Origin of the sequence: Eikenella sp. Marseille-P7795 (assembly GCF_916618725.1) — a bacterium.
GTDB lineage: Bacteria > Pseudomonadota > Gammaproteobacteria > Burkholderiales > Neisseriaceae > Eikenella > Eikenella longinqua.
In genome coordinates this window covers 56,082-164,720 of record NZ_CAKAJZ010000001.1, presented here as the reverse complement: position 1 = coordinate 164,720, position 108,639 = coordinate 56,082, and the positions used below count along the sequence as shown (strand labels likewise).

Genomic DNA, 108,639 nt, shown 5'->3' with positions numbered 1-108,639 from the left:
TTCAATGGTGAGCGGCTGCGGGTATTTGGCGGCAAAATAGCAATACGGCAGAAATATAATAAACAGCCAAGTTGGCCAGTTGGTATCAAATCCTGCCAGATAACCCGCCAAAATCACAAACTGGCAAACAAGGAACAACCCCAATAGCAGGGCAGAGCACACAATGCCGAATTTGGCGTAATGCGCGTTTACCAATTGCATTTGCCGCTCGTCCAATTCCTGCGGGTATTTGCCGATCCAAAATTTAAATATCCTGTTGTATAGCCTGCTGCCCATCGTTTTCATGCGCCTGCTCCTGCGTCCAAAATAAAGTGTTCAAATCACTTTCCAATACCCGTGCCAATTTCAGGCACAGCGACAGCGTGGGGTTGTAGCGGTTGTTTTCGATCAGATTGATGGTTTGCCGAGCCACCTCCACGCGTTCCGCCAACTCTTGCTGCGACCAGCCCTTTTGCCGCCGCAAATCACGTACTTGGTTGGTGTTCATCCATTATCCATTTTGTCGTGTATAGATGACATTCTAAAAACGCACGGTATGGAATGTCAAATATAAATGACAAGAGGCTACCTGAAAACCCGTTTTTCAGGTAGCCTCTCCCTTTTTCATGCCCCGCCGCCCCATCATGCTCACCCCGCAAAGCTGCGACCTGTTCCAACGCCCCTTCTTCCAGTTTGCGCAAATCCGCCAATACCAGCCCGAAACCGAGGCGCAAACCAAGGCGGAATACAAAGCCGCGTGGCAGGTGTGGCGGGCGCTGGTTTTTCAGGTAGCCTCCGAGCTGGGCGCGGGTTTCGCCCCGCCGCACATCGAGCGCTGGTGCAACGGCTGGCAGGTGCGTGCGCACTTTTTCGCCTATTTCAAATATGCCGCCCATGCCGATACGGCGGTGATTCTCTCGTTGCTGCTCAACCGCCGCCGGCTCACCGCCAGCCTGGAATGGCACGAATACCGCGCGGCAAAATCCACTCTGCCGCTGGCCTGCTACCAGCAGGCGCTGGCCGGTTTCCCGCGCCATGAGTTTGCCGACTTCCAAATTTGGCACGGCCGCGACAGCGAATATGCCGACTATCCCGCCGTCTCCTCCGCGCCCGCCGCCGCGTTTGCCCTGCAAGACGCTGCCGATTTCCTCTGCCTCGGGCGGCATTTGGAGCGGGAGAAATTGGCGCAGACCGACAGCGCGGCATGGCTGGCGGAGAGCATCCGCCGCCTGCTGCCGGTGTATGAGGCTTGCCATAATGTGCGGCTGTGAGCGGAACACGGCGGGCGGCCGCGCGTTGGCTTTGCGCCATGCGCTGCTGTTAAAGGCTACCTGAAAACGGTAGTGTGCGGATGGCTGGCAGTTGATTGGCAACCGCCGGGCTGCCGTTGGGTTTTGCTTGTTCTTCTAACATTTTCAGGTAGCCTGTTCACCTTCCTGCGGGAGGGTGCGGCAAACCGCAGGTATGCCTCACAAGCAGCCCGTTGCATTCTGCCGTTTGAAACAATAAAACATCGGAGAAACTCATGGACATCCCTTTTCTGCTGTTGCTGGCCGCCGGCTTTTTGGCCGGCCTGATGGACGCGGCGGTGGGCGGCGGCGGGCTGCTGCAATTGCCGGCGCTGTTCGGCGTGCTGCCGGCCGCCACACCCGTGCCCACTGTGCTGGGCACCAACAAGCTGGGCTCTTTCGCCGGCACGTTCACCGCCGCCACGCAGTTTGCCCGCCGCATGCCGCTGCCGTGGAAAATGCTGCTGCCGGCCGGCGCGCTGGCGTTTGCCGCTTCGTTTGCCGGGGCGAAAATGGTGGCCTATGTGCCGGTGCAGTATATGAAACCGGCCATGCTGGCGATTATGGTTGCCATGTTTGCCTACACTTTTTGGCGCAAGGATTTGGGGCAAACGGCGCGCACCGCCGCGCTCCCCCGCCGCGAAACGGCGCTGGGCATGGCCTTCGGCGCGGCCATCGGTTTCTACGACGGCATCTTCGGCCCGGGCACGGGCAGCCTGCTGGCCTTCGTGTTCGTGCGCTTCTTCGCCTACGATTTTCTTACTGCCACCGCCTGTGCCAAAGTGATTAATCTGATGACCAATCTGGCGGCGCTGAGCTTTTTCGTGCCGGGCGGGCATGTGCTGTGGCAGTGGGCTTTGCCCTTGGCGGCGGCCAACCTACTGGGCGGTTTTTGCGGCGCGCGTTTGGCCGTGCTCGGCGGCAGCCGCTGGTTGCGTTATGGCTTTATGGCGCTGCTGTGTCTTTTGATTGGCAATTTCGCCCGCCAGCTGTGGCTGGGCTGAGGGCGGGTTTTCGGCGGCGGGCAAAAAGAGTATGCTTGAGGCCGAAGATTGCTTTGTTCACTTGATATTGGTTTTTCAGGTAGCCTCAGCCCAAAGGCCCTAAGAGCTACCTGAAAAGTATTTCCTTTTACCATTCATTCACTTGGAAAAGACATCATGCCCCACTCCAAACCCCTCCACCCGCAAACCTTAGCCATCCGCGGCGCCAAAGAGCAAACCGGCTACAACGAACACAACCAAGCCCTGTTTATCACCAGCAGCTTCATGTTCGACACTGCCGCCGACGGCGCCGCCCTGTTTGCCCACCAAAAGCCCGGCTTCACCTACTCGCGCACCGCTAACCCCACCGTGGCCGCCTTTGCCCAACGCATCGCCCTGCTGGAAAAAGGCGAAGCCGGCATCGCCACCGCCACCGGCATGGCCGCCATCCAAGCCGCCCTGCTCACCTTCCTCAGCGCCGGTGACCACCTCATTACCAGCCGCAGCCTGTTCGGCACCACCATGGGCTTCATCACCAACCACCTCACCCGCTTCGGCATCGAAGTTTCCCTCGTGCCGCAGAGCGACTTGGCCGCCTGGCGCGCCGCCGTGAAGCCCAACACCAAAATGCTGTTTGTGGAAACCCCCTCCAACCCGCTCAACGAGCTGGCCGACATCGCCGAGCTGGCCAACATCGCCCACGGCTGCGGCGCCCTTCTGGCGGTGGACAACTGCTTCTGCTCGCCCGCGCTGCAACAGCCGCTCACCTTCGGCGCCGATTTGTCCGTGCAATCCGCCACCAAGGCCATCGACGGCCACGGCCGCGTGCTCGGCGGCGTGGTGTGCGGCAAAGCCGATTTGATGGAGAAAGTGGCCATGTATGCCAACTCCGCCGGCCTGCTGCTCTCGCCCTTCAACGCCTGGGTGCTGCTTTCCGGCTGCGAAACCCTGCCGTTGCGCATGGAAAAACAAAGCGCGCAGGCGCTGGAAATCGCCCAATGGCTGCAAGGCCGGGGCGAAGTGGCCAAAGTGTATTACAGCGGCCTGGCCGACCACCCGCAAGCCGCTCTGGCCGCCAAACAGCAGGCTTCCGGCGGCATCGTGGTGGCCTTCGAGCTCAAAGGCGGACAGCACGCCGCCTGGCAGGTGATCGACCACGTGAAAGTGTTCTCCAAAACCGCCAACCTCGGCGACGTGCGCTCCACCATCACCCACCCCTGGACCACCACCCACTGCCGCATGGAGCCCAAAGCCAAGCTTGAAGCCGGCATCCGCGAAGGACTCATCCGCCTCTCCATCGGCCTGGAAGACAGCGCCGATTTGATCGCCGATTTGCAGCAGGCGCTGGAACGCATCCAATAAGCCCGCCGCGCATAGCAAAGGCTACCTGAAAATGCCGAAACATTTTTCAGGTAGCCTTTCTATTGCCCGCCATATCGGGCAGAATAGCGCCGTTTGAATTGAGCCAAACAATTTTAGCTTCGCAGAAACTCGCTTTGCTCGTTTTCAGGTAGCCTGCTATCCCGTGAAGGCTACCTGAAAAACCAAGCCTCGGCGCCGCAGGCTAAGCGTCTGCCAAGCCCAAACGCAAACCCATCCCATCAGTCCAACCGAAAAATCCAACCGAAAACACACACCATGACCGCCTTCACCCCGCCCCCCTTCGCCGGCCACAGCCCCTTAAGCTGGTACCAAGCCGCCGCCCAACAGCCCGGCTTCATCCGCGATGCCGCCCAAGAAACCGCCGTCCGCCGCCTTGACCGGCTCTGGCACGAGCTCGCCGCCCACCGTTCGCAGCGCGGCAGCCTGTTCGGCAAACTCTTCGGCAAAAAAGCTGCCCCGCCCAAAGGCCTTTATTTTTATGGCGGCGTCGGGCGCGGCAAAAGCTTCCTCATGGACGCCTTCCACGGCTGCCTGCCGCCCGGCAGCGCCCGCCGCGCCCACTTCCACGCCTTCATGGCCGAAGCCCACCGCCGCATGCGCGAACACAAAAACCAAACCAACCCCCTGCAAGCCGTCGCCCGCGACATCGCCCGCGAAGCCCAAGTGCTCTGCTTCGACGAATTCCACGTGAGCGACATCGCCGACGCCATGATCCTCGGCCGCCTGCTCGAAGGCCTGCTCGCCGAAGGCATCGTCCTCGTGGCCACCTCCAACTACGAGCCCGCCGGCCTCTACCCCCAAGGCCAAAACCGCAGCAGCTTCCTGCCCACCATCGCCCTGCTCGAACGCAGCCTCGACATCCTCAACGTAGACAGCGGCCAAGACTACCGCCAGCGCAGCCTCACCCCTGCCGACATCTTCTTCATTTCCGACGATGCTCGCAGTGAAGAGCAGCTCGCCGCCCTGTTTGCGCGGCACACCGGCCAAGCCCCTCAAGCCGGCACGCTGCCCCTGCTCGGCCGCCAAATCCCCACCCAAGGCCAAGCCGACGGCGCATTATGGTTTCATTTCGACGCCCTGTGCCGCGGCCCCCGCTCCCAGGCCGACTACCTCGCCCTGGCCGAGCAAAACCGCATGATTTTCGTCTCGCACATCCCCAAGCTCGGCGAAAGCGAACACGCCGAAGCCCGCCGCCTCACCTGGCTCATCGACGTGCTCTACGACTACCGCGTCAAACTCAGCGCCAGCCTCGCCGCCCCGCCCGAACAGCTCTACACCCGGGGCAGCTTCGCCCACGAATTCGTGCGCAGCGCCAGCCGCCTTACCGAAATGCAGTCCGAAGCCTACCTCGCCCTGCCGCACCTCACGCTGGACAAAGAGGCTACCTGAAAAACCAGACACAACAGCAATCCCGCGAAGTGAAAACCGAATCTTCAATTTTTCAGGTAGCCTTTCCGCCTAAGCCAAAGGCTACCTGAAAGACCAAACCAAAGGACACCCCATGCCCATCAAACTCATCGTCGGCCTCGGCAACCCCGGCCCCGAATACGACGACACCCGCCACAACGCCGGCTTCTGGCTGCTCGACGAGCTCGCCCACAAATGGCAAGCCCGCTGGCAAGACGACAAGAAATTCTTCGGCCACAGCGCCCGCAGCGTGCAGCCCGAAGGAGAAATCCGCCTGCTCAAACCGCAAACCTATATGAACCGCTCCGGCCAATCCGTGCAGGCGCTCGCCGCGTTCTACAAAATCAAGCCGCAGGAAATCCTCGTGATCCACGACGAGCTCGACCTCGAGCCCGGCCGCATCAAATTCAAGCTCGGCGGCGGCAATGGCGGCCACAACGGCCTCAAAGACATCCAAGCCCGCCTCGGCACGCCCGATTTCTACCGCCTGCGCCTGGGCATCGGCCACCCCGGCGAACGCAGCGAAGTGATCAACTACGTGCTGAAAAAGCCCCGCGCCGAAGACCGCGAGCTCATCAGCCAAGCCATCACCAAATCCATCGACACCCTGCCCGCCATCCTCGCCGGCGACATCGCCGCCGCCCAGCGCGTGCTGCACGGCAAATAGCGGCGCGGCTCGGGCAGATACTGGTAGATAAAGGCTACCTGAAAAACAGGGGATGAGCATGAGCAAAGATTTTCGTGTTTTAAAAGCATCGTTGGCCGCAATGATTACTGCGCTGGCAACAGGCGTGGGCTTGGGTGTAACAACGCTGCTGTTGGTGGTTTTAGGGCTGCTCACAGATGTATTTGAAATGTATTATGATGATGCCAATCAGGCGTTTTGGGCGGGGATGGCATTATCGCTGGCGGGTGCATTGATAGCGGGGGCCGTGGTGTTTGTCACTGTTTATTCTGCTTATTCTGCCGACGACGAAAAGCAGGACGGCAAGCGGCGTGTTCACATCCGCCGGAGGTGATGAGGAGTGAGGGTTTTCAGGTAGCCTCTTGCCGGGCGGATTGTCCAAACCGGCCGCCCGGCGTATAATCCGCCTTCCTTATCTGGGGGCGACCTTGGTTTCGACGGGGGTTGCAAAGCAGATGCGGGCATACCGGGATCTCAGATTTCCCGTAAAACACTGAATTCAAATAGTCGCAAACGACGAAACTTTTGCATTGGCCGCTTAAGGCCTGCCGTTGCAGCAGTTGGTCAATGGGCTGTGTGGCGCAAGCCACGGCAACGTCATTTCACATTGACTGGTTTTCCGCCGGGTTACTTGGCGGGAAATAAGATTTAAGGTAACTGGCCTCCAAACAGCCTGTCTGTCGGCGGAATGGGGGCGAGATTCAAGTTGGCACGACTAAGTATGTAGAACGCTCTGTAGAGGACTTTCGGACGGGGGTTCGATTCCCCCCGCCTCCACCAATTGGCAAAAATACCCTGCTTTATGCGGGGTATTTTTATTGCCTGCCGTTGGGGAGAGGCTACCTGAAAAGTGGCATGCGGCTGCTATAGCGGATCAACTTAACTTTCGCTACGGCGTTAGCCTGCCTTGCCGTACTCCTGTACTGTCTGCGGCTCGCTGCCTGGTATCGAAAGCCAATTTGATTCGCTATATGCGTTTAACACCATCTCGGGCGCAGGGTGCGGCTGGCGGGGTTTTGGAAGAAGGGGTGGAGCAGGCGCTGCAAGTGGGGCAGGAGCGGGGCGATGGCGGGCTCGCGGCAGTGGGCGGCGCGGTAATAGAGGGCGAAGATTTCGGCCTGCTGCTCCATGTTGAGGCGGCTGAGGTGGGGTACGGCGGCGAGGTGGGGCAGGCGGTAGGCGCGCTGTTTCAGGTAGCCGCCGCGCAGGGCGGTGAGGAGGCCGCCGAGCCACACGGGGAAGCCGTTTTGGTGTTGCCACACGTGGGCGAGCTCGTGTATCAGCCGAGCGCGTTCGGGCTGGGGCGGGCGGAGAAATCGGGGCAGAGTTTGCAGGCGGGGAAGTGGATGTGGCCGAAGGGGCAACGGCCACGCCGAGGGGCGGCAGCCACCAGGTGCCGAAGCGCAGGCGGATGCGGGAGTAGTCCAGCCCGTTGCCGAACACGCTGCGGCGAGCCGGGTTTCGGCGGGGGTGAGGGGCGGAATGGCGGGGCATGAATGGGAAGGGGAGTGGGCGGCGGTGGAGGCTACCTGAAAATGTGTGGGCGGCTGGGTGTGCGGCAGTTTGGTTTTATTGTGGGTGTGTGAACTTGTGGGCTGCTGGTGCTTTGGCTGCGCAGACATTTGCTTTGTTTGTTTTTCAGGTAGCCTGCTGTGTGTTGGCGGCGTTTGGATTGCAGCGGGCGAGCACTTCGTCGGCGAGTTCCAGATAGGCCAGGGTGCCTTTGGCTTTGGGGTCGTAGGCCAGGGCGGGCATGCCGTAGCTGGGGGCTTCGGCCAGGCGCACGTTACGCGGGATGATGGTGCGGAACACGAGGCGGGAGAAGTGTTTTTCCAGCTGGTCGCTCACTTCCAGGGAGAGGCGGCTTTGGGTGTTGTACATGGTGCGGGCGATGCCGAGGATGTCGAGCTTGGGGTTGATGGCTTTGCGGATTTTGCGCACGGTGGCGATGAGGTCGGAGATGCCTTCGAGCGCGTAGTATTCGCACACCATGGGCACCACGAGCTTGTCGGCGGCCACGAGGCCGTTGAGGGTGAGCAGGGTGAGGGTGGGCGGGCAGTCGATGAGGATGATGTCGTATTCGGACAAAAGCGGCTGGATGGCGGTTTTGAGGCGCATCTCGCGGGCGATTTCCTGAATCAGCTCGACTTCGGCACCGGCCAGCGAGCGGTTGGCGGCGAGGATGTCGTAGTGGCCTTTGGGGCTTCTGAGGCGGGCTTCGGCGGCGGGGATTTGTTCGAGCAAGACTTGGTAGGTGCCGGCGCGCAGGCTGCTTTTGTCGATGCCGCTGCCGGTGCTGGCGTTGCCTTGCGGGTCGAGGTCGATCAGCAGCACGCGCTGTTGGCGGCTGGCCAGGGAGGCGGCCAAATTGACGGCGGTGGTGGTTTTGCCCACGCCGCCTTTTTGGTTGGCAATGGCGATAACTGTGGCGCTCATCATTCGGCCTTTCTGTGTGGAGGGTTTCAAGTAGCCTGCGCGGCGGCGGCGCAGGCTATTTCTGCCGCATGATTACCATGTGCCGCTCGGCGTCGAGCATGGGCACGTTGAGCTTGTCGGCGGCCACTACTTCGATGTCGGCGGGGAGCTGGGCGATTTCTTCGTAGGGGTACACGCCTTTCATGGCGGCCCAGTAGCCGTGTTCGTTGAGCAGGTGTTTGGTGAGGGCGACGAAATCGGCGAGCTCGGCGAAGGCGCGGCTGGTAACCACGTCTACTTTTTTGTCGTAGATGGTTTCCACGCGGCCGGAAGCCACGGTAACGTTGGAGAGGCCGAGTTCGATTACGGTTTGCTGCAAGAAGGCGGTTTTTTTGGTGTTGGAATCGAGCAGGGTGATGTGCAGGTCGGGGCGGCAAATGGCGGTGGGAATGCCGGGCATGCCGCTGCCGGAGCCCACGTCCATCAGGGTTTTTGCCTCTTGCACATAGGGCAGCAGGGTGAGGCTGTCGAGGATGTGGTGGCTGATGATTTTGTCGTCGCGGCGCAGGGCGGTGAGGTTGTACACGCGGTTCCACTTTTGCAGCAGCGAGGCGTATTCGAGCAGCAGGAGCTGCTGGGCGGTGTTGAGGCTGAGGCCGAGCTCGGCGAGGCCTGTTTGCAGTTTTTGTTTGTTGTCCATAATGATTGCGAAAGATTAGGGCTACCTGAAAAAGGGTTTCGGCTGTTTTCAGGTAGCCTGTTTGAAAGTTTGGCTAATTTTACTCTATCCGGCGGTTTTGCAAAACCTAATGCGCTTCGGATATGCCCTGCCGCCGCGCCAGCAGGCGGGCACGCAGGTGGTCGAAGGCCCAATTGTAGGCCAGGGAATAGAGCACGATGAGCAGGGTGAGGCCGAGGTCGGCAAGCAGCGCCTGCCACAGCTTGATTTGCAGAAACCAGGCAATCAGCGGCGTGGTGAAAAACAGCAGCCCGCCTTCAAACGCGCCGGTTTGCAGCATCCTCACGCCCCAGCCGCGCCGCTCGCGCCGGCCGGTGAAGATTTTGTCGAAGCCCCAGTTGAACACAAAATTCCACACCATCGCCGTTACCGACACCGCCACGCTCATGCCAAACGCCGTGCCGGCCTGCGAATGCCCGAACAGCAGCACGGCAATCGCCGAAATCAGCACCGCGCCGATTTCAAACAGCAGGGAATGGATAAAACGCTCGAAGAAGCTCACGGTTTGGCTCGGATAAATCGGATAAAAAGGAGGCGGTATTATACCGCAGAGGCTACCTGAAAAAATTTCAGGTAGCCTTTAATGTGTCGGGCAGCTTGGGCATCCATGCCCGAGCCGGCGGGATTTTTCAGGTAGCCCCTATCCTGCTAAATCAGCCCGCGCTGTTTCAGCTCGTTTTTCAGATAAGCATAATACACCGGCGCGATGATGATGCCGCCGATGCCGAAAATCCGCTCGAACACCACCATCACCAAGAGCAATTCCCACGCGCTCGATTCAATCTGCGAGCCGATGATTTTCGCGTTTAAAAAATACTCCAGCTTGTGCACCACCACCAAAAACACCAGCGAAGCCACCGCCACATAGAGCGACACGCCCAGGCTGAGGATGATGATGACCGTGTTGGAAATCAGGTTGCCCGCCACCGGAATCAGCCCCACCACAAAGGCAATCACCAACACCGTGAGGCGGAAGGGCAGCGCCACGCCGAAGAGCGGCAGAATCAGATACAGATACGCCGCCGTTACCGCCGTGTCGATCAGCGAAATCTTCACCTGCGCAATAAACACGCGCTCGAAGCTGTGCTGGAAGTTCACCACGCGGCGCACCAGCTCGGCCTTAAACGCGGGCATTTGACGGCGTTGGCGTCGCAGGTTCAGGCGGTGGAAGCTGAGCAGCGCGCCGATGATCACGCCGATGATCACATACACGAAGGAGGTGAAACTGTTGCGGCTGATGCGGGTAAGCGTGGCGCCGTATTCGGTAATCAGCTCGGCGGCGGCGGCTTTGATTTCGGCCAGGTTTTCCGGCAGCATGTTTAGGATGGCGGGCGGCAGGTCGCTGCTGTTTTTTGTGTCGGCTAGGATGGCGGCGAGCTTGCCCAGCATTACGGAAATGTGCCCGCCGTGCAGCAGGCGGTACACGCCCAGCGCCATCAGGAAAATGGCCAGCAGCACCAGGCCGATGGTGAGCGTGGCGGAGACGAGGTTGATGTTGCGCACGTTGAGCGAGCGGTGCAGGAAGGTGTTGTGCGGCAGCAGGCGGCGGCGTATCCATAAAATCAGGCCGTTGGTTTGGCTGATAAACACGTAGGTGAGGATAACGGAGAGCAGCAGCGGCAGAAAGCGGTAGTGCAGGATCAGCAGCAGGGCGGCGGCCATCAGGATGTAGGAGGCGGTGCGGTGGGCGGGGTGGTCGGGTTTGGCGGGGAGCATGGGCGAGTTCGTGGTGTGGATGGGAGTGAGGGGCTACCTGAAAGTGGATGGCATTGGTTTCATTGAAGCTAATGTTTTCAGGTAGCCTGGGCGGGATAGCGGCGGCTGGGAGGCTACCTGAAAATTTCCGCGGCGGGTTTAGGGTTGGTGTTCCGTTTCGGCTGCGGCGGCGCTGTCGGTTTCTTTCACCAGCCGCCGTTCGTACACGGATTGCGCCAGCGTTCCGGCGTCGATGTATTCCAGCTCGCTGCCCAGCGGCATGCCCTGCGCCAGGCGGCTCACGCGGTAGGGCAGGTTTTTGAAGAGCTCGGCCAGCACATAGGCGGTGGCGTTGCCTTCGGGGGTGAAGGCGGTGGCGATGATCACTTCTTCCACTTCGCTTTCTTGCAAACGCGCCACCAGCTTATCCAGCGCGATGTGCTGCAAATCCATGCCCTGCGCGGGGCTGATCTGCCCCATGAGCACGAAATAGAGGCCGTCGTGGCAATGGGCGGCTTCCATGCCGGCCACGTCGGCGGGCAGGTGCACAATCATCAGGCGGCGGCGGTCGCGCTCGGGGTTGGCGCAGATGGCGCAGAGCTCGCCTTCGCAGAAGGTGTTGCACAAGCGGCAGTGCTGCACGGCGGTGAGGGCGTGCTGGAGGGCGGCAGCCAGCTCGGCGGCGCCGTCGCGCTTGTGGCGCAGGAGCTCGTAGGCCATGCGGCGGGCGGATTTGGGGCCGACGTTGGGCAGGATTTCGAGGGCGGCGGTGAGGCGGGCGAAGGCGTCGGTTTTTTTGCGGGTCATGGTGGGAATGGGTTTCAGGGGCCTGGGCGCGATATGGGGCCGAACGGCGGCGGCACAAGCGCGATGGTTTTCAGGTAGCCTCTTCTTTCTCCGATGAGGCTACCTGAAAACGCTGCGGCGGCTATTCGCCGGCTTCGCTGTTGTCTTCCGCCGGGGCGGGGTTGTCGAAGGAGGGCGGGGGTGGCAGCAGGTTGTTGAGCGTGAGGGCGGCGGGGTTGAGCGTGGGGTGGCCGCTGAAGCGGGCGGTGTAGCCGCCGGCGCCGTTGCCGCGGATGGCGGTGGGCACGCCCAGCGGGAAGGTGGCGAGGTTGCTGATGTGGCCGAAGGGGAAGCCGGTGAGCACGGGGATGCCGCTGATGCGGCGCAGGGTGCGGATGACGCTGGAGAGGTCGTAGCCGCCGTCGTACACGTCGCGGGCGTTGCCCATGCGGAAGTTGCCGAGCACGATGGCCTGCTGCCGCTTGAGGATGCCGGCTAAATGCAGGGTTTGCAGCATGCGCTCGAGGCGGTAGGGCTGCTCGCCCACGTCTTCGAGGAAGAGGATGCCGCCTTCCGGCTGCGGCAGGTAGGCCGAGCCGGCCAGCGAGGCGATGACGCTCAGGTTGCCGCCCCACATGGTGCCGTGCAGGGTGGGCACGTTATCGGCCTGCACGTCGGACACCTGGATGCTCAAATCGGCCTGCGTGCTGCCGTCGATGAAGGCCTGCATGGCATACACCGAGGGCTGCGCCTTGCCGAAGCCGCTGTAAAGCATGGGGCCGGCGAAGCTGCACATATTGCCCTGCGCCAGCAAGGCGAGCTGGATGGCGCACACATCGCTAAAGCCGAAAAACAGTGTGCCTTGCTCGCGCATGCGCGCGCCGAGCGAGGCCCAATCGATATGCGGCAGCAGGCGCACCGCGCCATAACCGCCGCGCATGCCCATCAGCACCTGCGGCGTGGGCACTTTGCCCGAAGCCACGTCTTGGAAATCGGCAATGCGTTCGGCATCCGTGCCGGCAAAACGCTGGTAGCGGCGCTCCACCGCCTGCTGGTTGGTGATGGCAAAGCCGGCGTTATACAGGCGCAACAGGCCGGCCTGCGCCTGCTCGGGGCGCGGGGCAAAGCCCGAAGGCGCCACCACGCGCAAAGCCGTGCCCCCGCCGCTGCGGCGTGGCTGGGTTTGGCCGCCCGGGGCAACGGCGTGCCCGGGCGAAGCAGGCATCACCGGCGCGCTGCACGCCTGCAAAATGCCGGCACCGGCCAGGGTGGCGGAAGCGCTGAGGAAGCGGCGGCGGGAAAGATGGGGAAACAGCATGGCGGGAATCCTTAATCGGTTGGTGTAGTGTTTGGGTGTTTTAGCTTCGCAGAAACTCAGCCTTGGCTGCGCCAAGACATCGTTTTCAGGTAGCCTTTTCGGGGTTTGGGCTACCTGAAAGCAGTTATGCCAAATCAAATTCCTGTTTCATCTGTTCTTGTTCTTTTTCGCTGAACAAGCAGATGCACAAAGCCTGGCAATCGTATTTGCTCCAGCCGTTTTTCGCTTCAAAGTCAAACAGGGCTTGCGACAGGGCTTCATTATTGTCCGCCACGTTGCCGAATGCGGCTTGGAGCGTTGCCGCGGCCACCGGCTCGGGCGTATCAATCAACATAACACCGCAATTATCGGCCAAATTTAAAGGCTCGGATAACGGCAGAGAGAAATAAGTTTTGCTGTCCCAATCCTGCAAAACGAGCTGGTTTTCGCGCACAGCAAAGAATGCGTCCGTGCCGAGCAGATACCACAAGTTTTCATATTCGCCCTCAATCGCATAATCTGCAAACGCTTGATGGAATTCTTTTAGGAAATTGTCTTGGCCGTTATCAAATAAAATGAGCGAGCTGGGCGAAATCGTCAATAAATACGGCTGTTTCATCACGCTTTTCCATTCCATCATTCACAACAAATACCGCCGTTAAAGCAAGCCCGCGATAGCGGTTTCAGGTAGCCTTTGCATTGGGCGAGCGGCAGGCATTATACCAGTCGCCCCTCACGCTTCGGCAGCCAGCAAAGCCGCCACCTGCCGCTGCCAATCGGCCGGCAGCGCCAACTCGGCTTCGCGGCGCGGCGCGGCCCAAATCGAATCGGGGAAACAGGCATCGTTCTCAAAGCGGGCAATCACATGCCAATGCAGGTGCGGCACCTGGTTGCCCAGGCTGGCCAGGTTGATTTTGGCCGGGCGCAACACTTGCCGCATCGCCGCCTCGGTGCGCCACACCGCCGCCATGATTTCCTGCCGCGCTGCTTCCGGCAAATCCGTCATTTCGGCAATATGTTCGCGCCAAATCACGCGGCAAAACGCGGGCGCGGCGGGGCTGTCGTTTACGGCGATGATGCGCAGGCGGCTGTTTTGCCACAATACGGTTTCATCTTCGGCGCGGCACAGCGGGCAGGAGGCGGGCATGGCGGTTTCCTTTCGGGCGGGTGGGTTGGTCAGCCGGGGCAAGGATAGGGCACGGCGGCGGGTTTGCCAAGCGCTTTAACGCTTCGGCGGGAAAGGTAAAGGCTACCTGAAAAACATGTCTTGGCGCAGCCAAGGCTGGGTTTCTGCGAAGCTGAAATCGCTTCAACGCAGTTCAATGGGTGAAAACTTTTTCAGGTAGCCTTTATCGGCATATTGGAAGCCGCCATCAAACAGGCCGTTCCAATTCCCTATCCCAAAACGCCTGCCAGCTGCCGCCAGCCTTGCCGAGGTAAACGGAAAATTCGCTGTTCGCATGGTCGGCGCCATAATCGATTTGCGGCGGCTCGGCTTCATAGCAAACGATGGATACGCTGAATTGATGCGCTTTGCGCCAACGCTCCTGCGTCCAGCCGGTTTGGCGGTGCGCTTCGGGCACGGGCGATGCGGCAGCGCGTTCGCAATCGGCCTGAACTTGGTTGTCTATTTCGTTTAGGGCGCTCAAAATTTCCGCCATCTCGGCTTCGTATTCGTTTTTGAAATATAAGACAATATGGCCGGCGCCCGCGCCCAATTCCAATTCGGTATAGGCGCCATGCTCCGCGTAGCTGCCGCTTTCGTTGCACAAGCGGCGGGTGGCGGCCGCCAGCTCTTGCGCCCAGTTGGTGCCGGCAAAACGGTTGCGCGGAAATGGCGGCTCGGATTGGGCAAGTAGTTGCTTGAAAAAAGAAAACATAGGGCTCCTTGATGGAGTTGGGTTGAAAAGCGGCAAGGATTGCCACGCTTCGGCATCAATCCCCACGGCAATAGATAACGGCATCTAACTCCATGCTTTTTTGATAGAAACTTTATGATTTCGCCGTATCCGTGAACAGCCTGCAGGTAATTGGCCAAAATCTGCTGATGAGCGGGATAGAGCTTGGTGTCGCCGTAAGGGTCTAAATAGATTCCTGTTTTTTCTTTTAAGTGGGAAATGGCGGCCTGAATGGTGTGCTCATCGGTGTCCAAATCCAAATATCGGTATCCGCTGGTGTCTTGGAAATAAATATTCAACATTTTTGCTTTTCTTGAGAAGAAGCGTGGCAAGCATTGATGCAAAGGCATGCGGGCTATACAACTTGCAAGTGAGTTTAATGTACTGTTCCTGCGGGTAGTTGCTGCAGTCTGGCAGGATGCGGCATATTTTTCAGGTAGTCTCTCCCAGCATCCCCAGCAATTCCTCCTCACTCAACACAGCCACGCCCAAGCTCTGCGCCTTTTCCAGCTTGCTGCCGGCGGCTTCGCCCGCCACCACGAAGTCGGTTTTTTTGGACACGCTGCCGCTCACTTTGCCGCCGGCGGCTTCTATCAGGGCGGCGGCCTGGTCGCGTTTCAGCGTGGGCAGCGTGCCGGTGAGCACAAAGGTTTTGCCTGCGATTGCGCTGTTTTCGGAGTGCAGGCTGCCTGAAACGCCGTCCGCACTTTTTTCAGGCAGCCCTTCCGTGAAGGCGGTGATTTCCTGCAACAGTTTGGCGTGTTCAGGCTGGCTGCGCCAGTCTTGCCATTCCTGCGGCAGGGCGGGGTCGGCGGTTAGGGCGTGCAGGCTGCCGGCGAGCTGCCAGAGTTCGGCGGCGCGTTTTTCGCTGAGTTTGATATTGGGCAGACGTTGCAGCCATTGCTCGGGCGCGGCGTATTCTCGGGCTTGGGGCGACGGGGCGGCGGCCTGCGGGGCAACGTGCTGCAATAAGTCGTCCAACATTTTCTGCTGTGCAGGCTGCCTGAAATAGTGGGCGGCGGCATGGGCGACGACGCTGCCGATGTCGGGCAGGCAGGCGAGTATGGGCTGGGGGGCGCGGCGCACGGTGTCGAGGTTGCCGAAGGTGGCGGCAAGCTGTTTGGCGGTGCTTTCGCCGATGTGGCGGATGCCGAGGGCGAACAGGAAGCGGGCGAGCGGCGGTGTGCGGCTTTGGGCGATGCTGTCCAAAATGTTCTGCGCCCATTTGGTGGCGGCGGATTTGTTGTCTTTAATGGTTTGCAGCTTGGCAATATCCAGTTGATAAATATCGGCAAAGCTGTGCAGCACGTCTTGCGCGACGAGGGCTTCGATTTGCCTGTCGCCCAGCCCTGCGATGTCCATCGCCTTGCGGCTGGCGAAATGGATGAGCCCTTGGGCGCGCTGGGCCTGGCAGAGCATTCCGCCGGTGCAGCGGGCGACGGCTTCGCCGGCTTCGCGTTCCACCGCGTTGCCGCACACGGGGCAGGTTTCAGGCAGCCTGAACGGGTCGTACTGCGGTTCTTTGAGGCTACCTGAAAACAAATCGGGTGCAGGCTGCTTTTCCACCATCGGGCGGCGTTCCAGCACCACGCGCACCACTTCGGGAATCACGTCGCCCGCGCGGCGCACCACCACGGTGTCGCCCACACGCACGTCTTTGCGCGCCACTTCGTCCTGATTGTGCAGCGTGGCGTTGGTTACGGTTACGCCGCCCACGAACACGGGCGCAAGCCGCGCCACGGGGGTAATCGCGCCGGTGCGGCCGACCTGCACGTCAATCGCTTCCACCGTGGTGAGGGCCTCTTCGGCGGGGAATTTGTGGGCAACCGCCCAGCGCGGCGCGCGCGACACGAAGCCGAGTTGCCGCTGTTCGGCCAATGAATTGACCTTGACCACCATGCCGTCAATTTCATACGGCAGATTCGGGCGGTGTTCGGCCAGCCGCTCGTATTCGCGCAACACGGCCGCCGCGCCGGTGTACACGCCGAAATAGCCGTAGGGCAGCGAAAAGCCGAGTTCGCCCAGCAGCGCGAGTTCTTCGATATGGCTTTCAGGCTGCCTTGGGATGCCCGCCAGTTGGGCGATGCCGTAAGCAAAAAAATGCAGTTTGCGCTGCGCGGTAATTTTGGAATCGAGCTGGCGCAGGCTGCCGGCGGCGGCGTTGCGCGGATTGGCGAAAGGCTTCTGCCCCGCCGCGAGCTGGCGTTCGTTTAGCGCGGCAAAATCGGCTTTCAGCATCAGCACTTCGCCGCGCACTTCCATCATTTCAGGCAGCGTGTCGCCGTGCAGTTTCAGCGGGATGTTGCGCACGGTTTTGATGTTTTCGGTAACGTTTTCGCCCGTGGTGCCGTCGCCGCGCGTGGCCGCCTGCACCAAAATCCCGTTTTGATACAGCAGGCTGACGGCCAGCCCGTCAAACTTCGGCTCGACGGCGTATTCGGTCTGCGCCACGCCCAGTTCCTTGCACACGCGCTCGTCGAACGCCAAAAATTCGGCATGGTCGAACGCGCCCGTGTCGTAGTCGCGCGGCGAAAAAGCGTTGTTCAGCGACAACATCGGCACGGCGTGGACAACGGTCTCGAAGCCGTCCAACACCGCGCCGCCCACCCGCTGCGTGGGGCTTTCAGGCAGCCTGAACTGCGGATATTCCGCTTCCAGGGCTTCGAGTTCGCGGAACAGGCGGTCGTATTCGCTGTCGGGCACGGTGGGCGCGTCCAAAGTGTAGTATTCGCGGGCGTAGCGGTTTAGCTGGAGAGTGAGATCGCGGATGCGTTGTTGGGCGGTCATGGCGGCGGTGTGATGTGAACAAAAGACGGCGCATATTATCACGCGGGCAAGGAGAAGAGGCTACCTGAAAACGATGTCTTGGCGCAGCCAAGGCTGAGTTTCTGCGAAGCTAAAAACCGCCAAGCATTTTTCAGGTAGCCTGTATAATGCGGCGCATCTCAAACAAAGGAAACCGCCATGGCCGAACTTAACGACCACACCTACCAGCAAATCACCACCCTGTGCGAACAAGGCGATACGCTGGCCGATGAATCCCGCCACGCTGAAGCGCTGGAACACTACTGGCAAGCCTGGGATTTGCTGCCCGAGCCGCAAACCGAATGGGAAGCCGCCACCTGGATACTCGCCGCCATCGGCGACACCGAATTCCTGCGCGGCCGGCACGAAGCCGCCCGCGAAGCCCTCAGCCACGCCATGCACTGCCCCGACGCCATCGGCAACCCCTTCCTGCACCTGCGCCTCGGCCAAGCCCAATTCGAGCTCGGCAATCACGAGTGCGCCGCCGACGAACTCATCCGCGCCTATGCCTTGGGCGAAGAAGATTTGTGGGCAGACGAAGACCCCAAATACCTCGACTTCCTCGCCACCGTGTGCGACGGCATCGAAAACCACAGCCGCAAGCATTAGCCCGCCCTGCTCGATTGCAGCGGCTGGTTGGGGAGCGAAATACTGGCCAGTTCTCTCGCTCCAACCGTGTAGAGCCGGGGCGCTAAACTGGGTTTGGGTATTCCATTTGGCCATTAGTCCTGATTTTTCAGGTAGCCTTTGTCTGGGCAGCAGGCTACCTGAAAAATAAACGTGCCGGCATCATACATCAACGCGCTGTCCAAGCCGCTCCGCAAAACAAAATCCGGTATGCAAGATACCGGATTTTTTATGGGGAAACCCCGCGAGTGCCGTTGGGCTGGATTCGCTTGAACCTTGAGTCAAGGTTGGCCACTTTCGGCAGTTTCGGGTACGTTCACGGGGAACGCGCGCGCCCACCACACAATCTGCAGCCTGAAGCGATGTTATTGGTTCAAAGGAATGGTATGCCTTCGCGAACACCGCAGGGTTAAAAGAAGAATAACTAATTTATTTTTCCAAATCAAGTGCTTTATCGCAATTTTCTATTATGGTGCTTATTCTACGCTCAATTTCGCCGATTGCCAAACCGTCTTTCGCGCTCATTTTGAGCAAATCGTGGGTGAGGTTCAGCGCGGCCATGATCACGATTTTGTCGGTTTCCACAATCCGGCCGGAAGACTGAATCACGCCGATTTTCTGATTCAGCATGTGCACGGCCTGCAACAGGGTTTCTTTTTCGCTGTTGGGCGTGCCGATGTTGAATTGGCGGCCCAAAATATCCACGTTTACTTGTTCGATACTCATGCTGCCTGCTCCTCTTGGGCGGACACGGGCAGCCGGTCGAGCAGGGCGCGGATGCTTTCGGCGCTTTCTGCCAGCAGCTTGCGGTAGGCGGCGTTTTCCTGCTGCAAGGCTTCGATTTGGCCGGTGAGCTCGCGTTCCATGCGCGTCATGCGCTCGCTGTAGGCCAGTTGCAGGCCGTCGATGGTGGCGCGGTGGTCGTGCCGTTGTTTCTGCCAGGCGGCGTCCATCTCGCCGATTTTTTTGTGCAGCGCCTGTTTTTCGCGCACGGCGGATTGGTATCTGCCCACCAGGGTTTCGATGGAGGTTTGCAAATGCTCTAATTGGCTGTTCATGAATCTGCCTTTGTCAATCTTGGGCGCCGGCGCGAATCCGGGCGGGCGCGATAGTCTGCCCGCATTATACTGAAACTTGTGCCGCTCGGAAGCGGCGGCGGGTAAATTTACGCGTTATTCCACGCGGATTTCGCGCAGCATCAGCCGCTCGGCCACGCTGCCGACGTTGATTTTGCCGTCTAAGAGTTCGTTTAGGATACGGGTGATGGGCATGTCGATGCCGAGTTTGGCGGCTTGCACACCGGCTTCGCGGATGGTGTACACGCCTTCGGCCACATGGCCGAGCTCGGCAAGAATCGTGGGCAGGGGTTTGCCTTCGGCGAGTTTGAGGCCGACTTGGCGGTTGCGGGAGAGGGCGCCGGTGCAGGTGAGGATGAGGTCGCCCATGCCGGCGAGGCCCATCAGGGTGGTTTGTTTGGCGCCCAGGGCCAGCGCCAGTCGGTTGATTTCGGCCAGGCCGCGCGTCATCAGGGCGGCGCGGGCGTTGAGGCCGTATTGCAGGCCGTCGGCAATGCCCACGGCGATGGCCATTACGTTTTTCACGGCGCCGCCCACGCCCACGCCGACCATGTCGTCGTTGGCATAGAGGCGCAGCACGGCGGAGCTGAGCTCGGCAGCGAGGCTTTCGACCCAGGGCAGGTTGCTTGAGGCGAGGGTAACGGCGCAGGGCAGCTGCTGGGCGAGCTCTTGGGCGAAGCTGGGGCCGGAGAGGATGCCGATGCGGCTGTTGTCGGGCAGCTCTTGGCGGGCGACTTGGTGGGGCAGCAGGCCGCTGCCTTGCTCGAAGCCTTTGCAGGCGGTGAGGAGGGGGATGTTGCTCCAGCCCCATTGGCGGAGGGTTTGCAGGCTGCCGCGCAGGCCGGCGGTGGGGTGGCGATGATGACGAGGTCGGGCCGGGGGCGGGGTGTCGGCGATGCTGAGTGTGGCGGGGGAGGGGGAGTTTTTCAGGTAGCCTGTGTTGCTGCGTTCGGCGCGCATGGCGGTGGCGTGTTCGCGTTCGCGCGTCCACAGGCTGACTTGTTGGCCGTTTTGGGCGAAGTGGATGGCGAGGGCGGTGCCCCAGGCGCCGGCGCCGATGATGCAGATTTGCATGGGTTGCTCCTGTGTGGATTGCTGGCGATAAAGGCTACCTGAAAAACGGCAAACGGGTTTTAGCTTTGCTGCGTTTTCAGGTAGCCTTCTTTGCTTTCGGTGCTTGCGTTAATCAGCCGGTGAAGCGTTTGAACGCGAGGGTGCCGTTGGTGCCGCCGAAGCCGAAGGAGTTGGAAATGGCGGCGCGGATGGGCAGGTCGCGGGCTTCGTTGGCGCAATAATCCAAATCGCAGCCGCCTTCGATGTCTTGCTCGAAGATGTTGATGGTGGGCGGCGATTTTTGGTGGTGCAGCGCCAGCACGGAATACACGGCTTCCACGCCGCCGGCGCCGCCGAGCAGGTGGCCGGTCATGGATTTGGTGGAATTGACCACCAGGTTTTTGGCGTGATCGCCGAAGGCCAGCTTCAGCGCGGTGGTTTCGTTGGCGTCGCCCAGCGGGGTGGAGGTGCCGTGGGCGTTCACGTAGTCGATGTCGCCGGGGTTGAGGCCGGCGTCTTTCAGGGCGCGGGCCACGGCCAGGGCGGGGCCTTCGGCGTTGGGCGCGGTGATGTGGTGCGCGTCGGAGCTCATGCCGAAGCCGGCCAGCTCGGCATAGATCTGTGCGCCGCGTTTTTTGGCGTGTTCGTATTCTTCCAGCACCAATACGCCGGCGCCTTCGCCCATCACGAAGCCGTCGCGGTTTTTGTCCCACGGGCGGGAGGCAGTGGCGGGGTCGTCGTTGCGGGTGGAGAGCGCCTTCATGGCGGCAAATCCGCCCACGCCGAGCATGCACACCGCGCCTTCTGCGCCGCCGGCCACCATCACGTCGGCATCGCCGTACTGGATCATGCGGGCGGCGTCGCCGATGCAGTGTGCGCCGGTGGTGCAGGCCGATACGATGCCGTAGCTGGGGCCTTGGTAGCCTTTGAGGATGGTAACGTGGCCGGCAATCAGGTTGATCAGCGAGCCGGGGATGAAGAAGGGGTTGATGCGGCGCGGGCCGTTTTCGTGCACCACGATGCCGGTGGCTTCAATGGAGGGCAGGCCGCCGATGCCGGAGCCGATGTTCACGCCCACGCGGGTTTTGTCGAGATTGGCGCAGTCGTCCAGCCCGGCGTCGGCAATGGCTTGCAGGGCGGCGGCAATGCCGTAGTGGATGAAGGCGTCCATGCGGCGGGCTTCTTTGCCGCTGATGTATTCGCCGATGTCGAAATCTTTCACTTCGCCGGCAATTTGCGCGCTCAGCTCGCCGGCGTCAAAACGGGTGATTTTGCCGATGCCGCTCACGCCGGCCAGCAGGTTTTGCCAGGCGCTGGCCACGTTGTTGCCCACCGGGGAAATCTGCCCCAATCCAGTTACCACCACTCTTCTTTGGCTCATAATTGTTTTGTCTTGTGTTTTCCGAAATTCTCCAGCCTGCCGCGAAGGCGGGCTGCATAACAAAAGCCCCTGCCGCCGGCGAACGATACGCCCGAGGCAGAGGCCGGTATTCTGCGGTTAAACCTGCTGCCGGTTAGTTGGAGCGGGAAGTAACGAAATCGATGGCTTGCTGAACGGTAGTGATTTTTTCAGCTTCTTCATCGGGGATGTCGCAGCCGAAGGCTTCTTCCAAAGCCATTACCAGCTCAACCACGTCCAGAGAGTCGGCGCCCAAATCTTCGCTGAAGGAAGATTCGTTTTTCACTTCGCTTTCGCTCTTGCCCAATTGTTCGGCAACGATTTTCTTAACGCGTTGTTCGATGTTTTCCATTGTGGGGTCCTTGTCCTTAATAAACGGGAAAAAATTAAAGGTAGTTCTCTAAAAGGCGGCATTGTAACGGATTTGCCCGCAGTTTGCTATCCGTATGTTGCGGATGAGCGGCGGCTTTGCCGATACGCGGCGCAATCAGGCTACCTGAAAACAACGGTGCGCATATTAGCATAGCGCGGCGGCTTTGCAAACTGTGTGAAAAACCAATATAAACAAACAACCTATGCGCGCTTTCCTACTGCCGGGGCGCCTATGCTGCGCCAGAGGAAGAGCAGCACGGCGGCGAGCTCGGCGGCCACTTCTTCCTGCGAGGCGTTGCCGGTGTGGCCGCCGGCTTCGGGGGCATAGAGGCGGCTTTCCGCGCCGATTTCGCGCAGGCGGGCGTGGAATTTGAGGGCGTGGGCGGGGTGCACGCGGTCGTCGCTCAGGTTGGTGGTGATGAGGGCGGGCGGGTAGGCTTGGGAGGCGTGCAGGTTGTGGTAGGGCGAGAGTTTTTTCAGGTAGCCTCTGTCGGGCTCGGTGTCGGGGTTGCCGTATTCTTCGAGCCAGGAGGCGCCGGCGGAGAGGTGCGGATAGCGCAGCATGTCGGTGAGCGGCACTTCGCACACCATCGCGCCGATGCTCTGCGGGGCGCGGCAGTAGGCGGCGGCGCACACCAGCCCGCCGTTGCTGCCGCCTTGCAGGGCGATGCGTTCGGGCGCGGCCAAGCCCCGCGCGGCCAAATCCTGCGCCACGGCCACCAGGTCTTCGGCGCTTTTGTGTTTGCGTTCAGCGCCTTGGGCGGCGCTGTGCCAGGCGGGGCCGAATTCGCCGCCGCCGCGGATGTTGGCCAGTACGAAGGCGCCGCCTTGGGCGAGCCAGTGCCGGCCGATGATACCCAGATAATGCGGCAGCTCGGGCACGCCGAAGCCGCCGTAGGCATACACCAGCGTGGGCACGTTTGGCTCGTTGCCGCCCACGTGGTAATACGGAATGCGTTCGCCGTCGGCCGATACGGCGTGAAACTGGCGCACGGCCAAGCCTTCGGGGCTGAACTGGGCGGGCTGGCGTCGCATCACGCACCATTCCTGCCGCTGCAAATCCAGCGTGTAGAGCGTGAGCGGCGAGAGGAAGCTGCTGGCGGCAATATAGAGCACGTCGCCGCCCCACGGCTGATCGACGATTTCCACCACGCCGGCCGCGCCTTCCAGCGGCAGCTCGGGAACGGCGGCGTCCTGCCATTGCCCCTGGTGCAGCCGCCAGGCCTTGAGGCTACCTGAAACATTATCCAGCAAGGTGGCGGCCACGAAATGGCGCGTGGTTTCCACGCCTTCCACCGATTGCCCGGCCTGCGGCGCAAACAGGCAGTGCGCCTGCCCGAGCGCGCCCTTGTTCAGCTTCACTGCCAAGAGGCTGCCGGCGGCGTAAGCATGGTTGGCCCGCTGCCAGCCGCTGCGCAGCAGCACCAGCAGCCAGCCGCCCAGATAGCCGCAGATTTCCGCATTTTCAGGTAGCCCCAAGGGCAGCAGCGCCCCGTCTGAGGCTACCTGAAAATATTGCCGGCTGAAAAAGCCCGCGCTTTCTTCCAGCAAATCAATCGGCGCGCCTTGCGCATCCAGATAGCGCCAGGCGTGCACCCACACCGATTGCGCTTCTGTTTGCAACACCGGCTGAGCCTCCTCGAAGCTCTGACCGCGCCGCAGCAGCCACACCTCGCGCGGGTAGCCCGAAGCCGTGAGCTGGCGCTCGTCCCAAGCCGGGCACACCCACACGCTGTTTTCATCGCGCCAAGCGATGTGGTTTTTGCCGGCGGGGAAGTGGAAGCCGTTGGGCACCACTTGGCGCGTTTCCAAATCAAACTCCAACGTGAACGCCGCATCGCCGCCGCCCGGGCTGAGCGAAAGCAGCACCTTGTGCGGCTGCTCCACATAGTGCGACACGCCGTCTAAATACACATCCGCGCCCAAAATTTCGTCGAAATCCGCCACCGAAAACAGCACTTCCCATTCCGGCAGCCCGGCGCGATACGAAGCCGCGCTGCACACGCGGTACACGCCCTTGGGAAATTCCTTGCTCTGATAGAAGTGATACATCCGCGCGCGGTGCTCCTGGCAAAACGGAATCTGCTGCTCGTCTTGCAGCACGGCCAAAATATCGCGGCGCAGCGGCTCGTAATCGGGCTGGCTTTCCAGCCAGGCTTGCGTTTGCGCGTGTTCGGCGGCGGCAAAGGCGGCGGTTTCGGGGGCGGCGAGGTTTTCAAATACGGCGTGGCGGTCGGCGGGCATATTGGGCAGCCTTTGGATGGGGAAATGGAAAGGCGGGCATTGTAGCAGCATTGGCGGGGCGGGATGAGGCTACCTGAAATTTGCAGCCTCTCGAACACTTCGCGGCATGGTGTTTTCAATTCCTTGGAGCGGAGGTTTTCAGGTAGCCTGAGGTGGTTCACGCCCAAAGCCCAAGCGCTTGCACCGTGCTAAAATCTGCCGCCCGCAAACCAGCTTCATACCAAAGGAAACCCATGCGCCCATCCCTCTCCCTTGCCGCCGTGCTGGCCATTGCCGCCCTGCCGGCCCACGCCCACGATGCCACGCGCGGCGCCTTGCAGCACGACCCCGGTTTGGCCGGCTACGGTTACAACGTTCAAGGCCAGCGCCCATCCGGCAGCGGGCAAGGCAGTCGCACCCAATTTGCCCGGCCCGGGCCCGGCGTATTCCGCGATTCCAGCGCCTTCGTGCGCAACAGCCCCAGCCGCTGCGCTCCATTGAGCGGCGGAGAAAAAATCTGTTATCAGGCCTATCTCGACCCCAGCCTCAGTGCGCAGAAAGTGGAAATCTATTTTCAAAACCGACAAAACCGGCGCCACGGCCAAGCGTTCCACTACGAAAACGGCATTTTTGTGGAAAACGTGGCCTATGTGGACGGCAACGAATGGTGGACGGGTGGCAAGCGCTACAGCCGCCTCAATGCGCACACCTACGCCGTGGAAGAATACGGCCGCTACGGCAGGCGCGTACCCAACTCGCGCGCCGAAGTGCCCGCCGAACAGATGCTGCGCGAGCTCGGCCTGAAAAGCGTGCGCCTGAAAGACGCCGTGCCGCCCGAATTTTATGAAGAAATCATGCAGCGCGCGGAAGCGGCGCGGCGGAACAGATAGCTTGATGGGGTTGCATAAAAGGCTACCTGAAAAATTTCAGGTAGCCTTTTGCTGGGAAATTGCCGAAGCCGCTGAACCGTGCGTTGTCGAATATGAAGCGAATTATTTTGCGTCCAGCACCATAAATTGGTGGAGAGGGAGATCGGCAACAATTTCCAGTGAATCAAAATTCTTGTGCAAAATCTCCATCGGCCATGTCTGTGAACTGCTTATTTTCAGGTAGCCGTAGGGCGGATGATGAATTAGCTTCCTTGGCACGGGAATAGGATGCGGCTACGGATAATTTAAGTGGTCTTTGATAAAAGCTTCAAAGCTGTTCCAGTGTTTATTGAATTGTTTGGTTTCAATAAATTTTTTAATATTTTCAGCTTCAATGAAAAATACTTCATCTGTATCTTTGTCATACAGAATATAATCATCCAGCTCATTGTTTAATAATGAGAAATATTGATTTGGCAGCCCGATGTTGGCTCTTAAGCTTTCGGTTTGGCTGCTCGAGGGGTCTTCCAAATCCATGGATAAATCCACTAAATAGCCAAACTTCCCATAAATTTCATCGCTATATACAGACCAGAATTCGGTGAAGCTGCGGTTTGTTTCGTTAAATCCTAGAGAGGCAAACAAATCGCGGTATTCCTTTTGAATATCGGGCATGATTCTGCCTAATTCATCATCAAGATACTCTTTAAAATTTTCGTCCAACATGGCGGCTTTGTACTTTGTGGTTAGGTATGGCATGGATGCCTGGGTTTGGAGGCTACCTGAAAAATTTTAGCTGCGCAGAAACTCCGTTTCCTTCGGAAACATCGTTTTAGCTTCGCAGAAACTCAGCTTCCTTCGGAAACATCGTTTTCAGGTAGCCTTTTGCGCGGCTGGCGGCGTCACACGCGGCGGATGCTGTCTTTGTAGTGGCCGGCGCGTTCGCCGCCGATGAGGCGCGGGCGGCTGGCCAGGGCGCAAACGTGGGCGGCGCCGAGCTCGCGCTGCTGCGGGCGCAGGGGGATTTGCACGTGTTTGATGTGCATGCCGATGGAGGTGTCGCCGATGTCGAGGCCGGCGTGGGCGGTGATGAATTCCACTTCTATGGGGTCGCGCATGTATTTGAAGGCGGCCAGTTGGGCGCTGCCGCCGGCGTGCAGCCCGGGCAACACGTTCACGATTTCGAGCCCGTATTTTCCGGCCAGCTCGCGCTCCACGGCAAGGGCGCGGTTGATGTGTTCGCAGCCTTGCACGGCGAGGTAGATTTTGCGCTCGTTGAGGATGTCGAGCAGGGTTTTCACGATGACTTCGCCCACTTCCTGGTTGGAATCTTTGCCGAGGCGCCCGCCGATGACTTCGCTGGTGGAAAGGCCGAGCACGAATATCTGCCCTTCGCCGATGGCGGATTGGTGCAGGATGTCGAGGGCGAGGGCGCGGGTGTGGGCGGCCAGTTGGGTTAAATCCATGATCTTTCTCCTTGGGTTGCGGTGGGGATGAGGGGATTCTATAGTGGATTAACAAAAATCAGGACAAGGCGACGAAGCCGCAGACAGTACGGGTAGTACGGGAAGGCGAGGCAACGCCGTACTGGTTTTTGTTAATCCACTATACCAGCCCGGCGGCGGCGGGGTGTTGATAAAGATAAAGGCTACCTGAAAAACGATGTCTTGGCGCAGCCAAGGCTGAGTTTCTGCGAAGCTAAAACAGAAACACTATTTTTCAGGTAGCCTTTCCATAGTGAGAACGGGCTTAGAGCTGCTCTTTCTTCACGGCGGCGAGTGCGCGGGCGAGGTTGTGGGCGAGCACGTCGTCCACCAGCTTGGGCACTTCTTCCAGGAAGGATTGCTGCATATTTTGAATTATCAGCGCGGTTTGCTTTTGCAGCGCGGTTTTCACCATGCCGGATACGGCGTCGGCCAGGTGGGGGCGCAGTTTGTTGGCCAGGGCGGCGAGCAGGGCGGGCTCGCTGAGGCAGAGCACGGACGGCCGGGCTGGGCGGGCGGGGCATACACGTTGAGCAAGACGATTTTTCGGCGGCGGCGGCCAGCGCGGCAGTGCTGCCGTCTGTGTCGGCGGCTTCTGGCGTGGCGGCGAGGGCTTCTTGCGCCTGCTCAATCTGCTCGGTGATTTCCTGCTCGGGGTAACGCGGCTGCGTGGCTCGGCCAGCCATACGGTGGCCTGCTCGGCTATGGGCTGGTCGCGGCCGATGTGCAGGGCGTTTTGGGCGTTGAGCCAGTCTTCTTGAAACAGGATTTGCGGGTTGTTCAGCTCGGCTTCGGAGGCGGCGGTTTGCAGGTTGTGCTGCTGCTGCCAATGCTCAAGGTAGGCTTGGTAGGCCTGCTTTTGCTCGCTGAGGTTGAGGCGGCGGCCGCGGCTGCTGCTGAGCAGGTGGGACGGGGCGGGGCGGGGGCGGATGCTGTCGTTTGCACGCTTGGCGCGGCTTGCGGGCGCGGTTCGGGAGCGGCGTGGCCACGGGCGGCACGGGCGCAGCAGGCTGCACAACGGGCGGAGCGCTGCGGCGGCATGGCGGTTGGATTGGGCGGCTTCGGCGGCAGGCTGGTGGCTTTGGCGGGCAAGGTGGCGGCGATTTTGTTGCAGGCGCTCCAGGCCTTTTTCCCAGTCTTCTGCTTCGGCGGCGGGCGCGGGCTGGGGGGCGGGGGTGTCGTCGGTGAGGGTGAAGACGATGTTGTCTTGGGGTGAGGTCATGGCGGTTTCCCGAAGAATGGTGAGGCGGTGTTTTTTATCCCTCTTTTTTTTCAGGTAGCCTGTTGTGCCGCAGAGGCTACCTGAAAAACTGGTAGGCGGTATTATTTCATAAATTGGGGAGGAGTGGGCTGCCTGCTGTCCAAGCGGAGGGCTTGGGCTTATAATCCGCCGCATGTTCCGGCGCCGTGCGCCGCCTTTGAAAAGGATGAGGAAATGGAAGAAATCGAACAAAGAATCAGCTATTTGGAAGAAAGCTGCGAAGCCTTGCGCGTGCAAAACCTGGTGTTGGGCAGCGCGATGAAAAGCCTGCTGGGCAGCCTGCCCGCCGATTTGGTGCAAGACGCGCTGAAGGCCGTCCGCGCCGGTTTCGACAGCGAGCTGAACCGCTTGGAATACGAAGACAGCGCGCAGAGCGAGCTGTTCCACGATGCCACCTACGCTTTTTTCGGCGAGAAAAATTATTAAACACATCAAGGGAGTGAAGCCATGAATGCCCCGTTCCGTTTGCCCTTTTTCGGTGTGGTGGAAGTGGATGGACAAGACGCCGCCGATTTCCTGCACAACCAGCTTTCCAACCACATCTTGGATTTGCAGCCCGGCGAGGCCTGCTTCGCCACCTACAACTCACCGCGCGGGCGCGTGTTGGCCAACATGCTGGTGGTGCGCCGCGCCGAGGGTTTTCTGCTGCTAATGGCGGCGGATTTGCTGGAAAGCACGGTGAAGCGGCTGCGCATGTTTGTGTTGCGCAGCAAAACCGTGTTCCATACCGACAGCGCTTGGCAGGCATACGGCCTCAGCGGTGCGGCGGCGGAGGGCATCGACCCGGCGGCGCTGAAGCTGGCCGCGCCAGAAAGCGCCGAGGGGCTGATCCGCATCACGCTGGCCGGCGGCGACCAAATCCTGCTTAGCCCGCAGCCGCTGCCCGATGCCGAGCAGCCTGCCGCCGCCGAAGCCTGGCTGGCCGCCGAAATTTTGCAGGGCAGGCCGTGGATTGCGCAGGCCACCGTCGAGAGCTGCGTGGCGCAAATGCTGAACCAACACCGGCTCGGCGCGGTGCACTTCAAAAAAGGCTGCTACCCGGGGCAGGAAATCATCGCCCGCGCCCAATACCGAGGCCAAGTGCGGCGCGGCCTGGCGCTCACCCGCAGCACGCAGGCGGTGGCCATCGGCAGCAAAGTGGAAGCAGAGGGCGAAGAGGCGGGCATCGTCATCAACAATGCGGCGCACGAAGGGGTGTTTGTGCAGCTTGCGGTGATCAAACACGCGGCGGCGGGGAAGGCTTTGCAGGCCGGCGGGCAGGGCTTGGAAACACTGCGGCTGTGGCTTGAGGCCGAAGGGGCGGAATAAGCATCTTCGTGCAGGATAAGGAACAGGCTACCTGAAATTTTTTCAGGTAGCCTGTTTGTCAGATACCAAGATTATGGTTGTTGCGGTTGTTTGGCTGCACCGAATGCGCCGCTGTATTCACCTTGTTTGTGGAAAACACCGCCCAATTCTGCGGCATTCGGGCCGTAGAAGCTGCCTTGGAAAGAGACAGGACCACTGCCGGTGCCGGAACCGGTGCCGCTGAAGTTGGAACCGGCAATTTGGCCTCTGCCGAAATCACCTAATGTAATGGTGTCTGAGTCGACATTGATGATGCCGGATATGCCCGGTTGAGCGCCATCGAAGTTGACATCAAAGCGGGATGAGCCTGTGGAGAGTCCGGAGCCGCCCACTTTGGCGAGCACAGCATACCCGTTATAAACGGCTGAACCCGTGGTCGGCATATCGGTTGCGGTTTCGCCTTGCGCTACCATGTAGCCGTTGGCCGTATTGTCGCGAACATAACCGAATCGGGTATAGGACAGGGAAGAGCTGCCGACCGCACGTTCGCGTGAGGGGGTGGGGGGTTCTGAATAGGTGGTGCCGGCAGTGATACCATCGGGAATAATATCGATGGTTTTACCTTCTACGATGAGTTGGTTGATTCGGCCGCTATCGGCAAACTGTTGTGCATTGGCAGCGATAAAGGCATAACTACCTGGAGTAATTTGCAGCCGGTGATTTGTGCGGGAAACCACGGGATCCGGTTGCGGGTTCGGCTGTGGGTTTGGATTTGGGTTAGGGCTCGGATTGTGGCTGCCGTCGCCTAAAATACTGCCGCTGCTGCCGCCAGCGCAGGCGGAGAGGCCGAAGGCGGCGAGGGTGAGGGCGAGTAGGGTAGAAGTTTTCATAATGAATGCTCCTGTGGTGGGAAATATTGAGGGGTTGGGCCGATTTCAGTTTGGGCGAAATCGGGATAAGGTTTGTAATGGATTGTATCCTAACACGCGGCAGGCAAAGGATAAATTCAAACGGCTTACGTGCTCATCAGGCGGACGGCTTTCAGGTAGCCTGCTTGGGCGCTGGCAAGGCCGATGAATTCGCCGCTTTCGCTGTAGATGCGCAGGGGGGTGTGTTCGGGCAGGCCGGCGGGGGCGGCGGGTTTGGCCGAAGCGCAGGGCTGGATGGCGGCGCCGGGCAGGGTGTGGGCGGGGAGGTGTTGCACCAATACGTCGCAGGGGAGGAGGAGGGCGTCGCGCTGTTCTTCGCTGAGCGGGGTTAATTGATCGAGGCTGTGACTTTGTTCGATGCTGAATCCGGCGGTGGCGGTGCGGCGCAGGGCGGTGAGGTGGGCGAGGGTGTGGGAGCTTTTGGCGATGTCTTCGGCGAGGGTGCGGATGTAGGTGCCTTTGCTGCATTGCACGCTGATTTGGGCTTCGGGGTAGTGGAAGCGGAGGATTTGGATGGCGTGGATGCGGACGCTGCGGGGCTCGCGGGGGATGCTGATGCCCTGGCGGGCGTATTGGTAGAGGGGTTTGCCTTGGTGTTTGAGGGCGGAATACATGGGTGGGAGCTGCTGCTGTTCGCCGAGGTGTTGGCTGCAGGCTACCTGAAAATCGTTTGGGCTGACGGGGGTGTCGCAGCTGTCGGTGGGGCTGCCTTCGGCGTCGCCGGTGTCGGTGGCTTGGCCGAGGCGGAGGGTGGCGAGGTAGGCTTTGTCGGCGTCGAGCAGGTATTGGGCGAATTTGGTGGCTTCGCCGAAGCAGATGGGGAGGAGGCCGGTGGCGAGGGGGTCGAGCACGCCGGTGTGGCCGGCTTTTCCGGCGCGGTAGAGGCGGCGGGCTTGCTGGAGGGCGCTGTTGCTGGAAATGCCGGTGGCTTTGTCGAGCAGGAGGACGCCGCTGAGGGGGCGTTTTTGGGGTTTCATGGTGTGATGTCGGTTGTGGGGTTGGGGTGTTTTTCAGGTAGCCTTTGTGGTGCGGAGGCTACCTGAAAAATGGGTTGTGTCGGTATGGCGATGCGGGCTTAGGGTGTGCCGGTGTTTTCAGGTAGCCTTTTCGAGAAAGACGGAGGCTACCTGAAAAATATCGGCGGCTTTATTCGGCCAGCAGGCTGTCGGTGAGGCGGTACACTTCGGCGAAGTCGGGCTCGCCGACGAAGGTTTTCACCACTTGCCCTTTGCTGTTTACCAGGAAGGAGGTGGGGGCGGCGATAACTTGGTAGGCCTGCTGGGTGTGGCCTTGTTCGTCGTAGAGCACGGTGAAGGGCAGGCGGTGCTGTTCGGCGTAGGCTTTGACCACGGGCAGGGGGTCGCTGGGGACGGGGATGGAGACGGCGATGATTTGGAAGTTTTTGCCTTGGTAGTCGTGCGCCATTTGGATGAGCTTGGGCATTTCGGTTACGCAGCCGGGGCAGGAGGGGAACCAGAAGTTGATGAGGGTGACTTTGCCTTGCAGGGCGGATTGGTTCACGGTTTGGCCTTGCAGATTTGGCAGGGCGAAGGCGGGGGCGGGCTGGTGTTGGGGGGAGAGCAGGATGTAGCCGGCGGCAGCGAGCACCACGGCGAAGAGGAAGGTGCCGAGCCATTTTTTCATGTTGCGTCCTCCGCTGGGGGGATTTGGGCGGCGATGGTGTGGCGCAGGTTTTCGGGGAAGCTGATGGCGCGGCCGGAGCTGGGGTCGATGAGCATAAAGGTAACGTCGGCCTCCACCAGGATGCGCGGGTTGCCGGCTTGGCGGATGGTTTGGCGGATGAGGGCTTCCCGGCGGCTGATGCCGGCAAAGGCGGTTTCGATTTCGAGCTTATCGCCCAGGAGGGCGGCGCGACGGTAGCGGATGTCGATGTGGACGATGGCCATGCCGTAGCCGCCGTCGCGGAAGAAGGGGGCGAGGCCATGTTGGTCGAAATAATCCCAGCGGGCTTCTTCGAGGAATTCGAGGTAGCGGGCGTTGTTTACGTGGCGGTATACGTCGAGGTGGTAGCCGCGGACGGTGAGGCGGGTGAGGGGTGGCATGGCGGCGGGCTTAATCTTCGATGGGCGCGTAGGGCACGCGTTCTACTTCGCGGGCGGAAAGATCACCCACGATGGGGGAGAATTGGATGTGGAACCATTCGGCGAAGATGTCGGGGTGCAGGTCGGGCCACTGGTTTTCGTCTTCGCACCAGTCGGCCAGCTCGGCGGCGAAGATGGCTTCGATTTGCGGCTTGATTTCGGCCCACACTTCTTCGAGGTCGTCGCAGGGGTTGACGAGGTAGGCGTTGGCGTTGTCTTGCATTTCTTGCAGGGTGAGGCCGTCGAGGTCGGTGTCGGGCAGGCTGTCGAGCCAGTTCCAAAAGGGTTGCAGCGGCACGAGGCGGAATAGGCTGCGGTTAACTTCGTACATGATTTGCTCCTTTGATAGGTGAGTATTGATATTTTTAGCTTCGCAGAAACTCAGCCTTGGCTACGCCAAGACATCGTTTTAGCGAAACTCGCTTTGCTCGTTTTCAGGTAGCCTTTGGAACGGGATAGAGGCTACCTGAAAACTGTTTAAGCCGCGCAATCGCTGTTTGATTGGTTGCACGGGTGAATACTGGGATTTCAGGTAGCCCGGACAGATGGAAGGCTACCTGAAAATTTTGCCGGCGGAAACGGCGGCATGGGCTATGGGCGCTCGGTTTCCACGCGGATGGTGTTGGGCGGAAGCGGGCTGCCTGTGTTGTTAGCAGGCGCTGCGGCTTCGGCGGCCGCTTCGGCTGCTGGGGTGGCGGGCAGGTTGCCTGCGGTGGGCGCGGGGGTGCTCACGGTTTGGGCGGTGCTGCTTGTGTCCGCAGCGGGGGCGTTGTCGGCGTTGTTGCCGCCTTCTTCAAAGCTGGGCACGTAGTCGTCTTGGCTGCCGGGCAGGGTGGTGCCGGTTTGTTTGGCGCGGGCGGCCATGTAGGCGTCGCGGACGAAGGCGTAGCGGTCGAGTGCGGCTTGCTCGACGCTGTCGGTGAGGTCGAGCAGGCTTGCGCGGGTGTCGAGCACTTTCACGCCGGTGGCGGCCCAATAGCCGCTGCCGTTGCCGAAGAGGGCGGATTCGGGCGAATACGCGCTGGTGATGGTGTTGCCGACGGCGTCGCGCACGGTGCTGGGGCCAAGCAGGGGATAGACGAAGTAGTTGCTGTTTTTCCAGCCCCAGCTGGCGAAGGTGTCGCCGAGGGTGTTTTTGTTGTTGGGCATTTGCGCTTCGCCGGCGATGTCGATCAGGCCGCCGAAGCCGAAGGTGGTGTTGATGCCGACGCGCACGAGGTCGGTGCCGGCTTTGGAAATGTCGAGCCGCAGCAGATTGCTGCCCACGCTCACGATGTCGCGCAGGTTGTTGAAAAAGTTGCCGATGCCGCTGCGAACGGGCTTGGGCGTAACGGCGCGGTAGCCGCGGGCGGCGGGCGACAATACATGGCGGTCGATGCGGTCGTTCACGCCGAACATGAAGCGGTTGTAGCCTTCGTAGGGGTCGTAGGCGACGCCTTCGGCCAGGGCGTTGCTGCTGAGGCTGAGGGCGAGCAGGGTGAGGGTGAGCAGTTTTTTCATGAGGGAATCCAATCGCCTACTTCATACAGTTTGGCCAGCTCGGCCACGCCGGCGGGAATGCCGGGAAATGCCCAGTCGGCTTCGGGCAGGCTGCGTTTGGCGGCGGCCAGAAGCGAAATGCATACGGAGTCGGCTTGGCCGACGCCAGAGAAATCGACGGTGGGGCGGCTGCTGTTTTTCAGGTAGCCTAATTGTTGGCAGTAGGCGCGAAACAGCGGAGCCGTAACCGTGGATACGGTAACGTCTCCGCTCACATACACCGCGCCGTCGCGGCATTCGCTGTGCATGGCCTTAGTTGCCGTTTTTGCTGCGCAGTTCCTGAATCAGGCCGTCGATGCCTTTCTGCGCGATGGTGTTGTTGAACTGGCTGCGGTACACGGTAACCAGGCTGGCGCCTTCCACGGCCACGTTATACACGCGGTATTTGCCGCCGCTTTGGTACATGGTGTAATCCATGGTTACCGGTTTGCCGCCGCTGGGGGTCACGTCGGCGGTAACGATGATGCTGTTGCCGCGCTGCACGGGGTTGTTGCGGATAACTACATTGGCGTTGCGGTATTGCAGCATGGTGCCGGAATAGGTGCGAATGAGCAGGGTTTTAAACTGCTCGGTGAGCGCGGTTTTCTGCGCGGGGGTGGCGCTGCGCCAGTTGGCGCCCACGGCCAGCTCGGTCATGCGGGTGAAGTCGAAATAGGGGATGGCGTAGTTTTCGGCCTGGCGGCGCACCTGCACGTCGTTGTTGCCGCTGGCGCGTTGCAGGATGTTCAGGATTTGGGTGCTGTTTTGTTTGAGCTGGTCCACGGCCTGCTGCGGGGTGGCGAAAGCCAGGCCGATGCTCATGATGCCGATGCTTAAGGCGGCGGTGAATGCGGATTTTTTCATGGAGTTTGTCCTTTCAAAGTAAAAAATGGAAATGTTGCGGTGTGTTTACTGCGTGGCGCCGTTTTTTTCTACGGAGTTGGTCATAAACTTGCCAATCAATTGCTCCAGCACCAAGGCGGAGCTGGTGATTTCGATGGTGTCGCCGTTTTTCAGCTCGGTATCCTCCGCGCCTTGCTGCAGGCCGATGTATTGCTCGCCCAGAAGTCCGGAAGTGAGGATTTCGGCAGAAACGTCGGTGCTGAAGCGGAATTGGTTGTCGATATTCAGCACCACGTTTGCGCGGTAGGTTTTCGGGTCAAGCTCGATGGAGGAAACGCGGCCGACCACCACGCCGGAAGCTTTCACCGGCGCTTTCACTTTCAAACCGCCGATGTCGGTAAAGCTGGCGGAAACGGTGTAGTACGATTGCTTGGCAAACGATTGCCCGCCGGCCACGCGCAGCGACAAAAATACCACGGCGGCAATGCCCAAAGCCACAAAAATGCCAACCCAAAGTTCTAAAGTGCTTCTTTTCATAATCCGTTTATCCGATAAACATGATGGCAGTTAAGACAAAATCCAAGGCCAAAACGGTGAGCGCGCTGCTCACCACGGTGCGGGTGCTGGCGCGCAAGATGCCTTCCGGCGTGCTGCGGCAGTGGAACCCTTGATACACGGCAATCAGCGAAATGGCCACGCCGAACACGGCGGATTTAATCAGGCCGTTTACCACATCGTAGCCGAAATCGATGTTCGACTGCATCTGCGACCAGAAAATGCCGCTGTCCAAGCCCAGATGGCGCACGCCGATAAGGTAGGCGCCGTAAATTCCGGCCACATTGCAGATGGAGGCTAAGAGCGGCATCGACAGCATGCCCGCCCAGAAGCGCGGTACCACCACGCGGGCAACGGGATCCACCGCCATCACCTTCATTGCCTCCAGCTGCTCGGTGGTTTTCATCAGGCCGATTTCGCTGGTCATCGCGCCGCCGGCGCTGCTGGCAAACAGGATGCCCGCCAGCACCGGCCCCAATTCGCGCAGCAGCGAAGCGGCCACCATATAGCCCAAAATGTCGGCCGATTTGAATTTGGCTAGCTGCGTGTAGCCCTGCAAACCCAATACCATGCCTACAAACAGGCCGGACACGGCGATGATGATGATGGAGAGCACGCCGGTGAAATACATTTGGCGGATGCCCAGCCGCAGGCGCGGCAGCAAGGTGCCGGAGCGTGCCAATACGGCGAACAGGAACAGGGTGGTTTTGCCCAATTCCTGCAAAAAAGCCAGCGTTTTGCGGCCTATCGTGCGAAAAAATTCCATAGTCAGCGCTTGAGCAATGCTTGTTGTACGTTGGTTTCCGCCGGATAGCGGAAGGCGACCGGGCCGTTGGGCAGGCCGTTGACAAATTGGTGTATCCACGGCGAATCCAGGCTGCGCATTTCTTCCGGGCTACCTGAAAACAGGATTTCGCCGTGCGCTAGGAATACCACTTGGTCGGCGATTTGCAGAGAGCGGCGGATGTCGTGCGTAACCATCACGCTGGTGGAGCGCAGCGCGCGGTTGATTTTGCTCACCAGGTCGGTAATCACGCCCAGCGAAATCGGATCGAGGCCGGTGAAGGGCTCGTCGTAGAGTGTGAGCGCCGGGTCGAGGGCGATGGAGCGCGCCAAGGCTACGCGCCGCGCCATGCCGCCGGAAAGTTCGTCGGGCATCAGGTCGGCGGTGCCGTAGAGGCCGACGGCGTTGAGCTTGAGCTGCACCAGGTCGCGGATGATTTCTTCGGGCAGATCAGTTTGCTCGCGCAGCGGGAAGGCCACGTTTTCATACACCGACAAGTCGGTAAACAGGGCGCCGAACTGGAACAGCACGCCCATGTTGCGCCGGTGTTGGTAGAGCTCGCCGGCGTTGAATTGCGCGAGGTCGCGGCCGTTGATGAGCACGCGGCCTTCGGTGGGCAGGATTTGGCCGGTAATCAGCCGCAGCAGGGTGGTTTTGCCGCTGCCGGAGCCGCCCATCACGGCGGCAAACGCGCCTCGGGCTACCTGAAAACTGACGTTGTTCAGGATGGGCCGGTCGCCGTAGGCAAAAGCGACGTTTTGCATTTCGATAAAGGGTGTGGCCATGGGCTGCTGCGGGCTTCAGATACATACAAGGGTGTCGATTATAGGGAAAAAGGACACTCGGTTCAATGATTTTGCTTGTGGGCGGCGGGGATGCGGCGTGGGGTGTGGCGGATTTTTCAGGTAGCCTTTGCTTGCGGGGAAGGGTGATTTGATTCAATGGGATGGGCGGGCATAGAGGCTACCTGAAAAATAAATTGCCTGCCGTGCGAAGGGAGGTTTTCAGGTAGCCTTTTAGGGTGATAGTGCACAGCTATCGGGTGGTGCGGTGGCGTTGCCAGTGTTCGGCCATGCCCAGGGCGGTTTGGATGGCGGTGAGCAGGCTGCCGTGGTCGGCGCGGCCGGTGCCGGCGAGGTCGAGGGCGGTGCCGTGATCGACGGAGGTGCGGATGAAGGGCAGGCCGAGGGTGATGTTGACGCCTTGGCCGAAGGAGGCGTATTTGAGCACGGGCAGGCCTTGGTCGTGATACATGGCGAGCACGGCGTCGGCATCTTTGAGCAGGAAGGGCTGGAACAGGGTGTCGGCGGGGTAGGGGCCGCGCACGTCGAGGCCCTGGGCGCGCAGGGCTTGCAGCTCGGGCTCGATGATTTGGATTTCTTCCCAGCCGAGGTGGCCTTGTTCACCGGCGTGAGGATTGAGGCCGGCCACGAGGATGGTGGGGCGGGCGATGCCGAATTTGGTTTGCAGGTCGGTGTGCAGAATATGCAACACTTGGTGCAGCAGGGGGCGGGTGATGGCGGCGGCGATGTCTTTGAGCGGGAGGTGGGTGGTGGCGAGGGCGACACGCAGGCCGTTGCCGGCCAGCATCATGACGACTTGCTCGGTGTGGCTAATGGCGGCGAGGTATTCGGTGTGGCCGCTGAAGGGGATGCCGGCGTCGTTGATGATGCCTTTGTGCAGCGGGGCGGTAACCATGCCGGCGAATTCGCCTTGGCAGATGCCGGCGTAGGCGCGGTCGAGCAGGGCAAGGACGTAGCGGGCGTTGGCGGGGTCGAGCTTGCCGGCATGGCAGGGCGCGGCCAGCGGGATGTGCAGGACTTCCAATGTGCCGGGGGCGGGGGTTTGGTTTGTTTGGTAATCGGAAATAGCGATTGGGTAGCCGAGTTGTTGGGCGCGGCTGGCGAGTAGCGGTTTGTCGCCGAGGACAACGCAGCGGCAGGGAAGCTTGGTGCGGGCGAGGGTGAGGCAGATGTCGGGGCCGATGCCGGCGGGTTCGCCGGAAGTGATGGCGAGAATGGGTTGTGTGCTGGGCATGATGAGGCTACCTGAAAAACGGATGGCGGGATTATAGCAGTTGGCAGGCAGCCGGGTTTGGATGAGTACAGTGTGTAGCGCGGCATGAAAAAAGGATGCTGCCTGAAGCAGCATCCTTGGTTTGGCCGATATGGCCGATTACTTATTCGTCGGCGCCAGTGTAAGGGCGAACGTTTACGGTTTTGCGGTTGTGGGCGCCTTTTACGGTGAATTCCACGTAGCCGTCCACTTTGGCGAACAGGGTATGGTCTTTACCCATGCCCACGTTGTTGCCGGCGTGGAACTTGGTGCCGCGCTGGCGAACGATGATGGAACCTGCGGGAATCAGTTCGTTGCCGTAGGCTTTCACGCCCAGGCGTTTGGCTTCTGAATCGCGGCCGTTTTTAGAGCTACCGCCGGCTTTTTTGGTTGCCATATTAAATACTCCTTAGAAATAATCTCGATGGGAATCAGGCAATGGCCACGATTTCAAGCTGGGTGAAATTCTGACGGTGGCCTTGGCGTTTCTGATAGTGCTTACGGCGGCGCATTTTGAAAATGCGTACTTTCTCGCCACGGCCGTGAGCCACTACTTTGGCTGTTACTTTTGCGCCTTCGATAAAGGGTGCGCCTACTTTCACAGACTCGCCGTCAGCAATCATCAGAACTTCAGTCAGTTCGATTTGGCTGTCGAGTTCGGCAGGTATCTGTTCTACTTTCAATTTTTCGCCAACAGCAACTTTATACTGCTTGCCGCCGGTTTTTATGACCGCGTACATACTCAACTCCATATATATGGTTAAAAATGATTCATACTACATACCAATGTGTCCGCCATAGAAGGCTAGAGCACAAGAGAGCGGCATTCTAAAGTAGTGTTGGGCTGATGTCAAAAAATTATTTTCTTTTGTGGTTCTGATAAATGCGTCCGAATGGGAAAATTATTTTCAAAATATGTTTGACAAAGATTTTATGCTGGCGTATAGTTCGCATCTTCGCTGCTTCCACGGCACCGTTTCGAAATTGGTTGGACTGATTGGTTTTGAGACGTGTCGTTTTTATTCGGGAGCGGAATTGTTCTTTAACAGTGAGATTACCGATAAGTGTGGATGTTTCGGCATCCGCACTGCTAAGAGAAGACAAGACGATGTTTTAGACATTGATCTGTTGGTTTCTTTGAAGCAGACCAGAAGTTTAAAGTTAGAGATTGAACATAAGAGTTTGATCCTGGCTCAGATTGAACGCTGGCGGCATGCTTTACACATGCAAGTCGAACGGCAGCGGAGGAGTGCTTGCACTTCTGCCGGCGAGTGGCGAACGGGTGAGTAACATATCGGAACGTGCCGAGTAGTGGGGGATAACCAATCGAAAGATTGGCTAATACCGCATACGCTCTGAGGAGGAAAGCAGGGGACCGAAAGGCCTTGCGCTATTTGAGCGGCCGATATCTGATTAGCTAGTTGGTGGGGTAAAGGCCTACCAAGGCGACGATCAGTAGCGGGTCTGAGAGGACGATCCGCCACACTGGGACTGAGACACGGCCCAGACTCCTACGGGAGGCAGCAGTGGGGAATTTTGGACAATGGGGGCAACCCTGATCCAGCCATGCCGCGTGTATGAAGAAGGCCTTCGGGTTGTAAAGTACTTTTGTTCGGGAAGAAAAGGGGACGGTTAATACCCGTTTCTGCTGACGGTACCGAAAGAATAAGCACCGGCTAACTACGTGCCAGCAGCCGCGGTAATACGTAGGGTGCGAGCGTTAATCGGAATTACTGGGCGTAAAGCGAGCGCAGACGGTTATTTAAGCAGGATGTGAAATCCCCGGGCTTAACCTGGGAACTGCGTTCTGAACTGGATGGCTAGAGTGTGTCAGAGGGGGGTAGAATTCCACGTGTAGCAGTGAAATGCGTAGAGATGTGGAGGAATACCGATGGCGAAGGCAGCCCCCTGGGATAACACTGACGTTCATGCTCGAAAGCGTGGGTAGCAAACAGGATTAGATACCCTGGTAGTCCACGCCCTAAACGATGTCGATTAGCTGTTGGGCAGCTTGACTGCTTAGTAGCGTAGCTAACGCGTGAAATCGACCGCCTGGGGAGTACGGTCGCAAGATTAAAACTCAAAGGAATTGACGGGGACCCGCACAAGCGGTGGATGATGTGGATTAATTCGATGCAACGCGAAGAACCTTACCTGGTCTTGACATGTACGGAACCTTCCAGAGACGGAAGGGTGCCTTCGGGAGCCGTAACACAGGTGCTGCATGGCTGTCGTCAGCTCGTGTCGTGAGATGTTGGGTTAAGTCCCGCAACGAGCGCAACCCTTGTCATTAGTTGCCATCATTTAGTTGGGCACTCTAATGAGACTGCCGGTGACAAACCGGAGGAAGGTGGGGATGACGTCAAGTCCTCATGGCCCTTATGACCAGGGCTTCACACGTCATACAATGGTCGGTACAGAGGGTAGCCAAGCCGCGAGGCGGAGCCAATCCCAGAAAACCGATCGTAGTCCGGATTGCACTCTGCAACTCGAGTGCATGAAGTCGGAATCGCTAGTAATCGCAGGTCAGCATACTGCGGTGAATACGTTCCCGGGTCTTGTACACACCGCCCGTCACACCATGGGAGTGGGGGATACCAGAAGCAGGTAGGCTAACCGCGAGGAGGCCGCTTGCCACGGTATGCTTCATGACTGGGGTGAAGTCGTAACAAGGTAGCCGTAGGGGAACCTGCGGCTGGATCACCTCCTTTCTAGAGAAAAGCGGGGCAGGAGCATCCACACCTATCGGTAATCACACAGATGCAAGAGAAGACCTTGGGTTTGTAGCTCAGCTGGTTAGAGCACACGCTTGATAAGCGTGGGGTCGGAGGTTCAAGTCCTCCCAGACCCACCACCACGCTGAAGCCAGAGGCAGAGCAGTAGAAACGCCCGAGGAGAGAGGTAAGGGGGCATAGCTCAGTTGGTAGAGCACCTGCTTTGCAAGCAGGGGGTCATCGGTTCGATCCCGTTTGCCTCCACCACAGACCCAGCACTTTTCAAATCAAAGCGAACCGCTTTCAGGCCACTTGAAAGCAGCTGGTTTTGATTTGCGAAGCGCAAGCGACGCATCGATCTTTAACAAATTGGCAAGCCGAAATCAATAAACAAACGAAGTAAGAGGGGGTGTGCCCCACTTACTGAAATTTGGGTAATGATTGTATTGACCGGATCCTGAGACAAAAGGCAGGATTCGGACACAACAAGCAGTAAGCTTTATCAGAGTAGAGGCCTTAAGTCCCGACTGTCGTCAACGCAGGGAGGGCAAAGTCAGAAAGGCACTTCAAATGATAGAGTCAAGTGAATAAGTGCATCAGGTGGATGCCTTGGCGATGATAGGCGACGAAGGACGTGTAAGCCTGCGAAAAGCATCGGGGAGCTGGCAATAGAGCTATGATCCGGTGATGTCCGAATGGGGAAACCCACCGTATTTTGTACGGTATCCTTATCCGAATCCATAGGGTAAGCGAAGCGAACCCGGAGAACTGAACCATCTCAGTACCCGGAGGAAAAGAAATCAACCGAGATTCCGCAAGTAGTGGCGAGCGAACGCGGAGGAGCCTGTATACGATAGCTGTTGAGATAGAAGAAGGAAATGGAAAGTTCCGCCATAGTGGGTGATAGCCCCGTATTCGAAATCTCGGTAGTGGTACTAGGTATACGACAAGTAGGGCGGGACACGAGAAATCCTGTCTGAAGATGGGGGGACCATCCTCCAAGGCTAAATACTCATCATCGACCGATAGTGAACCAGTACCGTGAGGGAAAGGCGAAAAGAACCCCGGGAGGGGAGTGAAATAGAACCTGAAACCTGATGCATACAAACAGTGGGAGCCCCAGATTTAAGTATCTTGGTTCTTTCAGCGAGCGAGCAGCGAGCTAAAAGCAGACTAAGGAGTGAAACTGGCAGATTTAAGCAAGATAGCAGGATGCTTAAATCTGGGGTGACTGCGTACCTTTTGTATAATGGGTCAACGACTTACGTTCAGTAGCGAGCTTAACCGGATAGGGGAGGCGTAGGGAAACCGAGTCTTAATAGGGCGACGAGTTGCTGGGCGTAGACCCGAAACCGAGTGATCTATCCATGGCCAGGTTGAAGGTGCCGTAACAGGTACTGGAGGACCGAACCCACGCATGTTGCAAAATGCGGGGATGAGCTGTGGATAGGGGTGAAAGGCTAAACAAACTCGGAGATAGCTGGTTCTCCCCGAAAACTATTTAGGTAGTGCCTCATGTATCACTTCCGGGGGTAAAGCACTGTTATGGCTAGGGGGTCATTGCGACTTACCAACCCATGGCAAACTCAGAATACTGGAAAGTGTGAGCATGGGAGACAGACAGCGGGTGCTAACGTCCGTTGTCGAAAGGGAAACAACCCAGACCGCCAGCTAAGGTCCCAAATGATAGATTAAGTGGTAAACGAAGTGGGAAGGCTTAGACAGCCAGGATGTTGGCTTAGAAGCAGCCATCATTTAAAGAAAGCGTAATAGCTCACTGGTCGAGTCATCCTGCGCGGAAGATGTAACGGGGCTCAAATCTATAACCGAAGCTGCGGATGCACGCTTCATTAAAACAGCTTACCGGAGCGAAGCGACGGAAAGCGCCCATCAAAGTCGAGCGTGACGGATGGTGGAAGCAGAGTTGTTTTAATGAAGCGTGCATGGTAGGGGAGCGTTCTGTAGGCCTGAGAAGGCGTATCGTAAGGTATGCTGGAGGTATCAGAAGTGCGAATGTTGACATGAGTAGCGATAAAGCGGGTGAAAAGCCCGCTCGCCGAAAGCCCAAGGTTTCCTGCGCAACGTTCATCGGCGCAGGGTGAGTCGGCCCCTAAGGCGAGGCAGAGATGCGTAGTCGATGGGAAACGGGTTAATATTCCCGTACTTGATTTAAGTGCGACGTGGGGACGGAGAAGGTTAGGTCAGCAAACTGTTGGAATAGTTTGTTCAAGCCGGTAGGTGGAAGGACTAGGCAAATCCGGTTCTTCGAAACACCGAGAAGCGATAACGAGCATCTACGGATGCGAAGTGACCGATACCACGCTTCCAGGAAAAGCCACTAAGCTTCAGCTTAAATCGAACCGTACCGCAAACCGACACAGGTGGGCAGGATGAGAATTCTAAGGCGCTTGAGAGAACTCGGGAGAAGGAACTCGGCAAATTGATACCGTAACTTCGGGAGAAGGTATGCCCTTCGACGTTAAGCCTTCGCGGCGTAAGCGTTGGAGGGTCGCAGAGAATCGGTGGCTGCGACTGTTTATTAAAAACACAGCACTCTGCAAACACGAAAGTGGACGTATAGGGTGTGACGCCTGCCCGGTGCTGGAAGGTTAATTGAAGATGTGAGAGCATCGGATCGAAGCCCCAGTAAACGGCGGCCGTAACTATAACGGTCCTAAGGTAGCGAAATTCCTTGTCGGGTAAGTTCCGACCCGCACGAATGGCGTAACGATGGCCACACTGTCTCCTCCCGAGACTCAGCGAAGTTGAAGTGGTTGTGAAGATGCAATCTACCCGCTGCTAGACGGAAAGACCCCGTGAACCTTTACTGTAGCTTTGCATTGGACTTTGAAGTCACTTGTGTAGGATAGGTGGGAGGCTTAGAAGCAGAGACGCCAGTTTCTGTGGAGCCGTCCTTGAAATACCACCCTGGTGACTTTGAGGTTCTAACCCAGGTCCGTGATCCGGATCGGGGACCGTGCATGGTAGGCAGTTTGACTGGGGCGGTCTCCTCCCAAAGAGTAACGGAGGAGTTCGAAGGTTACCTAGGTCCGGTCGGAAATCGGACTGATAGTGCAATGGCAAAAGGTAGCTTAACTGCGAGACCGACAAGTCGAGCAGGTGCGAAAGCAGGACATAGTGATCCGGTGGTTCTGAATGGAAGGGCCATCGCTCAACGGATAAAAGGTACTCCGGGGATAACAGGCTGATTCCGCCCAAGAGTTCATATCGACGGCGGAGTTTGGCACCTCGATGTCGGCTCATCACATCCTGGGGCTGTAGTCGGTCCCAAGGGTATGGCTGTTCGCCATTTAAAGTGGTACGTGAGCTGGGTTTAAAACGTCGTGAGACAGTTTGGTCCCTATCTGCAGTGGGCGTTGGAAGTTTGACAGGGGCTGCTCCTAGTACGAGAGGACCGGAGTGGACGAACCTCTGGTGTACCGGTTGTCACGCCAGTGGCATCGCCGGGTAGCTAAGTTCGGGAAGGATAAGCGCTGAAAGCATCTAAGCGCGAAACCTGCCTGGAGATGAGACTTCCCTTGTGGTATAACCACACTAAAGAGTCGTTCTAGACCAGGACGTTGATAGGTGGGGTGTGGAAGCGCGGCAACGCGTGCAGCTAACCCATACTAATTGCTCGTGAGGCTTGACTCTATCATTTGAAGTGCTTTGCGGTGGCTGGCCACCGGAGAGGACGGAAGATAAAGCTTACTGGAAAGAGATACACATTACCCGACGGTCGAACCTTGAGAGAGTTTGGCCGGAGAAGATTGATTGGCCGATAGCGATATCGGCGGCTTGACGATTTGTACAGTTTAGTTTGGCGGCCATAGCGGTTTGGTCCCACGCCTTCCCATCCCGAACAGGACCGTGAAACGAACCAGCGCCGATGATAGTACGGATACCCGTGCGAAAGTAGGACACTGCCAAACACCTATTCCGACACCCCGGCTTAATCAGCCGGGGTGTTTCCTTGTGGGGGGGCGGGTGTCAGCACTACATGCCGAACTTTTTCAGGTAGCCTCTGCTGCTATAATTCACCTCTCTTTGTTATTACCACATCTTTCAATATCGTGCTCGCATCCCCCTCGCAAAACACACTCCTCTCCGGCCTCAACCCAGAGCAGCTTTCCGCCGTCACCTGGCCGGCAGAATCCGCCTTGGTGCTGGCCGGCGCCGGCAGCGGCAAAACCAAAGTGCTCACCACCCGCATTGCCTGGCTGCTGCACACCGGCCAAGCCAATCTGCATTCGGTGATGGCAGTAACGTTTACCAACAAAGCCGCCAAAGAAATGCGCGCCCGTTTGGAAACCATGCTGCCGCTCAATATTCGCGCCATGTGGCTGGGTACGTTCCACGGCTTGTGCCACCGCTTTCTGCGCCTGCACCACAAAGATGCCGGCTTGCCCGCGTCGTTTCAAATTCTCGACAGCAGCGACCAGTTGGCACTTATCAAACGCCTGCTCAAATCCCTAAATATCGCAGAAGAAATCATCGCACCGCGTGCCTTGCAGGGCTTCATCAACGCGCAAAAAGAAGCCGGCCTGCGCGCCGAACTGCTGCATGCCGGCAATCCGTATGAGAAACGACTGATTGAGTGTTATGCCGCATACGACTGCCTCTGCCGCCAAGAAGGCGTGGCAGATTTTGCAGAGCTCATGCTGCGCAGCTACGAAGTGCTGTCTGCCAACGAATTGCTGCGCACCCACTACCAAAACCGCTTCAGCCACATCTTAGTGGACGAATTTCAAGACACTAACAAGCTGCAATACGACTGGCTGAAACTTCTCGCTGGCCGGCATGCCGTGGTGTTTGCCGTGGGCGACGACGACCAAAGCATCTACCGTTTCCGCGGCGCGCGTGTGGGCAATATGGCCGACTTCATGCGCGAATTTCAGGTAGCCTCACCCATCAAACTGGAGCAGAATTACCGCTCGGTGGGCAACATCCTCGCCGCCGCCAATGCTGTAATCGAACACAACGACGGCCGCCTCGGCAAAAATCTGCGCACCGAAGCTGAAAGCGGCGAGAAAATCCGCTTCCTCTCCGCCTTCACCGACGGCGAAGAAGCCGAATTCGTGGTGGACGAAATCAAGGCGCTGCACCACGAAGGCATGGAGCTGCACCACATGGCCGTGCTTTATCGCGGCAATGCCCAATCGCGCGTGCTGGAGCAGGCGCTGTTCCGCGCTGGGCTGCCGTATAAGATTTACGGCGGGCTGCGCTTTTACGAGCGCCAGGAAGTGAAACATGCGCTGGCCTACCTACGGCTGGCGGTCAATCCCGAAGATGATAACGCCTTGCTGCGCGTGATCAACGTGCCCGCGCGTGGCATCGGCAGCCGCACGGTGGAAAGTATTCAAGCCGCGGCGGCGGAAGAGGGCGTGTCGCTGTGGCAGGCAGCCTGCCGCGTGGCAGTGAAAAACGGCAAGGTAGCCGCCTTTGTGCGCCTGATTGAAGGCTTGCAGTCGCAAATCGGCCAGCTGAGGCTACCTGAAAACGTATCCGAAGCCGTGCACGCCAGCGGCCTGTATGAACACTACCAAACCCAAAAAGGCGACCACCAAGACCGCCTCGACAATTTAGACGAGCTCATCCGCGCCGCTGAAGAGTTCCGCCCCGAAGACAGCAATTTCGAAACCCTGCCCGCCGATGAGCTTGGCAACCCCGCCTTCCCCGTGCTCGCTTTCTTGAGCAACGCCGCGCTCGAATCCGGCGAAAACCAGGCCGGCGCCAACGAATCTGCCGTGCAGCTGATGACCGTGCACGCCGCCAAAGGCCTCGAATTCGACGCCGTGTTCCTCACCGGCATGGAAGAAGGCCGTTTTCCCAGCGAGCTAAGCCTGGCCGAACACGGCGGGCTGGAAGAAGAACGGCGGCTGATGTATGTGGCCATCACGCGCGCGCGCAAACGCCTCTACATCAGCATGGCGCAGCAGCGCATGCTGCACGGCCAAACCCACTACGGCACCGTTTCGCGCTTCGTGGAAGAAATTCCGCCCGATCTGCTGCACCTGCTCACCCCCGTATCGAAGCCGCGTTTCCCCGTGCCCGAAGGCATCCCGCCGCGGGGCAGGGCGGAGCCGCAGCCCGAATGGGTCGAGCCCGCCGATTACGGCGGCTTCAGCATCGGCCAAAATGTGCGCCACCCGAAATTCGGCACCGGCGTCATCATCGAAGGCGAACGCAAAGCCGACGGCGCCCGCCTCACCGTAAACTTCGGCAAGCAGGGCATCAAAGTGCTCGACACCAAATTTGCCAAACTGGAAGCCCTGTGAATTTTCAGGTAGCCTTAAGGGGCTACCTGAAAAATGTATGAGCCGGCTGCAGTTGCCACACGGCGCAAGCTGCTTCAGAGGCTACCTGAAAAAACCGTCCACCCAAGGAGAACACCATGTCCGCATACAACCCCGACAACATTTTCGCCAAAATCCTGCGCGGCGACATCCCCAACCACACCGTGTATGAAAACGAGCAAATCCTCGCCTTCATGGACGTGATGCCGCAAGCGCGCGGGCATGTGCTGATTGTGCCGAAAACACAGGCCGTGGAGCTGAGCGATTTGCCCGCAGAATATGCCCAAGCCGTGTTTGCCGCAGCCAAAAAAATCATCGCCGCCCAGCGCAAGATATTGAAACGGCACGGTATAGTGCAAATGCAGCTCAACGGCGAAGAAGCCGGCCAAAGCGTGCTGCACTACCACATGCACCTCATCCCCGGCCATGTGCACGAGCTCGGCCAGCACGAAGAAAAAATGGCCGACCACGCCGAACTGGCCGAGCTGGCTGCCCAACTGCGCGCCGCCCTGGCCGAATAAGGCGCAGCCGGGCAGCATGCCGTAAAACCTGCGCCCGCGTTGCCCAAACCAAACAGGCTACCTGAAAATGGAAAGCTATTTTCAGGTAGCCCTCATCCTACCGCCGTTCGCGCAAACGGTTGGGCGGCATCAGCCAGCCCATATAACGGATACGGCACGGTCCTGCCCCAAACAGCATTCGCCCAGCGCAGGCTACCTGAAAAATATTGCGGGGAAATAATGCCTTTGCCAATCCGTTAAAATATTTTGCCGAAAAAGCTTGACTCAGGTTCGATAAACTGGTGTAATAGCGAACTTCAAAAGCGGCCAGATAGCTCAGTTGGTAGAGCAACGGATTGAAAATCCGTGTGTCGGCAGTTCGATCCTGCCTCTGGCCACCATTAACCGCTTTTTAGCGGTTATTTTTTTGTCTAACGCCGTCTATCCAAATCTACAAAACCCAAGCCCAGCAAGGCTTTCAGCCATGTTTAGGGCTTGTTTGGTATCTGCCGCCGTCTATCCGAATTGCGTTGAAGCAACAGAAATTTGGGGGTATTTTTTACGGTATTTTGAAAATGCCGCAGAAAAATACCCCCAAAAATGCCGCTAGCCCATAAAAAGGCTACCTGAAAACGGAAGAATAGTTTTCAGGTAGCCTTTTGCCGTTTAGCCGAGCCGTTCTTTAAACTGCTGCCCCATAAACACGCGCTGCTGGTTGCCGCGTTCCACTTGGTAGAGTGATTTGTGGGCGCCGGCGGCGTGCTGTTGCAGGGCGCTTTGGTGGTGCTCCGCCAGCTTGAGGGCGAGCAGCTCAAGCGCGCGTTTTTTGTTGGCGTGCTGGCTGCGTTCGCTTTCAACGCGCACGGCGATGCCGCTGGCTAGGTGTACGGCGCGCACCGCGGATTCGGTTTTGTTTACATGCTGGCCGCCTTTGCCGCCGGCGCGGCAGGTTTGAAACTCGATGTCGCCATCGTTGGGCAGCTCGGGGATTTCAGGTAGCCTGAACACGCCGATATACCAATTTTTGCGCGGGTGTTGCGGCCGCAGCGGGCTGGGGCAGACCCATTGCAGGGTGCCGAGCCAGCGTCCTGCCAGGGCTTCGGCGTTTTTGCCGTTGAATTTGAGCACGGCGGAAAGGATGCCGTACTTGCTTGGCGTTTCTTCCAACAGCTCGGCCTGCACGCCGGCCTGTTCGGCTTCGCGCAGTATTTGCCGCAGGGCGAAAGCGGCAAACATCTGGCATTCGGCCGGGCCTTGAGCGGTGGAGATTTGCAGGTAGATCATGCTTTGTTTCCTTTCATTTTCGGCCGGAAGGAGCGTCTGGCATCGAATCCCTTGTTGCCGATTTTGTCTTTGTCGGGCACAGGCGGGCTGGTTTCGGCTTCGCTTTTGAGCTGCGATAAATATTCGCAAAGGTGTTGCCACACGATATCGGGGTCGAAATAGACGCCGAGGCCGGAGAGCTGGGGGTTTTCGGCAAAATCCTGGCGGCTGTCGAGCCGGGTGGGGCGGTGCGGGTCGGCATAATAGGCGAGCAACAGCGGCACTCGGCGGTGGGCGGCAATGCTCGGCTGGCTGCGGTTGCAGCGGCGCGGGCTGAAGTCGGGCTCATAGCGGTGCTGATACCAAGGCCAGTAGTAGTTGTCGAATTGCGGCAGGCAGTATTCGCGACCGTCGAGAAAGCGCACCATGTTCAGGCCGCGGCGATAGCGGCGGTGTTGCAGATACACGCTTTCGATGTCGTATGAGCTGTACACCTGCTTGTCGGTGGCAAACAGGAACACGCGCAGGTTGCCGACATACAGCTCGGACACCACGGCGCAGGCGCCGAATTCCTGCTGCCAGTCGGCGGGCGGCTTGGGCAGACTATGCAGGATTTCGCTGCCGGGAGGCTGGCGGCGGTCGAACACGAGCACGGGGTCGCTGCCGTATTTGGCCACTTTGTGGTCGTAGAAATCTTTAAATTTGCTGATGATTTTCATGTGTCATCCTCCGCAGACGCCGCTGGTTTTATAAGTGAGCACGGGTTTGAGGCGGGCTATCGGCTCGATGAGGCCGGCATGCTGCATGGCGGCGATGATGCTGTCGATGTTTTTGTAGGCTTGCGGCGCTTCTTCGTATACCAAGGCCTTGTCGGCGCACACCACCAGGCTGCCGAAGGCGGTGCGGCGCAGGCTGTCGGCGCTGTATTTGTGCGACAGGCGGCCTTTGCATTCGCTGCGCTGCCATTTGCGGCCGGCGCCGTGGGCGAGCGAATTGAGCGCGACGGTGCAGTCGGCGGCTGGCTCGACCAGATAGCTGTAGTCGCCGCGCGAGCCGGGGATGAGCACCAGGCCGCAGTCGGATGGGGTGGCGCCTTTGCGGTGCAGCCAGCCGGTTTCGCCGCCGACTGCGGTGTGTTGCAGAAAGTTGTGGTGCACGTCGAGCAGGCGGCGGCCTTGGGCGTCCCAGAGCGCGAGCATGCGTTCGGCAATCAGCTGGCGGTTGGCGCGGGCGAAGGCGAGGGCATTTTGGTGCTCGGCGAGGTAGGCGGCGGCTTCGGGGCTGTTTTCAGGTAGCCCTGAGTGGCCGTGTGCTTCCACGTGGCGGCGCAAAATCTGCTGGCCGAATCCGCGCGAGCCGCTGTGCACAAGCAGTTGCAGGCAGGCGGCATTGAAATTTTCAGGTAGCCTTTCGGGGCGGTAGACGGTGTCCACAGTTTGCAGTTCGGCAAAGTGGTTGCCGCCGCCGATGGTGCCTAAGGCTACCTGAAAAGGATGGGGCGGCAGGATTTCGCGGATGCGCGGCTGCCAGCTTTCATCCAGCGGGGCATCGATATTGCCGAGCTGTTTGGCCAGTTTGGCGGGCTTGGCTTTGTGTGCAGCCAAATCGGTTTGCCACAGCGCCATGCCGCAGCCGATGTCGTTGCCGATGAGCGCGGGGTAGAAACGGCCGCTGCTGAAAAACGCAGCGCCGACGGGATAGCCGCGCCCGGCGTGCAAATCTGGCATGCCGGTCACGCGGCGCATTTGCGGCAGGCGGGTGGTGGTTTGCAGCTGTTGGATGGCGTTGCCTTCAATCCAGGTGTGGGAATCGGCGATTAAAACGGTGTTTTCGGAAAGGTATTGGGGGGTTTGTGTGCCCATATTCGTACTTTCTTGCTGGTGGCGGGAAACCGAGCATTCATACAGCAGCCTGCCTTGCCGTGCAGCAAAGCAATATGCTGAAAATGAAATGGTTTCGCGCCGAATGCAAACGGCAGGCGCAGCCAAACGGCGCAAGCGCTGCGGTTTACACGATGGGGAGAAAGTAGCCCGAAGCGGGCGGCACAAGAATGGGAAGCGGCCTTATGCTTCTGAGCTGCAAAGAATTGAACGGAGTGTGAAAACATGCGGCATGATGGGCTCCTTCTTTGCTGGATGGTGGATAAATAGGAAAATGGGCGGCTTAGCGCAGCCTCGTTTTGCGGATATTCCCGTTTGCCGGAGCAGGCGGGAAAGCGGGCGTCATGTTAGCGGGGAGAATGAGCTGGCGGCAAGTTTGGCGCGGGCAAATGCGGGGAATGTGTTGTGTTTTTTCCGCAAACGGGCTATTGCATGATGGGAAACGGAGTGCGGAAACGATAAAAACCGGCTGTCTGGCGACGGCCGGTTTTTGTGAACAGCTTTGCTGAATTAGCCCATATTACGTTCAGCATTAACTAAAGAACGACGAGCCAAAGCTAAGTTAGCCTTGCTTTTATCTAGTACAGAGTACAGGAACAAACCCTCATGACGAGCTAATGGGCGCATCAAGTGGTATTGGGTGCCCAAGGTAATTAGCACGTCTTCAATTTCGTCTTTCAAACCAAGCATTTTCATGGTTTTATTCTTAGCACGTATTACTTCGGTGTTACCTGCGGCGGCGATTTCCAAGTCAATCGCGGGGCTGCCGCCACCGGCCAGCAGCATGCCGCTGGAGTAGTCCACAACTGCGGCTGCCAAGGCGCCATCCACATTCAGCATTTCTGCTACGGTTTTATCGTAATTCATTTTCGACAAGATCTCCACAAAGAAAACAAAACAAAAAATCAATAAGCTATGGCTTCCTGACAACCAAAACATACTCTCTACTTTGTAACTCAGGAAATGCCGGCAGGCTTTATTATCTGAAATGCAGGCCTGCTTCTCTATGAGTTAAATTTAGCGTTTAGGCCGCAACAGCTTTATACAGCCGCATTCAACGCTGAATGGCAGTATATGCCTTTTGCTTTTCAAAGTAAATATTAACACCGTCATAATTGCGGCCGAGCTACTGCGCAGGCTATAGGCTTGTTATGCAGGAAACTTGCTGATATTTCTATGTTTTAATTGATGTTTGGGCATCTGTTTCGGAAGTGGTGCGGCAGTTGGGGAAAATGCGCAAGCTTGATATTTTCACTACATTTCCCCTGGTTTTTGGCTTTTTTTCTTTTAAAGCGGCCGTTGTTTCCGGTTTTTTACTGGTGGTTTTAGTTGATGCAGCGCAAAGGTTTTCCGCGTGGAAAGACCAGATGCGCCAAAATCCTGCCGATTGCGGGCAGCGGGCTTATAATACGGCTTTCCGTTTTTCACTTCATCGCAGTTTGTATTTTCAGGTAGCCTCACCATGACCACCCCATCCGTTTGGCAGGCCGGCCGTTTCCAAATCAGCCTGGCTGAGCCCAAAATCATGGGCATCATCAACCTTACCCCCGATTCCTTCTCCGACGGCGGCACCTATTCGCGCAGCGCCGCCGCAGCCTTGGCACACGCCGAGCAGCTGCTGCGGGAAGGCGCCGATATTTTAGACATCGGCGGCGAATCCACCCGCCCCGGCGCCGCTTATGTGCCGCCCGAAGAGGAGTTGGCGCGCTTGCAGCCGATCGTGCGCGAGCTGGCCAAGTGGAGCGTGCCGCTGAGCGTGGACACGCGCCGCACAGCGGTGATGCGCCGCCTGTTGGACGAAGGACTGGCCGACATCATCAACGACGTGGCCGCGCTGGAAGACGAGGGCGCGGTGGATTTGCTGGCCTGCCATGCCAACATCGGCATCTGCCTGATGCACATGCAGGGGCTGCCTGAAAATATGCAGGAAAATCCGCGTTATGAAGACGTGGTGGGCGAAGTGGCAGGCTATCTGAAAAGCCGTGCCGAAGCGTGCGCAGCGGCGGGCATTGCACGCCACCGGCTGGTGCTCGACCCGGGCTTCGGCTTCGGCAAAACGTTGGAGCACAATGTGCAGCTCATGCGCCACCTGCCCGAGCTTCAGGCGCAAACCGGCCTGCCGCTGCTGGTTGGCGTGTCGCGCAAACGGATGATCGGCGAGCTGAGCGGCGAGGCGGATGCGGCGGCGCGGGTGCACGGCAGCGTGGGCGCGGCGCTGGCGGCTGCGGCACGCGGCGCGGCGGTGCTGCGCGTGCACGATGTGAAGGCGACGGTGGACGCGTGGCGGGTGTGGCGGGCTTTGCAGTAGGCAGATGGTTTTCAGGTAGCCTTTTGGCTGGATGGGGCTACCTGAAAATGTTTGAGCCGGTTTCTGCTTAGTACACTGGCTTTGGGTTGGGAAAGATGGTTGTGTTTTTCAGGTAGCCTTCTTAGATATGCGGAGGCTACCTGAAAATGTTTTGTTTGTTTTTTAGTAATTTAAAAGGGATGGGCTAGAGAGGGAAAGTGAAGGCTACCTGAAATTTTCAGGTAGCCTTTGTGTTGGCGGGTGGTATTTAGCTGCCGGCTTTGGGTGTGCGGTGGGAGCCGCGCACCATATCGAGCAGGAAGAGGCGGCAGTCGAGCTTGCCGTTGTAGAGGGGGATTTTGCGCTTGGGGGTGAGGCGCATGAGTTTGGGCATGTCGCGGTCGGCGGTGAAGAGGCCGCAGAGCCAGCCGGGGTAGTGCTGTTTGAGCCAGGAGCCGAGCTGGGGGTAGAGGGCGTGCAGGGTTTGGATTTCTTCGAGGCGCACGCCGTAGGGGGGGTTGGAGAGGAGGATGCCGTTTTCGCCGTTGGGGCGGGTGTCGTGCACGTCGGCTACCTGAAAAATAATGTGGTCGGCCACTTGGGCTTCGCGGGCGTTGGCGGCGGCGGTTTGGATCATGTGGCGCAGGTTGTCGCTGCCGGCGATGGGGGCGGGGGCTTGGGGCAATATGGCGGCTTGGGCTTCTTGGCGCAGGAGTTGCCATAAATCGGCATCGAAGTTGGCGAGGTTTTCAAAGCCGAATGGGCGGTGCAGGCCGGGGGCGCGGCGGGTGGCGATGAGGGCGGCTTCGATGGGGAGGGTGCCGCTGCCGCAGAATGGGTCTTGGAAGGGCTGGCTGCCGTTGTAGCCGGCGAGGAGGAGGAGGCCGGCGGCGAGGTTTTCGCGCAGGGGGGCTTCGCCTGCTTCTTGGCGGTAGCCGCGTTTGAAGAGGGCTTCGCCGCTGGTGTCGATGAAGAGGGCGGCGTGTTGTTCGCTGAGGAAGGCGTGGATGCGGATGTCGGGGCTGGCTTTGTTGACGCTGGGGCGCTGTCCTTGGCTGCTGCGGAAGCGGTCGCACAGGCCGTCTTTGATTTTGAGGGCGGTGAAGTCGAGGCTTTTCACGCGGGCGCGTTTGCCTTCTGCTTTGATTTTGAAGGTTTGCCCGGCGTGAAACCAGTCTTCCCAGCGGATATTTTTGGCGAGGCGGTAGAGGTCGTCTTCGCTGCGGTAGGGCTGGCAGGCCAGTTGCAGCAGGATGCGGCTGGCGGTGCGGGAGTGGAGGTTGAGGCGGTAGGCGGTTTCGAGGCTGCCTTGGCAGGATACGCCGCCTTCTGCGGGGGCGATTTGGCCGGCGCCGTGCTGCTGCATTTCTTGGGCGAGGATGTTTTCGAGGCCGCGCGGGCAGGTGGCGAAGAGGGTGTGGCGGGTCATGGCGGGGAATCAGGGTTATATAGAGGGCTGGGATTATATCGGGAAACGGAGTGGTGCGGCGGAAAGGCTACCTGAAAAAAGGCGGGGAGAGGCTACCTGAAAATATCTTGCCCGCTATTTCGCTATACAATACGGGGTTTCGGTTTGAGCTTCGCGGAAACGTGCGGAGCGGTTTTCAGGTAGCCTTTGAGTGGAAACAACGAGCAATTTTGCCCGTCGGCTGGTGCGCTGGCAGCGGGAACACGGGCGGCACGGCCTGCCTTGGCAGGTGCGCGAGCCTTATGCGGTGTGGCTTTCGGAGATTATGTTGCAGCAAACGCAGGTGGCAACTGTGTTGGACTATTACCCGCGTTTTCTGGCGGCGTTTCCCGATGTGGCGGCGCTGGCGGCGGCGGATGAAGACGCGGTGCTGGTGCTGTGGGCAGGGCTGGGCTACTACAGCCGCGCACGCAATCTGCATGCGGCGGCCAAGCAGGTGGTGCACAATTTCGGCGGCGAGTTTCCCGATACGCGCGTGGAGCTGGAAACGCTCAAAGGCGTGGGGCGCAGCACGGCGGCGGCGATTGCCGCGTTTGCCTTCGGCCGGCGCGAGGCGATTTTAGACGGCAATGTGAAGCGCGTGCTGTGCCGCGTGTTTGCGCAAGACGGCGAAGCGGGCAACAAAAAATTTGAGGCCGAATTGTGGCGTTTGGCGGAAAGCCTGCTGCCCGAAGCGGAAGACATGACGGCCTACACGCAAGGCCTGATGGACTTGGGCGCGCTGGTGTGCAAACGCGGCAAGCCCGATTGCGCCGCATGCCCGATGGCAGAAACCTGTTTGGCCAAACAGCAGGGGCGGATTGCCGAGCTGCCGCGCAGAAAGGCGGCGGCCGCGGTGAGGGAAGTGGCGCTGTATTGGCTGGTGTTGCGCGACAGGCGGGGCAGGGTGTGGCTGGAGAAGCGGCCTGCGGGCGGCATTTGGGGCGGTCTCTATTGCGTGCCTTGCTTCGAGCGGCTAAATGATTTGTATGCGCGCGCGGCGGCCTTCGGCGTGGCAGCGGAGGATTTGACCGAGGGCGAGCCGGTAAGCCACCGGCTCACGCACCGGCTGTTGCAGATTACGCCCTTGCAGGCGGAGGGGGTGCCGGCAGGGCAGGCAGGCGGCGCCAACGGCGGTTTGTGGGCAAATCCGGCGGAATACGGGTTGCCCAAGCCTTTGGCGGAGTATTTGCGGCGGAATTGACGCGGCAACAACAGTTTTTGCACAAAAGATAAAATTTCTTTACCTTTATTTTGTCGCAATATTGAATTATTCTCAATTTACTGGCCGCATGGTGCCTGCCTGCGGTGCTGGGTTTGACTGCCTTGCCGGCGCGGGCGGCAGAAGAGGCGGTGGATTCTGCCGTGTTGCCGGTGATTGAAATCAAAGGGCAGCGGGCGCTGTCGACTTTAGCCGGGCAATCCCGCCTCTCCCGTGAAAATATCGACCAGCAGCAAGCCGATAATGTGGCCGCGCTGCTCGACCTGCTGCCCGGCACCAGCAGCTCAGGTTCGCCGCGCCCCGGCGGGCAAACGTTGAATATTTGGGGCTTCGGCGATAATGAAGACATCAAAATCTCCATTGATGGTGCCGCCAAAAATTTCGAGCGTTATCGGCAGGGCTCGGTATTCATCGAGCCGGAATTGCTGCGCCAGGTTACGGTGGATAAAGGCTCGTTTGACGTGTCGCGCGGCAACGGCGGATTCGGCGGTGCGGTGAAGCTGGAAAGCCGCGATGCGCAGGAGTTTTGCGCGAAGGGCAGAATGTGGGCGGATTGCTGAAAATCAGCCACCACACCAACGACGAGCAATGGCAAACCAGCACCGCCGTCTTCCTGCAAAACAACAGCCGCAGCTGGGACGGCCTGCTCTACACCTCGGTGCGGCGCGGCCACGACATCAAACAGCCCGATGGCGAGCGGCTGGCTTATTCTGCCAACGAGCAGCAGAGCTTTCTTTTGAAAAGTAACTATAGCCCCAGCCCCGAACACCGCTTCACCTTCTCGGCCATGTATGGCCGCCATCATGCCTGGGAGCCGTTTGCCGCCAAACGCGGCGAACTGCGCGGCCCTACTGAGCGTGAAATCCGGCTGTATGGTCTGGATGCCGCCTGGAAGCGCAAGCTGGTGTACCGTAGCCAAGACGACGAAAGCTATTCGCTCAAATACCGCTATATGCCGGAAAACCCGTGGTTTGATCTCACCGTGCAGCTGAATCACGCCAAAACCGTGCAAGACGACCGCCGCCCCGATAATGCCGGCTCCGGCTTTCTCGGCAGCATGGGCAATGAAAGCCATACCGCCTATCAAGACACCGGCCTAGGCATCAGCAACGTGAGCCGTTTCTCCACCGGCAGCCTGCAACACCGCCTCACCCTTGGCCTGCAAACCAACCGCCACGTGCGCGAAGTGATGATGTCTGACAAGAGCCGGCAGAATAATGCCAATTTCAACTACGGCCATTTCCAGCCCTACTATATGCCCGCCGGCAAACAGCAGCAAAACAGCTTCTACGTGCAAGACGAAATCCGCATCGGCACATGGACGCTCACCCCCGCCCTGCGCTACGACCACATCCACAACCAAGGCGAGCCCAACGTGGCGCGCGGCTACAACACCCCCTCCGCCGGCCACGACTACCGCAGCAAAACCTACAGCGGGTGGTCGCCGTTTTTGGGCATCGCCTGGCAACCCAACGACAACACCCTGCTGTTTGCCAATGCCAGCCGCACTTGGCGCGCTCCGGTAATCGACGAACAATACGAAGTGCAATCCGCTACCAGCAGCGCCTCCGCCACCAGCCGCTACCTCGAGCCGGAGCGGCTCACCTCCTTCCGCCTCGGCGGCATCCTGCGTTGGCAACACCTGCTGCGCGAGCAAGACAGCCTGCAACTGCGCGCCACCCTGTTCCACACGCGCGGCAAAGACGAAATCTTCAAAAACCGCGGTATTTTCTGCCGCGAACAGCTGCCTAACCGCCCCAGCAGTGTTTGCGACCAGCCCATCGGCAACTACCGCAACCTGCCCGGCTACACCATACGCGGCGGCGAAATTGAAGGCTACTACGAATCCGACCGCTGGTTTGCCGGCCTCACCTACTCCTTCATGCGCGGCAAACGCGAAGGTTCACCGCGCAACCCCTGGCACGACCAAGACACTTGGCTTGCCGACATTCCGCCTCGCAAAGCCACCGCTACCCTCGGCGCACGCTTCCCCGCACAAGGCTTAACCCTCGGCTGGAAAGCCGAATTTATCCGCCGCCAAGACCGTTCGCCCATCGACGGCGACCCCATGGCCGCCTACTGGGCGTTGCCCAAATCCAAAGGCTACGCCCTGCACGGCCTGTTTGCCGCCTGGCAGCCGCCGAGCTACAAACAGCTCACCTTGCGCCTCACCGTGGATAACCTATTCAACCGCCGTTACGCCCCCTATCTTGGCGAAGCCGTGAGCGGCGTTGGCCGCAACATCAAAGGCAGCCTGTCGTGGCAGTTCTGATGGCAAGTATTTGATGAGCCAATCAAAAAAGGCTACCTGAAAACCAGTTTTGTTTTTCAGGTAGCCTTTGTATTGGCAGGGCAATTAGGTAGTTGGGCGTTTGGCTTGATGGAAGCTTGCAAAGCCCTTTTTCAGGTAGCCTTTATCGTTCCGCAGAGGCTACCTGAAAACGATGTTTCCGAAGGAAGCGGAGTTTCTGCGAAGCTAAAGCGGAGCTTCAACGCAGTGAAAATGTAGCGTGGCAAAGTTTCCGCGAAGCCGAAATCATATCGCCACGCCCAGCTTCGCCAGCAGCCAATCCAGATAAAACAGGCTGTACACCGCTGAGAGCGCCAGCACGATGCCGATTTGGTTTACGGTGGAGATTTTCTCTTTGAAGGCCAGCGCGCCGGTGAGCGTGCCCAACACGATCACGCCCAAATTCATGCCTGCAAACACCAGCGTCGGGTCGCCGGCGAAGGCGTGGTGTGCCTTGATATAAAACAGGATATTGCCGAAATTAAGCAGCCCGAGCAGCAGGCCGCCGGCGAAATCTGCCGCCTTCAGCGGCTTGCCCTGGCGCCACACATAGCCCCACATCAGCACGCAGGCCAGCGCAAATGCCACAAACAAATTCAGCGACAGCGCCTGCCCGGTTTTAGATAACTGCTTGAACAAAATGTCGATTATGCCGAATCCCAGCCACACTCCCGCCAACCAGCTCATGCCGCCGCCCTTCTTGCCCTGGCCGGGCTTGTAGAGCAGGGCAGCCAGCGCGCTGAAGGCCAGCACGATGCTGACGATTTTGTTGCTGTTGAGCCGCTCGCCAAATAGCAGAAACGCCGCCAACACCGGCAACACCAGGGAAAGCCGCTGTGCCGCGTCGGAGCGCACGATGCCCGCCTGCTCCACCGCGCGCGCCATCACCACGAAAATGCTCGGCAGCAGCACGCCCAGCGCCAGAAACGGCCACAGGCTGCCGATGCCCGCGTGGCGCAGGTTTTCCAGTGGCGGGCTGAGGAACAACCAGCAGCAGGCGGTGGCCGCAATGTAGTTTACGGCGATGGCGTGCTCGATGTGGATGCCGTGCTTGCGCGCGGTTTTCAGCAGCACGGATACGGCCACGCTACACAGCACGGCCAATGCGAGAAACTGCCAAGTCCAAGTGGCGGGGAAGAGGGAAAGGGCGGACATGGGGGAAATCCTAGGAGAAAATGGGAAATACGGGGAATGAAGTTAGAAAAAATCGAAATCCATCTGCTCGGGCAGCTCCATGGAAGCCAGCTGCTGTTCGGCGGCCAGCTGGAGCAGCTTGCGTTTGCGCAGGCGGCACAGGCGCAGCACGTTTTGTTTCTGCGTGTCGGTGAGCTTCAGCCAATGCAGCCTCTCGTCGCGGCTGCGCAGGCAGCCTTTGCAGTAGCCCTTGCTGTTGGCCTGGCAAACGCCGATGCAGGGGCTGGGGATGCTGAAGAATTCGAGTTGTTCCATATTGTGTGCGAAACACGGCGCGAAGGCGGCATTGTATAGCAAGCGTTTGGGGGGAATCCAGCAGGGAAGGCTACCTGAAAAGTTTCCGCTTGCCGCGAGCGAATCGGTTTTCAGGTAGCCTGTTGACCCTGCTGAAGGCTACCTGAAAATATTATCGGGCGTTTTCGCAGCGCAGAAACGCTGCTTTTTTCGGCAACATCGTTTTTAACTGCGTTGAAGCTCCGCTTTAGCTTTGCAGAAACTCCGCTTCCTTCGGAAACTTCGTTTTAGCTTCGCAGAAACTTCGTTTTCAGGTAGCCTTTGCCGCCCCGCCGCTGCCAGCAAGGCGCCGATTGGCGATATAATGGCGGCCTTTCCGTGCCGAATGGGTTTGAACGATGCCTGCTCCTTTTGCTCCCGAACAAGCCGACCGCCGCCGCCTGCTGCTGTCGCTGGCGGCGCTTTCTGCTGCTGCCTGCCTGCCCAAGCCCGCCCGCGCGGGGGCGCAGCGCGAGGAAACGCTGTCGGACGACGTGGCTTCGGTGATGCGCCATTCGGTGAACAATGTGACCCCGCCGCGCCTGGTGTTTGAAAACCCGTATAACGCGCCGCGCTGGCTCAACGATATGTCGCTGCGGCTGGCGCGTTTTGTGGCCGACCCGCTGGAGCGCCGCCGCCTGCTGATCAACATCCAATATGAAACCACCCGCGCCGGGCTGGATACGCAGCTGATTTTGGGGCTGATTACGGTGGAAAGCGCGTTTCGGCAGTATGCCATCAGCAGCGTGGGCGCGCGCGGGCTCATGCAGGTGATGCCGTTTTGGCAGCGCTACATCGGCAAGCCGGAGCACAACCTGTTCGACATCCGCACCAACCTACGCTACGGCTGCACCATCCTGCGCCACTACAGCAATCTGGAAAACGGCAATATGGAGCGGGCATTGGCGCGCTACAACGGCAGCCTCGGCAGCCGGCGCTATCCCGACGCGGTGATCGGCACGTGGCAGAGCCGCTGGCAGTGGTCTTAGCCGGCAGGCTTGTTTGGCAGAGCGCCCACCTGCTTTTTCAGGTAGCCGCCAATATTTTCAGGTAGCCTCAAGCGCCATCAGGCTACCTGAAAAACAGATTGCAAGCAGTTTGAACGGCTTGGAAGGCCGCCGCGAAGCAAAAAGCCAATCCCGCCCGCCCCGCCGAAAAGCGCCCGAGGCCGCAAGCCTTCGGGTATAATCGCACCGTTTTCCACACCACACAGATTCCGCCGCTATGTCCCGACCTCCCCGTACCGCCCTGCTGCCGGCCGAATGGCGTGCCAGCGCGTCGCTTTCCGGCGTGTATGCGCTGCGTATGCTGGGCATGTTTTTGGTGTTGCCGGTGTTGGCGCTGTATGCCAAAGAGCTGCCGGGCAGCACGCCTGCTTCGGGCGGCCTGGCGATTGCGGTGTACGGCCTCACGCAGGCGCTGTTCCAGCTGCCGCTGGGCATGCTTTCCGACAAGCTGGGTCGCAAAAAGGTGATTTACCTTGGCCTGGCGGTGTTTGCGCTGGGCAGCTTTATTGCGGCTGCGGCAGATAGCGTTGCCTGGCTGTTGGTCGGCCGGGCGATTCAGGGCGCGGGCGCGGTGAGCGCGGCGGTAACGGCGCTGCTGGCGGATTTGACGCGCGAAGAAGTGCGCACCCGCGCCATGGCTTCCATCGGGCTCACCATCGGGCTCACTTTTGCCGCAAGCATGGTGGTGTCGCCGCTGCTCACGGAGTGGATTAAGGTGTCCGGCCTGTTTGCGCTCACGGGTGCTTTGTGCGTGCTGGCCGTGGGCGTGGTGGCTTGGATTACGCCCAATCCGCAGCAGGGCAGGTTTCATGCCGATGCGGAAATGCAAACTTCGCGCATTAGCGAGGTGTTGCGCAATAAGCGGCTGATGCAGCTTAATTTCGGCATTTTCGCCTTGCAGGCGGTGATGATGGCGATTTTCGCCAGCCTGCCGATTGTGATGCGCGGCCTAGGGCTGCCCAAGGAGCAGCATTGGCAGATCTACCTGCCGGCGGTGTTGCTCGGGCTCTTGCTGATGGTGCCGGCGATTGTGGTGGGCGAAACGCGCAACAAGCTCAAGCAGGTGTTTGTGGCGGGGATTGCGCTGATTGCGGCGGCGCTGGCCGGGCTCTATGGTGGACAGGCTTCGCTGCTGGCCATCGGCATTTCGCTGGTGGTGTATTTCATCGGCTTCAATATTTTGGAGGCCAGCCTGCCTTCCATCGTGTCGAAAGTGGCGCCGATTGATTTGAAGGGCACGGCCATGGGCATGTATAACACGGCGCAGTCTGTGGGCGTGTTTGTGGGCGGCGCGGCGGGGGGGCGTTTGTTTGAACGCTTCGGCTTTTTCGGCGTGTTTGTGTTTGCCATGGCGCTCACGCTGGCTTGGCTGCTGGTGGCCGTGTTGGCGCCGGCGCCGGCGCCGGTGCGCAATCTGGCCTTTGCCGTGTCGCCAGTTTGGCAGGGCTGCGAGGAGCGGCTGTTGGCCGTGTTGCAGCAATTCGACGGTGTGGAGGCGGCCAGCCTCAGCGCCGACCGTTCAACCGTTTACATTAAGGCGCGGCAGCAGGGCTTCGACGAAACTGCCGCCAAACAGATTATTTTAGGAGGAAACCATGTTGAATAAAGTGATGCTTATCGGCAACTTGGGGCGCGACCCCGAAGTGCGCTACCTGCCCAGCGGCGACGCGGTGGCCAATTTTTCCATCGCCACCAGCGAAAACTGGAAAGACCGCAACGGCCAGCGCCAGGAGCGCACCGAGTGGCACAACATCAGTATGTTTGGCCGCTTGGCGGAGATTGCCGGCCAGTATTTGAAAAAAGGCAGCAAAGTGTATATCGAAGGCCGCATCCAGAGCCGCAAATACACCGGCAAAGACGGCATCGAGCGCACTGCCTACGACATTGTGGCCAATGAAATGAAAATGCTCGACGGCCGCAACAGCGGCAGCGGCCACTACGAAGGCGGCGAACAATACGCCGCCGCGCCCAGCCGCCAGCAGCAGTCTGCGCAAGGATACAATGAGCCGGCACCGGCCTACGCTGCTGAGCCGCCCGCTCCGCCGCGCCGCCAGGCTCCCGCACCCGCACTGGCTCCGATTGACGATATCGACGACGATATTCCGTTCTGAGTTACATATAGCGGACTTGCCCGAACCATATCAAGGCTACCTGAAAAGTTGCTGCGGCAGTTTTTCAGGTAGCCTTTTGTTGTGAGGATGGTGTGCAAAGGCTTCAGGCTACCTGAAAATATGCGGGAGGATGCGGGCAGGGTTTTCAGGTAGCCTTTTATTGCCAGAATAGAAAACCGGCCTGATTGCTCAGGCCGGTTGGTTGGTGCAGCTTAAGGTTCAAGCTGCTTGGTGCCGGTTGGGCGCTTTGGGTTAAGCTTTGATGATCTTAACTTTGTAGCGGCCGTCGTCTTGACGGTAGGCACCGTGGATGTCGGTTTCGAAGCCGGGGAAGTGGGCGCCGATTTCGCACAGCATCATCAGGAATTCCAAGATGGGCTTGCTTTCTTCGGTGATCATTTCGCCAGGCATTACCAAGGGCACGCCGGGAGGATAGGGCAGAATCATGTTGGCGTTGATTTTGCCGATCATGTCTTCCAGGTAGCAGTCTTCAATCTGGCCTTTGAGCTCGAGCTGGAAGGCTTTGTGCGGGTTCATCACCATGGTCGGCAACACTTCGAATGCGCTGAACATGAGTTCGGGCAGGTTGTGTTTGCAGATCAGGCTGTGGATGCCTTGGGCCAGTTCTTGAATCCGCATGTCTTTGTAGAACGACGGGGATTCGTTGAACACGCGCGGCAATACTTCTTCCACGGTGGCGTTGGCGTCGTACAGGGATTTGAACTCGTTCAGGGCGTGCAGCAGGCCGAGGGCTTTGGTATCGTCCACGCCGATGCTGAACAGCACGAGGATGTTATAGGGGCCGGTTTTCTCTACGATAATGCCGCGGTCGTCCAGGAATTTGGATACGAGGTTGGCGGGAATACCGGTTTTTTCCAGCTGGCCGTTTTTATCGAGGCCCGGGGTGAGCAGGGTTACCTTGATCGGGTCGAGGTACATGTGCTGAGCGTCGATGTCTTTGAAGCCGTGCCATTTGTCGGTTTGATGCAGCTCCCAGCATTCGATGGTGTCGACGTTTTCAGGCTGCCATACGTCGAAATACCATGAATCGGAAGAGGCTTTGTGTTTCTTGATTTCCTTGCGGAATTTAATGGCGCGCTCTAAGGAATCCTGCATGATGCGTTTGCCGGGGTTGCCGCGCATCATGGCGGCGGCCACTTCGGTGGCGGCTACCATCGGGTAGAACGGGGAAGTGGAGGTGTGCATCATGTAGGCTTCGCCGAAGGTGGCGGTGTTCAGGTTGCCCTTCACGTGGATCATGGAAGCCTGTGAGAATGCAGCCAGAAGTTTGTGGGTGGAGTGGGTTTCAAAGATCACTTTGTCTTTGGCCTGTTTGCCGCCCATACCGGTTTTGCCTTCGTAGATCGGGCTGAAGTTGGTGTAGGGCACCCAGGCGGAGTCGAAGTGGATGGATTTCACATCGAGGGTGTCTTTGATTTTGTCGGTGTTGTAGAACAGGCCGTCGTAAGTGGAGTTGGTGATGACGGCATGCACCGGCCAAGTGGCGCCAGGAACTTTGGCGAGTTTTTCGTTGATGACTTCTTTGGTGAACTCTTTCTGCGGGATACCGCCCAAGATGCCGTAGGCGTTGCGGGTCGGTTTCAGATACACCGGAGTGATGTCGCTCATCATCAACAGGTGGGTTAATGATTTGTGGCAGTTGCGGTCGATCAGCACGGTGCTGCCGGCGGGCACGGAATACATACCCACGATTTTGTTGGCGGTGGAAGTACCGTTGGTAACGATGTAGCTGTGATCGGCATTGAAGGTTTCGGCGATGTATTCTTCGGCCTCTTTATGCGGGCCGGAGTGGTCGAGCAGGGAGCCCAGCTCGCCCATAGAAACTGAAATGTCTGATTTGAAGGTGTTTTCGCCGTAGAAGTCGTAGAACAGGCTGCCCACCGGGGATTGCAGGTAGGCGGTACCGCTCATGTGGCCCGGCGTACAGAATGTGTATTTGTTTTCGCCCACGTAGTCGAACAATGCTTTGGTGAACGGAGGCGTGATTTCGTCGATGTAATGGTGGATGGCTTTTTCGATTTTGTCCACCACGTCTTCATTACTGAACAGGTGGCAATCGATGAAGGTGGCATGGTCGCCCACGGCACCGAAGTCTACCGGCTGGTCGCAGTCGGTGGTTTTCAGGATAAATACAGGCAGCTCTTCGTTGAGCGCAATGATTTTCTGATCTAATTCCTTGTTAAAAATATCCAATGTGCAGAGCACGGAACCTATTCTGGCGTCATGTTTCAGAAGCGTCAGGATTTCTTGCTGGTCATGGGCTATCAGGATGGTGTACCCACCCTTTTCCAAAGAGGCAACGAGACTCTTGACATAGTCTCCCAATTCCTTCTGACCACAGCCTAATAAGATATTCTTCATGACATCAATCCTTATAAATAAATTAAAAAACAGCTGCTTTACTGCAAATCCGGGCAAGCCCGGCTCTTTTTGAAGCCGCCGTGCCGCAAATGAAGCCGGGCACAACAGCAACAAACTCCCGCCGTTGGCTGATGCAAACGGCAAAAAATAAACCTGCATACGGCATATGCAGGCAGGGTGCGATTGATAGAGTGTTAATGATTTTCCGATTCGGCAGGCTCGGAGGGCTTGGCGGCGGGCGCGGTCGGCACTGGCAGCGAAGCGGTACGGAGTCGGGAAATCCTATAAACGGTTAAGAACTGATAATTTTGCTTAACAGTTGATTCAGCCGTTGCACTCGGGTAAACGGGCTGTTAAAAACAGCCTGGCACCGTGCATGCATAAAAACAAACTGATTTTAAAGAACTATTTGATGTGGATTGTGCAAAATTGGCAGCTTGCTTGAATGGCTACCTATTTATTGATACATCATATCATAAAATGCGGGGAAATGGCTTGACCTTGGTCATAAAATTTTAGAGCTTGAGTTTGAAAGAAGTTTTTTCTGCCGTGTTGGAGCCTGTGGAGAGGGAGTCGGGGAGGGGGTTGCGTTTTGTTTGTGAATATCAAAACGGCAGGTATGATATTGTACACCTGCCATTGGGATTATTGGTTGGGTTGTCTTAAGGAGAAATTTGGCATGGTTTGCGCCAAAGTATGGGTTGTTTCGTTAGGTTTGATATTTTCAGGTAGCCTGAACAGATGATGTGGCTACCTGAAAATATGTTGTGGGGTTTGTGTATTGCATTCAATCAGGATGGGGCTACTTGGATATTTTAGCTTCGCAGAAACTCCGCTGTGCTGCGTTTTCAGGTAGCCCCTGCTGCGATTTTGGCTTCTTCGGCCTGCTGCCAGGCGGGGCGTTTCCATTTCGGGGCGTCGTGGAATCGGTAGGCGGCCATTTTGGCGAGCAGGGCGGGGATTTGGCTGTCTACGCAGACAAGGCCGGTGTTGGCGGGGGGCATGAAGCCTTGGTCGGCGGTGTGTTGCAGAAGGGCGGTGAAGGGGTCGAAATAGCCGCCGATGTTGAGCAGGCCGACGGGCTTGCGGTGCAGCTTGAGCTGGGCGGCGGAGAGGACTTCAAACAGCTCTTCGTAGGTGCCGAGGCCGCCGGGCAGGGCGATGAAGGCGTCGGCGAGCTCTATCATTTTGGTGCGGCGTTCAGCCATGCTGTCGGTGATGATGAGCTCGGTGAGGCGGCCGTGGGCCATTTCTTCGTGGCGCAGGAAGGTGGGGATGATGCCGGTGACTTGGCCGCCGGCGTCGAGCACGGCATTGGCGGTTTCGCCCATGAGGCCGATGCCGCCGCCGCCATATACGAGGCGGCTGCCGCGTTGGGCGATGGCGCGGCCGAGCTCGCGGGCGGCTTGGGCGTAGCGGGGGTCTTCGCCGAGGTTGGAGCCGCAATAGACGACGATGTTGTTCATTGGGTTCATGGTTGTGCTTTCGGGTGCCTCTTGGGGCGGTGGTTGGGTGTGTGGTGTGTCCGTTTCGCTGAAACCGGTTTTTCAGGTAGCCTGTGTGTGCGGGCTACCTGAAAAATGGGTGCGGCTTAGAACAGGCGTTGGCGGCGGCGGCTGATTTCGAAGCCGTGGTTTTGGCTGTTGGCGCAGGTCATGCCGCTGGTGCGGCTGGTGTACTGCCAGCCGTCGCCGCGCAGGGTTTGGCCGTAGGGGAGGATGCGGCTGTCGGGGCTGGCGAGGCTGTCGCCCACGCAGCCCATTTGGGTGCGGCCGGTGCGGGCGATGGTGAAGTTGCCGCCCCAGTCGAGCTCGCAGTCGGCCGGTTTGGGGCGGACGGGGTGTTCGGGAGCGGGAATCTGGCATTCCACTACGCCGGGGGTGTGGCCGTACATGCAGTTGATGTGGCCGCTGGGGCTGCGGAAGAGTTGGATGTCGGCATGGGCGGCGCCGGCGGCAAGGAGGAGGATGGCGGCGAGGGGGAGGGTGCGCATGGTGCGGTTCCTTAATATAGGGGAGGAAAGCGGGGATTTTACCTGAAAGCGGGGATGTGTGGGTTTCGTAGGCTTGGTTTTTAGCTTCGCAGAAACTCGGCTTCCTACGGAAATATGTTTTTCAGGTAGCCTTTTGCTGCATCAAGAGGCTACCTGAAAAATATGCGTGCTTAGAAGCGGCGCAGGCTGTTTGGGCTGATTTCGAAGCCGTGGCCTTCGGGGTTGGTGCAGGTCATGTTGCCGGATTGGCTGGTGCATTGCCAGTTGGGCTGGTTGAAGAATATGTACGACTTTCCTTCGGTGAGGACAACGCTGCCGCTGCCGTGCTGGTTGTAGCGGTTGCAGTTGAGGCGGGTGGGGCCGCTGCGGAATAGGGAGATGCTGCCGCTCCATTGGCCGGGCTCTTTTGGGGTGTCGCAATCTCGTGGTTCGGGGGTAACGGGAATGGGCTTGGCTAAGTGGGAAACTTCGCAGGTGATCTGTGGGTATGCGCCGCCGTATTCGTAGGTGATTTGGCCGTTGGCGTTTTGGAAGTAGCTGAGCTCGGCGTGGGCGGTGCCGGCGGCGAGGAGAAGGGCGGCGAGGGATAAGGTGCGCATGGGTTGTGCCTTTTTGTGTGTTTGGGAAAGGGTTTCCGCAAAGTGGTGATTTTGGTTTTTAGCTTTGCAGAAACTCAGTTTTCTGCGGAAATATGTTTTTCAGGTAGCCTGTTGTTGCATTAAGAGGCTACCTGAAAAATATGGCGGGCATTAGAGCACGGCTTGGGGATAGGCGCCGATGATTTTCACGAAGGCGGCGCGTTCGGTCATGGCGTCGAGGGCGTGGCGCACGGCGGGGGTGTCGGCGTGGCCTTCGATGTCAATGAAGAATACGTAGTCCCACAGGCCGGCGCGGCTGGGGCGGCTTTCGAGCTTGGTCATGGAAATGCCGTGGTCGGCGAAGGGTTGGAGCAGGTGGTGCACCACGCCGGGGCGGTTGGGGGTGGAAACGATGAGGGAGGTTTTGTCGCGGCCGGAGGGCTGGGTGTGGTTGTGGCCGAAGATGAGGAAGCGGGTGGTGTTGTTGGGCTCGTCTTCGATGTTTTCGGCGAGTTTGGCGAGTTGGTAGTGTTCGGCGGCGGCTTGGCCGGCGATGGCGGCGGCGTTGGGGTCGGCGGCGGCAAGACGGGCGGCTTCGGCGTTGCTGGCCACGGAAATGCGGGTGGCGTGGGGCAGGTGGCGGTTGAGCCATTCATGGCATTGGGAGAGGGCTTGGGCGTGGGCATACACTTTTTCGGGCTGCGGGCTGCCGCCGCTTTGCCGGAGGAGGTGGTGGTGGATGCGCAGGAGGACTTCGCCGCAGGCGCGCAGGGGGGTGGACACCATGAGGTCGAGGGTGCGGCCGACGGGGCCTTCGGTGGAGTTTTCCACGGGGGCGAGGGCGTAGTCGGCGAGGCGGGCTTCCACGAGGCGGAAGCATTCGTCGATGGAGGGACAGGGCTGGGTGTGGGCGGCGTGGCCGAAGTGTTTCACGGCGGCTTGCTGGGTGAAGGTGGCTTCGGGGCCGAGGTAGGCGATGGTGAGCGGGCGTTCCACGGCGAGGCATTCGCTCATCACTTCGCGGAAGAGGCGGGTAACGGCTTCGTCGGGCAGGAGGCCGCCTTGGCTTTGGTTGAGGCTTTGAATGCGCTGCAATACTTGGGCTTCGCGCTCGGGGCGGTAGACAATGCCGGTGCCTTTGAGCTCGCCGATGGCGCGGGCGTGGCCGGCGCGCTGGTTGAGCAGCTTGAGGATTTCGGCGTCGATGGCGTCGATGGCTTGGCGGTGGGGGGTGAGGGCTTGGTCGGTCATGGCGCGGCCTTTGGGTGAGGGGGGAATGGGCGGATTGTACCGCAAGAAGGCGGGTGGAAAACGTGCTCCGTTGGTTTTCATGCAGTTGAAGCTGATGTTTTACAGGCAGCCTCGCTATGCAAACGGGGCAGGAGGCTACCTGAAAAACGGGTTTCCGAGTTTTAAACCGCTTTGGGGTGCAGGTTTGGCTGTATGTCGGTTTACATTTTCAGGTAGCCTTTCGCCGGGCAGACTACCTGAAAGCATCGGCTTCTGCGAAGTGAAACGAGCAAAGCGGATTTCGGAGCAGCCAACAACGTGTGCGCCTGCAAAACGAAAAACCAGCGGCAAATTTGCGCAAAAGCAGCCTATCGTGCAGGCAAAACGTTTATAATCCCGCGTTTTCAGGTAGCCTCTGCCCGAAGTGGCTGCCGCTTCAAACTAAATCTAAAGAAAATCAATTAAATATGGATAAGCTCAAAATTACTGGCAACGGCCCCCTGCACGGCGAAATCGTGGTGTCCGGCGCCAAAAACGCCGCGCTGCCGCTGATGTGTGCCGGCCTCCTAACCGAAGACCTCCTGCACCTCACCAACGTGCCCATGCTGGCCGATGTGAAAACCACCCACAAGCTGCTGCAAGGCATGGGCGCGGAGGTGGAAAGCGACGGCGTGAGCCAATTCAAAATCAACGGCGGCACGGTAAACAACACCTGCGCGCCGTATGAGCTGGTGAAAACCATGCGCGCCTCCATCCTCGTGCTCGGCCCCACACTGGCGCGTTTCGGCGAAGCCCAGGTGAGCCTGCCCGGCGGCTGCGCCATCGGCTCGCGCCCGGTAGACCAACACCTCAAAGGCCTGGAAACCATGGGCGCGGAAATCACCATCGAACACGGCTACGTGAAAGCGCGCGGCCGGCTCAAAGGCGCGCGCGTGGTGATGGACATGGTAACCGTGGGCGGCACCGAAAACCTGCTGATGGCCGCCACCCTGGCCGAAGGCACCACCGTGCTGGAAAACTGCGCCGTGGAGCCCGAAGTGGTGGACTTGGCCGAATGCCTGGTGAAAATGGGCGCCCAAATCAGCGGCATCGGCACGCCCACCCTCACCATCCAAGGCGTGGAGAAACTGCACGGCTGCACCCACAGCGTGGTGCCCGACCGCATCGAAGCCGGCACCTTCCTCTGCGCCGTGGCCATGACCGGCGGCGATGTGCGCCTAGTAAACGCCGCCCCGAAAACCATGGAAGCCGTGCTCGACAAGCTCGCCGAAGCCGGCGCCGATATACAAACCGGCGAAAACTGGATCCACATCAAAATGGCGCAGCGCCCGAAAGCCGTGGATTTGCGCACCGTGCCCCATCCCGGCTTCCCCACCGATATGCAGGCGCAGTTTATGGCGCTCAACGCCGTGGCGGAAGGCAGCAGCCGCGTGGTGGAAACCATCTTTGAAAACCGCTTCATGCACGTGCCCGAGCTCAACCGCATGGGCGCGCAGATTAGCGCCGAAGGCAACACCGCGCTCATCAAAGGCGTGGCCAAGCTTTCCGGCGCCACCGTGATGGCCACCGATTTGCGCGCCTCCGCCAGCCTGGTGATTGCCGGGCTCGTGGCCGACGGCGAAACCATTGTGGAGCGCATCTACCACCTCGACCGCGGCTACGAGCACATCGAAGAAAAACTGGGCAAAGTGGGCGCCAAAATCGAGCGCGTGAAATAATTTGGTTTTTGCTCAACATAAAGGCTACCTGAAAGGTTTCAGGTGGCCTCTTCCCCGTCAACACCCTATTGCTTTTTAAACCGTTTTTAGGCATAATGCACCGCTTGTCTGTAGTATAGGCAAATCCCCTATACCCGCTTAGTAAAGGAAAATCATGAAACCCGAAATTCATCCCGACTACCACGATGTCAACGTTACCTGCTCTTGCGGTAACAAATTCACCACCAAATCGGCCATGGCCAAAACCGACTTCACCATCGAAGTTTGCTCAGAATGCCATCCGTTCTACACCGGCAAACAGAAAATCGTGGACAGCGCCGGCCGCGTGGACAAATTCAACCAGAAATACGGCAATATGTTCAAACGCTAATCCGCCGTGTTTCCTCGGGCTGCCAGCAGGCAGCCTTTTGTTTTGCCCGCAGGATTCGCACGGAGGAAAAGGTAATGCTTGGAAAAAATGCCTCACGCCGCCACCTGTCGGCGTATGATGTATTCAGCACCAGTTGGCACATAAGATGCTACCTGAAAAATCATTCCCTTTCCTGCCACCGCACACCGCCGGAAACACCATGCCCAGCGCTATTTCCATCACCACCTACAACATCCACAAAGGCATGTCGCCGCTCAACCGGCGGCTGCAACTGCCGCAAATGGTTGATGCCCTCCAGCATCTGGACACCGACATCCTATTTTTGCAGGAAGTGCAGGGCGCGCACGGCAAACGGCAGCAGCGCGTACCCGAATTCCCCGGCGAGCCGCATGCCGACCTCATCGGCCGCCGCCTCGCCTTCGCCAGCAGCTACGGTCAAAACGCCACCTACGCCAATCGCCACCACGGCAACGCCATCCTCAGCCGCCTGCCGCTGGAAACCCGCGCCAACCTCAACGTATCCGTAAACCGCCTCGAGCAGCGCGGCGTGTTGCATTGCGAAATCCGCCCGCCCGGCTGGGAAGTGCCGCTCACCTGCCTGTGCGTGCATCTCAACCTGCGCGAAGCCGACCGCAAGCTGCAATACCGCGCCATCGCCGACTACATCCAAAGCCAAATCCCCGCCGACGCCCCGCTGATTCTGGCCGGCGATTTCAACGATTGGCGGCACCAATCGTGCAGCCGTTTCGGCCGCCTGCTGGGCTTAGACGAAGCCTTCGTGCGCTTTGCCGGCAGCCAGCCCAAAACCTTTCCCGCCCGCCTGCCCATATTGAGCCTAGACCGCATCTACACGCGGCATTTAAACGTGCTGGACGCCATGAGCCACCAAGGCCTGCCCTGGCAATTGTTGTCCGACCATCTGCCTTTGTCGGCGGTGGTGGAGCTGCGGAGTTAGCGGCACAATAGTGAGGCTACCTGAAAAATATTGGCATGGAAGGGAGCGATATTTTTGGCCTCGCAGAAGCCGACGTTTTCAGGTAGCCTTTTGATATGCGCTGCCTTAGATAGAGAAAAACAGCCGCCGACAGGGAAACCGGTCGGCGGCTTGGTTTTGGCGGCGGGGTTTAGTGCCCTTGTTTGGCTGCCCATTCGGCCGGGGTGGCGGCCACGGAGATGGAAAGGGCGTGCAATTCGTTGCTGGCCAGTTTGTCGGCCAGGCCGTCTTTGATCAGGCGGTGGCGGGCGAGGCGGGCTTTGCCTTCAAAATCGGCGGATACGATGGCGGCGAAGAAGTGGTGGCCGTCGCCTTCCACTTGAATCAGCTCGGCATCAACGATTTCGCCAATCATGGCTTGTACTTGTTCGGGGGTGAGCATGGTGTGTCCTGTGTTGTGGGATGGAAAGGCGCGTTTATAGCAAAACGGGCGGGGATTGTCATGTGCGGCGGGGATTTTATTTGCACTTCGTTGCAGCTGTGTTTTCAGGTAGCCTTCAAGGGGGAGAGGCTACCTGAAAATATTGGCTTGATGGCTTTCAAACCAAGTTGCTGGCTGGATAGCTTGCTTGTGCTGATTTTGCACGGTGTTTCGGTTTTGCAAACACTCGGCTTTCAGCTGGCCTGTGCGGGCTGCAGAACGTAGAGGCTCACGGTTTCGCGGAGGCGGGCGTGGGCGAGGGGGTTGGCTGCGTCGCGGCTTTTGGGGTGCTGCGGGCGGGTGTCGAGGCGTTGGGCGACGGTGAGGCCGGCGGCGGCGATGTGCTCGGCCAGCTCGCCGGGCCGGCGCAGGCCGAGGTGTTCGGCGAGGTCGGACATGATGAGCCAGATTTGCCCGCCGGGATTGAGGTGTTCGGGGGCGCGCCGGAGGAAGGTTTGCAGCATGGTGCTGCCGGGGTCGTAGAGGGCGGTTTCGATGTCGGCGGCGGGTTTGGCGGGCAGCCAGGGGGGATTGCAGACGATGAGGTCGGCGCGGCTTTCGGGGAAGAGGTCGGCTTGCAGCAGGGTGATGTGGGGCAGGCCGAGGCGTTGGAAGTTGGCGCGGGCGCAGGCGATGGCGCGGGGGCTGTTGTCGGTGGCGGTGATGGCGGGAAGGCCGCGTTGGGCGAGGAGGGCGGCGATGACGCCGCTGCCGGTGCCGATGTCGAAGGCGCTTTGGGCGTGGGGCGGCAGCGGGGCGGCGGCGATGAGGTCGAGATACTCGCCGCGCAAGGGGGAAAACACGCCGAAAGGGACGTGGATGCGCGCGCCGAGGGCGGGGATTTCCACGCCTTTTTTGTGCCATTGGTGGGCGCCAATAAAGCCGAGCAGCAGATTGAGCGGCAGCAGGAAGGGCTCGCTGTTGGGTGCGCCGAACACGTCGGCGAGGGCGGCGGATACATCGGGGGCGCGGCGCAGGGCGAGCCGATAGCCGGGGCTGATTTCCACCAACAGCATGTTGGCCAGGCGGCTGCGCTGGGCCTGCTGCATGCGGTGGGTGTGGAAATCGGGCGAGGCGGCGGCGGGGAGCTGGCGTTTGACGGCGCTCAGGAGCTGCACGGCTTGGTGGTAGTCGCCGCGCCAGAGCAGGGCTTGGCTTTGGCGGAAGTTTTTGAGGGCAGCTTTGGCGGAAAGGTTGGGCTCGGCCACGGCGAGCTCGGCGGGCGGCTTCTGGGCGGCGGTGTGGCGCCATTCGGCTTGGTGGGTTTGGCCTTGTTCTTGCCAGGTGAGGGTGTGGGGCATGGCGGGTAGGTTTGGTTGTGTTGATGATTTCAGGTAGCCTGCTGAATTGATGTAGGCTACCTGAAAAATGGTTGGATGCTTGAGCAATAGGCTACCTGAAAAACTGCTTGTGCGGTTTCAGGTAGCCTTTTTTGCTGGTTTGGGCGGCTGGTTAGTTGGCGGAAATGGAAAGGGAGAGGATTTTGCTGTTGGGCTGGTAGCGGGTGGTGCGGCGGGGCAGGCTGTCGCTGCCGGAGTAGCGGCCGGCGTCTTCCACTTGGATGGTGAGCCAGGCGGGCTGGCGCTGGAAGGTGGCAAATTCGCGGGCTTCGATTTCGCTCTGCACGATTTCTTTCACGCGGCCGAGTTTGCCAACGGCTTCTTGCAGGCTCATGCCGGGGCGGACGCCGGAGACGGTGCGGCAGGCGGGGCTGCTGCTGCTGAGCATGGTGATTTTGGCGCGTTGGTTGATGTGGGAGCCGGGGTCGTCTGCGCTTTCTTGGTAGGCGAGGACGACGCTGCGGTCGGGCAGGGTGATGGCGATGTAGCCGACGCCTTCGCCGTCGCTGGTGCGCTGGAGGCGGGCGCGGGGGATTTGCTGCTTCACTTGGGCGGGGGTTTGGCCGAGGCGGATGCCGCCGATGCTGTTGGCCTGAATCAGGCATTCGGCGGCGGCGGGGGCGGAAAGGGCGGTGAGCATGGGTTTCATGGTGGGCTTTCGGTGGTTGGGGGATTTTGGTTTTCAGGTAGCCTGATTGTACAGGGAAGAGGCTGCTTAAAAGCAATTGATCGGCATGAGTTTTGTTGAAGCTCAAGTTTTCAGGTAGCTCATGCGCAAGCAAGGCTACCTGAAAAAATTTCATCCCCGCGCCAAACCGTCCAGCAGCTTTTGATGAATGCCGCCGAAGCCGCCGTTGCTCATCACGAGGATGTGGTCGCCGCTCTCGGCGTGGCTCAGGATGCTTTGCACGAAGGCGGCGAAATCGTTGCCGGTGTGCAGTTTGCCGCCGAGGGGGGCGAGGGTGGCGGCCACGTCCCATTCCACGCCGCCGCCGTAGCAGAACACTTGGTCGGCTTCGGCCAGGCTTTCCGGCAGGGCGGCCTTCATGCTGCCGAGCTTCATGGTGTTGGAGCGCGGCTCGAGCACGGCCAGGATGCGCGCCTTGCCCACCTTTTGCCGCAGCCCGGCCACGGTGGTGGCGATGGCGGTGGGGTGGTGGGCGAAGTCGTCATACACGGTGATGCCGCGCACGCAGCCTTTGATTTCCATGCGCCGCTTCACGTTTTGAAACTGCGAAAGCGCTTCGCAGGCTACCTGAATAGTCACGCCGGCATGTCGGGCGGCGGCAATCACGGCCAATGCGTTGAGGCGGTTGTGTTCGCCCAACAGCGGCCAGGCGATATGGCCGACAACTTGGCCGTGGTGCAGCACGTCGAACGCGCCGTGCTCGTCCGGCTCGCCGGCCTGCCAGCCTTCGGCACTGCCGAAGCCTTCCACCGGCGTCCAGCAGCCTTGCGACAATACTTGTTGCAGGCTTTCCTGGCGCGCGTTGCACACAATCAGGCCTTGGCCGGGGATGGTGCGCACGAGGTGGTGGAACTGGGTTTGGATGGCGGCCAGATTGGGGAAGATGTCGGCGTGGTCGTATTCGAGATTGTTCAGGATGGCGGTGCGCGGGCGGTAGTGCACGAATTTGCTGCGCTTGTCGAAAAAGGCGGTGTCGTATTCGTCGGCTTCGATCACGAAGAAGGGCGAACGGCTGGCCGGGTCGGCCTGGGGCGCCTGCGGCAGGCGAGCGGAAATGCCGAAGTTTTGCGGGATGCCGCCGATGAGGAAGCCGGGGGCGAGGCCGGCGTATTCCAGCACCCAGGCGAGCATGGAGGCGGTGGTGGTTTTGCCGTGCGTGCCGGCCACGCCAAGCACCCAGCGGCCGGCGAGCACGTTTTCCGCCAGCCATTGCGGGCCCGACACATAGGGCAGGCCGCGATTTAAAATGGCTTCGATCACGGGCATGCCACGCTTGGCCACGTTGCCGACCACATACACATCGGCGGGAAACTCGCCCAGCTGTTTGGCGTCGAAGCCTTCGTGCACGGCAATGCCCAGCTCGGCCAGCTGCGTACTCATCGGCGGATACATTTTGGCGTCGCAGCCGCTCACTTTGAAGCCTGCTTCTTGCGCGATGGCGGCGAGCCCGCCCATAAATGTGCCGCCGATGCCGATGATGTGGATGTGTTGCATAGCCGAAAGCCTTCTTTAGAAAACGGAAAGGCGGAATTATAGCGGATTGGCGCGGCGGCGGGCATGGGTTGGGGTTTGGGCGGCCTTAAGGGCAGATAAGAGGCTACCTGAAAAATGAAGTATGGCGTGTTGTTTATGCAGCACAGGCTGTGTCTGGGGCGGATTGGCAAATTTCAGTCGGCCTTTGGAATAAACCTGTTGATTTGACAATAAAACCGCTGAAATTTAGAATCGCGCCGTTTTGGCTTTCGGATAAAGGAAAATGGTAAAACGCGTGTTGGTGGTGTCGTATTCGCAGAGCGGGCAGCTGGCGCGGCTGAAGGAGAGTTTCCTGCGCGATTGGCGCGGCGATGCGGCCATCGAGGTGGACGATGTGGTGCTGCGGCCGCAGCGGCCGTTTGCTTTCCCGTGGCGTTTTCTGCCGTTTTTCGATGCCTTCCCTGAAACGGTGCATTTGCAGCCCGCGCCCATCGAGCCGCCCGAGCTGGCGCATGAGCGTTATGATTTGGTGGTGATTGCTTACAGCGTGTGGTTTTTGTCGCCCGCGCCGCCGGTTACGGCGTTTTTGCAAAGTGCGGCGGGGCGGCGGGCGTTGCGCGATACGCCGGTGATCACGCTGATCGGCTGCCGCAATATGTGGCTGATGGCGCAGGAAAAAATGAAGCGGCTGCTGGCGGATGCTGGGGCGCGGCTGATAGGCAATGTGGTGAAAATCGACCAATGCGGCAGTGCCGCCAGCTTCATTACCACGCCGCTGTGGATGTTTACCGGCAAACGGCAGGCCGTGCCTTGGCTGCCGGCGGCGGGCATCAGCGAGGCGGAAATCGCCGATATGGCGCGCTTCGGGCGGCGCACCGCCGAGGCTTTGCGGCGCGATGAGTCGCTGGATGAAACGCTGCTGCAACACATGGGCGCGGTGAAAATCAACGAAAAACTGATGGCCAGCGAGCGCGTGGGGCACCGCAGCTTTTTGCTGTGGGGGCGGCTGGTGATGGCGGCGGGGCGGGTGTCGCCGCTGCTCAGGCGGCTGGTGTTGTGCGTGTATATTGTGTTTCTGCTGGGGATGATCCTCACTGTGGTGCCGATCGGCGCGCTGCTGAAAACGTTGCTTGCGCCGATGCGCCGCGAGCGGATGCGGCGGGAGCGGGCGTATTATGCGGCGCCGTCGGGGGAGTAGCTCAAGGCCACCTGAAAAATATAGATATTTGATTAGTAATAAATATTTTCATATTTGCTAAATAATAAGGCTACCTGAAAATGCCAGATGGGTTTTCAGGTAGCCTTTTGTTTGGGCGGGCGCGGCGGCTAGAGGGCGAACAGCTCGCGGCCGTGCTGTTTGAGCCAGGCGGAGGCGGCGCTGCGGTGCGGGGTGTGTTGTTCGACCAGCGACCAGAAGGCGGAGCTGTGGTTGGCGTGGCGCAGGTGGCAGAGTTCGTGCACGCACACATAGTCGGCCACGTATGCGGGCGCACCGACGAGCCGCCAGTTGAGGCGGATGCTGCGCCGGCGGCACACGCCCCAGAAGGTTTGGGCGCGGGAGAGGGCGCTGTGCTCGGGGATAAGTTGCAGCCGCTCGGCGTGCTCGGCGAGGCGGGGGAGGAGGTAGGCTTCGGCTAGGGGCAGCAGGTGGCGGCGCAATCGGGCTTGCTGCTGCGGCCATTCGGCCGGCGGCAGGAGGATGCGGCCGGGCTGGATTTTGATGCCGGGTTGGGCATGGCTGTGCAGTCGGTGGGCTTGGCCGTGGAGCCAGATATGGCTTGGGGCGGCGGCGGGCGCGGGGGCGCGTTCGAGCATTTGGCGCAGGGCGGCTTCGTTGTGTTGCAGCCAGCGGCGCAGTTCGGGCAGGCCAAGCTGCGGCGGAGCGCTGAGGCGCAGGCTGCTTGCGCTGTGGGGGCGCAGGATGATGTTTTTCTTGGCGCGGCGGCTGAGGTGGAGCTGAATGGTTTGGCCGTTGGCGAGGGTGTGGGGGAGGAGGGGCATGGGTGGTTTTCAGGTAGCCTGAAGCGGGATTGGCCTAGTTAATATTTTGCTTTACTGGCGGATTGTTTGTTGGACAGCAGGTGTTTTAAAACGGTTAATGCCATGATTTCTTCATTGAAATGGTCAAAGCATGTTGATATTTCGAGAAAATTTAAGCTCTTCCGGTCTTCGGTTAAATAAAGCATGAAAAAAGCGGCATCATCCAATTGTTCAAACTCAAAATCGGCCGAGAACAAGATGGGGATGTTGTTTTTATTTGGCATCTTGTTATCGGAAGGTTCGGATAATGCTTCAAAATCAAGATACATTCCCCAGCCGCTGTTGTATTCCCTTTTTTTGACCTTTGATTTTTTAATCAGGTTTTCGACATACGCCCGCATGGCGCTATCTTCAATTTCTGATAAAACCAGCTCTAAGAATATTCTTTCGGATAGTGAGTAATTCAAATTTAAGTTGGTTGCCATTTTGTATCTACCATTACCGTTTTAATTGGCCGCTGGCGGAATGATACTGGGGTATAAATTTTTCAGGTAGCCTTTGCCGGTGCAAAAGGCTACCTGAAAATTTAGTTGGCTTGGCCGGCGGTTTCGGGCTGGGCGGATACGGCTTCGGTTGCAACAGGCTGGTGCAGGGTGGTGAGCTTGCGGGTGAGGATGTTGAGGATGAGGCCGTAGGCGGGCAGGAAGAAGAGGGTGCAGATGACGAGTTTAAACAGGTAATCGACGAAGGCGATGTGCGGCCAGTTGGCGGCCATGAAGGCGTCGGCGCTGGCGGCGAAGGCGATGGAGAAGAAGAGCAGGGTGTCGACGGCGTTACCGGCGAAGGTGGAGGCGGTGGGGGCGATCCACCAGGATTTGAGCTGGCGCAGGCGGTTGAACACGAAAATATCGAGGATTTGGCCGACGGCATAGGCGGAGAAGCTGGCCAGGGCGATGCGGAACACGGGCATCACGAATACGACGAGGGCGCTCCAGCCTGTCCACGCGCCTTCTTGAAACAGCACGGAGAAGGCGTAGGACACGAGCAGGGCGGGAAACATGACGAGGAAGATGATGCGCCGGGCGAGGCGTTGGCCGAAGATGCGCACGGTGAGGTCGGTGGCGAGGAAGATGAAGGGGAAGGTGAGGGCGCCCCAGGTGGAATGCACTTCGAAGCCGTTGGGCAGGGTAACGGTGAAGGGGAATTGCACGAGGTAGTTGCTGGCGGCAATTACGAGGATGTGGAAGAGGGTGAGCCAGATCAGGGCTTGGCGCTGTTGGGCGGGGGTGAAAACGTAGTTTTGCATGATGGTCCTTAGTTTTGGTTTAGATGGAAATCTGCGCGGGAGGGTTGCGAACCGCGCTGGGGGGAGGGGTTTTGTTTTTCAGGTAGCCTTTCGGGGGCTTAATCTTCGCCGCCTGCTTCAAAGGAAAAAGTGAGGCTGGCAAACCGGTAGAGGCTACCTGAAAAATATTGCCGCTATGTTTCCTGCTCGAATTCTGCCTGCATGATTTGGCAGGCTTGTTCAAAAGCGGCTTTCTCTTCTGTGCTGAACGCGGGCAGGGAGAGGGTGAGCCGTTTGGCTTCGTTTAGGCTGATGCGGCGGTTGGCCTGCACAAAGGCGATGCAGCCTAGAAATGCCGTGCCGCGCTGTTTCAGCCGTTGGATTTCGGCGGCCAGTGCGGCGTTATCCAACGGGGGCAGGGCGGCGGCGCGGCGTTTGATTTCTGCGATGGGCATGGTTTCAGCTAGCCTGTGGGCTTTACTGCATGTCGTGTTTGAACAGCCGCTCGCGCGCCAGTTGCTCGAACGCTGTGCCGGGGCGGCCCCAGTTGGCGAAGGGGTGGATGGCGATGCCGCCGCGCGGGGTGAATTCGCCGAACACTTCGATGTAGCGCGGGTTCATCAGTTTGATGAGGTCTTTCATGATGATGTTGATGCAGTCTTCGTGAAAGTCGCCGTGGTTGCGGAAGCTGAAGAGGTAGAGTTTGAGCGATTTGCTTTCCACCATTTTGATGTCGGGGATGTAGCGGATGAGGATGGTGGCGAAATCGGGCTGGCCGGTGATGGGGCAGAGGCTGGTGAATTCGGGGCAGACGAATTTGACGAAGTAGTCGTTGCCGGGGTGTTTGTTGTCGAAGGTTTCGAGCACTTCGGGGGCGTAGGTGGTTTTGTATTCGGTTTTCTGGTTGCCCAGCAGGGTGAGGCTGCCGAGCTCTTCTTGGTTTCTCATGATGATCCTTAGTTTTGGTAACGCGGGAGGGTTGCGAACCGCGGGTGGGAAAAGGGGCGGATTATAAAGGATTTTCAGGCTACCTGAAAAGTTTCGGGCAGCCTGTTTGTGTTAAGGGGGAGTAAGTTTCGGCGGTTTGCCGGATTTCAGGTAGCCTTTGGACGGCGAAGTTAGATTTCTCCGGCGCGCAGGGCGGCGAGCACGGGGGCGGTGTTGGGGGAGAAGCCGCGCCAGAGGCGGTAGGATTCGGCGGCTTGTTCCACCAGCATGCCCAGGCCGTCGGCGCTGCGCTGTGCGCCGGCATTTTGGGCGAAGCGCATAAAGGCGGTGGGCTCGCGGCCGTAGGCCATGTCGTAGGCGAGCTCGCATTGGGTGAATACTTTGGCGGCGATGGCGGGTACTTGGCCGCTGAGGCTGCCGGAGGTGGCGTTGATGGCGATGTCGAAGCCGGCGGCGGGCAGCTCGGCAAACTCGGCAGCGGATGCACCGAATGTTTCGGCCAGCTCGCGGGCTTTGGCGGCGGTGCGGTTGGCAATGGTGAGGCTGGCGGGCCGGCATTCGAGCAGGGGCAGGATCACGCCGCGTGCCGCGCCGCCGGCGCCGATAAGCAGGATGCGTTTGCCGGCTAAGGCTACCTGAAAATGGCGGCGGATATCGGCTACGAGGCCGAGGCCGTCGGTGTTGTCGGCATGGATTTGGCCGTTGGGCTGTTTGATCAGCGTGTTGGCGGCGCCGGCGGCGCGGGCGCGTGCGGAAAGGCTGTCGGCCCAGGCGCAGGCGTCGGTTTTGAAGGGCACGGTTACGTTGGCGCCTAGCCCGCCTGCGGCGAAAAAGGCAGCGGCGCTTTCGGCAAAACGGCCGGGTTCGGCCAGAATGCGCTCATATTCGATGGCGGCGCCTTCCTGCGCGGCAAACATTTGGTGGATGGCGGGTGAGCGGCTGTGGGCGATGGGATTGCCGAATACGGCGTAGCGGGGGACGGGCATGGCGTTTCTCGTGGTTGGGGAAAAATCAGGATTATATAGCGGATGCGAACAATCGGGCGGCGCTGCGCTTTTACCTAAGGCAACATTTTGCGACGTTGCAAAAACGCGGCGCCGCCCCATATTGCCGGCATGGCAGGCGGTTTGAGTTGCCAACGGTTTGTTTTACAGGCGTTTATATTTCGCGCAAACGGCGCAATTGCTGCTACAATCCGCCCTTCATTTGTTTTGCTTTTCACTATCAAGAGGAGTTTTCATGCAACCGAACAACGTTTACGACTACACCGACGTGGGCCGCAGTGCCGTGTCGCAGAACACTGTTTTGCGCAAAACCTACGGCCTGCTGGGCTTGTCTTTCCTGCCCGCCGCCGCCGGCGCGTTTTTTGCCATGTCCACCGGCCTGAGCCTGTTTGGCCTCACCGGCAACCGCTGGATTGCACTCGGCATTTTCTTCGCCTTCTTCTACGGCATGAGCTTTCTGATTGAGAAAAACCGCTACAGCAACGTGGGCGCCGCGCTCCTGATGGTGCTCACTTTCGGCTTGGGTTTCTCGCTGGGCCCGATTTTGAACTACAGCCTGGCCTTTTCAAACGGCATCGAGCTGGTCGGCATTGCCGCAGTGATGACCGGAGCCGTGTTTCTGAGCATGGCGGCAATGGCCAAATCGGCCACTTTCGAAACCAAAGCCATCGCGCGTTTTGTTTCCGTGGGCTTCGTGGTGTCGGTGATCGCCATGGTGGCCAGTTTTATTTTCCCAAACATTCCGGCGCTGTCGCTGGCGGTATCCGGCCTGTTTGTGATCGTCAGCTCCGTGCTGATTATGTTGCAGGTGCGCGTGGTAATTGAAGGCGGCGAAGACAGCCATATCAGCGCCGCGCTCACGCTGTTTGTGGCCATCTACAATATTTTCACCGGCCTGCTGCGCTTGCTGCTGGCTTTTGCCGGCGAGGAATAAGCTGATTTAAGTGCTGAACGGATAAAAGGCTACCTGAAAAGTTTCAGGTAGCCTTTTTTTAATGCTGCCCGGCCATTTTGGCCATACAGCGGCGCACGCTGCGTTTGAAGGAAACCAAGCGGTTTCCCGGCGTGGCGGTGTAGATGTCGTCGATGAGGCAGCGGCCGTTGGGGCGGCATTGCAGCACGAACTGCACTTGGGTGGCCGAAGTGTCGCCGGGAAACTGCTGGAACACGGCTTCGATGCGGCCGTTGGCCAGCGGCCGGATTTCCAGCGTCCGTTTCAGGCTGCCCCGGTCCCAGTCCTGTCCGGCGATGACGGGGTCGTAGTCGATGCAGCCGACTTCGCCCTCAGGTGTGTGCCGTTGGTCTTCTTGATACACGGCTTTCAGGTCGGCGGAAAAGTGGCGTTCGGGGTGTGCGTTCAGGGCGTTGCCGTTTTGGTAGGGGGCATACAGGCTGCGTACCAGTGCCAGCTTTTGCGCGCGGAAGCCGTCTGCTCCGGCGGTGGCGGCGCAGGCGGCCAATAGGGCGGCCAAGATGTATTTGGGCATAGGGTTTCTCCTAAATAAACATGGGTTGCAAAGGTGTTTTTACATCGTATCAGACAGATAAGGCTACCTGAAAATTTTAGCTTCGCAGAAACTCGCGGAGCTCGTTTTCAGGTAGCCTCTTGCTATGCGGCAAACCTTAATGGCGGAAGTGCCGCACGCCGGTTACCACCATGGCGATGCCGTGTTCGTCGGCGGCGGCGAACACTTCTTCGTCGCGCATCGAGCCGGCGGGGTGGATGATGGCTTTAATGCCCTGTTCGGCAATCACGTCCACGCCGTCGCGGAAGGGGAAGAACGCGTCCGAAGCGGCACACGCGCCGTTCAGGTCGAAACCTGCGTCCTGCGCTTTGCGGGCGGCGATGCGGGTGCTGTCCACGCGGCTCATCTGGCCTGCGCCGATGCCGTAGGTCTGCCCGCCTTTGCCGAATACGATGGCGTTGGATTTGACGTATTTGGCCACGTTCCACACAAACAGCAAATCGTTCCATTCCTGCTCGGTCGGTTGGCGTTGGGAGACGACTTTCAAATCGGCGCGGCGGATGCGGTGGATGTCGGGCGTTTGCACCAACAGTCCGCCGCCGACGCGTTTGAGCTCGAAGCGGTTTGCACCGTCCTGCAAGGGGATTTGCAGCACGCGCACGTTTTTCTTGGCGGCGGCGATTTCCAAGGCTTCGGCGGTGAACTTCGGCGCCATCAGGACTTCCATAAACTGGTTGTCGGTAATCTGTTTCACGGTTGCGCCGTCCACTTCGCGGTTGAAGGCGATGATGCCGCCGAACGCGCTGGTGGTGTCGGTGGCGTAGGCGAGTTGGTAGGCGGTCAAGGTATCGGCTGCAACGGCAACACCGCACGGATTGGCGTGTTTCACAATCACGCAGGCGGGCGCGTCGAAGGATTTGACGGCTTCCCAAGCGGCATCGGCATCGGCGATGTTGTTGTACGACAATTCTTTGCCTTGGAGCTGGGTATAGGCGGCGAGGCTGCCTGCGGCGGGATACACATCGCGGTAAAACGCGGCGTGCTGGTGCGGGTTTTCGCCATAGCGCATTTCCTGCACTTTAATCCAGCTTTGGTTGAACTGTTGGGGGAACTCGCCGATTTCAGGCTGCCCGTCCAACACCTCGTCCGAAATCGAAGTCAGATAGTTGGAAATCATGCCGTCGTATTGGGCGGTGTGGCTGAACGCCTTGCGCGACAGGTTGAAGCGGGTTTTGTCGGACAGGCAGCCTGAAAGTTCCAACTCGCTGATAATGCTTTCAAAATCGCCGTTGTCGGTAACAATGGCGACGTGTTTCCAGTTTTTCGCGGCGGAGCGCACCATGGTGGGGCCGCCGATGTCGATGTTTTCAATCGCGTCTTCCAGCGTGCAGCCGGGCTTGGCAATGGTGGCGGCAAAGGGGTAGAGGTTCACGCACACCAAATCGATGTTGCCGATGCCGTGTTCGGCCATTTTGGCGGTGTGTTCGGGCAGGTCGCGCCGCCCCAAAATACCGCCGTGGATTTTGGGGTGCAGCGTTTTGACGCGGCCGTCGAGCATTTCGGGGAAACCGGTATAGTCGGCCACTTCAATCACGGGAATGCCGACATCCGCCAACAGCTTGGCCGTGCCGCCGGTAGAAAGAATCTCCACGCCGAGCCGGTGCAGGGCTTGGGCAAAGGGGACGACACCGGTTTTGTCGGACAGGCTGATGAGGGCGCGTTGGATTTTGGGGAGCATGGGGGTTCCTTATGGGTGGATGGTGGGAAGGGTGGGCTACCTGAAAATTTTAGCTTCGTAGAAGCTCGGCCTTGGCTGTGCCAAGACATCGAGCTACCTCGTGGAAGTTGCGTTTTCAGGTAGCCTGTGGTTATCAACGGTTGTTCTGTATGCGTTGGCCGGCGCGGCGGGCGGCGGGGCTGTTGGGGTAGGTTTGCATCAGTTTGCGCCAGGTGGCGCGGGCAATGTCGCGCTGCTGCATGCTCCATTGGCAGCTGCCTACGCTGTAGAGGGCTTCGGGGGCTTTGGGGTTGGCGGCGAAGCGGGTGGCGAAGCGTTGGCCGCTGAGGATGACGGATTCGCAGTTGCGCAGTTTTTCATGGCTCTGCATGAGTAGGAATAGGGCGTTTTGCTCGGTGCGACCGCCGCTGCCGCTGCGTTCGGCGAAGCGCAGTTGGTGTAGGGCTTGGCTGTAGAGGCCGCTGCGGTAGAGCTGCTGGGCCTGGCGGTAGGCCTGCTCTTGCGGGTTTTCGGCGGGAGCAGGGGGGCTCGGCGGGGGCGGCGGTGCTGCGGCGGGCGGGGCGGGGTGCTGGTGGTGTTGCAGCTCGCTCAGTTGCTGGCGCAGCTCGGCGATTTGTTGTTGCAACTGGCCGATTTGCTGGGTGTGGGCATTGAGCTCGGCTTCGATGCGCTGCGGCGGGCTGCCGGCGGGGAGCGGGCCGTTTGGGGCGGGGGGCAGGGCGGTGCAGGCGGTGAGGCCGAGCAGGGCGGCGGGGGCAATCAGGCGCATGGGGTTTCCTTTGTTGATAGGTACAGGTTGGATCAGGGCTACCTGAAAAAGTTAGTCTGCGAAGTTGTCTTCATGCTGTAAATGGCGGATAAATGTTTCAAAATCAGGCGCAAGTTTGATGATTTCATAACCCAGTTCCTGCTCTACCAACACCACTTCCGGCTCGCCGTTTTTGCCGCATCGGCGGTAGTCCAGCGCAAACATGGCGTGCCCGGCAGTAGGGTCGTTGGCAAAATATACGCCGATGGGCGGGTATCCCCAGTCTCCCAGCCACAGTTTTTGCCCCATTTTGCCGCACAGGCTGCCCGGCTTGTTTAAGCCGATGCCCGATACTTCTTCAACGAACACATGGTTATCCGACCATGAGGTGGGTTGGGCGGTGGGATAGCATTTGTTTCGGAACGTGCCGCCGTTTTGTATGGCCATCAGTGTGATAAAGCTTTGCGGCAGCTTATAGCCTAATATCGTTTCTACTTCGGCTAGGATTTCTGGCGTAAACGGGGCTTCTTTGTAATGTTTGTCGGCATAACCGTTTGGCTCCCATACGGAGGATAAGTCGAAATCTTGGAAAGGCTTGGTCATGGGCATTCTCTTTCCTGAAGATGGCGTTTGCGCAGCAGGGTGAGGCCGTCGCCCAGGGGCAGGGTGAGGGCGGCTACGCGGGGATCGGTTTGCAGGGATTGGTTGAAGGCGCGGATGCGCTCGATGGATTCGGGCGCGGGGGCGCTGTTGGCTTGGTAAACGCGGCCGCCGAGCAGGAGGTTGTCGATGGCGATGAGGCCGCCGGGGTGCAGCAGGGTGAGGCAGCGTTCGTAGTAGTGGGCAGTGGGGGGTTTGTCGGCGTCGATGAGGGCGAAGTCGTAGCTGCCGCTTTGGCCTTGTGCGATGAGTTGGTCGAGGGTGATGAGGGCGGGCTGGAGGTGGAGTTGGATTTTGTGTTCCACGCCGGCTTCGCGCCAGAATTGGCGGGCGAGGGTGGTGTAGGTGATGTTGATGTCGCAGGCGGTGAGGATGCCGTCTTCGGGCAGGGCGAGGGCGACGGTGGTGCTGCTGTAACCGGTGTATACGCCGATTTCGAGGCAGCGTTTGGCGCCGATGAGCCGCACGAGGAAGGCGAGTAGCTGGGCTTGTTCGGTGGCCAGGTGCATTTTGCCCATGCGGTGCTGCTCGGTGGCCTGCCGCAGGCGTTGCAAAACGGGCGCTTCGGGCGGGTTGATGGTTTTCAGGTAGCCGGCAAGCTCGGGCGGCAGGTGGGGGGTGGCTGCGGTCATGGCGCGGCGCGTGGTTGGGGTTTAGTAGGAGTAGTAGGTGTAGGGCTTTTTGGCGATTTTGCCGGCGGCGAAGTCGGCCTGCTCTTCGGGGTTGAGCTCGACATCCCACAGCAGGCCGCGGTTTTCGAGGCGGCGCGCTTGTTCTTCGGGGTGGGCTTCGAGGTATTGGTTGAGGAATTGTGTGGCGTCGGATTGGTAGTGATACATATTGGGTTTTCCGTGGTGGTGTGCGGGTAAAAGCGGGTGTGGGAAATGCGGGCGTATTATAGCGGAAAGCGCTTTGTTTGGCAGCCGTTGCGGCGAAAGGTTATACTTCGCGTTTTCCGTATAACACAGCGCCTGCCGCACATTGCAGGCTACCTGAAAAACAAGAATAGGGAACACGCCTTATGCTCACAAAATGGCTGCGCAAAATCCTGCCCGGCAAACAACCGGCCGCGCCTTCGCACAAGCAGGTGCTGCCGCTGGCCGAACACGGCATCACGCCCGATGCCATCAGCTATGCGGCCGAGAAAGTGGTGTCGCGGCTGCACCAGGCCGGGTTTGAAGCCTATGTGGTGGGCGGCGCCGTGCGCGATTTGCTCTTGGGCATCGAGCCGAAAGACTACGACGTGGCCACCAACGCCCGCCCCGAGCAGGTGCGCAAAGTATTTCGCCGCAGCCGCATCATCGGCCGCCGCTTTCAGATTGTGCACGTGATGGTGGGGCCGGAAACGATCGAGGTTACCACCTTCCGCGGCGGCAAGCGCCCCGCCCGGCAAAACGAACACGGCCGCATTATGCAAGACAACAGCTACGGCAGCATGGAGCAAGACGCCGCCCGCCGCGATTTCACCTGCAACGCCCTCTATTACAACCCCGAACGCCAAGAAATCACCGATTTCCATCACGGCGTGGCCGACATCCGCGCCAAACGCCTAATGATGATCGGCGACGCCCGCTCGCGCTATCAGGAAGACCCGGTGCGCATGCTGCGCGCCGCCCGGCTTTCCGGCAAGCTCGGTTTTCAGGTAGCCCCCGACACCGCCGCGCCGATTGCCGAATGCCTGCACCTTTTGCCCAAAGAGCCGCTCGCTCGATTGTTTGACGAAGTGATGAAACTGCTGTTTTCCGGCGCGGCCGCCGATTGCCTCAAGCAGATGCAGGCCTTGGGTATGAGCGGGAAAACCGTACACCCGCTGCTTGCCTGCGCCCTGGAAAGGCTACCTGAAAACCAAGGGCGCGGCATCGTTTCCCTCGCGCTGGGCAGCACTGACCAGCGCCTGCGCGACGACATGGGCGTATCCGTGGGCTTCGTGCTGGCGGCCGTGCTGTGGCCGCAAGTGCGCGAAACCTGGCAGCGCGAGCTGGCCAACGGCCGCAACAGCGCCCACGCGCTCAGCATCGCCGTGGGCGAAATGCGCGCGCAGATGGAAAAAGGCTGGGGCGTGCCGCACCGCTTCACCGCCTCGATGCGCGAAATCTGGCAGCTCCAGCCGCAGTTCGACCACCGTCGCGGCGCCCGCCCCTTCCGCCTGCTCGCCCAGCCGCGCTTCCGCGCCGCCTACGATTTCCTGCTGCTGCGCGCCCGGGCCGGCGAAGCCGATCAGGCCGTGGCCGACTGGTGGACAGCCTTCCAGGAAGCCGACGAAGAACAGCGCAAACAGATGATTCAAAAAGCCGAGCAGCGCCCCGCTGCCGAAGGCGACGCCCCCGCCAAAAAACGCCGTCGCCGGCGCAAAAAGAAACCGGCCGGGGAGCAGGCGGGCGCGGCGCAGGTTGCGCCGCAGGATGGCGCGGCGGAGTAGGGCGCAAGTTTCAGGTAGCCTGTGTGCAGAAAAAGGCTACCTGAAAAACGGCAACGGTCTATTGTTGGAAAAAAGAAAGGAAATATCATGAAACAAGGATTACGCTATGCCCTGCTGGCTGCCCTGGCGGCAGCGGCATTGAGCGCTTGCGGCGCGGGCGCCGGAGTGGGCGTGGGCAGCCACCGCGACAGCCATGTGGGCCTGCGCGGCTCGGTGGATTTGAACAACGGCAGCAGCAGCGTAACGCCCTACGGCAAAATCGGCGTGGGCGTGGAAGCCACGCGCTGAATACCAACCGCGCTGCTTTCGGGCAGCGCTTTTTCGTGCGCAAGCGATATGCAGGCTACCTGAAAAATGTTAGCTCCGCAGAAACCCGCTTTGCTCGTTTTCAGGTAGCCTGTTTGCCTGTTTGTTACAGGCGGCGCGCAGTTTCGGGGGAAACGGGTAAATTTTGTCCAAATCGTTTATAATCAAACCTGTGCTGCTGTCATCAGGGCGGTTTGCCTTGCCCGGCATGGGCGGCGGCGCGGCACACAGACAGAATATAAATAATGCCGGCCTGCATGCCTGCTGGCTGCGGCGGCAACATGGGAAGATATAAAGGGAAAATATGATTCAGCATTACGACGTCGTGATTATCGGAGCCGGCCCTTCGGGGGCGGTGGCGTCCGCTTTGTTGAACAAGCGGGGATTCAATGTGTGTGTGGTGGAAAAGCAGCATTTTCCGCGCTTTGTTATCGGCGAGAGCCTGCTGCCGCACTGTATGGAGCTGCTGCACGAGGCGGGCTTCCTGCCGGCGGTGCAGGCCGGCTTTGGTTTTCAGTATAAAAACGGCTTTGCCTTTTCGTGGGGCGAGCGCAACACCAGCTTTAAGTTTACCGACAAATTCTCGCCCGGCCCTTCTTTCGCGTTCAACGTGGAGCGCGCGCGTTTCGACAAAATCCTGATTGACGAGGCCATCAAGCAGGGTGTGACCGTACAATTCGGCGCCGCGGCGAAAGCGTTCGACAACCACGGCGATTTCGCCAAATTGGTGGTGCAGCAGGAGGGCGGCGATCCTTATGTGCTGGGCGCGCGCTTCGTGCTGGACGCCAGCGGCTACCACCGTGTGCTGCCGCGCATGATCGGCTGGGACATCCCTTCCGATTTGCCCTTGCGCCACGTGCATTTCACACATATCGACGACCACATCACCGACCAAGCTTTCGACCGCAACAAAAACCTGGTGTGTGTGCACCCCAAGCACCGCGACGTGTGGCTGTGGCTGATTCCCTTTTCCAACGGCCGCGTCTCCATCGGCGTGGTGGGGCTACCTGAAAAACTCGGGCTGGAAAGCTCGGCGGTGATTTTGAAGAAATTCGCCATGGAAGTGCCGCTGTTGCGCCGCATCCTGAAAAACGCCCACTGGGAAAACAATTTCCCCTTCATCTATCTGCCCGGCTATTCGGCCAACGTGAAATCGCTGTTTGGCCGGCATTTCGCCCTGCTGGGCAACGCGGCGGAATTCCTCGACCCGGTGTTTTCCTCCGGCGTAACCATCGCCACCCATTCGGCCAAGCTCGCCGCCGACCTGCTCGCCCGCCAGCTGAACGGCCAGGCGGTAAACTGGCAGGAAGAGTTTGCCCGCCCGCTGATGTCGGGCGTGAACGTGTTCCGGCACTATGTGGAGGCTTGGTATTCCGGCTCGCTGCAAGACATGATTTTCGGCAGCCAGCGCACGCCGGAAACCGACCGCATGCTCAGCGCCGTGTTTGCCGGCTATGCCTGGGATCAAAACAACCCCTATGTGCACGACGCCCAGCTCTTCACCTCGCAGATTTGGGAGCCTGCGCCCAAGCACGACACCGCCGAAGCCGATTAGGCTGGGTTTGCGTTATAATCCCTCCGACCGCTGCTTCTGCGGAAGCCGATGTTTTAACTTCGCAGAAACTCAGCTTTCTGCGGAAACTTCGTTTTAGCTTCGCAGAAACTTCGTTTTCAGGTAGCCTGCTTTAAGGCTACCTGAAAATCTTTAAGCGGCTACCTGAAAAATCCTGCGAAGCACACAATCCCGTTCCAACAAACCTTAAGTTCCATTCCAAGCACATCATGAAATCCCCCGAACTCCTCCTCCCCGCCGGCGGCCCCGAGCGCATGCGCACCGCCTTCGACTACGGCGCCGACGCAGTTTACGCCGGCAGCCCGCGCTATTCCCTGCGCGCTCGCAACAACGAATTCGCCAAGCTCGATGTGCTGCGGCAAGGCATTGCCGAAGCCCACGCGCGCGGCAAAAAGTTCTACCTCACCGTGAACACCCTGCCGCACAACAGCAAGCTCAAAACCTTCCACGCCGATATGCAGCCCCTTATCGCCATGAAGCCCGACGCGCTGATTATGGCTGACCCCGGCCTGATTATGGTGGTGCGCGAACGCTGGCCCGATATGCCCGTGCACCTCTCCGTGCAGGCCAACACCACCAATTATTGGGGCGTGAAATTCTGGCAGCGCATCGGCGTGGAGCGCATTATTTTGTCGCGCGAATTGAGCATGGAAGAAATCGCCGAAATCCGCCAAAAATGCCCCGATGTCGAGCTGGAAGTATTCGTACACGGCGCGCTGTGCATTGCCTATTCCGGCCGCTGCCTGCTTTCTGGCTATTTCAACCACCGCGACCCCAACCAAGGCACCTGCACCAACTCCTGCCGCTGGGACTACAAAGTGCACGATGCCGAAATCGACGAAATGGGCGACGCCCGCCTGCTGCAAGGCTTTGATTTCAATAAAGCCCAAGAGGAAGCCAACGCCGCCTTCGAAGGCATCAACGGCCAAGTGCGCCACCCCAAAGCCAACAAAATTTTCCTGATAGAAGAGAGCAACCGCCCTGGCGAAATGATGCCGATTATGGAAGACGAGCACGGCACTTATATTATGAATTCCAAGGATTTGCGTGCCATCGAGCAAGTGGCCAGGCTCGCCGAAATCGGCGTGGACAGCCTGAAAGTGGAAGGGCGCACCAAATCCGTGTATTACGTCGCCCGCGTGGCCCAGGCCTACCGCAAAGCCATCGACGACGCCGTGGCCGGCCGCCCCTTCGACTACAGCCTGCTCGCCGAGCTCGAAGGCCTCGCCAACCGCGGCTACACCAGCGGTTTCCTCGAGCGCCACCAAACGCAAGACTATCAAAACTACCTCACCGGCCATTCCGTGGCCAAACAAAGCCAATACGTCGGCCACGTTACCGCCATCGACGCCGAAGGCTGGGCCACGGTGGAAGTGAAAAACCGCTTCGCCGTGGGCGACACGCTGGAAATCATCCACCCGCAGGGTAACCAAACCATCGTGCTGCAAGCCATGAAACGCTGGGGCGAAGCGGCCGAAGTGGCACCCGGCAACGGCATCCAAGTGCAGATTCCCGATATGGCGGGCAAGGATAAGGCGCTGATTGCGCGGATATTAAATCCTTAAACCGCCTGCCCGGCTCAGGCAGAGAGGCTACCTGAAAATCTGCGGCGGATACTGCGTAGCTTCACGCCCATTCCGCGGTATTCCGTTTTTCAGGTAGCCTCAAATGTTGTTGCCAAGCTGCTGCCCGTCTGTACGCCATAAGGCTACCTGAAAACGCAACCAGATATTTTCACAAACGATTTATTATGTTCAAACAGCATCCCCACGCCCACATCCTGCTGGCCTATCTGCGCGTGTTTGCGCTTTCGGTAGCGGCTTTTGTGGTGTGCACCACCGAGTTTATCCCCATCGCCCTGCTTACCGACATCAGGCGCGGTTTTGATATGCCGGCGGCGGATACGGGCATCATGATTACGGTGTATGCCTGGGTGGTGTCGCTCGCCTCGTTGCCGCTGATGCTGCTGGTGGCGCGGCTGGAGCGCAGGCGGCTGCTGTTGGCGCTGTTTGCGGTGTTTGTGGCGGGGCATGCGCTCTCGGCGCTGGCGTGGAGTTTTCCCGTGCTGCTGGCGTCGCGCGTGCTGATTGCGCTCACCCATGCGCTGTTTTGGGCGATGACGGCTTCGCTGGTGATGCGGATGGCGCCGATTGGGCGCCGGCAGCAGGCTTTGGGCTGGCTGTCGCTGGGCACTTCCATGGCCACGGTGCTGGGTTTGCCGCTGGGGCGGCTGGTGGGGCAGTGGCTGGGCTGGCGGGCAACCTTTGCGTTGATCGGCGTGTTGGCTTTGGGTGTGATGGTGTTGCTGGCGAAAATCCTGCCAATCTTGGAAAGCCGCAACGCGGGTTCGCTCTCCAGCCTGCCGCTGCTGGCAAAACGCCCGCGCCTGCTGGGGATGTATGCGATGGCGGTGCTGGCGGTGAGCGCGCATTTCACGGCGTATAGCTATATCGAGCCTTATGCGCTGGAGGTAACGCATATGCCGCCGGATACGGCCACGATGGTGCTGCTGGTGTTTGGCCTGTCGGGCATGGTGGCGAGCTGGCTGTTTGCGCGTTTCTACCCGAAACACCCGCAGCCCACGCTGCTGCTGGCGGCTTTGCTGCTGGTGGTGTCGCTGCTGCTTCTGCGGCCTTTGGGCGGCAGCGAGGCGGCGATGTTTGCGCTGGCGCCGGCGTGGGGTATCGGCATTGCGGTGCTGAGCCTGTGTATGACTGCGTATGTGATGCGCTATGCGCGGGATGCGGCGGATGTGGCCAATGCGATTTATTCGGGCAGCTACAATATCGGCATCGGCGGCGGGGCACTTTTGGGCGGGATGGTGATGCGACATTGGGGCTGGGCGCGCTGGGCTGGGTGGGCGCAGGCTTGGCCGCAGCGGCGCTGGCGGTGTTTGCTTGGACGCAGATGGGGTTTGCGGAAGAGAAAAGTTGAATGAGCGCAGGGCTGATGGGAGGCTACCTGAAAAACGCACGGGAATCCGTGCTTTTTTCATGGGGTAAAATGTAGAAATGTAGAACAAACCCTAAAATGTAGAACAAAACCGATGCCGAAAATGCAGCAAACCCGCTCGAAGCAGAGCGGGGTTTTATATTGGAAACAATCAGTTTTGTGGTGCCCGAGACCGGAATCGAACCGGTACACCCGTATTAGGGGCGACGGATTTTAAGTCCGTTGTGTCTACCAATTCCACCACTCGGGCCAGGCTGCGGCATAGCAGGCTCGGAGATTGGAGGCGGGGGCGCGGATTTTAACCGGCCTATACGGAGGTTGCACCCCCCGCAGCATGAACACTCTGCCACCCCGCCGTGATGATTGATGATGCGGTATTTTGGAGGCGGGAGTCGGAATCGAACCGGCGTACACGGCTTTGCAGGCCGCTGCATAACCACTTTGCTATCCCGCCAAATTAGCTTTTGGCCGACTGAATCGGCCAAATCGCTAAAACTTGGAGCGGGAAACGAGTCTCGAACTCGCGACCTCAACCTTGGCAAGGTTGCGCTCTACCAACTGAGCTATTCCCGCATTACACCCGAACCGAAAGTGGATAATGGAGCGGGAAACGAGTCTCGAACTCGCGACCTCAACCTTGGCAAGGTTGCGCTCTACCAACTGAGCTATTCCCGCTTGGGATTCGGATGATGTGAAACTTGGAGCGGGAAACGAGTCTCGAACTCGCGACCTCAACCTTGGCAAGGTTGCGCTCTACCAACTGAGCTATTCCCGCGTGGCGTGTTTTCCGGCTGCCGCCGTACTCACGAAAGCGGCATATTATAGGGAATTTTGGTCAATAGTCAATATCCGGCGGCAAAGACTTTCTTGGCGTTTGTTATTTATGCGGATTTTGCAACGCTTCGCCGGGCTGTTTTCCGCATTCGGCTTATTGCAGCCATTCCTGCAAGGCCGAAACAGGGATATCCCAGCACCAAATGCCTTCCTGCCCGAGCGGGTTGAGGCCGCGCACAAACAGGTAGCGCACGTGGATGGCTTCGGGCAGGGCGTGGCGCTGTTTCAGATAGCGTGCGGCGGCAACGGCGTAAATCAGGGCTTGCAGGTAGTAGTGGTGTTCGCTCACGGCGGCGCTCATGGCGGCTTGGCCGTAGTCGGCGAGGCGGTTGCCCAGGTGGTTGGTTTTATAGTCGATTACGCACACGCGGCCTTGTGCGTCGGCGGCGAGCAGGTCGATGAAGCCGTTGAGGAAGCCGTTTACGGTGTGGAAATCGAGCTGGGGCAGGTGGGCGGCGGCGTTTTCAGGTAGCCTGATGTCGGTTCGGGCAAACCAGCGGCGCAGTCGGGCGAGCCCGAAATCTTGCATGTGCAGCACAAAGCCCATTTCTGCCAAACGGTTGTCGGCGGGGATGCTGGCCAGGCGCATTTCGCCGAGCAACGGGGCTTGGCGCACGGTTTCTGTCATTTCCAACATGGCGGGCATGGCTTGCTCGGCGTCGTAACCGTGTTGGGCGAGGATGGCGGCGTAGGTTTCGCTTTGCGCGGCAGGGGCTTGGGTGAACTCGGTTTGCTCAAGGATGCTGTGCAGGCAGATGCCGGGGCCGGTGCCGCGCGGGAAGGCGAGTAGGGCGGTTTCGGCTTCGGCTTCGGCAGGCGGGGGCTCAGTTGCCTGCTGCGGGCTACCTGAAAAAGGGCGGCCTACGCTTTGATCGTTTTTGCTGTGCGGAAGCTCGTTGCTTTGGTTTTCAGGTAGCCTTTCGGGCTCGGTGCTTTCGTCGGCGAGGAATTTTTCAGGTAGCCATTCTTCGGTGGCGTGGGTGTGGCGGCTGAGGCCGGTGAAGCTGGTGTGGCGGACGGATTGCAGGGGGCGTTCGGGCAGCTCGAGGGCGCGGTAGCTGCCTTGCTGTGCGTCGCGGGCGCGGTAGTGAGCTTCGGGTGGCTCGTCTTCCAGCCATTGCAGCCAGCCGGGCGGGGCGCTTTGGATGCGGTGTTGCCAGGCTTGGCGCAGGGCGTCGATACGGGCTTGGCCCGCCAGGTTTTTCCAGTGGCTGCGGACGGCGTGGCAGTCGCCTATGGCAGGGTCGGCGAGGAGGTAGGCGAAGGTGTTTTCGGGGGTGTTGTTGCAGGGGGCGGCGTAGATAACGAGCTGTTCGCGGGCGCGGGTGAGGGCGACATATAGGATGCGCAGGTTCTCGCCGAGATCTTCGGCGAAGAGTTGCTGCTTGGCGGTATCGTCCAGTTGCGCTTCGGCGAGCAGTTGGCTGCGGCCGTTGTCTTGGCGGATGATGTTCCAGTCTTTAATCAATTTTTTATCGCTGGCATCCCATACGAAGGGGCAGAATACCAGCGGGTATTCCAGGCCTTTGGCGGCGTGCATGGTAACGATTTTGACCAGGTGTTCGTCGCTTTCCAGCCGCAGCTGGTGCTCTTGATTGTTGGTGTTGTCGGCGATTTGTGCGGCCAGCCATTGGGTGAGGGCGGCGGGGGAGCTTTGTTCGGCGGCGGCAAGGGCGAGGGCTTCGGCCAGCTGCCAGAAATTGGTGAAGCTGCGTTCGTTGTGGGTGGAGAGCAGGTGGGCTTCGAGGCCGCTTTGGCGGGCGAACCGGGTGAGGGCGGCGTAGATGCCGTGGCGCTGCCAGACTTCGGCGGCTTCGGCGGCGCGGTTTATCCACTCGGCCAGCTGCTGCTCGCTGGCGTTGAGTGCGGCTAAGTCGTGGGCGGTGCGGCTGTAGAGTACGCCGCCGAGCACGAAGCGGAGGTGTTCGGTGTGCTGCGGGGTGAGCCAGAACAGGAGCAGGGCGTGCAGGGCCTCGGCTTCGGGCGTGCCGAACACGGATTGCTGCTGCAACAGCACGCTGCGCACGCCGCGGCGTTTGAGCGCGCGCGATACCATTTCCCCTTGGCTATGCTTGCGCACCAATACGGCGATTTGGCCGGGATGCAGCGGTTTGTGTTCCCCGCTGTCTTTGTCTTCAATCAAGAGGCTACCTGAAAATGCTTGGTTCAGCTTGGCGGCGATTTCGCGGGCGCAATAATCGGCGGAGAGCTCGTATAGGTGGTCTTTGTTGGGCAGATTGCCGTTTTCGGCGGGGTTGAGCCAGCGCACGGTGATGGCGGCTTCGGGCGGCGGTTGCAGCAGGCTGTTTTCTCGTTTGGCCTGCACGTTTGGATAGGCAATCTGCGGCAGCACGAAGGGCTGCGGGCGGGGGGCAAACAGGTGGCCGATGCCGTTTACCAGGCGGCTGTGGCTGCGGTAGTTGGTGGCGAGGGTGTAGCTTTGTTCGGGGGCGGTGTGGGCTGCGGCGGCGAGGTAGGCGTGGATGTCGGCGCCGCGGAAGCCGTAGATGGCCTGCTTGGGGTCGCCCACGAGGAAGACGGGCACACCTTGGCGGATGAAGGCGGTGTGGAAGATGGCGTATTGCAGGGGGTCGGTGTCTTGGAATTCGTCGATGAGGGCGACGCGCCATTTGGCGGCGAGGGCTTGGGCGAGGGCGGCGGCCTGCTCGGGGCGCTCGGGGTTGGTGAGCGCGGCGTGGACGTCGAGCAGCAGGTCGTCGTAGTCGCGGCGGGTGCTGCGGCGTTTGTCTTCCTGCAAACGGGTTTTCAGGTAGCCTAGGCATTCGAGCTTGAGGCGGATGGCAGCTTGTTGTTTGGCAGGATCGAGTTTGCTCAGGCAGCGGCCGAGTTCGGCCAAGGGTTGGAGGGCGGCGATATCGGCGTCATCAAGGCAGCAGTTTTTTTTGAGTTTGCCGCGCAGGGCATCTGCCTCAAATAGAGACAATTTTTTCGGTTCGGAGAGGACGGCCTTGGGTAGGGCTTCTTGGGCGGCGTGTTGGAGTTCGGCAAACAGGGTGTCGATGGAGTCGTTGAAAGTTTTGCCGTTGAGCTGGGGCTTGGCGCGGCGGTACACGGTTTCGATGTCGCTCAGGTGTTGCTGCACTTGCTGCCACGCTGTGTCGTATTCGGCCAAAAGTTGCGGCAATTCGTTTTCAGGTAGCCTGTAATCCAGAAAGGGGCGTTTGAGGCTACCTGAAAATTCGGCGAGCACACTGGCGGGGGTGATGCCGAATTCGGCGGCAATGCGGGCGTTTTGCGGATGGTCGGCCACGTGTTCGCGCCAGAAATCTTGGGCGGCCACTAGGCGGGCGGCGGGGTCGGCGGGGCCGGTTTCCAGCTCGAAGGGGACGCCGCACAAAAAGGCGTAGTCGCCGAGCACGCGCAGGCAGAAGCCGTGGATGGTGTAGATGGCGGCGGTGTCGAAGCCGGAGAGGGCGGCTTGCAGCTGGAGGATGAGCTGGCTGCGTTCCTGCTTGGTCAGGGCTTCGGCGAGCAGGTTTTGCAGGAATTCGTCGGTGCTGGGCGTGTCACTTTGCAGAGCGGCCAGCGCTTCGCCTAGGCGGGCGCGCAGGCGGTTTTTCAGCTCGGCGGTGGCGGCTTCGGTGAAGGTGACCACGAGGATGTTTTCCGGCGCCCAGCCTTCGAGCACCACCAGCCGGGTGAAGAGGGTGGCGATGTTGTAGGTTTTGCCTGTGCCGGCGGAGGCTTCGATGAGATAGGTACCCTGCAGCGGCAGGGGCAGTTGCGCAACTTGGAAATCCTGCACCATGGTGTTGTCCTGTGTTTGGCAATTTCAGGTAGCCTGTGTTCGGCATATCTGCGATATTGTACGGGCTGGGCGGCTGCCTGTCTTGCCGCGGTGGGCAAGAGGCTACCTGAAAAAGTTTTGGCTTTGCCAATGTTATGTTTTTATGCCAAGAATTTTAAGCATGGGCAATACTGTGCCGCTGCCGAAAAATATGCGGCGGCAAGGTTGAAAAAGCAGAAAATGCCGCCAGATCTGTATCATTGATTATATTGCCATAAAACTTGGTAGACTATTAATATCAACACTTGGAAAGGCGGCGTGAATTTGAGATAATATATCTGATATTCAAGGAGATAGTTTTATTGAGCTAAGTCATAAAAAGCTTATAAAATGCCCTTATCCAGTGCATTGATAATAAAGAGAAGTTTTTTCATGGTTTGATTTAGGTTAAGCTTTGCGCGAATACTTTAGAGTTTCGCGCCCAAGGAGGCACAGACAATGCTATGCTTCCACTGTTTTGAGATTTAATTTTTTCGCGTTGTTTCTTTACTAACTATCAGGAGGTTCAATTATGGCTACAACAGCATCAGAACGCCCGGCCGCATGGGAAGGTTTTGTCGGCGGCAACTGGGAAAACCACATTGATGTGCGTGATTTCATCCAGAAAAACTACACGCCCTATGAAGGCGACGGCAGCTTCTTGGCGCCGGCCACCGAAGCCACTACTAAGCTGTGGGCAGAAGTGATGGAAGGCATCAAGGTTGAAAACAAAACCCACGCCCCCTACAAAATCGACGCCCAAGTGGTGTCTGGCATCACCAGCCACGGCCCCGGCTACATCGACAAAGATTTGGAAACCATCGTTGGCCTGCAAACCGACGAGCCGTTGAAACGCTCCATCATGCCCTTCGGCGGCCTGAAGATGGTGAAAGATTCCTGCAAGATTTACGGTGTTGAGCTCAATCCCGAAGTGGAAGAAATCTTCACCAAATACCGCAAAACCCACAACCAGGGCGTGTTCGACGTATACACTCCCGACATCCGCCGTTGCCGCAAATCAGGCGTGCTCACCGGCCTGCCGGATGCCTACGGCCGCGGCCGCATCATCGGCGACTACCGCCGCGTGGCCCTGTACGGTATCGATCGCTTAATGGAAGACAAAACCGAGCAATATAATTCTTTGCAGCCCGATTTGGAAGCCGGCAAAAACTTGGAAAGTGTCCTTCGCCTGCGCGAAGAAATCAACGAGCAGCACATTGCGCTGAAACAGATGAAAGAAATGGCCGCTTCCTACGGCTACGACATCTCCGGCCCGGCCAAAAACGCGCAAGAAGCCATCCAATGGACTTACTTCGCTTACCTCGCCGCCGTGAAATCGCAAAACGGCGCCGCCATGAGCTTCGGCCGCGTGTCTTCCTTCTTGGATATCTACATCGAACGCGACCTGAAAAACGGCGTGATCACCGAAACCCAGGCTCAGGAATTCATTGACCACTTGGTAATGAAACTGCGTATGGTTCGTTTCCTGCGTACCCCCGAATACGACCAGCTCTTCTCCGGCGACCCGATTTGGGCCACCGAATCCATTGGCGGCATGGGCTTGGACGGCCGCACGCTGGTAACCCGCACCAACTTCCGCGTGCTGCACACCCTGTACAACATGGGCCCGTCTCCCGAGCCGAACATCACCGTATTGTGGTCTGAAAAACTGCCGCAGGGCTTCAAAGAATTCTGCGCCAAAGTGTCTATTGATACTTCGTCTATCCAATACGAAAACGACGACCTGATGCGCCCGGACTTCAACAGCGATGACTACGCTATCGCCTGCTGCGTGAGCCCGATGGTAGTGGGCAAACACATGCAGTTCTTCGGTGCGCGCGCCAACTTGGCCAAAACCCTGCTGTACGCAATCAACGGCGGTGTGGACGAAAAATCCAAAGACCAAGTCGGCCCGAAAACCGAGCCGATTAAAGACGAAGTGCTCGACTACGATACCGTGTTCGAACGCATGGATAAATTCATGGATTGGCTCGCCACCCAGTATGTGACCGCGCTGAACTGCATCCACTACATGCACGACAAATACAGCTACGAAGCCGCCCTGATGGCGCTGCACGACCGCGACGTGCGCCGCACCATGGCCTGCGGGATTGCCGGTCTGTCTGTGGCTGCTGACTCCCTGTCTGCCATCAAATACGCCAAAGTGAAACCGATCCGCGACGAAAACGGCATTGCCGTAGACTTCGAAATCGAAGGCGAATACCCGCAGTTCGGTAACAACGACGATCGCGTAGACAGCATCGCCTGCGACCTGGTAGAGCGTTTCATGAAGAAAGTGGCCACCCACCCGACCTACCGCAACGCCATCCCAACCCAGTCTGTGTTGACTATTACGTCCAACGTGGTGTACGGCAAGAAAACCGGTAACACCCCCGACGGTCGCCGCGCCGGCGCTCCGTTCGGCCCGGGTGCCAACCCGATGCACGGCCGTGATGTGAACGGCGCTGTGGCTTCGCTCACTTCCGTAGCTAAACTGCCGTTTGAGTTTGCCAAAGACGGTATTTCCTACACCTTCTCCATTATCCCCGGCGCGCTGGGCAAAGACGAAGCCTCCCGCGAACGCAACCTGGCCGGTATGATGGACGGCTACTTCCACCACGAAGCCGGCGAAATCGAAGGCGGTCAACACCTGAACGTGAACGTGCTCAATCGCGAAATGCTGTTGGAAGCCATGGATCATCCGGAAAAATATCCGCAGCTCACTATCCGCGTGTCTGGCTATGCTGTGCGTTTCAACTCGCTCACCCGCGAGCAGCAGCAAGACGTGGTAACCCGCACTTTCACCAGCCACATGTAATCTGATGGCAAACGTGTTGCAGTGAAGAAAGAAAGTGCCGGAACAAGCTTCCGGCACTTTTATTTTCCCCGCGCGATATTTTTCAGGTAGCCTTCTGGTTTTTCAGGCAGTCCGCCCATAAATTCACTATAATCGCAGCCCGCCTTATTCTGGTTTTCAGGTAGCCTTCCGGCAGGTTTAGAGGCTACCTGAAAAATAAGAGCACACCCATTCCAACCACCTAAACCACCCAACATCATGTCCACCATCCCCATCCAGCCCGTTTCCGCCGACGCCAACGACGAAGTCAATCCCAAGCTCTACAACGGCATCGGCTACGTGCACTCCATCGAAACCGGCGGCGCCGTAGACGGCCCCGGCATCCGCTTCGTCCTCTTCATGCAAGGCTGCCTCATGCGCTGCCTCTACTGCCACAACCGCGACACCTGGGACAGGCACACCGACAAAGAACAAAAGCTTACCGTGCCCGAGGTGATGAAGAAAGTCCTTTCCTATCAACACTATTTCCGCGCCACCGGCGGCGGCGTAACCGCCACCGGCGGCGAGCCCCTGCTGCAATACCCCTTCGTCCGTGACTGGTTCGTTGCCTGCCGCAAGCACGACATCCACACCTGCCTCGATACCAACGGCTACGTCCTGCACTACGACCACATCCTTGAAGACCTGCTCGACCACACTAATCTTGTGATGCTCGATTTAAAACAAATCGATCCCGACATCCACAAAGTGCTGGTTGGCATCCCCAACACCAAAACCCTGCGCTTTGCCAAATATCTGGCCGAACGCAACCAGCCCACCCGCGTGCGCTACGTCGTTGTGCCCGGCTACACCGACGACGAACGCTCTGCCCACCTGCTCGGCGAATTCATCGCCGACATGGGCAATGTGGACACCGTGGAAATCCTGCCCTACCACGAGCTCGGCGCCTACAAATGGGAGCTCTGCGGCGACGAATACAAGCTCAAAGGCGTGCATCCCCCGCCCAAAGAAACCGTGCTGAAAATTAAAGAAATTTTAGAAGGCTACGGCAAACAAATCATCCTGTAAGCTGCCGTATCGCCAGCAAAAGGCTACCTGAAAAATATTTCAGGTAGCCTTTTTGCCGCCATCCCCCTTATATTGCCGCCCATCCTTTCCCCTCACTCGGAGAACCCCATGCGCCACGCCCAAGGTTTTGTCCTGCTGCAAGAAAACCAATTCGACCACGCCCGCTTCCTCCACACCCTGCAACACGAATAGGGCATCCGCCCCGACGCCGGCGAAGAACCCAGCCTGGAAGAAGGCATCCTCAGCTTCTAAGTAAACGGCCTCTTCTGTTCCGCTGCCCTCATGCCCGACCCGCTGCCCGACGGCGAAACCATCGGCTTCTCCGCCGAAGAAAAACTCGCCATGAGCCGCTCCCCCGCCGTGGCCGGCATTGCCGAAGAAACCCTGAAAATCGCCTATTGATTCAGCCGGTTCAACACCAAAGGCTACCTGAAAAAGCATAGCCCATTTTTTTCAGGTAGCCTTTACTGCCGATGGCTGCGCCATTGCCCGGCCGCTACGCCCCCAACTCCCGCCAAGCCTGCCGCACCACGCCCAAGCCGCTTTTCAGCACCAGCAGCGACAGCAACACGCTGGCCACGGCATCCACCCACTGCCAGCCCAGCAGCCAGGCCGCCAGCCCGGACACAATCGCCACCACCGAGCCGAACAAGTCAGCCAAAACATGCAGATAGGCGGCTTTCACATTCAGGTTGGCATGGTCGCCCTTCATCATCAGCCAAGCCACGAAAAGATTCACCAGCAGGCCGGTGCACGCCACCGCCAGCATCGGCAGCGCCAACATTTCGGCGGGTGCCGCCCAGCGTTCGGCCGCTTCCCGCAAAATCATCGCCGCCACCAGCACCAAAGATGCGCCGTTGGCCAGCGCCAGCCATTTTTGCCGCCGCGCAGAGAGAAACAGCGCCAGCAAGGCGAGCAGCAGCGACAGGCTGTCATTGGCCATATGGCCGGCGTCGGCCATCAGCGCCAAGCTGTTGAAATACCAGCCGCCAAGGAATTCCACCACCATATAGCCGGTGATAACGGCAAAACTGAGCGCGAGGATTTGGCGGTTTTGCGGGATGTGGCTGTGCGCGTGGTCGTGGGCATGGTCGTGGTGATGGCTGTGGCCGGGCAATGGCTTGTTTGGCATAACGATTCTCTCCCTGTTTGGCCAAAGGCTACCTGAAAAAGTGGGGCGATGGCAATGCTGCTTTGCGTTTTATCGTGGGGAAACTTGCTTTGTGTGTTCGAGCCTAGCAGAAAAATTTAGCTGCACGGAAACGCCGCGGTATTTTCAGGCAGCCTCTGGTTAAGGCTACCTGAAAAGTTAGTGCGCTTTAGTTGTTTTCAGGTAGCCTGGGTTGCTGCGAAATTTATTCCGTGGGGTGGGTGGTGTAAAACAAAACCAGCCGCAATCGCTGGAGATTGCGGCTGGTTTGTGTTGGTTAGTCCAAAGTTTTGCCGAAGTCCAAAACCAGCAAAACGCGGACAAGCAGTTGAAACAACTTAACTGACTGAAAAACCAAATTAAATCTGGTGGGTCTGGCTGGTCTCGAACCAGCGACCAAAGGATTATGAGTCCTCTGCTCTAACCCCTGAGCTACAGACCCGGCTAGAAAGGGCGGCATTGTACCGATAAGCCGCTTGCCTAGCAAGGGATTACTACTTGTTTTCCTCGCTATCCAGGAAGCTGCGCAGGCGGTCGCTGCGGGTGGGGTGGCGCAGCTTGCGCAGGGCTTTGGCTTCGATTTGGCGGATGCGTTCGCGGGTAACGTCGAACTGTTTGCCCACTTCTTCCAGCGTGTGGTCGGTGTTCATGTCGATGCCGAAGCGCATGCGCAATACTTTGGCTTCGCGCGGGGTGAGGCTTTCCAGCACGTCTTTGGTGGCCTCGCGCAGGCTGGAATACATGGCGGCATCGGCAGGGGCAACGTTGTTCACGTCTTCGATGAAGTCGCCCAAGTGGCTGTCGTCATCGTCGCCGATGGGGGTTTCCATGGAAATCGGCTCTTTGGCAATTTTCATGATTTTGCGGATTTTGTCTTCCGGCATTTCCATCAGCTCGGCGAGCTTGGCGGCATCCGGGTCTTCGCCGGTTTCTTGCAGATACTGGCGGGAGATGCGGTTCATTTTGTTGATGGTTTCAATCATGTGAACCGGGATGCGGATGGTACGCGCCTGGTCGGCAATCGAGCGGGTGATGGCTTGGCGGATCCACCAGGTGGCATAAGTGGAGAATTTGTAGCCGCGCCGGTATTCGAATTTGTCCACCGCTTTCATCAGGCCGATGTTGCCTTCCTGAATCAAATCGAGGAATTGCAGGCCGCGGTTGGTGTATTTCTTGGCAATGGAAATCACCAGGCGCAGGTTGGCCTGAATCATTTCCTGCTTGGCGGCGGCGGTTTCTTTCTCGTTGGCCACCATGTTTTTGCTGATTTCTTTCAGCTCGGCAATCGAGATTTGCGCGTGTTTTTCCTGCTCGATCAGGATGTTTTGCTTCTCGATGATGGCGTATTGGAAACGGCTCAGGGCTTCGCTCCACACGCGGTTTTTGCCGATTTCGGTTTCTATCCAGCCCAGATCAGTGATGTTGGGTAGGAAGTTTTCGATGAAATAATCGCGATCCATGTGCACGCGGTTGAGGCAGATGTCGCGGATTTCGCGTTCCAGGCGGCGGATGTTGTCTACGCGGGTGCGCAGATTGTCGCTCAGGGTTTCGATTTGGCGGGTGGTGAAGCGCACGTTCAATAGTTGGTCGGCAATGGAGTTGCGCAATTCCAGGTATGAGGCGTGCTGGCTGTGGTGTTTGTTGAGCGCGGCCACCATTTTTTTGTAGGTGGCCTGGATGCCTTCGAAGTGCGACAACACTTTTTGTTTGAGCTCTTCCAGATTGGCGGCGGATACGGCGCCGGCATCTTCTTCTTCGGTGTCTTCTTCGTCTTCGGAATCTTCTTCGCTATTGTCTTCTTCCAAATCGGTATCGGGGCTGGATTCTTCGGATTTGTCCACACCGATGCCCAGCTCGTCGAGCAGCTCTTCGTGCGGGTCGATGATGTCTTCCACCACTTCGTCCACTCGGATTTCGTCGTTGCGCACCTGCTCGATGAGGGCGAGGATTTCGGCCACGGAGCCGGGGCAGGCGGAAATGGCCTGAATCATGTTGCGCAGGGCGGTTTCGATTTTTTTGGCGATGACGATTTCGTCTTCGCGCGTGAGCAAATCCACTTGGCCCATTTCGCGCATATACATGCGCACCGGGTCGGTGGTGCGGCCGAATTCGGAATCAGCGCTGGAAAGGGCGGCTTCGGCTTCGGCCACGGCGTCGTCGTCGGTCATGTTGGCCGTGTTGTCTGCCATCAGCAGGGTTTCGCTGTCGGGCGTTTCTTCGGTTACCTGAATACCCAGGCCGGAAATCATATTGACGATATTGTCGATCTGCTCGGCATCCGACATATCGTCGGGCAGGGCATCGTTGATTTCGGCATAGGTGATGTAGCCGCGCTCTTTGCCTTGCAGAATCAGCTGTCTGAGCCGCGCCCGCTGCTCTTCGGGAGTCAGCGGGCGGTTGCCTTCTTGTTCTTCGGTGGCGGGATTGTTCTGTTCGGACATGTTTCTCTCGTTTTTCACATGGGCTAACTAAAAGGGGACGGTGCGGCCGCCTAGGGCTGCCCGTCGCTGTGGGGGGAAGGATGCTTCAGCAAATCCCGTAGCAGTTTGATTTCGTCATCGCTCAGGCCTTGGGCGATGCGTTTGCGTTTCAACGCTTCAACTTGTTGGGATTTCAGCGAGGCCATCAGTTTATGCATACCCGATTGGAATTCCTGCGCATCGTTTTCACTACCTCCCTCGAAGTGGCCGCTGTCCGTGCCGGACTGCATGATGTGGCAGATACTGCCGTAATAGGGGGTGTTGCGCATGGCTTCCATCAATCCGGCGCTGGAAAGCGGGGCTTGGCTGCAGCGCACATGGGCAGCCATCACGCTCAGGCAGGCCACGTCGGCATCCAGCTCCAGATGGTCGGGTAAGTCGATATATGCAGCCCATTGCGGATTTATCAATAGGCTGCGGATTTGTTTTTGCGCCAAACTCAGCATTTGCGGCTGGCGGAAGGTTTGGCGCGGCAGGGTGTAGCGCTGTTGGGCAACGTGGCGCTTGGGGGCTTCCTGCCCCATCAGGTGTGCCAGATTGGCCGGATCGATGCCCACCAGGTTGCTCAGCTCTTGCTTGAGCAGGAAGGCTAGGGCGGGGGCGGTAATCTGGGTAAGCAGGGGGGCGGCGGTTTTCACCAGCTCGGCCTTGCCTTCTTGGGTGTGCAGGTCTAGATGTTCGGTGAGCGCATCCCATAAATAGGCGGAGAGCGGTTTGCTCTGATGCAACAGCATATCTTCAAAACGCTCGCGGCCGTGTTCGCGCACGTAGCTGTCGGGGTCGTGTCCTTCGGGCAGGAAGAGGAAATGCAGCGATTTGCCGTCTTTGAGCTGGGGCAGGGCGTTTTCCAAGGCGCGCCAGGCGGCTTTGCGGCCGGCGGCGTCGCCATCGAAGCAGAAATAGACGCTGTCGGTGTGGCGCATCAGGATTTTGACGTGCTCGGCGGTGGTGGCGGTGCCGAGCGCGGCCACGCAGTAGCCGATGCCGAACTGTGCCAGTGCCACCACGTCCATATAGCCTTCCACCACCAAAATGCGGCCGGCTTCCTTCACGGCGGCTCGCGCTTCGTGCAGGCCGTAGAGGTTTTTGCCTTTGTCGAACAGCGGGGTGTCGGGTGAATTGAGGTATTTGGGTTTGGAATCGTCGAGCACGCGGCCGCCGAAGCCGATCACCTGCCCGCTGCTGTTGCGGATGGGGAACATGATGCGGTGGCGGAAGCGGTCGTAGTGGCTGCCGTCTTTTTCGATCACCATGCCGCTGTTTACCAGGGCTTCGGAAGGGTAGGGGCTGAAGCTTTGCGCCAGCGGCCGCCAGCTGTCGGGGGCGTAGCCTAAGCCGTAGTGGGCGATGATTTCGGCGGAGAGGCCGCGTTTTTTCAGGTAGCCTTGGGCGGCTTTGCTGGCGGCCAGTTCGCGTTGGTAGAATGCAGCGGCTTGGGCGGTGGTGTCTTCCAGGGTTTGCTGGCGTTGTTTGCGGCGGGCGCGTTCGTCGGCGCTTTCCTGCCGGCCGCGCTGCTGCGGCACGACCATGCCGGCGCGGTCGGCGAGGTATTGCACGGCTTCGGTGAAGCCCAAGCCTTGGTATTCCATCACGAATCCGATGGCCGAGCCGTGTGCGCCGCAGCCGAAGCAGTGGTAGAACTGCTTGCTCGGGCTGACGGAGAAGGAGGGAGATTTCTCTTTGTGAAACGGGCAGCAGGCCATGTAGTTGGCGCCGCCTTTTTTCAGCGGCACGTGCTCGTCGATGATGTCGACGATGTCGGTTTTGGCCAGCAGCTCGTCGATGAATTCGCTGGGAATCATGGCGGAATCGGCTGCGGTTGGAAAGGGAATGCTGTGGCGGTAACAGGCCTGAAGGCTACCTGAAAATCTGCGTTGGGATTTTCAGGTAGCCTTCTGTGTTTGGTTTACTCGGCGGGCGGAACGTAGCCGTGCACGGTGTCGGCGTCGCCGTCGCCGAAGAAGTAGTTTTCCATCTGCTGGGCGAGGTATTGGCGGGCACGCGGGTCGGCCAGGCTGAGGCGGTTTTCGTTGATGAGCATGGTTTGGTGGCGCGTCCAGGCGTCCCAGGCTTCTTGCGATACGTTGTCGAAGATGCGCTTGCCCAGCTCGTTGGGCAGAGGCGGGAATTTGAGGCCGGGGGCTTCTTTGCCCAGTTTGATGCAGTGTACGGTGCGGGTCATGAGGTGTCCTGTGGTGTGATGGTTTGAGGGACAGCGTTGGCTGCTGCGGCAGGCTATATGGGCGGATTACTGGTTTTTCAAGCCCAATACGTCTTGCATGTCGTAGAGGCCGCGGTCATGGTGTTGCAGCCACACGGCGGCACGCACGGCGCCGGCGGCAAAAGTCATGCGGCTGGAGGCTTTGTGGGTGATTTCCACGCGCTCGCCTTCGCCGGCGAAGAGGGCGGTGTGGTCGCCCACGATGTCGCCGCCGCGCACGGTGGCAAAGCCGATGGTGTGCGGATCGCGCGCGCCGGTGTGGCCTTCGCGGCCGTACACGGCGCAATCTTTCAGGTTGCGGCCGAGGGCGTGGGCAATCACTTCGCCCATGCGCAGGGCGGTACCGCTGGGAGCATCGACTTTATGGCGGTGGTGCGCTTCGATGATTTCTATGTCGTAGCCTTCGTTCAGCACGCGGCTCACGGTGTCGAGGATGTGGAAGGTGAGGTTTACGCCGACGCTGTAGTTGGCGGAAAACACCACGGCGGTTTGTTCGGCGGCAGCGGCGATGGCGGCTTTGCCGGCTTCGTCGAAACCGGTGGTGCCGATTACCATTTTGATGCCGCGTTTGGTGCAAACGAGCAGAAGGCTACCTGAAACGGCCGGGCGGGTGAAGTCGATGAGCACTTGGCAATCGGCGAGCGCGGCATCGGTGTCGCTGCTGATAATAACGCCGGTTTTTAGGCCGGAGGCGTAGCCGGCATCCAGGCCCAGCGCTTCGGAGCCGGCGTGTTCCAGCGCGCCGGTGAGCACGGTGTGCGGGTTTTGCTCCACGGCTTCAACCAGCATTTTGCCCATGCGGCCGTTTACGCCGGCAATGGCGATTTTGATGGGGGCGGACATATTTGCTCCTTAACAATCGGGGCGGAAACAGGGTGGCGATTGGATTTGCCAATCGGGTTTATTGCTGCGGCTGCTGTTGGCGCAGCTCATTGAGCACGTCGCCTTCGGCGCGCACCAGGGAATCGTTTTGATCGAAATGCAGGGTGAGGTTTTTGCGTTCGCGCACTTTGCCGCCGCGGCTCACTTCAAACACGTAATCCCAGCGGTTGGCATGCATCGGGTCGCGCAGCAGCGGCGTGCCCAGCAGGTGCTGCACCTGCTCTTTGCCCAAGCCTTGGCGCAGGGCGGCCACGGCCTGCAAATCCAGCTCGTTGCCTTGCACGATAGTGAGTTTGTAGGAAGGGAAACGGGCCAGGCGCTCGGTGCTGCAAGCGGCCAAACCGAGGCAGGCGGCCAGAGCCAGGCAAAGGGATTTGTTCACAACTTGACCTTTCGAAAAACGGGAAACAGGGCCGGGGCGCCGCCGCCTTTGCCGGGCAATCAGCGGGCAGAGAGTGGGCAAGCGCATTAAAAGTGCGTATTATAACGACTATTGACTGATAGTGATATGCATACATCATGGAAAATAACATCGCACAACTCAAAGGCAGCGGCCTGAAAGTTACCGGCCCGCGCCTGAAAATTCTGGATTTGTTTGAAACCCATGCCGAAGAGCACCTGAGCGCCGAGGATGTGTACCGCATCCTGTTGGACGAAGGCGTGGAAATCGGCGTGGCCACCATCTACCGCGTGCTCACCCAGTTTGAGCAGGCCGGCATCCTGCTGCGCCACCACTTCGAGAGCGGCAAGGCGGTATACGAGCTGAACAAGGGCGACCACCACGACCACATCGTGTGCGTGAAATGCGGCAAGGTAACCGAATTCCACAACCCGACCATCGAGAGCCTGCAAGGCCAGATTGCCGAGGAAAA

The 108,639-nt window shown here is 59.1% G+C and carries 111 protein-coding genes, 9 tRNA genes, 3 rRNA genes and 2 other RNA genes (2 of these 125 running past the window's edge); 44 read left to right on the top strand and 81 right to left on the bottom strand.

The features are described from left to right. Nucleotides 1-285, bottom strand: the 5' portion of a protein-coding gene (locus LG371_RS00905; RefSeq protein ID WP_156503575.1) for a hypothetical protein. 270 nt of this gene lie to the left of the window's left edge; the window shows 285 of its 555 coding nt (coding positions 1-285); its start codon is at nt 283-285; the stop codon falls past the left edge of the window. Beyond that, complete coding sequence (locus LG371_RS00900; protein ID WP_067594486.1) at nt 245-487, bottom strand: helix-turn-helix transcriptional regulator; 243 nt, start codon at nt 485-487, stop codon at nt 245-247. The genes LG371_RS00905 and LG371_RS00900 overlap by 41 nt, the downstream gene beginning before the upstream one ends. A gap of 136 nt (nt 488-623) precedes the next feature. On the opposite strand from LG371_RS00900, the gene LG371_RS00895 reads away from it, so the two are divergent. The 7 genes from LG371_RS00895 to ssrA all read left to right on the top strand — a co-directional run bounded on the left by LG371_RS00895 (nt 624) and on the right by ssrA (nt 6,506). Then, nucleotides 624-1,250, top strand: coding sequence for an HI_0552 family protein (locus LG371_RS00895; RefSeq protein ID WP_067594704.1), 627 nt, complete (start codon nt 624-626; stop codon nt 1,248-1,250). Nucleotides 1,251-1,504: 254 nt separating this feature from the next. After that, complete coding sequence (locus LG371_RS00890; protein WP_225747497.1) at nt 1,505-2,272, top strand: TSUP family transporter; 768 nt, start codon at nt 1,505-1,507, stop codon at nt 2,270-2,272. Nucleotides 2,273-2,428: 156 nt separating this feature from the next. Then, nucleotides 2,429-3,613, top strand: a complete 1,185-nt coding sequence (gene metZ / locus LG371_RS00885; protein WP_225747496.1) for an O-succinylhomoserine sulfhydrylase — start codon at nt 2,429-2,431, stop codon at nt 3,611-3,613. A gap of 276 nt (nt 3,614-3,889) precedes the next feature. Further along, nucleotides 3,890-5,023: a cell division protein ZapE gene (zapE, locus tag LG371_RS00880; RefSeq protein ID WP_225747495.1), complete on the top strand. Its 1,134-nt coding sequence runs from the start codon at nt 3,890-3,892 to the stop codon at nt 5,021-5,023. 112 nt (nt 5,024-5,135) lie between these two features. Continuing rightward, nucleotides 5,136-5,708 (top strand): aminoacyl-tRNA hydrolase, encoded by a 573-nt coding sequence (gene pth, locus LG371_RS00875; protein ID WP_067594474.1) that lies wholly within the window; start codon nt 5,136-5,138, stop codon nt 5,706-5,708. Nucleotides 5,709-5,766: 58 nt separating this feature from the next. After that, nucleotides 5,767-6,060 (top strand): hypothetical protein, encoded by a 294-nt coding sequence (locus tag LG371_RS00870; protein WP_156503574.1) that lies wholly within the window; start codon nt 5,767-5,769, stop codon nt 6,058-6,060. An 84-nt stretch (nt 6,061-6,144) separates the two neighbouring features. Beyond that, nucleotides 6,145-6,506: a transfer-messenger RNA gene (ssrA, locus tag LG371_RS00865) on the top strand. 197 nt (nt 6,507-6,703) lie between these two features. Here the strand turns inward: ssrA and LG371_RS00860 are convergent. The 11 genes from LG371_RS00860 to ligA form a co-directional block, all read right to left on the bottom strand. Beyond that, nucleotides 6,704-7,348, bottom strand: a complete 645-nt coding sequence (locus LG371_RS00860) for a hypothetical protein (protein ID WP_225747494.1) — start codon at nt 7,346-7,348, stop codon at nt 6,704-6,706. Nucleotides 7,349-7,364: 16 nt separating this feature from the next. After that, nucleotides 7,365-8,162, bottom strand: coding sequence for a ParA family protein (locus LG371_RS00855; protein ID WP_067594701.1), 798 nt, complete (start codon nt 8,160-8,162; stop codon nt 7,365-7,367). A gap of 55 nt (nt 8,163-8,217) precedes the next feature. Beyond that, nucleotides 8,218-8,841, bottom strand: a complete 624-nt coding sequence (gene rsmG, locus LG371_RS00850) for a 16S rRNA (guanine(527)-N(7))-methyltransferase RsmG (protein ID WP_225747493.1) — start codon at nt 8,839-8,841, stop codon at nt 8,218-8,220. 106 nt (nt 8,842-8,947) lie between these two features. Further along, nucleotides 8,948-9,382: a PACE efflux transporter gene (locus tag LG371_RS00845; protein ID WP_225747492.1), complete on the bottom strand. Its 435-nt coding sequence runs from the start codon at nt 9,380-9,382 to the stop codon at nt 8,948-8,950. A 146-nt stretch (nt 9,383-9,528) separates the two neighbouring features. Beyond that, nucleotides 9,529-10,596 (bottom strand): AI-2E family transporter, encoded by a 1,068-nt coding sequence (locus LG371_RS00840; RefSeq protein ID WP_067594457.1) that lies wholly within the window; start codon nt 10,594-10,596, stop codon nt 9,529-9,531. 138 nt (nt 10,597-10,734) lie between these two features. Further along, nucleotides 10,735-11,382 (bottom strand): recombination mediator RecR, encoded by a 648-nt coding sequence (recR, locus tag LG371_RS00835; protein WP_067594454.1) that lies wholly within the window; start codon nt 11,380-11,382, stop codon nt 10,735-10,737. Between the two features lie 121 nt (nt 11,383-11,503). Then, on the bottom strand, nt 11,504-12,679 hold the full coding sequence (locus LG371_RS00830) for an LD-carboxypeptidase (protein WP_067594451.1): 1,176 nt from the start codon (nt 12,677-12,679) through the stop codon (nt 11,504-11,506). A gap of 124 nt (nt 12,680-12,803) precedes the next feature. After that, nucleotides 12,804-13,298 carry a hypothetical protein gene (locus tag LG371_RS00825; RefSeq protein WP_225747491.1) on the bottom strand — a complete coding sequence of 165 codons (495 nt, stop codon included), beginning with the start codon at nt 13,296-13,298 and terminating at the stop codon, nt 12,804-12,806. 93 nt (nt 13,299-13,391) lie between these two features. Beyond that, nucleotides 13,392-13,805 (bottom strand): HIT family protein, encoded by a 414-nt coding sequence (locus tag LG371_RS00820; protein ID WP_225747490.1) that lies wholly within the window; start codon nt 13,803-13,805, stop codon nt 13,392-13,394. Nucleotides 13,806-14,031: 226 nt separating this feature from the next. Next, nucleotides 14,032-14,538, bottom strand: coding sequence for a hypothetical protein (locus LG371_RS00815; protein WP_067594446.1), 507 nt, complete (start codon nt 14,536-14,538; stop codon nt 14,032-14,034). A gap of 450 nt (nt 14,539-14,988) precedes the next feature. Next, the gene (ligA, locus tag LG371_RS00810; protein ID WP_225747489.1) at nt 14,989-17,343 is read right to left on the bottom strand and encodes an NAD-dependent DNA ligase LigA; all 2,355 of its coding nucleotides are present in this window, start codon (nt 17,341-17,343) and stop codon (nt 14,989-14,991) included. 177 nt (nt 17,344-17,520) lie between these two features. On the opposite strand from ligA, the gene LG371_RS00805 reads away from it, so the two are divergent. Then, nucleotides 17,521-17,970 (top strand): tetratricopeptide repeat protein, encoded by a 450-nt coding sequence (locus tag LG371_RS00805; RefSeq protein WP_067594439.1) that lies wholly within the window; start codon nt 17,521-17,523, stop codon nt 17,968-17,970. Nucleotides 17,971-18,223: 253 nt separating this feature from the next. Here the strand turns inward: LG371_RS00805 and ssrS are convergent. The 7 genes from ssrS to LG371_RS00770 all read right to left on the bottom strand — a co-directional run bounded on the left by ssrS (nt 18,224) and on the right by LG371_RS00770 (nt 24,132). Continuing rightward, a non-coding RNA gene (gene ssrS / locus LG371_RS00800) (6S RNA) lies at nt 18,224-18,401 on the bottom strand. A 16-nt stretch (nt 18,402-18,417) separates the two neighbouring features. Beyond that, nucleotides 18,418-18,714, bottom strand: coding sequence for a cell division protein ZapA (locus LG371_RS00795; protein ID WP_067594436.1), 297 nt, complete (start codon nt 18,712-18,714; stop codon nt 18,418-18,420). Beyond that, on the bottom strand, nt 18,711-19,046 hold the full coding sequence (locus LG371_RS00790) for a hypothetical protein (protein ID WP_067594433.1): 336 nt from the start codon (nt 19,044-19,046) through the stop codon (nt 18,711-18,713). Before LG371_RS00790 ends, LG371_RS00795 begins: the two co-directional genes overlap by 4 nt. 114 nt (nt 19,047-19,160) lie before the next feature. Further along, nucleotides 19,161-20,138 (bottom strand): NAD(P)H-dependent glycerol-3-phosphate dehydrogenase, encoded by a 978-nt coding sequence (locus LG371_RS00785; RefSeq protein ID WP_225747488.1) that lies wholly within the window; start codon nt 20,136-20,138, stop codon nt 19,161-19,163. Between the two features lie 112 nt (nt 20,139-20,250). Beyond that, on the bottom strand, nt 20,251-21,498 hold the full coding sequence (gene fabF, locus LG371_RS00780; protein WP_067594427.1) for a beta-ketoacyl-ACP synthase II: 1,248 nt from the start codon (nt 21,496-21,498) through the stop codon (nt 20,251-20,253). Nucleotides 21,499-21,631: 133 nt separating this feature from the next. Further along, the gene (gene acpP / locus LG371_RS00775; protein WP_003824915.1) at nt 21,632-21,868 is read right to left on the bottom strand and encodes an acyl carrier protein; all 237 of its coding nucleotides are present in this window, start codon (nt 21,866-21,868) and stop codon (nt 21,632-21,634) included. Nucleotides 21,869-22,089: 221 nt separating this feature from the next. Beyond that, nucleotides 22,090-24,132: a prolyl oligopeptidase family protein gene (locus tag LG371_RS00770; protein WP_225747487.1), complete on the bottom strand. Its 2,043-nt coding sequence runs from the start codon at nt 24,130-24,132 to the stop codon at nt 22,090-22,092. A 233-nt stretch (nt 24,133-24,365) separates the two neighbouring features. Between LG371_RS00770 and LG371_RS00765 the strand changes: the two genes are divergently transcribed. Continuing rightward, on the top strand, nt 24,366-25,001 hold the full coding sequence (locus LG371_RS00765; protein ID WP_067594424.1) for a hypothetical protein: 636 nt from the start codon (nt 24,366-24,368) through the stop codon (nt 24,999-25,001). A 273-nt stretch (nt 25,002-25,274) separates the two neighbouring features. Here the strand turns inward: LG371_RS00765 and LG371_RS00760 are convergent, their stop codons facing one another. From LG371_RS00760 to LG371_RS00750, 3 genes are all read right to left on the bottom strand, one after another. Continuing rightward, a complete protein-coding gene (locus tag LG371_RS00760) occupies nt 25,275-25,739 on the bottom strand; it encodes a hypothetical protein (RefSeq protein ID WP_225747486.1) in 465 nt (154 codons plus the stop codon). A 143-nt stretch (nt 25,740-25,882) separates the two neighbouring features. Then, complete coding sequence (locus tag LG371_RS00755; RefSeq protein ID WP_225747485.1) at nt 25,883-26,446, bottom strand: TIGR01440 family protein; 564 nt, start codon at nt 26,444-26,446, stop codon at nt 25,883-25,885. Nucleotides 26,447-26,729: 283 nt separating this feature from the next. After that, a complete protein-coding gene (locus LG371_RS00750) occupies nt 26,730-27,686 on the bottom strand; it encodes a hypothetical protein (protein WP_225747484.1) in 957 nt (318 codons plus the stop codon). 213 nt (nt 27,687-27,899) lie between these two features. On the opposite strand from LG371_RS00750, the gene LG371_RS00745 reads away from it, so the two are divergent. Together LG371_RS00745 and LG371_RS00740 are read left to right on the top strand one after the other, a co-directional pair. Next, nucleotides 27,900-28,151 (top strand): hypothetical protein, encoded by a 252-nt coding sequence (locus LG371_RS00745; protein ID WP_225747483.1) that lies wholly within the window; start codon nt 27,900-27,902, stop codon nt 28,149-28,151. Between the two features lie 21 nt (nt 28,152-28,172). Further along, on the top strand, nt 28,173-29,033 hold the full coding sequence (locus LG371_RS00740; RefSeq protein WP_225747482.1) for a folate-binding protein YgfZ: 861 nt from the start codon (nt 28,173-28,175) through the stop codon (nt 29,031-29,033). A 71-nt stretch (nt 29,034-29,104) separates the two neighbouring features. On the opposite strand, the gene LG371_RS00735 is transcribed toward LG371_RS00740, so the two are convergent. The 14 genes from LG371_RS00735 to rplU form a co-directional block, all read right to left on the bottom strand. Beyond that, complete coding sequence (locus tag LG371_RS00735; RefSeq protein ID WP_067594412.1) at nt 29,105-29,902, bottom strand: transferrin-binding protein-like solute binding protein; 798 nt, start codon at nt 29,900-29,902, stop codon at nt 29,105-29,107. Between the two features lie 125 nt (nt 29,903-30,027). Beyond that, nucleotides 30,028-30,918: a tRNA pseudouridine(55) synthase TruB gene (gene truB / locus LG371_RS00730; RefSeq protein ID WP_225747481.1), complete on the bottom strand. Its 891-nt coding sequence runs from the start codon at nt 30,916-30,918 to the stop codon at nt 30,028-30,030. Nucleotides 30,919-31,087: 169 nt separating this feature from the next. Continuing rightward, nucleotides 31,088-31,585: a peroxiredoxin gene (locus tag LG371_RS00725; protein WP_225747480.1), complete on the bottom strand. Its 498-nt coding sequence runs from the start codon at nt 31,583-31,585 to the stop codon at nt 31,088-31,090. Beyond that, entirely contained in the window at nt 31,582-32,004 is a 423-nt protein-coding gene (locus LG371_RS00720) for a thioesterase family protein (protein WP_225747479.1), read from the bottom strand. Before LG371_RS00720 ends, LG371_RS00725 begins: the two co-directional genes overlap by 4 nt. A 10-nt stretch (nt 32,005-32,014) precedes the next feature. Next, the gene (locus LG371_RS00715) at nt 32,015-32,374 is read right to left on the bottom strand and encodes a VacJ (protein ID WP_067594400.1); all 360 of its coding nucleotides are present in this window, start codon (nt 32,372-32,374) and stop codon (nt 32,015-32,017) included. A 260-nt stretch (nt 32,375-32,634) separates the two neighbouring features. Then, complete coding sequence (locus LG371_RS00710; protein WP_067594397.1) at nt 32,635-33,543, bottom strand: VacJ family lipoprotein; 909 nt, start codon at nt 33,541-33,543, stop codon at nt 32,635-32,637. Continuing rightward, the gene (locus LG371_RS00705) at nt 33,540-33,830 is read right to left on the bottom strand and encodes a lipid asymmetry maintenance protein MlaB (protein ID WP_067594395.1); all 291 of its coding nucleotides are present in this window, start codon (nt 33,828-33,830) and stop codon (nt 33,540-33,542) included. The genes LG371_RS00710 and LG371_RS00705 overlap by 4 nt, the downstream gene beginning before the upstream one ends. 4 nt (nt 33,831-33,834) lie before the next feature. Further along, nucleotides 33,835-34,425 (bottom strand): phospholipid-binding protein MlaC, encoded by a 591-nt coding sequence (locus LG371_RS00700; RefSeq protein ID WP_067594392.1) that lies wholly within the window; start codon nt 34,423-34,425, stop codon nt 33,835-33,837. Nucleotides 34,426-34,470: 45 nt separating this feature from the next. Beyond that, a complete protein-coding gene (gene mlaD, locus LG371_RS00695) occupies nt 34,471-34,941 on the bottom strand; it encodes an outer membrane lipid asymmetry maintenance protein MlaD (protein ID WP_067594389.1) in 471 nt (156 codons plus the stop codon). 7 nt (nt 34,942-34,948) lie between these two features. Continuing rightward, nucleotides 34,949-35,725: a lipid asymmetry maintenance ABC transporter permease subunit MlaE gene (mlaE, locus tag LG371_RS00690; protein ID WP_225747478.1), complete on the bottom strand. Its 777-nt coding sequence runs from the start codon at nt 35,723-35,725 to the stop codon at nt 34,949-34,951. A 2-nt stretch (nt 35,726-35,727) separates the two neighbouring features. Further along, complete coding sequence (locus tag LG371_RS00685; RefSeq protein ID WP_067594382.1) at nt 35,728-36,528, bottom strand: ABC transporter ATP-binding protein; 801 nt, start codon at nt 36,526-36,528, stop codon at nt 35,728-35,730. A gap of 250 nt (nt 36,529-36,778) precedes the next feature. After that, the gene (gene pdxA, locus LG371_RS00680; RefSeq protein ID WP_225747477.1) at nt 36,779-37,780 is read right to left on the bottom strand and encodes a 4-hydroxythreonine-4-phosphate dehydrogenase PdxA; all 1,002 of its coding nucleotides are present in this window, start codon (nt 37,778-37,780) and stop codon (nt 36,779-36,781) included. 142 nt (nt 37,781-37,922) lie between these two features. Then, the gene (rpmA, locus tag LG371_RS00675; RefSeq protein WP_067594376.1) at nt 37,923-38,195 is read right to left on the bottom strand and encodes a 50S ribosomal protein L27; all 273 of its coding nucleotides are present in this window, start codon (nt 38,193-38,195) and stop codon (nt 37,923-37,925) included. 34 nt (nt 38,196-38,229) lie between these two features. Further along, complete coding sequence (gene rplU / locus LG371_RS00670; protein ID WP_156503572.1) at nt 38,230-38,538, bottom strand: 50S ribosomal protein L21; 309 nt, start codon at nt 38,536-38,538, stop codon at nt 38,230-38,232. Nucleotides 38,539-38,968: 430 nt separating this feature from the next. On the opposite strand from rplU, the gene LG371_RS00665 reads away from it, so the two are divergent. The 7 genes from LG371_RS00665 (at nt 38,969) to LG371_RS00635 (ending at nt 47,329) form a co-directional block, all read left to right on the top strand. Further along, nucleotides 38,969-40,509: ribosomal RNA gene (locus LG371_RS00665) — 16S ribosomal RNA — on the top strand. A gap of 66 nt (nt 40,510-40,575) precedes the next feature. After that, nucleotides 40,576-40,652 (top strand) — tRNA-Ile (locus LG371_RS00660). Between the two features lie 51 nt (nt 40,653-40,703). Beyond that, nucleotides 40,704-40,779: transfer RNA gene (locus LG371_RS00655), tRNA-Ala, on the top strand. Nucleotides 40,780-41,089: 310 nt separating this feature from the next. Beyond that, nucleotides 41,090-44,166 (top strand): 23S ribosomal RNA (locus tag LG371_RS00650). Nucleotides 44,167-44,331: 165 nt separating this feature from the next. Further along, a 5S ribosomal RNA gene (gene rrf / locus LG371_RS00645) occupies nt 44,332-44,444 on the top strand. Together the 16S, 23S and 5S rRNA genes with 2 tRNA genes alongside form the textbook arrangement of a ribosomal RNA operon. 141 nt (nt 44,445-44,585) lie before the next feature. Continuing rightward, nucleotides 44,586-46,790 carry a UvrD-helicase domain-containing protein gene (locus LG371_RS00640; protein WP_067592460.1) on the top strand — a complete coding sequence of 735 codons (2,205 nt, stop codon included), beginning with the start codon at nt 44,586-44,588 and terminating at the stop codon, nt 46,788-46,790. Nucleotides 46,791-46,906: 116 nt separating this feature from the next. Further along, on the top strand, nt 46,907-47,329 hold the full coding sequence (locus tag LG371_RS00635) for an HIT domain-containing protein (protein ID WP_067592462.1): 423 nt from the start codon (nt 46,907-46,909) through the stop codon (nt 47,327-47,329). A gap of 97 nt (nt 47,330-47,426) precedes the next feature. Here the strand turns inward: LG371_RS00635 and LG371_RS00630 are convergent, their stop codons facing one another. Beyond that, the gene (locus tag LG371_RS00630; RefSeq protein ID WP_156503512.1) at nt 47,427-47,660 is read right to left on the bottom strand and encodes a hypothetical protein; all 234 of its coding nucleotides are present in this window, start codon (nt 47,658-47,660) and stop codon (nt 47,427-47,429) included. On the opposite strand from LG371_RS00630, the gene LG371_RS00625 reads away from it, so the two are divergent. Continuing rightward, a tRNA-Phe gene (locus LG371_RS00625) sits at nt 47,634-47,709 on the top strand. The two genes, LG371_RS00630 and LG371_RS00625, sit on opposite strands and share 27 nt — an antisense overlap. A gap of 265 nt (nt 47,710-47,974) precedes the next feature. Here LG371_RS00625 and prfH read toward each other — a convergent pair. From prfH to LG371_RS00605, 4 genes are all read right to left on the bottom strand, one after another. Further along, a complete protein-coding gene (gene prfH, locus LG371_RS00620) occupies nt 47,975-48,640 on the bottom strand; it encodes a peptide chain release factor H (RefSeq protein ID WP_225747734.1) in 666 nt (221 codons plus the stop codon). Next, nucleotides 48,589-49,290: a hypothetical protein gene (locus LG371_RS00615; protein WP_067592467.1), complete on the bottom strand. Its 702-nt coding sequence runs from the start codon at nt 49,288-49,290 to the stop codon at nt 48,589-48,591. The genes prfH and LG371_RS00615 overlap by 52 nt, the downstream gene beginning before the upstream one ends. Nucleotides 49,291-49,293: 3 nt before the next feature. Next, nucleotides 49,294-50,433: an RNA ligase RtcB family protein gene (locus LG371_RS00610; RefSeq protein ID WP_225747476.1), complete on the bottom strand. Its 1,140-nt coding sequence runs from the start codon at nt 50,431-50,433 to the stop codon at nt 49,294-49,296. 528 nt (nt 50,434-50,961) lie between these two features. Further along, on the bottom strand, nt 50,962-51,318 hold the full coding sequence (locus LG371_RS00605; protein ID WP_067592500.1) for a hypothetical protein: 357 nt from the start codon (nt 51,316-51,318) through the stop codon (nt 50,962-50,964). A gap of 365 nt (nt 51,319-51,683) precedes the next feature. Between LG371_RS00605 and LG371_RS00600 the strand changes: the two genes are divergently transcribed. Both LG371_RS00600 and folP read left to right on the top strand, forming a co-directional pair. Then, entirely contained in the window at nt 51,684-51,917 is a 234-nt protein-coding gene (locus tag LG371_RS00600; protein WP_225747475.1) for a hypothetical protein, read from the top strand. Next, entirely contained in the window at nt 51,914-52,759 is an 846-nt protein-coding gene (gene folP / locus LG371_RS00595; RefSeq protein WP_067592471.1) for a dihydropteroate synthase, read from the top strand. Before LG371_RS00600 ends, folP begins: the two co-directional genes overlap by 4 nt. A gap of 247 nt (nt 52,760-53,006) precedes the next feature. On the opposite strand, the gene LG371_RS00590 is transcribed toward folP, so the two are convergent. Further along, entirely contained in the window at nt 53,007-54,167 is a 1,161-nt protein-coding gene (locus tag LG371_RS00590; protein WP_225747474.1) for a class I SAM-dependent RNA methyltransferase, read from the bottom strand. 190 nt (nt 54,168-54,357) lie between these two features. Between LG371_RS00590 and mutY the strand changes: the two genes are divergently transcribed. The 3 genes from mutY to LG371_RS00575 all read left to right on the top strand — a co-directional run bounded on the left by mutY (nt 54,358) and on the right by LG371_RS00575 (nt 57,679). Continuing rightward, on the top strand, nt 54,358-55,389 hold the full coding sequence (gene mutY / locus LG371_RS00585) for an A/G-specific adenine glycosylase (protein WP_067592475.1): 1,032 nt from the start codon (nt 54,358-54,360) through the stop codon (nt 55,387-55,389). A 113-nt stretch (nt 55,390-55,502) separates the two neighbouring features. Next, nucleotides 55,503-55,967: a TonB-dependent receptor plug domain-containing protein gene (locus LG371_RS00580; protein WP_179945901.1), complete on the top strand. Its 465-nt coding sequence runs from the start codon at nt 55,503-55,505 to the stop codon at nt 55,965-55,967. Further along, entirely contained in the window at nt 55,934-57,679 is a 1,746-nt protein-coding gene (locus LG371_RS00575; protein WP_225747473.1) for a TonB-dependent receptor domain-containing protein, read from the top strand. The genes LG371_RS00580 and LG371_RS00575 overlap by 34 nt, the downstream gene beginning before the upstream one ends. 264 nt (nt 57,680-57,943) lie before the next feature. Here the strand turns inward: LG371_RS00575 and LG371_RS00570 are convergent, their stop codons facing one another. Together LG371_RS00570 and LG371_RS00565 are read right to left on the bottom strand one after the other, a co-directional pair. Beyond that, nucleotides 57,944-58,852, bottom strand: coding sequence for an EamA/RhaT family transporter (locus tag LG371_RS00570; RefSeq protein ID WP_225747472.1), 909 nt, complete (start codon nt 58,850-58,852; stop codon nt 57,944-57,946). 42 nt (nt 58,853-58,894) lie between these two features. Next, the gene (locus LG371_RS00565) at nt 58,895-59,146 is read right to left on the bottom strand and encodes a DUF1289 domain-containing protein (RefSeq protein WP_067592503.1); all 252 of its coding nucleotides are present in this window, start codon (nt 59,144-59,146) and stop codon (nt 58,895-58,897) included. A gap of 377 nt (nt 59,147-59,523) precedes the next feature. Between LG371_RS00565 and LG371_RS00560 the strand changes: the two genes are divergently transcribed. The 4 genes from LG371_RS00560 to LG371_RS00545 are packed head-to-tail and all read left to right on the top strand — an operon-like array spanning nt 59,524 to nt 62,282. After that, nucleotides 59,524-60,153: a lytic transglycosylase domain-containing protein gene (locus LG371_RS00560; protein WP_225747471.1), complete on the top strand. Its 630-nt coding sequence runs from the start codon at nt 59,524-59,526 to the stop codon at nt 60,151-60,153. A 13-nt stretch (nt 60,154-60,166) separates the two neighbouring features. Then, nucleotides 60,167-60,352 (top strand): hypothetical protein, encoded by a 186-nt coding sequence (locus LG371_RS00555; RefSeq protein ID WP_156503516.1) that lies wholly within the window; start codon nt 60,167-60,169, stop codon nt 60,350-60,352. Between the two features lie 36 nt (nt 60,353-60,388). After that, a complete protein-coding gene (locus LG371_RS00550) occupies nt 60,389-61,777 on the top strand; it encodes an MFS transporter (protein WP_067592483.1) in 1,389 nt (462 codons plus the stop codon). Next, nucleotides 61,767-62,282 (top strand): single-stranded DNA-binding protein, encoded by a 516-nt coding sequence (locus LG371_RS00545; protein ID WP_067592485.1) that lies wholly within the window; start codon nt 61,767-61,769, stop codon nt 62,280-62,282. Before LG371_RS00550 ends, LG371_RS00545 begins: the two co-directional genes overlap by 11 nt. A gap of 252 nt (nt 62,283-62,534) precedes the next feature. Here the strand turns inward: LG371_RS00545 and LG371_RS00540 are convergent, their stop codons facing one another. From LG371_RS00540 to pheA, 5 genes are all read right to left on the bottom strand, one after another. Next, on the bottom strand, nt 62,535-64,664 hold the full coding sequence (locus LG371_RS00540; RefSeq protein ID WP_225747470.1) for a lysine decarboxylase LdcC: 2,130 nt from the start codon (nt 64,662-64,664) through the stop codon (nt 62,535-62,537). Nucleotides 64,665-65,512: 848 nt separating this feature from the next. After that, a complete protein-coding gene (locus tag LG371_RS00535) occupies nt 65,513-66,130 on the bottom strand; it encodes a TIGR00730 family Rossman fold protein (RefSeq protein WP_067594300.1) in 618 nt (205 codons plus the stop codon). Nucleotides 66,131-66,255: 125 nt separating this feature from the next. Continuing rightward, nucleotides 66,256-66,657: a DUF6636 domain-containing protein gene (locus tag LG371_RS00530; RefSeq protein WP_225747469.1), complete on the bottom strand. Its 402-nt coding sequence runs from the start codon at nt 66,655-66,657 to the stop codon at nt 66,256-66,258. Nucleotides 66,658-66,827: 170 nt separating this feature from the next. Beyond that, a complete protein-coding gene (locus LG371_RS00525) occupies nt 66,828-67,256 on the bottom strand; it encodes a DUF6636 domain-containing protein (RefSeq protein ID WP_067593421.1) in 429 nt (142 codons plus the stop codon). Nucleotides 67,257-67,406: 150 nt separating this feature from the next. Next, nucleotides 67,407-68,486: a prephenate dehydratase gene (gene pheA, locus LG371_RS00520; RefSeq protein WP_225747468.1), complete on the bottom strand. Its 1,080-nt coding sequence runs from the start codon at nt 68,484-68,486 to the stop codon at nt 67,407-67,409. A gap of 34 nt (nt 68,487-68,520) precedes the next feature. Here pheA and LG371_RS00515 point away from each other — a divergent pair, with 34 nt between their 5' ends. The 4 genes from LG371_RS00515 to LG371_RS00500 all read left to right on the top strand — a co-directional run bounded on the left by LG371_RS00515 (nt 68,521) and on the right by LG371_RS00500 (nt 71,508). Beyond that, a complete protein-coding gene (locus LG371_RS00515; RefSeq protein ID WP_156503546.1) occupies nt 68,521-68,859 on the top strand; it encodes a hypothetical protein in 339 nt (112 codons plus the stop codon). Nucleotides 68,860-68,932: 73 nt separating this feature from the next. Further along, a complete protein-coding gene (gene murA / locus LG371_RS00510; protein WP_067593426.1) occupies nt 68,933-70,183 on the top strand; it encodes a UDP-N-acetylglucosamine 1-carboxyvinyltransferase in 1,251 nt (416 codons plus the stop codon). Between the two features lie 154 nt (nt 70,184-70,337). Continuing rightward, nucleotides 70,338-70,553, top strand: a complete 216-nt coding sequence (gene rpmE / locus LG371_RS00505; protein WP_067593429.1) for a 50S ribosomal protein L31 — start codon at nt 70,338-70,340, stop codon at nt 70,551-70,553. A gap of 199 nt (nt 70,554-70,752) precedes the next feature. After that, on the top strand, nt 70,753-71,508 hold the full coding sequence (locus tag LG371_RS00500; protein ID WP_225747467.1) for an endonuclease/exonuclease/phosphatase family protein: 756 nt from the start codon (nt 70,753-70,755) through the stop codon (nt 71,506-71,508). On the opposite strand, the gene LG371_RS00495 is transcribed toward LG371_RS00500, so the two are convergent. The 5 genes from LG371_RS00495 to mpl all read right to left on the bottom strand — a co-directional run bounded on the left by LG371_RS00495 (nt 71,505) and on the right by mpl (nt 75,490). Beyond that, nucleotides 71,505-71,702, bottom strand: coding sequence for a hypothetical protein (locus LG371_RS00495; protein WP_156503547.1), 198 nt, complete (start codon nt 71,700-71,702; stop codon nt 71,505-71,507). The two genes, LG371_RS00500 and LG371_RS00495, sit on opposite strands and share 4 nt — an antisense overlap. Next, the gene (locus tag LG371_RS00490) at nt 71,678-71,929 is read right to left on the bottom strand and encodes a BolA family protein (RefSeq protein ID WP_067593434.1); all 252 of its coding nucleotides are present in this window, start codon (nt 71,927-71,929) and stop codon (nt 71,678-71,680) included. The genes LG371_RS00495 and LG371_RS00490 overlap by 25 nt, the downstream gene beginning before the upstream one ends. A 233-nt stretch (nt 71,930-72,162) precedes the next feature. After that, nucleotides 72,163-73,269 carry a class I SAM-dependent methyltransferase gene (locus LG371_RS00485; protein ID WP_225747466.1) on the bottom strand — a complete coding sequence of 369 codons (1,107 nt, stop codon included), beginning with the start codon at nt 73,267-73,269 and terminating at the stop codon, nt 72,163-72,165. Nucleotides 73,270-73,420: 151 nt separating this feature from the next. Next, entirely contained in the window at nt 73,421-73,957 is a 537-nt protein-coding gene (locus LG371_RS00480; RefSeq protein WP_225747465.1) for a hypothetical protein, read from the bottom strand. A gap of 150 nt (nt 73,958-74,107) precedes the next feature. Continuing rightward, nucleotides 74,108-75,490, bottom strand: coding sequence for a UDP-N-acetylmuramate:L-alanyl-gamma-D-glutamyl-meso-diaminopimelate ligase (gene mpl, locus LG371_RS00475; RefSeq protein ID WP_225747464.1), 1,383 nt, complete (start codon nt 75,488-75,490; stop codon nt 74,108-74,110). A 262-nt stretch (nt 75,491-75,752) separates the two neighbouring features. Here mpl and LG371_RS00470 point away from each other — a divergent pair, with 262 nt between their 5' ends. Then, nucleotides 75,753-76,667, top strand: a complete 915-nt coding sequence (locus tag LG371_RS00470) for a dialkylrecorsinol condensing enzyme (protein WP_225747463.1) — start codon at nt 75,753-75,755, stop codon at nt 76,665-76,667. A 128-nt stretch (nt 76,668-76,795) separates the two neighbouring features. Here the strand turns inward: LG371_RS00470 and LG371_RS00465 are convergent, their stop codons facing one another. From LG371_RS00465 to aroE, 6 genes are all read right to left on the bottom strand, one after another. Next, complete coding sequence (locus tag LG371_RS00465; RefSeq protein WP_225747462.1) at nt 76,796-77,470, bottom strand: M48 family metallopeptidase; 675 nt, start codon at nt 77,468-77,470, stop codon at nt 76,796-76,798. A 38-nt stretch (nt 77,471-77,508) separates the two neighbouring features. Further along, complete coding sequence (locus tag LG371_RS00460; protein WP_156503548.1) at nt 77,509-77,934, bottom strand: hypothetical protein; 426 nt, start codon at nt 77,932-77,934, stop codon at nt 77,509-77,511. A gap of 101 nt (nt 77,935-78,035) precedes the next feature. Continuing rightward, a complete protein-coding gene (locus tag LG371_RS00455; RefSeq protein WP_067593455.1) occupies nt 78,036-78,755 on the bottom strand; it encodes a 7-cyano-7-deazaguanine/7-aminomethyl-7-deazaguanine transporter in 720 nt (239 codons plus the stop codon). Between the two features lie 173 nt (nt 78,756-78,928). Beyond that, the gene (locus tag LG371_RS00450; RefSeq protein ID WP_067593458.1) at nt 78,929-79,189 is read right to left on the bottom strand and encodes a hypothetical protein; all 261 of its coding nucleotides are present in this window, start codon (nt 79,187-79,189) and stop codon (nt 78,929-78,931) included. 22 nt (nt 79,190-79,211) lie between these two features. Beyond that, nucleotides 79,212-79,685 carry a preQ(1) synthase gene (gene queF / locus LG371_RS00445; protein ID WP_156503549.1) on the bottom strand — a complete coding sequence of 158 codons (474 nt, stop codon included), beginning with the start codon at nt 79,683-79,685 and terminating at the stop codon, nt 79,212-79,214. 167 nt (nt 79,686-79,852) lie between these two features. Beyond that, entirely contained in the window at nt 79,853-80,668 is an 816-nt protein-coding gene (gene aroE, locus LG371_RS00440; protein WP_067593464.1) for a shikimate dehydrogenase, read from the bottom strand. A 253-nt stretch (nt 80,669-80,921) separates the two neighbouring features. Between aroE and LG371_RS00435 the strand changes: the two genes are divergently transcribed. Beyond that, nucleotides 80,922-81,620, top strand: coding sequence for a Bax inhibitor-1 family protein (locus LG371_RS00435; protein WP_067593467.1), 699 nt, complete (start codon nt 80,922-80,924; stop codon nt 81,618-81,620). Between the two features lie 58 nt (nt 81,621-81,678). Here the strand turns inward: LG371_RS00435 and LG371_RS00430 are convergent, their stop codons facing one another. The 6 genes from LG371_RS00430 to LG371_RS00405 all read right to left on the bottom strand — a co-directional run bounded on the left by LG371_RS00430 (nt 81,679) and on the right by LG371_RS00405 (nt 86,137). Then, entirely contained in the window at nt 81,679-82,173 is a 495-nt protein-coding gene (locus tag LG371_RS00430; RefSeq protein ID WP_067593470.1) for a DUF3828 domain-containing protein, read from the bottom strand. A gap of 136 nt (nt 82,174-82,309) precedes the next feature. Continuing rightward, complete coding sequence (gene purH / locus LG371_RS00425; protein ID WP_067593473.1) at nt 82,310-83,890, bottom strand: bifunctional phosphoribosylaminoimidazolecarboxamide formyltransferase/IMP cyclohydrolase; 1,581 nt, start codon at nt 83,888-83,890, stop codon at nt 82,310-82,312. Nucleotides 83,891-84,023: 133 nt separating this feature from the next. Continuing rightward, a complete protein-coding gene (locus LG371_RS00420; protein WP_225747461.1) occupies nt 84,024-84,659 on the bottom strand; it encodes a tol-pal system YbgF family protein in 636 nt (211 codons plus the stop codon). Nucleotides 84,660-84,710: 51 nt separating this feature from the next. Further along, nucleotides 84,711-85,241 carry an SMI1/KNR4 family protein gene (locus LG371_RS00415; RefSeq protein WP_067594302.1) on the bottom strand — a complete coding sequence of 177 codons (531 nt, stop codon included), beginning with the start codon at nt 85,239-85,241 and terminating at the stop codon, nt 84,711-84,713. After that, nucleotides 85,238-85,930 carry an O-methyltransferase gene (locus tag LG371_RS00410; protein WP_225747460.1) on the bottom strand — a complete coding sequence of 231 codons (693 nt, stop codon included), beginning with the start codon at nt 85,928-85,930 and terminating at the stop codon, nt 85,238-85,240. The genes LG371_RS00415 and LG371_RS00410 overlap by 4 nt, the downstream gene beginning before the upstream one ends. Before the next feature lie 21 nt (nt 85,931-85,951). Then, on the bottom strand, nt 85,952-86,137 hold the full coding sequence (locus tag LG371_RS00405; RefSeq protein WP_067593483.1) for a DUF3460 family protein: 186 nt from the start codon (nt 86,135-86,137) through the stop codon (nt 85,952-85,954). 182 nt (nt 86,138-86,319) lie between these two features. Between LG371_RS00405 and pcnB the strand changes: the two genes are divergently transcribed. The 5 genes from pcnB to LG371_RS00380 all read left to right on the top strand — a co-directional run bounded on the left by pcnB (nt 86,320) and on the right by LG371_RS00380 (nt 92,534). Continuing rightward, nucleotides 86,320-87,717: a polynucleotide adenylyltransferase PcnB gene (pcnB, locus tag LG371_RS00400; RefSeq protein WP_225747459.1), complete on the top strand. Its 1,398-nt coding sequence runs from the start codon at nt 86,320-86,322 to the stop codon at nt 87,715-87,717. Between the two features lie 87 nt (nt 87,718-87,804). Further along, a complete protein-coding gene (locus LG371_RS00395) occupies nt 87,805-88,005 on the top strand; it encodes a hypothetical protein (RefSeq protein WP_067593488.1) in 201 nt (66 codons plus the stop codon). Nucleotides 88,006-88,327: 322 nt separating this feature from the next. Then, complete coding sequence (locus LG371_RS00390; RefSeq protein ID WP_067593491.1) at nt 88,328-89,578, top strand: NAD(P)/FAD-dependent oxidoreductase; 1,251 nt, start codon at nt 88,328-88,330, stop codon at nt 89,576-89,578. 227 nt (nt 89,579-89,805) lie between these two features. After that, entirely contained in the window at nt 89,806-91,161 is a 1,356-nt protein-coding gene (yegQ, locus tag LG371_RS00385) for a tRNA 5-hydroxyuridine modification protein YegQ (protein ID WP_067593494.1), read from the top strand. 185 nt (nt 91,162-91,346) lie between these two features. Continuing rightward, complete coding sequence (locus LG371_RS00380; protein WP_225747458.1) at nt 91,347-92,534, top strand: sugar transporter; 1,188 nt, start codon at nt 91,347-91,349, stop codon at nt 92,532-92,534. Nucleotides 92,535-92,708: 174 nt separating this feature from the next. Here the strand turns inward: LG371_RS00380 and LG371_RS00375 are convergent. The 6 genes from LG371_RS00375 to recB all read right to left on the bottom strand — a co-directional run bounded on the left by LG371_RS00375 (nt 92,709) and on the right by recB (nt 97,151). Continuing rightward, nucleotides 92,709-92,798, bottom strand: a tRNA-Leu gene (locus tag LG371_RS00375). Between the two features lie 130 nt (nt 92,799-92,928). Next, a tRNA-Cys gene (locus LG371_RS00370) sits at nt 92,929-93,002 on the bottom strand. Between the two features lie 43 nt (nt 93,003-93,045). Next, nucleotides 93,046-93,121 (bottom strand) — tRNA-Gly (locus tag LG371_RS00365). A 26-nt stretch (nt 93,122-93,147) separates the two neighbouring features. Beyond that, nucleotides 93,148-93,223 (bottom strand) — tRNA-Gly (locus tag LG371_RS00360). Between the two features lie 24 nt (nt 93,224-93,247). Then, nucleotides 93,248-93,323, bottom strand: a tRNA-Gly gene (locus LG371_RS00355). A 153-nt stretch (nt 93,324-93,476) separates the two neighbouring features. After that, nucleotides 93,477-97,151 carry an exodeoxyribonuclease V subunit beta gene (gene recB / locus LG371_RS00350; RefSeq protein ID WP_225747457.1) on the bottom strand — a complete coding sequence of 1,225 codons (3,675 nt, stop codon included), beginning with the start codon at nt 97,149-97,151 and terminating at the stop codon, nt 93,477-93,479. Here recB and LG371_RS00345 point away from each other — a divergent pair. After that, nucleotides 97,134-97,394 carry a hypothetical protein gene (locus LG371_RS00345; protein ID WP_225747456.1) on the top strand — a complete coding sequence of 87 codons (261 nt, stop codon included), beginning with the start codon at nt 97,134-97,136 and terminating at the stop codon, nt 97,392-97,394. The genes recB and LG371_RS00345 overlap by 18 nt on opposite strands. Nucleotides 97,395-97,701: 307 nt before the next feature. Further along, nucleotides 97,702-99,987 carry a formate C-acetyltransferase gene (pflB, locus tag LG371_RS00340; protein WP_067593503.1) on the top strand — a complete coding sequence of 762 codons (2,286 nt, stop codon included), beginning with the start codon at nt 97,702-97,704 and terminating at the stop codon, nt 99,985-99,987. Between the two features lie 59 nt (nt 99,988-100,046). On the opposite strand, the gene LG371_RS00335 is transcribed toward pflB, so the two are convergent. Next, entirely contained in the window at nt 100,047-100,241 is a 195-nt protein-coding gene (locus LG371_RS00335) for a hypothetical protein (protein WP_225747455.1), read from the bottom strand. Here LG371_RS00335 and pflA point away from each other — a divergent pair. Together pflA and LG371_RS00325 are read left to right on the top strand one after the other, a co-directional pair. Next, nucleotides 100,225-101,034, top strand: coding sequence for a pyruvate formate lyase 1-activating protein (gene pflA / locus LG371_RS00330; RefSeq protein ID WP_156503551.1), 810 nt, complete (start codon nt 100,225-100,227; stop codon nt 101,032-101,034). The genes LG371_RS00335 and pflA overlap by 17 nt on opposite strands. Before the next feature lie 282 nt (nt 101,035-101,316). Then, a complete protein-coding gene (locus LG371_RS00325; RefSeq protein WP_218916366.1) occupies nt 101,317-101,436 on the top strand; it encodes a DUF4261 domain-containing protein in 120 nt (39 codons plus the stop codon). 94 nt (nt 101,437-101,530) lie between these two features. Here the strand turns inward: LG371_RS00325 and LG371_RS00320 are convergent, their stop codons facing one another. The 7 genes from LG371_RS00320 to LG371_RS00290 all read right to left on the bottom strand — a co-directional run bounded on the left by LG371_RS00320 (nt 101,531) and on the right by LG371_RS00290 (nt 108,149). Then, on the bottom strand, nt 101,531-102,166 hold the full coding sequence (locus LG371_RS00320) for a cation diffusion facilitator family transporter (protein WP_225747454.1): 636 nt from the start codon (nt 102,164-102,166) through the stop codon (nt 101,531-101,533). A 384-nt stretch (nt 102,167-102,550) separates the two neighbouring features. Further along, nucleotides 102,551-102,626, bottom strand: a tRNA-Ile gene (locus LG371_RS00315). Between the two features lie 52 nt (nt 102,627-102,678). Beyond that, entirely contained in the window at nt 102,679-104,625 is a 1,947-nt protein-coding gene (gene rpoD / locus LG371_RS00310; protein ID WP_225747453.1) for an RNA polymerase sigma factor RpoD, read from the bottom strand. A 50-nt stretch (nt 104,626-104,675) separates the two neighbouring features. Continuing rightward, nucleotides 104,676-106,466 carry a DNA primase gene (gene dnaG, locus LG371_RS00305; RefSeq protein ID WP_225747452.1) on the bottom strand — a complete coding sequence of 597 codons (1,791 nt, stop codon included), beginning with the start codon at nt 106,464-106,466 and terminating at the stop codon, nt 104,676-104,678. Between the two features lie 104 nt (nt 106,467-106,570). Next, nucleotides 106,571-106,846 (bottom strand): oxidative damage protection protein, encoded by a 276-nt coding sequence (locus tag LG371_RS00300; RefSeq protein WP_197904208.1) that lies wholly within the window; start codon nt 106,844-106,846, stop codon nt 106,571-106,573. A gap of 66 nt (nt 106,847-106,912) precedes the next feature. After that, the gene (gene dapB / locus LG371_RS00295; protein WP_225747451.1) at nt 106,913-107,728 is read right to left on the bottom strand and encodes a 4-hydroxy-tetrahydrodipicolinate reductase; all 816 of its coding nucleotides are present in this window, start codon (nt 107,726-107,728) and stop codon (nt 106,913-106,915) included. 58 nt (nt 107,729-107,786) lie between these two features. Continuing rightward, on the bottom strand, nt 107,787-108,149 hold the full coding sequence (locus tag LG371_RS00290; protein WP_225747450.1) for an outer membrane protein assembly factor BamE: 363 nt from the start codon (nt 108,147-108,149) through the stop codon (nt 107,787-107,789). Between the two features lie 137 nt (nt 108,150-108,286). Here LG371_RS00290 and fur point away from each other — a divergent pair, with 137 nt between their 5' ends. Beyond that, on the top strand, nt 108,287-108,639 hold the 5' portion of the coding sequence (gene fur / locus LG371_RS00285) for a ferric iron uptake transcriptional regulator (protein ID WP_067593529.1). 76 nt of this gene lie beyond the right edge of the window; only the first 353 of its 429 coding nucleotides appear in the window; its start codon is at nt 108,287-108,289; the stop codon falls past the right edge of the window.

What these genes read in the sequence shown, in the direction of transcription:
- LG371_RS00755 (WP_225747485.1), bottom strand. Translation starts at nt 26,446, where the DNA reads ATGGATTTAACCCAACTGGCCGCCCACACCCGCGCCCTCGCCCTCGAC.
- LG371_RS00380 (WP_225747458.1), top strand. Translation starts at nt 91,347, where the DNA reads ATGTTCAAACAGCATCCCCACGCCCACATCCTGCTGGCCTATCTGCGC.
- LG371_RS00415 (WP_067594302.1), bottom strand. Translation starts at nt 85,241, where the DNA reads ATGACCAAGCCTTTCCAAGATTTCGACTTATCCTCCGTATGGGAGCCA.
- LG371_RS00860 (WP_225747494.1), bottom strand. Translation starts at nt 7,348, where the DNA reads ATGTCTGCGCAGCCAAAGCACCAGCAGCCCACAAGTTCACACACCCAC.
- LG371_RS00320 (WP_225747454.1), bottom strand. Translation starts at nt 102,166, where the DNA reads ATGCCAAACAAGCCATTGCCCGGCCACAGCCATCACCACGACCATGCC.
- LG371_RS00525 (WP_067593421.1), bottom strand. Translation starts at nt 67,256, where the DNA reads ATGCGCACCTTATCCCTCGCCGCCCTTCTCCTCGCCGCCGGCACCGCC.
- LG371_RS00740 (WP_225747482.1), top strand. Translation starts at nt 28,173, where the DNA reads ATGAATGCCCCGTTCCGTTTGCCCTTTTTCGGTGTGGTGGAAGTGGAT.
- dnaG (WP_225747452.1), bottom strand. Translation starts at nt 106,466, where the DNA reads ATGATTCCCAGCGAATTCATCGACGAGCTGCTGGCCAAAACCGACATC.
- LG371_RS00765 (WP_067594424.1), top strand. Translation starts at nt 24,366, where the DNA reads ATGCGCCCATCCCTCTCCCTTGCCGCCGTGCTGGCCATTGCCGCCCTG.
- LG371_RS00825 (WP_225747491.1), bottom strand. Translation starts at nt 13,298, where the DNA reads ATGATGGAATGGAAAAGCGTGATGAAACAGCCGTATTTATTGACGATT.
- LG371_RS00550 (WP_067592483.1), top strand. Translation starts at nt 60,389, where the DNA reads ATGTCCCGACCTCCCCGTACCGCCCTGCTGCCGGCCGAATGGCGTGCC.
- LG371_RS00855 (WP_067594701.1), bottom strand. Translation starts at nt 8,162, where the DNA reads ATGAGCGCCACAGTTATCGCCATTGCCAACCAAAAAGGCGGCGTGGGC.
- LG371_RS00790 (WP_067594433.1), bottom strand. Translation starts at nt 19,046, where the DNA reads ATGAACAGCCAATTAGAGCATTTGCAAACCTCCATCGAAACCCTGGTG.
- LG371_RS00300 (WP_197904208.1), bottom strand. Translation starts at nt 106,846, where the DNA reads ATGACCCGCACCGTACACTGCATCAAACTGGGCAAAGAAGCCCCCGGC.
- LG371_RS00560 (WP_225747471.1), top strand. Translation starts at nt 59,524, where the DNA reads ATGCCTGCTCCTTTTGCTCCCGAACAAGCCGACCGCCGCCGCCTGCTG.
- LG371_RS00715 (WP_067594400.1), bottom strand. Translation starts at nt 32,374, where the DNA reads ATGTACGAAGTTAACCGCAGCCTATTCCGCCTCGTGCCGCTGCAACCC.
- LG371_RS00820 (WP_225747490.1), bottom strand. Translation starts at nt 13,805, where the DNA reads ATGCCCGCCTCCTGCCCGCTGTGCCGCGCCGAAGATGAAACCGTATTG.
- ligA (WP_225747489.1), bottom strand. Translation starts at nt 17,343, where the DNA reads ATGACCGCCCAACAACGCATCCGCGATCTCACTCTCCAGCTAAACCGC.
- LG371_RS00900 (WP_067594486.1), bottom strand. Translation starts at nt 487, where the DNA reads ATGAACACCAACCAAGTACGTGATTTGCGGCGGCAAAAGGGCTGGTCG.
- recB (WP_225747457.1), bottom strand. Translation starts at nt 97,151, where the DNA reads ATGGTGCAGGATTTCCAAGTTGCGCAACTGCCCCTGCCGCTGCAGGGT.
- yegQ (WP_067593494.1), top strand. Translation starts at nt 89,806, where the DNA reads ATGAAATCCCCCGAACTCCTCCTCCCCGCCGGCGGCCCCGAGCGCATG.
- LG371_RS00540 (WP_225747470.1), bottom strand. Translation starts at nt 64,664, where the DNA reads ATGAAGAATATCTTATTAGGCTGTGGTCAGAAGGAATTGGGAGACTAT.
- truB (WP_225747481.1), bottom strand. Translation starts at nt 30,918, where the DNA reads ATGAAACCCCAAAAACGCCCCCTCAGCGGCGTCCTCCTGCTCGACAAA.
- LG371_RS00480 (WP_225747465.1), bottom strand. Translation starts at nt 73,957, where the DNA reads ATGAAACCCATGCTCACCGCCCTTTCCGCCCCCGCCGCCGCCGAATGC.
- LG371_RS00700 (WP_067594392.1), bottom strand. Translation starts at nt 34,425, where the DNA reads ATGAAAAAATCCGCATTCACCGCCGCCTTAAGCATCGGCATCATGAGC.
- rplU (WP_156503572.1), bottom strand. Translation starts at nt 38,538, where the DNA reads ATGTACGCGGTCATAAAAACCGGCGGCAAGCAGTATAAAGTTGCTGTT.
- LG371_RS00600 (WP_225747475.1), top strand. Translation starts at nt 51,684, where the DNA reads ATGCGCAAGCTTGATATTTTCACTACATTTCCCCTGGTTTTTGGCTTT.
- LG371_RS00750 (WP_225747484.1), bottom strand. Translation starts at nt 27,686, where the DNA reads ATGACCTCACCCCAAGACAACATCGTCTTCACCCTCACCGACGACACC.
- LG371_RS00430 (WP_067593470.1), bottom strand. Translation starts at nt 82,173, where the DNA reads ATGCCCAAATACATCTTGGCCGCCCTATTGGCCGCCTGCGCCGCCACC.
- LG371_RS00535 (WP_067594300.1), bottom strand. Translation starts at nt 66,130, where the DNA reads ATGAACAACATCGTCGTCTATTGCGGCTCCAACCTCGGCGAAGACCCC.
- LG371_RS00435 (WP_067593467.1), top strand. Translation starts at nt 80,922, where the DNA reads ATGCAACCGAACAACGTTTACGACTACACCGACGTGGGCCGCAGTGCC.
- LG371_RS00325 (WP_218916366.1), top strand. Translation starts at nt 101,317, where the DNA reads ATGCCCGACCCGCTGCCCGACGGCGAAACCATCGGCTTCTCCGCCGAA.
- LG371_RS00895 (WP_067594704.1), top strand. Translation starts at nt 624, where the DNA reads ATGCTCACCCCGCAAAGCTGCGACCTGTTCCAACGCCCCTTCTTCCAG.
- LG371_RS00450 (WP_067593458.1), bottom strand. Translation starts at nt 79,189, where the DNA reads ATGCCCATCGCAGAAATCAAACGCCGCGCCGCCGCCCTGCCCCCGTTG.
- LG371_RS00735 (WP_067594412.1), bottom strand. Translation starts at nt 29,902, where the DNA reads ATGAAAACTTCTACCCTACTCGCCCTCACCCTCGCCGCCTTCGGCCTC.
- LG371_RS00770 (WP_225747487.1), bottom strand. Translation starts at nt 24,132, where the DNA reads ATGCCCGCCGACCGCCACGCCGTATTTGAAAACCTCGCCGCCCCCGAA.
- LG371_RS00395 (WP_067593488.1), top strand. Translation starts at nt 87,805, where the DNA reads ATGAAACAAGGATTACGCTATGCCCTGCTGGCTGCCCTGGCGGCAGCG.
- fabF (WP_067594427.1), bottom strand. Translation starts at nt 21,498, where the DNA reads ATGAGCCAAAGAAGAGTGGTGGTAACTGGATTGGGGCAGATTTCCCCG.
- LG371_RS00710 (WP_067594397.1), bottom strand. Translation starts at nt 33,543, where the DNA reads ATGAAAAAACTGCTCACCCTCACCCTGCTCGCCCTCAGCCTCAGCAGC.
- LG371_RS00725 (WP_225747480.1), bottom strand. Translation starts at nt 31,585, where the DNA reads ATGAAAAAATGGCTCGGCACCTTCCTCTTCGCCGTGGTGCTCGCTGCC.
- LG371_RS00500 (WP_225747467.1), top strand. Translation starts at nt 70,753, where the DNA reads ATGCCCAGCGCTATTTCCATCACCACCTACAACATCCACAAAGGCATG.
- LG371_RS00420 (WP_225747461.1), bottom strand. Translation starts at nt 84,659, where the DNA reads ATGCGCCTGATTGCCCCCGCCGCCCTGCTCGGCCTCACCGCCTGCACC.
- LG371_RS00455 (WP_067593455.1), bottom strand. Translation starts at nt 78,755, where the DNA reads ATGCAAAACTACGTTTTCACCCCCGCCCAACAGCGCCAAGCCCTGATC.
- LG371_RS00495 (WP_156503547.1), bottom strand. Translation starts at nt 71,702, where the DNA reads ATGGGCAGCCAAACAAGGGCACTAAACCCCGCCGCCAAAACCAAGCCG.
- mlaE (WP_225747478.1), bottom strand. Translation starts at nt 35,725, where the DNA reads ATGGAATTTTTTCGCACGATAGGCCGCAAAACGCTGGCTTTTTTGCAG.
- rpmA (WP_067594376.1), bottom strand. Translation starts at nt 38,195, where the DNA reads ATGGCAACCAAAAAAGCCGGCGGTAGCTCTAAAAACGGCCGCGATTCA.
- LG371_RS00760 (WP_225747486.1), bottom strand. Translation starts at nt 25,739, where the DNA reads ATGCCATACCTAACCACAAAGTACAAAGCCGCCATGTTGGACGAAAAT.
- dapB (WP_225747451.1), bottom strand. Translation starts at nt 107,728, where the DNA reads ATGTCCGCCCCCATCAAAATCGCCATTGCCGGCGTAAACGGCCGCATG.
- pcnB (WP_225747459.1), top strand. Translation starts at nt 86,320, where the DNA reads ATGCTCACAAAATGGCTGCGCAAAATCCTGCCCGGCAAACAACCGGCC.
- pheA (WP_225747468.1), bottom strand. Translation starts at nt 68,486, where the DNA reads ATGACCGACCAAGCCCTCACCCCCCACCGCCAAGCCATCGACGCCATC.
- LG371_RS00410 (WP_225747460.1), bottom strand. Translation starts at nt 85,930, where the DNA reads ATGACCGCAGCCACCCCCCACCTGCCGCCCGAGCTTGCCGGCTACCTG.
- LG371_RS00405 (WP_067593483.1), bottom strand. Translation starts at nt 86,137, where the DNA reads ATGTATCACTACCAATCCGACGCCACACAATTCCTCAACCAATACCTC.
- folP (WP_067592471.1), top strand. Translation starts at nt 51,914, where the DNA reads ATGACCACCCCATCCGTTTGGCAGGCCGGCCGTTTCCAAATCAGCCTG.
- LG371_RS00890 (WP_225747497.1), top strand. Translation starts at nt 1,505, where the DNA reads ATGGACATCCCTTTTCTGCTGTTGCTGGCCGCCGGCTTTTTGGCCGGC.
- pdxA (WP_225747477.1), bottom strand. Translation starts at nt 37,780, where the DNA reads ATGCCCAGCACACAACCCATTCTCGCCATCACTTCCGGCGAACCCGCC.
- pflA (WP_156503551.1), top strand. Translation starts at nt 100,225, where the DNA reads ATGTCCACCATCCCCATCCAGCCCGTTTCCGCCGACGCCAACGACGAA.
- LG371_RS00335 (WP_225747455.1), bottom strand. Translation starts at nt 100,241, where the DNA reads ATGGGGATGGTGGACATGATGTTGGGTGGTTTAGGTGGTTGGAATGGG.
- LG371_RS00870 (WP_156503574.1), top strand. Translation starts at nt 5,767, where the DNA reads ATGAGCAAAGATTTTCGTGTTTTAAAAGCATCGTTGGCCGCAATGATT.
- recR (WP_067594454.1), bottom strand. Translation starts at nt 11,382, where the DNA reads ATGACCCGCAAAAAAACCGACGCCTTCGCCCGCCTCACCGCCGCCCTC.
- LG371_RS00565 (WP_067592503.1), bottom strand. Translation starts at nt 59,146, where the DNA reads ATGGAACAACTCGAATTCTTCAGCATCCCCAGCCCCTGCATCGGCGTT.
- LG371_RS00635 (WP_067592462.1), top strand. Translation starts at nt 46,907, where the DNA reads ATGTCCGCATACAACCCCGACAACATTTTCGCCAAAATCCTGCGCGGC.
- LG371_RS00685 (WP_067594382.1), bottom strand. Translation starts at nt 36,528, where the DNA reads ATGGCCACACCCTTTATCGAAATGCAAAACGTCGCTTTTGCCTACGGC.
- LG371_RS00830 (WP_067594451.1), bottom strand. Translation starts at nt 12,679, where the DNA reads ATGCTGTTTCCCCATCTTTCCCGCCGCCGCTTCCTCAGCGCTTCCGCC.
- LG371_RS00745 (WP_225747483.1), top strand. Translation starts at nt 27,900, where the DNA reads ATGGAAGAAATCGAACAAAGAATCAGCTATTTGGAAGAAAGCTGCGAA.
- LG371_RS00470 (WP_225747463.1), top strand. Translation starts at nt 75,753, where the DNA reads ATGGTAAAACGCGTGTTGGTGGTGTCGTATTCGCAGAGCGGGCAGCTG.
- LG371_RS00705 (WP_067594395.1), bottom strand. Translation starts at nt 33,830, where the DNA reads ATGCACAGCGAATGCCGCGACGGCGCGGTGTATGTGAGCGGAGACGTT.
- LG371_RS00490 (WP_067593434.1), bottom strand. Translation starts at nt 71,929, where the DNA reads ATGCTCACCCCCGAACAAGTACAAGCCATGATTGGCGAAATCGTTGAT.
- rsmG (WP_225747493.1), bottom strand. Translation starts at nt 8,841, where the DNA reads ATGGACAACAAACAAAAACTGCAAACAGGCCTCGCCGAGCTCGGCCTC.
- LG371_RS00610 (WP_225747476.1), bottom strand. Translation starts at nt 50,433, where the DNA reads ATGGGCACACAAACCCCCCAATACCTTTCCGAAAACACCGTTTTAATC.
- LG371_RS00605 (WP_067592500.1), bottom strand. Translation starts at nt 51,318, where the DNA reads ATGAATTACGATAAAACCGTAGCAGAAATGCTGAATGTGGATGGCGCC.
- acpP (WP_003824915.1), bottom strand. Translation starts at nt 21,868, where the DNA reads ATGGAAAACATCGAACAACGCGTTAAGAAAATCGTTGCCGAACAATTG.
- LG371_RS00465 (WP_225747462.1), bottom strand. Translation starts at nt 77,470, where the DNA reads ATGCCCCTCCTCCCCCACACCCTCGCCAACGGCCAAACCATTCAGCTC.
- aroE (WP_067593464.1), bottom strand. Translation starts at nt 80,668, where the DNA reads ATGCCCGTCCCCCGCTACGCCGTATTCGGCAATCCCATCGCCCACAGC.
- pflB (WP_067593503.1), top strand. Translation starts at nt 97,702, where the DNA reads ATGGCTACAACAGCATCAGAACGCCCGGCCGCATGGGAAGGTTTTGTC.
- LG371_RS00530 (WP_225747469.1), bottom strand. Translation starts at nt 66,657, where the DNA reads ATGCGCACCCTCCCCCTCGCCGCCATCCTCCTCCTTGCCGCCGGCGCC.
- LG371_RS00460 (WP_156503548.1), bottom strand. Translation starts at nt 77,934, where the DNA reads ATGGCAACCAACTTAAATTTGAATTACTCACTATCCGAAAGAATATTC.
- LG371_RS00545 (WP_067592485.1), top strand. Translation starts at nt 61,767, where the DNA reads ATGTTGAATAAAGTGATGCTTATCGGCAACTTGGGGCGCGACCCCGAA.
- purH (WP_067593473.1), bottom strand. Translation starts at nt 83,890, where the DNA reads ATGCTCCCCAAAATCCAACGCGCCCTCATCAGCCTGTCCGACAAAACC.
- metZ (WP_225747496.1), top strand. Translation starts at nt 2,429, where the DNA reads ATGCCCCACTCCAAACCCCTCCACCCGCAAACCTTAGCCATCCGCGGC.
- LG371_RS00785 (WP_225747488.1), bottom strand. Translation starts at nt 20,138, where the DNA reads ATGCAAATCTGCATCATCGGCGCCGGCGCCTGGGGCACCGCCCTCGCC.
- LG371_RS00590 (WP_225747474.1), bottom strand. Translation starts at nt 54,167, where the DNA reads ATGACCCGCCACACCCTCTTCGCCACCTGCCCGCGCGGCCTCGAAAAC.
- rpmE (WP_067593429.1), top strand. Translation starts at nt 70,338, where the DNA reads ATGAAACCCGAAATTCATCCCGACTACCACGATGTCAACGTTACCTGC.
- rpoD (WP_225747453.1), bottom strand. Translation starts at nt 104,625, where the DNA reads ATGTCCGAACAGAACAATCCCGCCACCGAAGAACAAGAAGGCAACCGC.
- zapE (WP_225747495.1), top strand. Translation starts at nt 3,890, where the DNA reads ATGACCGCCTTCACCCCGCCCCCCTTCGCCGGCCACAGCCCCTTAAGC.
- LG371_RS00795 (WP_067594436.1), bottom strand. Translation starts at nt 18,714, where the DNA reads ATGAGTATCGAACAAGTAAACGTGGATATTTTGGGCCGCCAATTCAAC.
- LG371_RS00805 (WP_067594439.1), top strand. Translation starts at nt 17,521, where the DNA reads ATGGCCGAACTTAACGACCACACCTACCAGCAAATCACCACCCTGTGC.
- LG371_RS00815 (WP_067594446.1), bottom strand. Translation starts at nt 14,538, where the DNA reads ATGTTTTCTTTTTTCAAGCAACTACTTGCCCAATCCGAGCCGCCATTT.
- LG371_RS00615 (WP_067592467.1), bottom strand. Translation starts at nt 49,290, where the DNA reads ATGAAAATCATCAGCAAATTTAAAGATTTCTACGACCACAAAGTGGCC.
- pth (WP_067594474.1), top strand. Translation starts at nt 5,136, where the DNA reads ATGCCCATCAAACTCATCGTCGGCCTCGGCAACCCCGGCCCCGAATAC.
- LG371_RS00570 (WP_225747472.1), bottom strand. Translation starts at nt 58,852, where the DNA reads ATGTCCGCCCTTTCCCTCTTCCCCGCCACTTGGACTTGGCAGTTTCTC.
- LG371_RS00840 (WP_067594457.1), bottom strand. Translation starts at nt 10,596, where the DNA reads ATGCTCCCCGCCAAACCCGACCACCCCGCCCACCGCACCGCCTCCTAC.
- murA (WP_067593426.1), top strand. Translation starts at nt 68,933, where the DNA reads ATGGATAAGCTCAAAATTACTGGCAACGGCCCCCTGCACGGCGAAATC.
- mlaD (WP_067594389.1), bottom strand. Translation starts at nt 34,941, where the DNA reads ATGAAAAGAAGCACTTTAGAACTTTGGGTTGGCATTTTTGTGGCTTTG.
- LG371_RS00390 (WP_067593491.1), top strand. Translation starts at nt 88,328, where the DNA reads ATGATTCAGCATTACGACGTCGTGATTATCGGAGCCGGCCCTTCGGGG.
- mpl (WP_225747464.1), bottom strand. Translation starts at nt 75,490, where the DNA reads ATGCAACACATCCACATCATCGGCATCGGCGGCACATTTATGGGCGGG.
- LG371_RS00485 (WP_225747466.1), bottom strand. Translation starts at nt 73,269, where the DNA reads ATGCCCCACACCCTCACCTGGCAAGAACAAGGCCAAACCCACCAAGCC.
- LG371_RS00720 (WP_225747479.1), bottom strand. Translation starts at nt 32,004, where the DNA reads ATGCCACCCCTCACCCGCCTCACCGTCCGCGGCTACCACCTCGACGTA.